Here is a 113,997-nt window from a genome sequence, read left to right as displayed (position 1 = left end):
GAGGCCCTGGAGGAGGTCGTCGCCGCGAAGGCCGCAGGCGAGGCCCCGCCGGAGTCCCCGGAACCGGCCCGCAGCGGCAAGGTCCTCGACCTCATGGCCGCGCTGGAGAAGAGCGTGCGGGACGCGAAGGAGTCGCGCGGCGAGGAGCCGGGCGAGGTCCGGCAGCTGCCGCAGCGGAAGTCCGCGCGGACGGCACCGAAGCAGACCGGCGGGAAGAAGTCGACCGCCAGGACCGCCGGGAGCGCCACGACGAAGAAGACGGCCGCCGCCAAGAAGACCACGGCGAAGTCGTCACAGGGGACGAAGAAGACCGCCGCCAAGAAGACGACGACGGCGAAGAAGACGGCGGCCAAGAAGACCACCGCCCGCAAACGGACCGCGTGACCTGCGCACCGCCGTCGGCGCCGCACAGGCCACGCACGTCTCCCGCAGAGGTCAGTCGACGACCTTCGCGGACTCGATGATCACCGGCTGCGTCGGCACGTCACCGTGACCACGGCTGCTGCCGGTCCGCACGCCCTTGATCTGGTCGACGACGTCCTGGCCCTCGGCGACCTTGCCGAACACGGTGTAACCCCAGCCGTTCGGGCTCTTGGCCGTGAAGTTGAGGAACTCGTTGTCCGAGACGTTGACGAAGAACTGCGCGGTCGCCGAGTGCGGGTCGCTGGTGCGCGCCATCGCCACGGTGTACGCGGTGTTCTTCAGACCGTTGTCGGCCTCGTTCGGGACCGGCGCGAGCGTGGGCTTCTGCACCATGTCCGGGGTGAAGCCACCGCCCTGGACCATGAAGCCGTCGATCACCCGGTGGAAGATCGTGCCGTCGTAGTGCCCGTTGCCGACGTACTTCAGGAAGTTCTCGACGGTCTTGGGCGCCTCGGCGTCGGCGAGCTCGAGGACGATACGGCCGAAATTAGTGGTCAGCTCGACCCTGGACATGGGAATCGTCCCTTTCTGGTGGGGCATGACCGAAGCATCTTGTCACACGGCTGTACGGGTACCCCGGCCCTTCCCCACCACCCGGGCCCGCCGGCCGTCACGGCGCGGGCGAGGACAGGGGCGCGTCGCCCGTGGAGATCCCGGAGGTAGCGGGCCTCGGCGTGGGCACGACCGACGGTTCGGAGGGGGCGGCCGACGGCGGCACCGGGCCGGTGCCGGTGGGCGAGTGACTGCCCGGCGGGGCCAGCGGCACCGAGGAGCGGCCGGCTTCCGCGCCGGGCAGGGCGGCCACGACCCCGGCCGTGAGGACGGCGGCCACCAGCACTCCCACGGCGCCCGAGACCGCCGTACGACGGCGCCGGATCCGCCGGCCGCCGGCGACGGCCGCGTCGGTGACGCTGGGCAGGGCCGGCTCCCGCGAGCCGTCGAGGACGGCCTCGAAGGCACTCCGCACGCGGGCACCCTCCCCGTACTCGTCCACGTCGTACATCTCCCGCCTCACCTCCCGCTCGTCTCGCCCGCCAGGCCCTCGACGAGCCCGCGCAGCCGGACGAGCCCGCGGGCGCTCTGGCTCTTGACCGTGCCCGGGGTCACGCGCAGCGCCTCGGCGGTCTGCTCCACACTCCAGTCCTCCCAGAACCGCAGTACCAGGACCGCCCGGTAGCGGGGCGGCAGTTCCATCAGCGCGGCCTGCATCACCAGCCGCAGCTCGGGCGTGTCCGGAGGCTCGGCGGACCCCGGCTCCGGCACCTCCTCCGTCGGCTCCTCCCGCCAACTCCGTTTGCGGTACTGGTCGATGAAGGCGCGGGTGAGGATCGTACGGGCGTAGGCCTCGACGTTGCCGTCGCGGCGGATCCGGCCCCAGGAGGCGTACAGCTTCATCAACGTCGTCTGGGTGAGGTCCTGCGCCTGGTGCCAGTCCCCGCACAGCAGATACGCGCTGCGTCTGAGCTGCCCCTGCCGGGCCTCGGCGAACTCCCGGAACTCCCGCTCCCGGACTGCTTCCCGCACCCGCCCCGACCCTCCGCCGAACCCGTCACACCTGTCCTTCAGAGGTACGGCGGGACGCGCCACGAGGTTGCACGCCCCGCGAGAAAAGTTTCCGCACCGGTCCGTGCAACCCGCCCCGGCCGCCGCCCCGTACTCCTCTCACGCAAACGTCCCGACCACCGAGGAGCACTCTTGACGAACCGCCATGGCATCCGACCCACCCGCCGTCTGCTGATCGGCGTCCTCGCGGGAACCGCCGTGGCCGTGGCGGGCTGGGCCGCGGTCGCGGGCGCCGCGACCGGCTCCGCCACGCCGAAGGCGACATCGGCGCCGTCCACCGCGCCGTCGGCGGTGCCGTCCGTGGCACCCTCGACGGTGCCGTCAGCGGTGCCGTCACCCGTGCCGTCCGAGGGACCGTCCGAGCCGAGCCCGGTGCCTTCCGCACCGACGACGGTGCCGAGTCCGGTGCCGTCCGTGCCGGGGACCGCGCCGCGCCCGGTACCGACGGTGGTGCCGAGCGAGCGGCCCTCGACCGCCCCGAGCCCCGTCCCGAGCCCCGCCCCGGCGGAGCCCACCACCGGGCCCCGCCCGGTCCCGTCGGTCGCGGACCGGTCGTCGAAGTAGCCGCACCAGAGCCGCGCCCGCGCCCCGCGGCACGAGACGACGCCGGAACGGCCGTTTCGCCGCGGGGCGTGCCGGGTCGGCAGCAGGGGACACCCTCCGTGGCGAGCCCGTGGGCTTCTGAAGCGAGCAGAAGCGCGCCCCGCATGGGCCGCGTGGGCCCCACGGGACGGCGTCCGAGCCGCCACCCCTCGCTCACGTACCGGCGGCCGCCTTCCCTCCGGCACGCACCGGTCGGGCCGCCTCCTGCCGGAAGGCCCACCGCAGCTCCGGTTCCACCACGCACCGCAGGGCCCGCCGGACCGGTGGGGTGCACAGCGCGGTCACGACGCCGGCGGCGACGAGGGCGACCACGCCGACGCCGAGCGGCCCGTGGATCCAGGCGGGTCCGTACCAGCCCCAGAACCGGGCGCCCTGGACGAGGAAGCCGTGCAGCAGGTAGCCGTAGAGGGTGCCCGCGCCGAGCACGGTGAACCAGGTCCGCCGCCCCGGGACCAGCGCGAGGAAGCACCCGACCAGGACGAGCGAGCACCCGAAGGCGACCAGCGTCATCACCGGCCCCGACCAGGCGGGCGCGCCCAACTCCTGCGCGCTGTCCCGGTGGTAGAGCCACGCCGAGCTCATCCGCGGCACCACCCAGTAGGCGGCCACGAGCGCGACGGCGAACACCGGCCCGGCGACCATCCGTACCGCCCGCCGACGGACCAGCCGGAAGTGCTCGGGCCTGAGCGACAGACCCAGCACGAAGTACGGCAGGAACTGCAGGACCCGCTGCAGGTCGAGGTCGTCCCCGATGGAGGGCGTGAGCGTCGCGAGCATGGCCACGACGAGGGCGACCGGCACCGGATGACGTACCCGCTTCCACAGGGGCGTGCTCAGCCGCCACACGAACAAGGCCACCAGGAACCACGTCAGATACAGCGGGTCCAGCAGACTCACCGGCCGGTCCGGCACCTCGTCCGTCCACCGCGTGAAGAAGGTGTACGCCGTCTCGAACACGACGTACGGCACGACGAGCCCGGTCACCAGCCGCCGCAACCGCCCCGGACTCGCGTCGAAGTTCCGCGAGAAGTAACCGGAGACGACGATGAACGCCGGCATGTGAAAGGCGTACACGAGCAGGTACAGCGCGGACACGGCCCGACTCCCGTCCCGCAACGGCTCCCACGCATGCCCCACGGCGACCAGCACGATCGCCAGGTACTTGGCGTTGTCGAAGAAGGCATCGCGCTCGGGGGGATGCTGCGGTGCGGGTCTTTCCTGAGGGGCCGCTGTGAGAAGTCGCTCGTGCATCCGGGGCGCCTGACCGCTTTGGGGACACCCCAAACCTGGGGTGTCTGTGCGACCCATCCCCCGGGCGGCGGACTGCTCGGCCGAATTCTGGATTCCATTTCGCCTGACATGGACCAGGAGCGGTCGCACCTGGTCGCACCTGAATGCAATCGACGGCCATCCGCGCACCAAGGCTCGATTTCGAGCTTCTTCGAGGCCGAGGGATGAATGATGTGGTGTGAGGACTACGATTTATCCCGTCGGTGAGCGACCAGCGTCATGTGGAATGACCGAAACGCTTCATGCGAGCTGTGAGCATGATTCCATTGGGGGGAATTCATGACATCGAACTACTTTGGTGTGTCTGCTGTGCTCCATAAAGGGGTGCGAGTCATCGCTGCCGCTGTGGCGGCGTTGGGTTTGTCGATGGCGGGAGGCGCTCCGGCCCAGGCCATCGTCGGAGGCTCTCCCGTTCCGGGCGGATGGTTCGGCGATCGGGTACCGAGCCAGAACCCTTACGGGTTCGTCGGGCGGGTCGTGCTGGCCAGCGGATCGGCATGTACCGCTTCGTTGGTGGCGCCCGACCTGGCCCTGACCGCGGGGCATTGCAGCGGCGCCGGCTCGATCACCTTCGGCCTGCTGAACACGGACCGCGATCGCGGCGAGAAGCGAAGGATCGTCGCGGAGAAGCTTCAGGGCGACACCACGCTCCCTCAGGGCGCAACGCTCCTGGTGCGCCTCGACAGCCCCATCCGAGACATCACTCCGGTGCGGCTGGGCGACAGCCAAAGCAGGGGCCTCTGGTCAACCGGCAAGAACGCCAAGGTGATCGGGTGGGGACAGATCAACGACACCGCGACCGGTACGGGCATCTGGTCGAAGGAATTGCGTGAGGCCACGCTGAAGGTGCGGGACACGGCGATCTCCCTGCCCCCGCTGCGGGGGATGATGAAACTCTCCAGTGTGGTCGGGCATCCCACCCATGGAGACAGCGGTGCCCCGATCCTGGCCACGGACTCCACCGGCCGCCTGGTGCAGTTCGGCATCTTCGAAGGTGCGACCAGGGCGGGCGGCTTCTACGCGAATCGCATTTGGCCTCAACAGAGGCTGGTCGACTATGTGAACGCACATCAGAGCGGCGCCTCCACGGGGACGTAGCAGCGTCGGCACCACCGGCGGGCCCTGCCAAGTGCCCGCATCCCGCCTGTCAGACACACACGAAGAGACCCCGCACCTGGCGAGCACCAGTGGCGGGGTCTTTGGACACCTCATACAAGGTGCCCCCGGGCGGGATTCGAACCTGCGCACGACTCCGGGAGCCCTTTGCTGCTCAGGCAATACAGGAGGTCACGGATCTGCACGGGACTGATTTCGATCTCTGAGTTGTGTGCCAGTAGATGCGGCGGCCTGGGCCAGTTCTGCCGCGAGTAGGCGTGCGAGGTTGTTCCGCGCGCTGTCGAGCGCGGCGAGCATCTGCACACAGGTCTGCTCGAAGTGAGGGTCGACCTCGACGCCGAGGTCGTGTCGCAGCGTGACCCGCAACAGGTACACGCCGTCGGACAGCGGGCCGCTGAACCATATCTTCGCCCGTTGGTACGCCTCGCCGAGGACGGGACTGCTGGGCAGCTGTTTGACGACTAGGTACCCAATTCCGAGCGACCGGTTGAGCGTCGAGGCTATTTGCAGGACATCCTTCGTCAGTGCCATCTGCGCTTGGGAGTACTGGTCGGCCCAAGATTCCTTTGCGGCGTCGAGGAGCGCTGGGTCGGCACCTTCACCGCGCTCGGCCGCTTCGACGGCATCCCGGGCGGCGACCCGGTAAGCACGAGCTGCGGTGTTCAGACGGGCATAGAGATCGCGCTTGGCTTGTAGCGCTTGCTCATCGCGCTCTTGCTCTCGCTCACGTTCGGCGCGCTGGTTCTGTTCCGCCGCCTCGGCCCGGCTGGCGCGCTGGCTGAGCACTGCCCCTCCCAGCGTTCCGCCCAGCGTTCCTCCGACGCTGATGAGCGCGACGGCAAGCGTGGTCACATCCACGAGATCCCCCAACTCGTCTATTCGCCTGCCGGCAGGTGGCGAACCGAAGACAGCAAGACAGGCTCCTCAGCCAGGCTCATGCTCCCCGTTCGCGGCATGGCCCAAGGCTGGGACGGCGATAAGTAGCAGGTCTGCTCACGGCAGCTTCGGGCGGCACACGCCTGCACATACGTTAGGACCCCGTCCTCAGTGAAAGCGTTGATGGCGGGGTCTTTGGGCGCCTCATGCAAGATGGCGCCGGCAGGAATCGAACCCGCGTGCCCGGCTGCGGGGAGCATACGTCAGGGGTCTCTCAGCGGAGGGCTGCTCACACGCTGCGTTGAGAAGATCTCAGCTCTGGGGTGGAAAGATACAACCCTCCGTGATCTCTTAGGTCTGCACGAGCCACTCGCTCGTAGGCGCTGAGGGCTGTAGACGCTGCCACACGGGCTTGCTCAACTTCTGTGATCTGCTCCTGCGTGGCAGTGGCGTCCGGCCTCAGGTGCTTGGCCATGGACTCTATATAGAGGCTGATCATTTGCTGAAGGGTAGTAGCTCTATTTGTGACGTCTCCGGCAGAGTCTTCTAGTCGGACCATTCCGAGGGTGACCACCATCGCGTTGTAAGAGTCGCGCGCCGTTGTGCGTCGACTGTCCAATTCTTGCTTGGTTCTGGGCGCCTTGAGTGCCCCTTTCACCATGGCGCAGTCTCGGAGGGTGGTAAGGGCCGCAGTGCTGTAAGCCGCGTAGGCTTCGCGCTTCGTGATGCGGTACTGCTCAGCAGCCTTCGCCTCGCGGTCCGCAGCCGCCATATCGGCTGCATGAGTCAAATTCCGTTTCGCGATCAGATAGGCAATGAGCGCGGTGATGCCGGCTGCTATAAGTGATGAGGCTGCTGTGATTACGGAGACAGTGATAAGTGTGGCTGACGATACGCCGGAATTCATGCTCTCCCCAGCTGGTTCTGGCGTTGCACTGATGAGCTAGATTTTGTCGGGGGATCAGGGAGCAGTCCTCTGATTTGAGCAACATTTGAGGCTTTTCTCGAATGTGGTCTTTTTCTTCCGGGAGTGGCTTGGTTTCCGCGTTGGCTGTCGGAGTTCGACAGCAGACGGTTCCTTTGGGTGGCTGTAACACCCGCCGGGGTGCAGCCACCGGCAGGTCGGACATGTGAGACACCCTGAGATTCTGTTGTCCCACCTGTCTGTGCAGGTCAGGGCCCTAATCGAGAGGTCGGACAGGGCAAGTGGGTGCCGCAGGCGAGCCCGCGGAGCCTTCCAAGTGATCGCGGATGCGCTGAGGGCGCAGATCGGGCTGCGTTCTTCGGCTGCATCCTGTACGCGGTGATGCAACCAGCTGAAGTGGTGGGACTCCGGTTGTCTGACTGCCATCTCCCTGAAAAGGGGTGAGGGACGCTCACGCTATCGGAGACCCGTTCGATCTCCGGCAAGAAGTGGACCGATTCGGGTGAGCGGCATGCCAGGCGGGGACTGAAATCACGGGAACCGGGCATGGATCGGCCCGTGCCCGGTTCCGCCTGTTCTGGTGGTGATGCTACGAACGCGCGTGAAGGAGTTCGGCACCGCCAAGGACGGGCGGCTCTTCCTCAACGAGCGGGGCGATCTTCTCGGCATCACCAGCTACTGGCTGGTGATGCAGGAAGCCGGACCGCTGGCGCTCCCGCCAGACAAGGTGTCCTCGCCGTTGGTTCGGAAGCCGTACCATCTGCGGGCCACATGCATCACGAACTGGTTCCGTGCAAGCTTTCCCCAGCGGAAGTGGCTCGACGCGCTGGCAACTCGTCAGAAGTCATCCGTCGCCGCTACACGGGCGTCATCGACGATTGCGAGGAGCAGAAAAACCAGAAGATCAAAGTGCGAGAGAATGGATACCTCGTTCTTGCCCATCACCGTTCCGGTTGCGCCGGTTGGTGTTCTGTTGGTCGTCGGGCAATCTCGCATTCAATTCATGTTGTCAAGCGATGCTCGCGCTTTTGTTTGGAAGTCGGCAATGGATCTATTGATGTCTATTTCCATGCCTTCTAAAGTGTGGTGATCACCCTCTGGCGTTGCTAGCCATTCCGCCATGGCAGACTCATGGCTGCGTAGATGCTGAAATATTCTGTTGGCAGAGCGTACGACCGCCTCTGGACCCTCGATGGCGATCAGGCTTATCGCGTGATCGATCTCGCGCATGGTTGCGTGAAGGGTCTCTTTCAGCGCTTCGGGGTCAGTAGGCACCGTATCTAGCGTGGTCGCCATATATTCATGAACGCGGCGAAGGAAGTCGGCGTACACGTGGCGGCGGGACTCGCGCTGTGCCTGAGTCCGTTGATTCTTGGCTTGGTGGCGTCCCGTAACGGCTGCCGCTCCAACGGCGCCACCCGCTCCCACGGCAGCCCCGAGCACGCCAATGGCGGCCCCGAGCAGCGCAACGATCCCAGCGTCCATGTGGTTGATTTTGTAGGGGTGTTGGGCCTCTGCGGGCGTCTTTCGAGACTTTACTGTCGCCCGGGTCCCGATCTCTCTGGTTCCACGAGCAAGATCGGCCGGGAGTCGTGTGAGGCCCACACGTCCTTCACGCGCGAGCCCTGAGCAGACAATGAGAAAGAGCGGGACCCCGTGAGACGGGGTCCCGCTCTCTCATGTCGGCATTCGCCAGCTCAGCGCGTTCTTGCTGAGTATGTGGCGAGTGCCCCCGGCAGGATTCGAACCTGCGCACACGGCTCCGGAGGCCGTTGCTCTATCCCCTGAGCTACGGGGGCGTGTCGGTCGGAGTTGGTGGCTCGCGGCGACGGGTAGAACACTACCAGCTTCGTCGGGGTGATCAGGAACGGGTTTCCCGGCGGACGTCAGCCCCTCGGCGGACGTCACCCCGTGTCCCCCGGCGGACCTCACCCCGTGTCCGTCCCCCGCACGGGGTGGAAGTGGGGAAAACCCGGACGCGGTGGCCGGTCCGCACCTACTCTCGAGTTGTGCCAGGCGCGTCGGGTCGGGTGCTTGTTGTGGACGACAACAAGGTCATCCGGCAGTTGATCAGGGTCAATCTCGAGCTGGAGGGTCTCGAGGTCGTGACCGCGGCCGATGGTGTCGAGTGTCTGGATGTCGTTCATCAGGTGCGTCCCGATGTCGTGACCCTCGATGTGGTCATGCCCCGCCTGGACGGGCTGCGGACCGCCGCACAGCTGCGTTCCGACCCCCGGACCGCTCACCTTCCCCTCGCCATCGTCAGTGCCTGCACTCAGCACGAGGTCGACAGCGGTCTCGACGCCGGCGTCGACGCGTTCCTCGCCAAGCCCTTCGAACCCGCCGAACTCGTGCGGCTCGTACGGCAGTTGATGGAGCAGAGCCGGGAGCGACGGCGGGCGGGCGAGGAGGACAGCCGTCTCGTCGGGGGTGTACTCGGTGGTGGAGAGGCCGAGCGGGCCGGTCGCGCCGGCGGCTGAGCCCCATCGACGCTGCCTCGCAGTCACATCGGTGTGCCAGCCCCCGGGGAGATCCGGGGTCGCGTCCCGCATGCTGCAGCCCAGCCCAGCCCAGCCCAGCCCAGCCCAGCCCAGCCCCGCTCAGCCCATTCCCACGCCGGCCCGGTTCCGCCACCACTATCCATCCGACCTGTCCATCCGACCTGTCCATCCGACCTGTCCATCCCCCGTCCCACATCCCGGAACCCCGCCAAACCCGCTCGCCCTCCCACCCCCCTCCTCCCATACGCTTGTCCCGTGACCCCCGTCGAGCTCTCCCGTACCGTGCTGCGCGCGGTGCGTCGTGCTGTCGATGACGGGGTGCTGGACGTGGTCGTGCCGGGGCGGACGGACGTCATGCCCCCGGGGCCCGGTGGGTGTGGTGACTACGCCACCAACGTCGCCCTCCAGCTGGCCCGGCCCGCCGGGCAGCCCCCGCTGCGGGTCGCCGAGATTCTCCGGCAGCGTCTCGCGCAGAGCGACGGCATCGGTGACGTCGTCGTCACCGGGCCCGGGTTCCTCAACATCAGCCTGCGGGGGAGCGGTGACGACCTCGTGCGGGAGATCCTGCGGCTCGGGCGGCGGTACGGCCATGCCGACCGGCCCACCGGGCAGCTCGTGCAGCTGCACGCGCCCCACGAGGTCCGCGCCGTCGTCGTGATGGACGCCGTCGCCCGCATCCTCCGTTCCCAGGGCGCCCTCGTCCGCACCAGCTGCGTCGCTCGCCCGGAGCCGGCCTGGACGGACGTCCTCGGCGTCGAGGTCGACGCGTACGGCACCTCCGAGGCCCCCGCCCCGCTCGACGTCAACGTACGGCCCGTACCGGTCGGCCCCGCCGGCCTCACCCGACTGGGCGGGGACGCCGCCCGCTGGGCACTACTGCATCCCGCTCCTCACGACCGGCCCCGCATCAGCGACGACCACCTGGTCCAGCGGGAGAGCAACCCTCTCTTCCGGGTCCGTTACGCCCACGCCCGCACCCGGGCTCTTACCCGCAACGCCGCCGACCTGGGCTTCCACGCCGAGCCCGGGGACGTGCACCCACGGGGCGACACCGACATCGACATCGGCAGCGACACCGACATCGGCAGCGACACCGACATCGAAACGGCAGCGCGGGAGACCTCCGTACCGGAAACCGTCGTACCCGACGTGACCCTCCTGCGGAACGTCCTCGCCGATCACCCCCGTGTTCTCCGGGCCGCCGCCGCGCACCACGCCCCCGATCGTCTGGCCCGTCATCTCGTCATCGTCGCCGATGCCGTTCTCCCCTTTCTCGCCGTCGTCCTTCCGCGTGGTGCGGAGAAACCCTCGGCCGCCCACCGTGCCCGGCTCGCGCTCGCCGAAGCCGCCGGGGCGGTGCTGGCCGGTGGCCTGTCCCTGCTCGGCATCGACGCACCCGAACACCTCTAGAGAGCCAGTCAAGAAGATGAGCCGTTCCGCACATCCCGCCGGGCCCCGGCACGCCGACGTCCTTCCCGAGGGCCACTACTCCGCCCCGCCCGCCGACCTCAACACCCTCGACCCCAAGGTCTGGGCCCAGACGGTCACCCGCGACGAGGACGGCGTCCTCACCGTGGGCGGTATCACCGCGACGCAACTCGCCGAGCAGCACGGCACCCCCGCCTATGTCGTCGACGAGGCCGACTTCCGGGCGCGGGCGCGGGCGTGGCGCAGTGCGTTCGGGACCGACGCCGACGTCTTCTACGCCGGCAAGGCGTTCCTGTCGCGAGCCGTCGTGCGTTGGCTGCACGAGGAAGGGCTCAACCTGGACGTCTGCTCCGGGGGTGAACTCGCCACCGCCCTGTCCGCCGGCATGCCCGCCGACCGCATCGCCTTCCACGGCAACAACAAGTCGACGGAAGAGATCACCAGGGCCATCGAGAGCGGGGTGGGGCGGATCGTCCTCGACTCGTTCCAGGAGATCGTCCGGGTCGCGCACATCGCGCAGAGCCTGGGGAAGCGGCAACGGGTCCAGATCCGTATCACCGTCGGCGTCGAGGCGCACACCCACGAGTTCATCGCCACCGCCCACGAGGACCAGAAGTTCGGCATCCCGCTGGCCGGCGGACAGGCCGCCGAGGCCGTGCGGCGGGCGCTGAAGCTCGACGGGATCGAGCTCATCGGCATCCACTCGCACATCGGCTCGCAGATCTTCGACATGTCGGGCTTCGAGGTCGCTGCGCACCGCGTGGTCGGGCTGCTCAAGGACGTCCGAGACGAGCACGGTGTCGAGCTTCCCGAGATCGACCTCGGGGGTGGCCTCGGGATCGCGTACACCAGCGACGACGATCCCCGCGAGCCGCACGAGATCGCCAAGGCGCTCACCGAGATCGTCACCCGTGAGTGCGAGGCCGCCAAGCTGCGCACGCCCCGTATCTCCGTCGAGCCCGGGCGCGCCATCGTGGGCCCCACCGCCTTCACGCTCTACGAGGTCGGCACCATCAAGCCCCTCGACGGGCTGCGCACCTACGTCTCCGTCGACGGCGGGATGTCGGACAACATCCGCACCGCGCTCTACGACGCCGAGTACACCGTCGCCCTCGTGTCCAGGACCAGTGACGCCGCGCCCATGCTCGCCCGGGTCGTCGGCAAGCACTGCGAGAGCGGGGACATCGTGGTCAAGGACGCGTTCCTGCCGGCCGACCTGGCACCGGGTGACCTCATCGCCGTACCGGCGACGGGCGCCTACTGCCGTTCCATGGCGAGCAACTACAACCACGTGCTGCGCCCGCCGGTCGTCGCCGTCCATGACGGTGAGTCCCGCGTCATCGTCCGCCGGGAGACCGAGGAGGACCTTCTGCGGCTCGACGTCGGATAAACCTCCGCGGACAAACCTCCGCGGACGAACCCGCCGCGGGCCAGGAACGGAAGATCTACCAGGAACGGAAGATCTACGGTCTTCCGCCCCCGGACAAATGAAATAGATGTCTCATAATCCGGACGAGAGGCAGAAACTCCCGTCCGGTGAGTGAGACTGGTTCCACCGTAGACGGTATGAGGAAACGAGGTCGGATGATGCGTACGCGTCCGCTGAAGGTGGCGCTGCTGGGCTGTGGAGTGGTCGGCTCAGAGGTGGCGCGCATCATGACGACGCACGCCGACGACCTCGCCGCCCGTATCGGGGCCCCCGTGGAGCTCGCGGGGGTCGCGGTTCGGCGTCCCTCCAAGGCCCGTGAGGGCATCCCGCAGGAACTCGTCACCACCGACGCCACCGCCCTCGTCAAACGCGGGGACATCGACGTCGTGGTGGAGGTCATCGGGGGCATCGAGCCCGCTCGTTCCCTCATCACCACCGCCTTCGAGCACGGCGCCTCCGTCGTCTCCGCCAACAAGGCGCTCCTCGCCCAGGACGGCGCCGCCCTGCACGCGGTGGCCGGGCAGCACGGCAAGGACCTCTACTACGAGGCCGCCGTCGCCGGTGCCATCCCGCTGATCCGTCCGCTGCGCGAGTCCCTCGCCGGCGACAAGGTCAACCGGGTGCTCGGGATCGTCAACGGCACCACCAACTTCATCCTCGACAAGATGGACTCCACGGGGGCCGGTTACCAGGAGGCCCTCGACGAGGCCACCGCCCTCGGATACGCGGAGGCCGACCCGACCGCCGACGTCGAGGGCTTCGACGCCGCCGCCAAGGCCGCCATCCTCGCCGGGATCGCCTTCCACACGCGCGTGCGGCTCGACGACGTCTACCGCGAGGGCATGACCGAAGTCACCGCCGCCGACTTCGCCTCCGCGAAGGAGATGGGCTGCACCATCAAGCTGCTCGCCATCTGCGAGCGCGCCGAGGACGGCCGGTCCGTCACCGCGCGCGTGCACCCCGCGATGATCCCGCTGAGCCATCCGCTGGCCTCCGTCCGCGGTGCCTACAACGCCGTGTTCGTCGAGTCCGACGCCTCCGGCCAGCTGATGTTCTACGGCCCGGGCGCGGGCGGCGCCCCGACCGCCTCCGCCGTACTCGGCGACCTGGTCGCCGTCTGCCGCAACCGGCTCAGCGGCACGACCGGGCCCGGTGAGTCCGCGTACGCCGCCCTGACCGTCTCGGGCATGGGCGAGGTCGTCACGCGCTACCACATCAGCCTGGACGTGGCCGACAAACCGGGTGTTCTCGCCCAGGTCGCCACCGTGTTCGCCGAGCACGGGGTGTCCATCGATACCGTTCGGCAGCAGGGGAAGGACGGCGAGGCGTCCCTCGTCGTCGTCACGCACCGCGCGTCCGACGCCGCCCTGGGCGGGACCGTCGAGGCGTTGCGCAAGCTCGACACCGTGCGGGGTGTCGCCAGCATCATGCGGGTTGAAGGAGAGTAACCAGCAATGACCCACCAGTGGCGCGGAATCATCGAGGAGTACCGGGACCGGCTGCCCGTCTCCGACACCACGCCGGTCGTGACGCTCCGTGAGGGCGGCACGCCCCTCGTGCCCGCGCAGGTGCTCTCCGAGCGCACCGGGTGCGAGGTCCACCTCAAGGTGGAGGGCGCCAACCCCACCGGGTCCTTCAAGGACCGCGGTATGACCATGGCCATCACGCGGGCCAAGGAGGAGGGCGCGAAGGCGGTCATCTGCGCCTCCACCGGCAACACCTCGGCCAGCGCCGCCGCCTACGCCGTACGCGCGGGCATGGTCTGTGCCGTGCTGGTGCCGCGGGGCAAGATCGCGCTCGGCAAGATGGGCCAGGCCCTCGTGCACGGCGCGAAGATCCTCCAGGTCGACGGAAACTTCGACGACTGCCTCACCCTGGCCCGCTCGCTGAGCGACAACTACCCGGTGGCGCTGGTCAATTCGGTCAACCCGGTGCGCATCGAGGGCCAGAAGACCGGTGCCTTCGAGATCGTCGACATGCTCGGCGACGCGCCCGACATCCACGTCCTGCCGGTCGGCAACGCCGGCAACATCACGGCGTACTGGAAGGGCTACAAGGAGTACGCCGCCGACGGCATCGCCGCGAAGACGCCCCGGATGTGGGGCTTCCAGGCCTCCGGCAGCGCCCCGATCGTGCGCGGCGAGATCGTCAAGGACCCGTCGACCATCGCCACCGCCATCCGCATCGGCAACCCCGCCTCCTGGCAGTACGCCCTCGCGGCGAAGGAGGAGTCCGGCGGGTTCATCGACGAGGTGACGGACCGTGAGATCCTGCGCGCCTACCGGCTGTTGGCCGCTCAGGAGGGTGTCTTCGTGGAGCCCGCCTCCGCCGCCTCCGTGGCCGGTCTGCTGAAGGCCGCCGAGCAGGGCAAGGTCGACCCGGGCCAGAAGATCGTGTGCACGGTCACCGGCAACGGCCTCAAGGACCCCGACTGGGCCGTCGCGGGCGCCCCGCAGCCCGTCACCGTCCCGGTCGACGCGGCGACGGCGGCCGAGCGACTCGGACTCGCGTAACAGCGCGCGGCACCCCTGACCGGCGTACGGCGGGGCCTTCCCTACCGGGGGTGCACAGGGGGCTTACGACACGCATCGTGCGCCTCCTGTGCGCCCTATGTCGCCACAGAACCTTCCTTCGATAGGCTGTACCGAACCCGCCCGCTGCATATGCCCTCGCGTACAGCGGGGCGCCACGTCGTCTCCGCGGCCAGCAGGGTCTTCGTACGTCATCGAATGTCATTCGACAATCACGCAGCTCAAGGAGAGTCATCGAGAGATGGCCGGTCCCGCCTTCCGTGCCGCCGCCGTCCGGGTGCGCGTCCCCGCCACCAGCGCCAACCTCGGCCCGGGCTTCGACGCCCTGGGCCTCTCGCTGGGGCTCTACGACGACGTCGTGGTCCGGGTGGCCGACTCAGGGCTGCACATCGACATCGCGGGAGAGGGCAGCGAGACGCTCCCGCGGGACGAGAGCCACCTGCTCGTCCGCTCCCTGCGCACCGCCTTCGACCTGCTGGGCGGCCAGCCGCGCGGCCTGGAGATCGTCTGCGCCAACCGCATCCCGCACGGTCGGGGCCTCGGCTCCTCCTCGGCCGCCATCTGCGCCGGAATCGTCGCCGCGCGCGCCGTGACCATAGGCGGCGAGGCCCGGCTCGACGACACCGCGCTCCTGGAGCTCGCCACCGAGATCGAGGGCCACCCCGACAACGTGGCCCCGTGCCTGCTCGGCGGCTTCACCGTCGCCTGGATGGAGGCCGGTGCCGCCCGGGCGATCAGGCTGGAGCCCGACCGTTCCATCGTTCCGGTGGTTTTCGTGCCCGGGAAGCCCGTCCTGACCGAGACCGCGCGCGGACTGCTCCCGCGCACCGTGCCGCACGTCGACGCCGCCGCCAACGCCGGCCGTGCCGCGCTGCTCGTCGAGGCCCTCACCAGGCGCCCCGAGCTGCTGCTGCCGGCCACCGAGGACCGTCTCCACCAGGAGTACCGCGCTCCCGCCATGCCGGAGAGCGCCGCACTGGTGGAGCGGCTGCGGGCCGACGGAGTCCCGGCAGTCATCTCAGGGGCGGGGCCCACCGTGCTCGCGCTGGTCGACGCGGACAGCGCCGACAAGGTGGCCCATCTGGCGGGCGAGGGCTGGGCCGCCAACCGGCTGGACCTCGACGCCCAGGGGGCCTGTGTGCTCCCGCTCGCGGCCGCCAGTGACATGTGAGATCCGGCGTGTGCCGGATTTCGAGAGGGGGAATGTTTGTTGGATCCGGTAGTGTTAATCTCAAGTCTGCACCCGACCCCACCATGGCGAGGTGCTTCACGTCCCCGTCCGGGACAGACATTCTTCCGGGAGCCTCCCAAGCCGCACTGCGTTCCGTACGACGTACATGGGCAGTACCTCGTACGCGGGCACTGAGCGACTTGCCGGGCACGCTCCGGAACCGGTGCGACCAAGCCAAAGTGACACGGACACTCAGTGCCACGGCTCTCGGAAGCGCCGTCACCACATTCCTCCGCCGCTTAGGCGGACCACCGCCCCGGCACGGTCCACAAGGATGGGACCGCCGTCGGACAGCACAAACGGTCGCCGAGCCAGACAGGCCGACGTCCGCTCCAGGGAAGGACCCTTCGTGAGCGACACCACCGATCTGATGGGCGCACGTGTCGAGGAGACCGCTGCCGCGCCCTCCACGGACGCCTCCGCGCCTGCCACCGGTGCCGGCTCCCGGCGGCGCCGCGGTACCGGCCTCGACGGCATGGTGCTGGCCGAGCTGCAGCAGGTCGCATCCGGCCTCGGTATCAAGGGCACCGCGCGTATGCGCAAGAGCCAGCTGATCGAGGTCATCAAGGAGGCGCAGGCCGGCGGAGGTGCCGCGGCTCCCAAGGCCGCGACTGCCGCGGGCGACGCCGAGACCAAGCCGAAGCGCCGCGCCACCTCCAAGGCCCGCACCGGCGAGGCCGCCGAGAAGAAGGCGGAGGCGAAGGCCGAGGCCCCCGCCGAGAAGGCCGTGGCCCAGCAGCAGATCGAGATTCCCGGCCAGCCGGCCGCCGAGCGCGCGGGGGACGACGCTCCCGCCGAGCGCCGTCGCCGCCGTGCCACCGCCGAGGCGGGCGCCCCCGCGGGCAGCCCCGAGACCGTCGTGGCCGAGGCGAGGAACGAGGCCAAGGCCGAGACCCCGGCGCAGCAGCCGCAGGGCGACGCCGGTGACGGCGAGGGCCGTGGCCGGCGCGACCGCCGCGAGCGTGACCGCGGCCGTGACCGCGGAGAGCGTGGCGACCGCGGGGACCGCGGTGAGCGTCGCAAGAGCGACGACCAGCAGGGCCAGGGCGGTCAGCGCCAGCAGCAGAACCAGCAGCAGGGCGGCGGCCGCCAGGACCGCCAGGACCGTCAGCAGCGCGACAACGGCCCCCAGGACGACGACGACTTCGAGGGCGGCCGCCGCGGCCGGCGCGGTCGTTACCGGGACCGCCGTGGGCGTCGTGGCCGTGACGAGATGGGCGGCCCCGAGCCGCAGATCAACGAGGACGACGTCCTGATCCCGGTCGCGGGCATCCTGGACATCCTCGACAACTACGCCTTCATCCGGACGTCGGGCTACCTGCCGGGCCCCAACGACGTGTACGTCTCCCTGGCCCAGGTCCGCAAGAACGGCCTGCGCAAGGGCGACCACATCACCGGTGCGGTCCGTCAGCCCAAGGAAGGCGAGCGGCGCGAGAAGTTCAACGCGCTGGTCCGGCTGGACTCCGTCAACGGCATGGCGCCCGAACACGGCCGTGGCCGCCCGGAGTTCAACAAGCTGACGCCGCTGTACCCGCAGGACCGCCTCCGTCTGGAGACCGACCCCGGCGTCCTGACCACCCGCATCATCGACCTCGTCGCGCCGATCGGCAAGGGCCAGCGCGGTCTGATCGTGGCCCCGCCGAAGACCGGCAAGACCATGATCATGCAGGCGATCGCCAACGCGATCACGCACAACAACCCCGAGTGCCACCTGATGGTCGTCCTGGTCGACGAGCGTCCGGAAGAGGTCACCGACATGCAGCGGTCGGTGAAGGGCGAGGTCATCTCCTCGACCTTCGACCGCCCGGCCGAGGACCACACCACGGTCGCCGAGCTCGCCATCGAGCGTGCCAAGCGGCTGGTGGAGCTGGGTCACGACGTGGTCGTGCTGCTCGACTCGATCACGCGTCTGGGCCGTGCGTACAACCTCGCCGCGCCCGCCTCCGGCCGCATCCTGTCCGGTGGTGTCGACTCGACCGCCCTGTACCCGCCGAAGCGCTTCTTCGGTGCGGCCCGCAACATCGAGGACGGCGGCTCGCTGACCATCCTCGCCACCGCCCTGGTGGACACCGGGTCCCGCATGGACGAGGTCATCTTCGAGGAGTTCAAGGGCACCGGCAACGCCGAGCTCAAGCTCGACCGCAAGCTCGCCGACAAGCGGATCTTCCCGGCGGTGGACGTGGACGCGTCCGGTACCCGTAAGGAAGAGATCCTGCTCGCCCCCGACGAGCTCGGGATCGTCTGGAAGCTGCGCCGGGTGCTGCACGCCCTCGACCAGCAGCAGGCGGTCGAGCTGCTTCTCGACAAGATGAAGCAGACGAAGTCGAACGCCGAGTTCCTGATGCAGATCCAGAAGACGACGCCGACGCCGGGCAACGGCGACTGACGTCAAACGTTCGGAAAGAGGGCCGCCCCCGTTCTCGGGGGGCGGCCCTCTTTGGTTTAGGATCACGCTCTTCGGTCGAATTTTCGATCTCTGAACTTCTGATCCCTTGGGGGGACTTGCATGGGTATACCCATGTCCGGAGACGCCGGCCGGCACAGACGGCGTGCGTGGATCGCTCTGCCCGTCGCCGTGGCCGCCGCACTGCTGGCCACGTCGGCGAACGCCGCCACCGCCGCGCCCGAGCCGCAGGCGCCGGTCCCGGCCGCCGCCACCGTGTCCACGCCGTCGCAGGCCGAACTGGAGCAGCGGATCGCCGGTGCCATCGCGGCGGAGGACACCTCCGGGACGATGACCCGGTCGCCGATGAGCGGTGGCAAGGTCGACTCCACCGTCTCGCCGATGATCATCGGTGGCACGACGACCACCATCACCTCGGCCCCGTGGATGGCCCAGCTCTGGTACACCGACGACCAGGGGACCACGGACACCAGCGACGACACCGGGTTCTTCTGCGGCGGCGCGGTCGTCGCGCCGACGAAGATCCTCACCGCCGCGCACTGCGTCAAGGGCGCCGACTGGGCCAAGGGCGGTGCCGTGGTGACGGGGGCCACGCAGCTGCCCTCCGAGGACGGCGACCTGCACGGCGGAACCGCCACGGCCATCCTGCGGCAGTGGTACCACCCGTCGTACAACGCGGACACCATCGACAACGACATCGCGGTCCTGACCCTGGCGGCTCCCGTCAAGGCCACCCCGATCCGCATGACGACGGCCACCGACACCGCCTCGTACGACCCCGCCACGACCGGTGCCAAGACCGCCAAGGTCTACGGCTGGGGCCGCACCAGCTCCACCAGCGACGACATCTCCCCGACGCTGAAGACGGCCACGCTGCCCATCAAGTCGGACACGACCTGTGCCGCGGCCTACGGCTCCTGGTTCATCAAGGGGCACATGACCTGCGCGGGCCCGGCCGCCAGCGGCAGCGACGCCGGTACGACCGCCATCTGCAGCGGTGACTCCGGCGGCCCCCTCGTGGTGAACGGGCGGATCGTCGGCGTCGTCTCCTGGAACGTGACGGACTGCGTCGCCAAGGGCGCCTACAGCGTCTTCACCAAGGTCAGCAAGTACGTCGGCGCCGCCTACCCGCGCGTCGACGACACCAACCTGAGCTTCGACCACAAGGCCGACCTGTGGATGCGCAAGTCCTCCACCAAGGTCGGCTACGAGCAGGACTCCAAGGGCACGACCTTCGCCGCCCGGCAGTCCTGGGGCGACTGGAACGGTGTGAACCTCGTCCGGCAGACCGACCTGAACCGGGACGGCTTCCAGGACCTGCTCTACCGCGTCTCCGCCACCGGTGACGTGTACTGGCTGCGGTTCGTCCCGTCGTCCACCGGCGGTGCCTGGGCCGCCCCGAAGAAGGTCTTCACCGACTGGCGGACCCGCACCCGGATCGTCACCCCCGGCGACGTGACCGGCGACTACAAGCCCGACCTGCTCTCCGTGGACTCCGCGGGCGTCCTGTGGATCTACCCGGGCAAGGGCGACGGCAGCTTCTCGGCCCGGGTCAGGGTCGGTGGCGGCTGGAGCCAGTACAACCAGCTGCTCGGCCACGGCGACTTCACCGGCGACGGCAAGGCGGACGTGCTGGCCCGCAACAAGAGCACCGGCGACCTCTACCTGTACAAGGGCACCGGCACGTCCGGCACGGGCGTCTTCGCGGCCCGCGTCAAGGTGCGCACGAACTGGAGCGGCTACAACGCCTTCGACGCCGTCGGTGACATCACCGGCGACGGCAGGGCCGACCTGCTGGCCCGCACCCCGGGCGGCACGCTCTACCTGTACAAGGGCACCGGCAAGGCGACCAGCGAGATCTTTGCCACAAGGACCAGCGTGGGGACCGGGTTCCAGCAGTACGACATCTTTGGCTGAAACTGCTGGTGAGCAGGGGCACGCCCGGCTTCTCCTGTCACGTGCTGTGACCACTGCTACACGTGGTGGTCACAGCACGTTGTGCAACCCTTTCTCGAGTTTCGCCATCTGACCAGGCGGAGCGACGATGGTGCGGTACGGGTCTTCCACGACCACGTCTGACCCTGAAAGCAGGGGGTAACCGACCGGACGAGATTCGAGGAGCACATGTCAGCCGAGAGCACGCCGACCCCTGGCATACCGAGGGGCAAGGGACGCCGCCGCAAACCCCGCAGCAAGGGCCGCAAGGGCCTGCTGGTCGCGGCGTGGGTCGCCGCGGGGATCGTCGTGGTGGGCGGCACCGGGGCCGGTTACGTGTACTTCAAGCTCAACGGCAACCTCAAGAGCGTCGACATCGACCAGGCCCTCGGCAGCGCCCGGCCCACGAAGGTCGACAACGGCTCCGAGAACATCCTCGTCCTGGGTTCGGACACCCGCTCCGGCTCCAACAAGAAGCTCGGCGGCGGCACCGACGACGGCAGCGCCCGCTCCGACACCGCGATGATCATCCACGTGTACGAGGGCCACAAGAAGGCCACCGTGGTCTCCATCCCCCGCGACACCCTGATCGACCGCCCGGAGTGCACCGACACCGACGGCAAGGAGCACGACGCCGCCTCGGACGTCATGTTCAACTCCGCGTACACCACCGGCGGGGCGGCCTGCGCGGTGAAGACGGTCGAGTCCATGACCGACATCCGCATGGACCACTACCTGGAGGTCGACTTCAGCGGCTTCGAGAAGCTGGTCGACGAGCTCGGCGGGGTCACGGTCACCACGACCAAGGCCATCAAGGACCCCGACAGCCACCTCGACCTCAAGGCCGGCACGCACGAGCTCACCGGCGCCCAGGCCCTCGGTCTCGTCCGCACCCGGCACGGCGTCGGCGACGGCTCCGACCTCGGCCGTATCCAGCTCCAGCAGGCCTTCATCAAGGCGCTGGTCAAGCAGGTCAAGAGCGTCGGCGTGCTGACCAGCCCCAAGAAGCTGTACGACCTCGCCGACACCGCCACCAAGGCCGTCACCACCGACTCCCACCTCGGCTCGGTCAACTCCCTGGTCTCCTTCGCGGGCGGCCTCAAGGGCATCAGCCCCTCGGACATGACCATGGTCACCATGCCGGTCCGCTACGACCCGGCGAACCCCAACCGTGTGATCGTGCAGGAGACCAAGGCCAAGCAGATCTGGACGGCCCTGGAGAATGACCGGGCGATCCCGAAGTCGGCCACCGAAGGCACCGCGACGGGCCAGGCCAAGGGCGTCGTCACCTCCTAGCGGGCCGCCCGCCGGGGGCTGGGAATAGATCGCGGCGTCCCCTCGTTTTGGGGGATGCGGCCAGTGCTGGCAGACTGGTACGTCGGCCCCGGTTCACGCCCCCGCAGCCCGCGATGGCGACCCGGTGCCCTCCCGAAACTAGGAGACACCTTGAAGCGCGACATCCACCCCGAGTACGTCGAGACGCAGGTCAGCTGCACCTGTGGCGCGTCGTTCACCACCCGCAGCACGATCTCCAGCGGCACCGTCCGTGCCGAGGTCTGCTCCGAGTGCCACCCGTTCTACACGGGCAAGCAGAAGATCCTCGACACCGGTGGCCGTGTGGCCCGCTTCGAGGCCCGCTTCGGCAAGGCTGCTGCCAAGAAGTAGCGAGCCACCAGCGCCGGTCCACGCCGCACTCCTCGGAGTGCGCCGGGACCGGCGTTTTTGGTCGCCCGCCCGCCCTCTTTCTTACGCAGTTCAGGAGCCCAAGATGTTCGAGGCCGTCGAGGAACTCGTCGGTGAGCACGCCGACCTGGAGACGAAGCTCGCCGACCCGTCGGTCCACTCCGACCAGGCCAACGCGCGCAAGCTGAACAAGCGCTACGCCGAGCTCACCCCGATCGTCGCCACGTACCGCTCCTGGAAGCAGACCGGCGACGACATCGAGACCGCGCGCGAACTCGGTGCCGACGACCCGGAGTTCGCCGCCGAGGTCAAGGAGCTGGAGAAGGCCCGCGACGAGCTCACGGAGAAGCTGCGGCTGCTCCTGGTCCCGCGTGACCCCAGCGACGACAAGGACGTCATCTTGGAGATCAAGGCCGGTGCCGGCGGTGACGAGTCGGCGCTGTTCGCGGGTGACCTGCTGCGCATGTATCTGCGGTACGCCGAGCGCGTCGGCTGGAAGACCGAGATCATCGACGCCACCGAGTCCGAACTGGGTGGCTACAAGGACGTCCAGGTCGCCGTGAAGACCAAGGGCGGCAACGGTGCCACCGAGCCCGGGCAGGGCGTCTGGGCGCGGATGAAGTACGAGGGCGGGGTGCACCGGGTGCAGCGCGTCCCGGCCACCGAGTCCCAGGGCCGTATCCACACCTCCGCGGCCGGTGTGCTGGTCACGCCCGAGGCCGAGGAGGTCGACGTCGAGATCAACCCCAACGACCTCCGCATCGACGTCTACCGCTCCTCCGGGCCCGGCGGGCAGTCCGTCAACACGACCGACTCCGCCGTGCGCATCACGCACATTCCCACCGGAGTCGTCGCCTCCTGCCAGAACGAGAAGAGCCAGCTGCAGAACAAGGAGCAGGCCTTGCGTATCCTGCGCTCCAGGCTGCTCGCGGCGGCGCAGGAGGAGGCGGAGCGCAATGCCGCCGACGCCCGGCGCAGCCAGGTCCGCACCGTCGACCGCTCCGAGAAGATCCGCACGTACAACTTCCCGGAGAACCGCATCTCGGACCACCGCGTCGGCTTCAAGTCGTACAACCTGGACCAGGTCCTGGACGGCGACCTCGACGCGGTGATCCAGGCCTGCGTCGACGCGGACTCGGCAGCCAAGCTGGCGGCCGCGTAAGACACGTACGACCGAGTACGACACGGAGGACTTGCGTGAACCTGCTGCTCGCAGAGGTGGCCCAGGCCACCCAGCGGCTGGCCGACGCCGGCGTGCCCTCGCCGCGCAACGACGCGGAGGAGCTCGCCGCGTTCGTGCACGGCGTGAAGCGGGGCGAGCTGCACTCCGTGAAGGACGCGGACTTCGACGCCCGCTACTGGGAGACCATCGCGCGCCGTGAGCAGCGCGAGCCACTCCAGCACATCACCGGCCTCGCCTACTTCCGCTACCTCGAACTCCAGGTGGGCCCCGGCGTGTTCGTGCCGCGCCCCGAGACCGAGTCGGTGGTCGGGTGGGCCATAGACGCCGTCCGCGCGATGGATGTCGTCGAGCCGTGCATCGTCGACCTGTGCACCGGCTCCGGCGCCATCGCGCTCGCGCTCGCCCAGGAGGTGCCGCGCTCCCGCGTGCACGCCGTGGAGCTGTCCGAGGAAGCCCTGCGCTGGACCCGCAAGAACGTCGAGGGGTCCCGGGTCGACCTGCGCCAGGGCAACGCCCTGGACGCCTTCCCCGACCTCGACGGCCATGTCGACCTGGTCATCTCCAACCCGCCCTACATCCCGCTCACCGAATGGGAGTACGTCGCCCCCGAGGCGCGGGACTACGACCCCGAACTCGCCCTGTTCTCCGGCGAGGACGGCCTCGACCTCATCCGCGGTCTGGAACGGACCGCACACCGGCTCCTGCGCCCGGGCGGTGTCGTCGTCATCGAGCACGCCGACACCCAGGGCGGCCAGGTGCCGTGGATCTTCACCGAGGAGCGGGGCTGGGCCGACGCGGCCGACCACCCCGACCTGAACAACCGCCCCCGGTTCGCTACGGCCCGCAGGGCGATGCCGTGAGCCACCCGCCCCAGACTTCAGAGCAGTACGTGTACGAGGAGGCCCGCTAGATATGGCACGGCGATACGACACCAACGACGCGACCGACCGCACGACCGGTCTGCGCGAAGCCGCGTCCGCCGTCCGCCGTGGCGAGCTCGTGGTCCTCCCGACCGACACGGTGTACGGCATCGGCGCCGACGCGTTCTCCTCGGAGGCCGTCCACGACCTGCTGGAGGCCAAGGGCCGGGGCCGCAACATGCCCACCCCCGTGCTGATCGGCTCCCCGAACACCCTCCACGGTCTCGTCACCGACTTCTCCGAGCTGGCCTGGGAGCTCGTCGACGCCTTCTGGCCGGGCGCGCTCACGCTCGTCGCCAAGCACCAGCCGTCCCTCCAGTGGGACCTGGGCGACACCCGGGGCACGGTGGCCGTCCGGATGCCGCTGCACCCCGTCGCCATCGAGCTGCTGACCGAGGTCGGCCCCATGGCGGTCTCCTCGGCCAACCTGACCGGTCACCCCTCGCCGGAGACCTGCGACGCCGCGCAGGAGATGCTCGGCGACTCCGTCTCCGTCTACCTCGACGGCGGCCCGACCCCCGGCAACGTCCCCTCCTCGATCGTCGACGTCACCCGCGAGGTGCCCCTGCTGCTGCGCGCGGGCGCGATCTCCGCGGAAGAGCTCAGGAAGGTCGTACCCGACCTCGAGGTGGCGAATTGACGGCCCCTGACGCGGGGCGTGGCATATGGGACGGGGAAGAGACGCGGACCTTCACAGGGCTCCCGCGTGACAGCTTCCGCATCCTCCACGTCAGCACCGGCAACGTGTGCCGCTCGCCGATCACCGAGCGGCTGACCCGGCATGCCCTGGCGGACCGGCTCGGCGACCCGCTGTGGGGCGGGCTCGTCGTGGAGAGCGCGGGGACCTGGGGCCACGAGGGCGCGCCCATGGAGGCCAACGCGGAGACCGTCCTTGCCGAGTTCGGCGCGGACCCCTCCGGCTTCACGGGGCGCGAGCTGCTGGACGAACACGTGATCATGGCGGACCTGGTCCTGACCGCCACCCGAGACCACCGCCAGCAGGTGATCTCGATGGGGCACTCGGCGGGCCTGCGCACCTTCACCCTGAAGGAGTTCACCCGTCTGGTGAAGGCGATAGACCCGGCGACCCTGCCGCCCCTGGAGGACGGCCTGGTGAGCCGCGCACGCGCCCTGGTCCGCGCCGCGGCCGCTCTACGCGGGTGGCTCCTGGCCCCCACCGCCGAGGCCGACGAGGTCTTCGACCCGTACGGAGCGCCGCTGCCCTTCTTCCGCTCGATCGGGGACGAGATAAACGAGGCGCTGGACCCGGTGGTGACGGCGCTGACGGGGGTGCCGGCGAGGGCTTGAGCGCCCACGACCTGCCACGATCTGCTGTCGTGCGGCTGCGGGCGCGTCGTGGCTGGTCGCGCAGTTCCCCGCGCCCCTCAAGGGCGTTGTGCGCACCCGGGAGTACCAACGACCGAGCGTCTCACCTGCCCCCGGCCTACATTGGGTGTACGTCACCGTCGACGCCCCGGAGTCCACCATGTCGGTCACCCATGCGCCCCAGACCGCCGACGTCCTCGCGCGGCAGGACCCCGAGCTGGCCGAGATCCTGCTCGGGGAGCTCGACCGGCAGTCGTCGACGCTCCAGCTCGTCGCCGCCGAGAACTTCTGCTCGCCGGCCGTACTGGCCGCCCTCGGCTCGGCGCTGGCCAACAAGTACGCCGAGGGCTATCCGGGCGCCCGTCACCACGGCGGCTGCGAGATCGTGGACGTCGCCGAGCGGCTGGCGGTGGAGCGGGCGAAGTCCCTGTTCGGCGCCGAGCACGCCAACGTGCAGTCCCACTCCGGCTCTTCGGCGGTCCTGGCCGCCTACGCCGCGCTGCTGCGCCCCGGCGACACCGTCCTCGCCCTCGGCCTGCCCTACGGCGGCCACCTCACCCACGGCTCACCCGCCAACTTCTCCGGCCGCTGGTTCGACTTCGTCCCCTACGGCGTCGACGCCGAGACCGGGATCATCGACCACGAGCAGGTGCGCACCCTCGCCCGCACCCATCGGCCCAAGGCGATCGTGTGCGGTTCCATCGCCTACCCCCGGCACATCGACTACGCCTACTTCCGCGAGGTCGCCGACGAGGTGGGCGCGTATCTCATCGCCGACGCCGCCCACCCCATCGGGCTCGTCGCCGGGGGAGCGGCGCCCAGTCCGGTGCCGTACGCCGACGTCGTCTGCGCCACCACGCACAAGGTGCTGCGCGGTCCCCGCGGCGGCATGCTCCTGTGCGGGAGCGAACTGGCCGAGCGGGTCGACCGGGCGGTCTTCCCGTTCACCCAGGGCGGCGCCCAGATGCACACCATCGCCGCGAAGGCGGTCGCGTTCGGCGAGGCGGCGACACCGGCGTTCTCCGCGTACGCCCATCAGGTGGTCGCCAACGCGAGGGTGCTGGCGGCCGCGCTGGCCGACGAGGGGCTCGTGGTCACCACCGGCGGCACCGACACCCATCTCGTGACGGCCGATCCGGCGCCGCTCGGTGTCGACGGGCGCACGGCGCGGGGACGGCTCGCGGCCGCGGGCATGGTGCTCGACTGCTGTGTGCTGCCTCACGCGGATCTGCGCGGACTGCGCCTGGGCACCGCCGCCGTGACCACCCAGGGCATGGCCGAGAAGGAGATGGCGCGGATCGCCGCCCTGCTCGCAGGGGTGGTGCGCGGCTGGGTCGAGAGCGCCCGGGCACGTGAAGAAGTACGGGATCTCGTCGGCGGATTTCCGCCGTATCCGGCCTGAGCGGGGGTATCCGCACCTGCGGGCACAGCCGCACGTGCAACCATCGGCTCTACCCGGAAGTCCACAACCATATGCGTCCGTCGCTAGGGTGTGGGGCTGAGATGGCCAGCGAGACCTGTGGGGAAGCCTGTGCGTGAATACCTGCTGACGCTCTGCATCACGGCCGCGGTGACGTATCTGCTGACAGGGCCGGTACGGAAGTTCGCGATCGTGGCCGGAGCGATGCCGGAGATCAGGGCCCGTGACGTGCACCGGGAACCGACTCCGCGGCTCGGCGGTATCGCCATGTTCTTCGGACTGTGCGCGGGCCTGCTGGTCGCCGACCACCTGACCAACCTCAGCGAGGTCTTCGAGAAGTCGAACGAACCGCGCGCGCTGCTCTCCGGGGCGGCCCTGATCTGGCTGATCGGCGTCCTGGACGACAAGTTCGAGATCGACGCCCTGATCAAGCTGGGCGGCCAGATGATCGCCGCCGGCGTGATGGTGATGCAGGGTCTGACGATCCTGTGGCTCCCCATCCCCAGCGTCGGCTCGGTCGCGCTGACCCAGTGGCAGGGCACCCTGCTGACGGTCGCGCTCGTCGTCATCACCATCAACGCGGTGAACTTCGTCGACGGCCTCGACGGTCTCGCGGCCGGCATGGTCTGCATCGCCGCGGCCGCGTTCTTCCTGTACGCCTACCGGATCTGGTACTCGTACGGCATCGAGGCGGCCGCCCCGGCGACACTCTTCTCGGCGATCCTGATGGGCATGTGCCTGGGCTTCCTGCCGCACAACATGCACCCCGCGCGGATCTTCATGGGCGACTCCGGCTCGATGCTCATCGGCCTGGTGCTGGCGGCGGGCGCGATCTCCATCACCGGACAGATCGACCCGGACGCGCTGAAGCTGTTCGCCGGGTCCGAGAAGGCGGCCGTGCACCAGACGGTCCCCGTCTACATCCCGCTGCTGCTGCCGCTGACCATCATCGCGGTGCCGGCCGCCGACCTGATCTCGGCCATCGTGCGCCGCACCTGGCGGGGCCAGTCGCCGTTCGCCGCCGACCGCGGGCATCTGCACCACCGGCTCCTGGAGATCGGGCACTCGCACAGCCGCGCGGTGTGGATCATGTACTTCTGGTCGGCGCTGATCGCCTTCGGCTCGCTGGCCTACTCGGTGAACTCCGCGTCCATGTGGATCGTGCTCGGTGTGGTGTTCCTCAGCGCGATCGGTCTCGTGCTGCTCCTGCTGCCGCGCTTCACCCCGCGCGCACCTCTGTGGGCCCAGCACATCGTGCCGCCGCGGTACCGCCGCCGCCGGCGGGCCGTGGTCGCGGATGCCCTGGAGGTGGACGTGGAACAGCGCACCCCGGTCGCGGTGGGGGTGGCGGGTGTCAACGGGGCGACCGCGCTGAGCGCTCGTTCGCATGTGCCGGAGCGGCGCAGGGCCGAGACCTCGCGCTGAAGCCCAAGGTAAGAATCTGACTAAAGCATTGCCAACGCGTGGGAGTTCGGCGGGGCGACAAATCGCCCTTATACCAGACAACTCACCCGTGTTTCCGCACAGACGCGCAGCTTCACTCTCATGTGTGACAGTGGGCACACCATCTAGGTAAAGACCGCATCAAATAGTTTGTGATACGGTTCACGAGAACCCAGGGCAGAGCCGAAGGACCGTGGTGCGACGGTCCCTTGGCGTGAGGGTCACCCTCAGCCCGGGACTACGCTCGTCCATGACGACACACCCCCCCTTTGAAAGCGGAGTTGCCGCCATGCCGTCCAACGACGTCCGGATCCTGGCTCAGGCCGCCGTGCCCACGGCTGCCGTCGGCGCTGTTGCCGCCGTCGTCAGTGGTGTGGTCGCCGGTGGCAAGGGTGCGATCGGGGCAGGGGTGGCGACGCTGATCGTGATCCTCTTCATGGGGATCGGCCTCTACGTCCTGCAGCGCACTGCCAAATCGCTTCCGCACCTGTTCCAGGCGATGGGCCTGATGCTCTACACGGCTCAGATCCTGCTGCTGTTCGTCTTCGTCGCGGTGTTCAAGAACACCACGCTGTTCCACCCCAAGGCTTTCGCTCTCACGCTCGTCGTCGGCACCCTCACCTGGATCGCCGCACAGACACGCGCCCACATGAAGTCCAAGATCCTCTACGTCGAACCCGATTCGGGCACCAAGCCCGAAAAATCAGGGCACTCGTCGTGAGAGGTAGGGCCGGGATAAATGCGACTGAGAGACCCTGCTATCGTCCGGTGCCAACTGCGGCATCGCGGGCGCGGGCATCCGAGCTGACGCCTGCTCGAACGCGAGGCTCGATGCCCCCCGGCCGCCCCCACATCCGTTACACCAGTCCCGTGCCGAACTGCGGCCTACCGCCGCGCCGACACAACGAGGTTGCCGTACCTATGCGCCACGACGAAGGAGCCCGCGGTGAGTGCTGACCCGACGCAGACGCTCGCTTTCGACACGAGCTGTCACCTGTTCGACGGGTGTGGCTTCCCGGCTCCCGGCCTGCACTCGTTCATGTTCGAGCCCCTCTGGGGCGACGCGGACGGCAACGGCCTCTACTTCAACAAGCCGATGCTGCTCGCCCTGCTCGGCTCCGTCATCATCGTGGGCTTCTTCTGGGCCGCCTTCGCCCGGCCGAAGGTCGTCCCCGGCAAGCTCCAGATGATCGCCGAGGCCGGCTACGACTTCGTCCGCCGCGGCATCGTCTACGAGACGATCGGCAAGAAGGAGGGCGAGAAGTACGTTCCGCTCGCCGTCTCGCTGTTCTTCTTCATCTGGATGCTCAACCTGTGGTCGATCGTTCCCGTCGCCTCCTTCCCGGTGACGTCGATCATCGCCTACCCGGCCATCCTGGCCGCGCTCGTCTACGTCACCTGGGTCTCGCTGACCTTCAAGCGGCACGGTTTCGTCGGCGCCTTCAAGAACTTCACCGGCTACGACAAGTCGCTGGGCGCCGTGCTCCCGCTGTCGATGACGATCGAGCTCGCCTCGAACCTGCTGGTGCGACCCTTCACGCACGCGGTGCGACTCTTCGCGAACATGTTCGCCGGTCACACCCTGCTGCTGCTCTTCACGATCGCCAGCTGGTACATGCTGAACGGCATCGGCATCGCCTACTCCGCCGTCTCGTTCGTGATGGTCATCGTGATGACGGCCTTCGAGCTCTTCATCCAGGCGGTCCAGGCGTACGTCTTCGTCCTCCTGACCTGCACCTTCATCCAGGGCGCGCTCGCCGAGCACCACTGAGCACCGCCCCCGCCACACCCCCAGAGACATCCGGTGGCCAACCCCCACCGGTCACTGAAAGAGAAGGAAGAACCGGCATGTCCGCTCTCCAGACCCTCGCTGCGGTCGAAGGCAACCTCGGCTCCATCGGTTACGGCCTCGCCGCGATCGGCCCGGGCGTCGGCGTCGGCATCATCTTCGGCAACGGCACCCAGGCTCTTGCCCGCCAGCCCGAGGCGGCCGGCCTCATCCGCGGTAACCAGATCCTCGGCTTCGCGTTCTGTGAGGCGCTGGCCCTCATCGGCCTCGTCATGCCGTTCGTCTACTAAGACGAACCACGACGACAGCCCCATTCGACGAAAGGCACTGATGTGAACCACGCACTGGTTCAGCTGGCGGCCGAGGCGGAGAAGGAGAATCCCCTCATTCCGCCGTGGCCGGAGCTCGTCATCGGCCTGATCGCCTTCGTCATCGTCTTCGGCTTCCTCGCCAAGAAGCTCCTCCCGACCATCAACAAGGTTCTGGAAGAGCGTCGCGAGGCCATCGAGGGCGGTATCGAGAAGGCCGAGGCCGCGCAGACCGAGGCCCAGAGCGTCCTTGAGCAGTACAAGGCACAGCTCGCCGAGGCCCGCCACGAGGCCGCGCGCCTGCGCCAGGAGGCTCAGGAGCAGGGCGCCACGCTCATCGCCGAGATGCGCGCGGAAGGCCAGCGGCAGCGCGAGGAGATCGTCGCCGCCGGTCACGCGCAGATCGAGGCGGACCGCAAGGCCGCGTCCTCCGCGCTGCGCCAGGACGTCGGCAAGCTCGCCACCGACCTGGCCGGCAAGCTCGTCGGCGAGTCCCTCGAGGACCACGCCCGGCAGAGCCGCGTGATCGACCGCTTCCTCGACGACCTCGAGGAGAAGGCCGAGGCCGCGCGATGAACGGAGCGAGCCGCGAGGCCCTGGCAGCCGCACGCGAGCGTCTCGACGCGCTGACGGACAACACGTCCGTGGACGCCGGCTCGCTCGCCGACGAGCTGGCCGCCGTCACCGCGCTGCTCGACCGCGAGGTGTCGCTGCGTCGGGTCCTGACCGACCCGGCGCAGCCCGGCGAGGCCAAGGCCGAACTGGCCCAGCGCCTGATCGGCACGCAGGTCGGCGGCCCCGCCACGGACCTGGTGTCCGGCATGGTGCGCTCCCGCTGGTCGCGTTCGCGCGACCTGGTGGACGCGCTGGAGGAGCTGGCCGACGACGCCGACCTCACCGCCGCGCAGCGGCGGGGCAAGCTCGACAACGTCGAGGACGAGCTGTTCCGGTTCGGCCGGATCGTCGCCTCGAACACCGAGCTGCGCGCCGCGCTGACCGACCGCGCCGCCACGGCCCCGGCCAAGCGTGAGCTGCTCGCCAGCCTGCTCGGCGGCCGCGCCGATGCGACGACCGAGCGATTGGTGACGCGCCTTGTGGCCGCGCCCCGGGGACGTAGCCTGGAGGCGGGACTGGAGTCCCTGTCCAAGCTCGCCGCCGAGCGCCGGGACCGCATGGTGGCCGTCGTCACCTCGGCGGTTCCGCTGAGCGACCAGCAGAAGCAGCGCCTGGGCGGTGCCCTGGCGAAGCTCTACGGCCGCCCGATGCACCTCAACCTCGACGTGGACCCCGAGGTCCTCGGCGGGATCCGGGTGCAGGTCGGCGACGAGGTCATCAACGGCTCCATCGCGGACCGCATCGAGGACGCCGGCCGCCGCCTGGCGGGCTAGCAGCAACTCCATAGCAGTACGTACTTACGACGGCCCTGGTTGGGCCGTACATGAAGAATCCTGGGGGTCGCCCCCAGACCCCCAAAGTGAAACTTCGGGCCCAACAAGGAGAGCAGGGAACCCAGATGGCGGAGCTCACGATCCGGCCGGAGGAGATCCGGGACGCGCTGGAGAACTTCGTCCAGTCGTACAAGCCGGACGCGGCCTCGCGCGAGGAGGTCGGTACGGTCACCCTTGCCGGCGACGGCATCGCGAAGGTCGAGGGTCTGCCCTCGGCCATGGCCAACGAACTGCTGAAGTTCGAGGACGGCACCCTCGGCCTCGCGCTCAACCTGGAAGAGCGCGAGATCGGTTGCGTCATCCTCGGTGAGTTCAGCGGCATCGAGGAGGGTCAGCCGGTCACCCGTACCGGCGAGGTCCTCTCCGTGGCTGTCGGCGAGGGCTACCTCGGCCGCGTCGTCGACCCGCTCGGTGCCCCGATCGACGGCCTCGGCGAGATCGAGACCAGCGGTCGTCGTGCCCTTGAGCTGCAGGCTCCGGGCGTCATGGCCCGTAAGTCGGTGCACGAGCCGATGGAGACCGGCTACAAGGCCGTCGACGCGATGACCCCGATCGGCCGTGGCCAGCGTCAGCTGATCATCGGTGACCGTCAGACCGGCAAGACCGCCCTGGCCGTCGACACGATCATCAACCAGCGCGACAACTGGCGCTCCGGCGACCCGAAGAAGCAGGTCCGCTGCGTCTACGTCGCCATCGGCCAGAAGGGCTCGACCATCGCCTCCGTGCGTGGCGCCCTCGAAGAGGCCGGCGCGCTGGAGTACACGACCATCGTCGCCGCCCCGGCGTCCGACCCGGCCGGCTTCAAGTACCTGGCGCCGTACACCGGTTCGGCCATCGGCCAGCAGTGGATGTACGAGGGCAAGCACGTCCTCATCATCTTCGACGACCTCTCGAAGCAGGCCGACGCCTACCGCGCCGTGTCCCTGCTGCTGCGTCGCCCGCCGGGGCGCGAGGCCTACCCGGGTGACGTCTTCTACCTGCACTCCCGCCTGCTGGAGCGCTGCGCCAAGCTCTCCGACGAGATGGGCGCCGGTTCGATGACCGGTCTGCCGATCGTCGAGACCAAGGCCAACGACGTCTCGGCGTTCATCCCGACCAACGTCATCTCCATCACCGACGGCCAGTGCTTCCTGGAGTCGGACCTGTTCAACGCCGGTCAGCGCCCCGCGCTGAACGTCGGTATCTCCGTCTCCCGAGTCGGTGGTTCCGCGCAGCACAAGGCGATGAAGCAGGTCTCGGGTCGTCTGCGCGTGGACCTCGCCCAGTTCCGTGAGCTGGAGGCGTTCGCCGCCTTCGGTTCCGACCTGGACGCCGCGTCGAAGGCGCAGCTTGAGCGCGGCCAGCGCATGGTCGAGCTGCTGAAGCAGGCCCAGTACCAGCCGATGGCGACCGAGGACCAGGTCGTCTCCGTCTGGGCCGGCACCACCGGCAAGATGGACGACGTCCCGGTCAACGACATCCGCCGCTTCGAGAAGGAGCTGCTCGAGTACCTGCACCGCAAGGAGCAGGGCCTCATGACCTCCATCAAGGAGGGCGGCAAGATGTCGGACGACACCCTCACCGCTGTTGCCGACGCGATCGCCGACTTCAAGAAGCAGTTCGAGACCTCGGACGGCAAGCTTCTCGGCGAGGACGCCCCGGCCGCGGCCAAGTGACGTAAGGAAGGGACCTGACTCATGGGAGCCCAGCTCCGGGTCTACAAGCGTCGCATCCGATCCGTCACCGCGACCAAGAAGATCACCAAGGCGATGGAGATGATCGCCGCCTCGCGCGTCATCAAGGCGCAGCGCAAGGTGGCGGCCTCCGCGCCCTACGCGACCGAGCTCACCCGCGCGGTCACGGCGGTCGGTACCGGCTCGAACACCAGGCACCCGCTGACCACGAAGGCCGAGACGGTCACGCGGTCCGCGGTGCTGCTCCTGACGAGCGACCGCGGTCTCGCGGGCGCCTTCAACTCCAACGCCATCAAGCAGGCGGAGCGGCTCACCGAGCGGCTGGAGCGCGAGGGCCAGGAGGTCGAGATCTACATCGTCGGCCGCCGCGGTGTCGCGCACTTCAACTTCCGTGAGCGCAAGATCGCGGAGTCGTGGAGCGGCTTCACCGACGAGCCCACGTACGCGGACGCCAAGAAGGTCGCGGCTCCGCTGATCGAGGCCATCGAGAAGGACACGGCCGAGGGCGGCGTGGACGAACTCCACATCGTCTTCACCGAGTTCGTCTCGATGATGACGCAGACGGCGCTCGACGACCGTCTGCTGCCGCTCAGCCTCGAAGAGGTGGCCAAGGAGGCGAAGCCGCAGGGCGAGATCCTCCCGCTCTACGACTTCGAGCCCTCGGCGGAGGACGTCCTCGACGCCCTGCTGCCGCGCTATGTGGAGAGCCGTATCTACAACGCGCTGCTCCAGTCGGCCGCCTCCAAGCACGCCGCCACGCGGCGCGCGATGAAGTCGGCCACCGACAACGCGGGAGAGCTCATCACCACGCTCTCCCGACTTGCCAACGCGGCCCGCCAGGCCGAAATCACCCAGGAAATCAGCGAGATCGTCGGTGGCTCCGCAGCCCTCGCCGACGCGTCCGCGGGGAGTGACAGGTAATGACGACGACAGTTGAGACGGCCGCTGCCACGGGCCGCGTCGCCCGGGTCATCGGCCCGGTCGTCGACGTGGAGTTCCCCGTCGACGCGATGCCGGAGATCTACAACGCTCTGCACGTCGAGGTGGCCGACCCGGCCCAGGACGGCGCGAAGAAGACGCTGACCCTGGAGGTCGCCCAGCACCTGGGTGACGGCCTGGTCCGCACCATCTCGATGCAGCCCACCGACGGTCTGGTCCGCCAGGCCACCGTCACCGACACCGGCACGGGCATCACCGTCCCGGTCGGCGACTTCACCAAGGGCAAGGTGTTCAACACCCTCGGTGAGGTGCTGAACGTCGACGAGACCTACGACGGCGAGCGCTGGTCCATCCACCGCAAGGCCCCGCGCTTCGACGAGCTCGAGTCGAAGACCGAGATGTTCGAGACCGGCGTCAAGGTCATCGACCTTCTCACCCCGTACGTCAAGGGTGGAAAGATCGGTCTGTTCGGCGGCGCCGGCGTCGGCAAGACGGTGCTCATCCAGGAGATGATCTACCGCGTCGCCAACAACCACGACGGTGTCTCCGTGTTCGCCGGTGTCGGTGAGCGCACCCGTGAGGGCAACGACCTCATCGAGGAGATGTCCGACTCGGGCGTCATCGACAAGACCGCGCTGGTCTTCGGCCAGATGGACGAGCCCCCGGGCACCCGTCTGCGCGTGGCCCTCGCCGGTCTGACCATGGCGGAGTACTTCCGCGATGTGCAGAAGCAGGACGTGCTGTTCTTCATCGACAACATCTTCCGCTTCACGCAGGCCGGTTCCGAGGTCTCGACCCTGCTCGGCCGTATGCCCTCCGCGGTGGGCTACCAGCCGAACCTGGCCGACGAGATGGGTCTCCTCCAGGAGCGCATCACCTCGACCCGTGGTCACTCGATCACCTCGATGCAGGCGATCTACGTCCCCGCGGACGACCTGACCGACCCGGCCCCGGCCACCACCTTCGCCCACCTCGACGCGACGACGGTTCTGTCCCGTCCGATCTCCGAGAAGGGCATCTACCCGGCCGTGGACCCGCTGGACTCCACGTCCCGGATCCTGGACCCGCGCTACATCGCGCAGGACCACTACGAGACCGCGATGCGCGTCAAGGGGATCCTCCAGAAGTACAAGGACCTCCAGGACATCATCGCGATCCTCGGTATCGACGAGCTCAGCGAGGAGGACAAGCTGGTCGTCCAGCGTGCCCGCCGCGTCGAGCGCTTCCTGTCCCAGAACACCCACGTCGCCAAGCAGTTCACCGGCGTGGACGGCTCGGACGTGCCGCTGGACGAGTCGATCACCGCGTTCAACGCGATCTGCGACGGCGAGTTCGACCACTTCCCGGAGCAGGCGTTCTTCATGTGCGGTGGCCTGGAGGACCTCAAGGCCAACGCCAAGGAGCTCGGCGTCTCCTGAACTCCCTGAGTTCGCAGTGAACCCTGTGGTTCACACCTGAGGGGGCGGGGCACGTCCCGCCCCCTCTTCCACGCCTACTAGACTTGTAACCAACACCCGGCCGAACCGCCGGGTGGTGACCCGAGGAGCCACCTTGGCTGCTGAGCTGCACGTCGCGCTGGTCGCGGCCGACCGAGAGGTCTGGTCCGGCGAGGCCACCCTGGTCGTCGCGCGCACCACGTCCGGCGACATCGGCGTCATGCCCGGTCACCAGCCGCTGCTCGGTGTGCTGGAGTCGGGCCCGGTGACCATCCGTACGAGCGATGGCGGGACGGTCGTCGCCGCCGTGCACGGCGGTTTCATCTCGTTCGCCGACAACAAGCTGTCGCTGCTGGCCGAGATCGCCGAGCTGTCGGACGAGATCGACGTCCAGCGCGCGGAGCGGGAGCTGGAGCGCGCGAAGGCGGAGGGCGACGCCGCCGCCGAGCGTCGCGCGGACGTACGACTGCGCGCGGCGACTGCGCGCTGAACCAGCGCGGAGCCGTATGACGTCACTCAGCCGCGGCCGGCACCGGAGCGATCCGGAGCCGGTCGCGGCTGAGGCAGATCTGGATGTTTTTTCCGTTCCGTTACCTATTGAAGGTACCTAGGAGACGAGGAGGTCGGTGTCGATGGTCCTCGCTCTGACTGTGTGCGGAATCGTCGTGGCCCTGGTGGTGCTGGGGCTGTTCGTCTTCGGCCTGCGCCGCAGGCTCATCCAGCGCTCCGGCGGTACCTTCGACTGTTCCCTGCGCTGGGACGTCCCGGAGAAGACCGACCCCGGCGGCAAGGGCTGGAGCTACGGCGTGGCCCGCTACAACGGCGACCGCGTCGAGTGGTACCGCGTCTTCTCCTACGCCTATCGCCCGCGCCGCGTCCTGGAGCGGGCCGCGATCGAGGTCGCCGGCCGTCGTCTCCCCGACGGGGAGGAGGAGATGGCCCTGCTCTCCGACGCCGTGATCCTGACCTGTCTGCACCGGGGCACGCGTCTCGAACTCGCGATGAGTGAGGACGCGCTGACCGGCTTCCTGGCGTGGCTGGAGGCAGCTCCCCCCGGTCAGCGTGTCAACGTGGCCTGAGTCGAGGGTCACGGTGACCCCGACGGGCAGGACGGTCAGGAGTGCCGCGACCGTCGTCCCGGTGAACATCCCCAGGTAGGTCGTCCTGGGCCTGGCCGACGGGCTGTCGGAGTTTCGCCTGTTCTTGGACCTGCGCTGCATTCGTCCCCCCGAACGAGTCATTCCGCTTGTGGTCGAGATACCGATTGTTCCCGGTCGGCAGCCGTCCTTCGGCCGCTGATGGTCCCTCGGTGCGGGCCGAACGGCCCTGGGGGGAGTACGCCGAAGGCGCGCGGCACAGGCCGCGCGCCCTCAGTGGATCCTGGTTCAGCTCAGTCCGCTGTTGATGGCGCTCACCAGCTCACCGCCCGCGGTGTCGCCGCTGAACTCCCAGAAGAACGCGCCGCCCAGGCCCTGGTTCTTGGCCCAGGTCATCTTCCCGGCGATCGTCGCGGGGGTGTCGTAGGACCACCAGTTGTTGCCGCAGTAGGCGTACGCCGTGCCCGCGACGGTGCCGGTGGCCGGGCAGGACGTCTTGAGGATCTTGTAGTCCTCGATGCCCGCCTCGTAGGTGCCCGGTGCCGCTCCGGTGGCCGAGCCGCCGGGGGCGGCCTGGGTGACGCCGGTCCAGCCGCGGCCGTAGAAGCCGATGCCGAGCAGCAGCTTCTTCGAGGCGACGCCCTTCGACTTCAGCTTGGCGATCGCGTCGGCGGAGTTGAAGCCCGCCTGCGGGATGCCCGCGTACGACGTCAGCGGCGAGTGCGGGGCGGTCGGGCCCTGCGCGTTGAAGGCGCCGAAGTAGTCGTACGTCATCACGTTGTACCAGTCGACGTACTGCGAGGCGCCGCCGTAGTCGGCCGCGTCGATCTTGCCGCCGGAGGAGCCGTCGGCCGTGATGGCCGCGGTGACCAGGTAGTTGGGGCCGAAGGTCGAACGCAGTGCCCCCATCAGGTTCTTGAAGGCGGCGGCCCCGCTGGTGTCGCAGGTCAGACCGCAGGCGTTCGGGTACTCCCAGTCGATGTCGATGCCGTCGAAGACATCCGCCCAGCGCGGGTCCTCGATGACCGACTTGCAGGAGGCGGCGAACGCGGCCGGGTTGGCCGCGGCCTGGGCGAAGCCGCCGGAGTAGGTCCAGCCGCCGAAGGAGTACAGCACCTTGATGTTCGGGTACTTGGCCTTGAGCTCACGCAGCTGGTTGAAGTTGCCGCGCAGCGGCTGGTCCCAGGTGTCGGCGACCCCGCTGACGGACTGGTCGGCCGTGTACGCCTTGTCGTAGGCGGCATAGGTGTCGTCGACGGTGCACTGACCGTTCTTGACGTTGCCGAACGCGTAGTTGATGTGAGTGATCTTCGAGGCGGAGCCCGAGGTCACCAGGTTCTTGACGTGATAGTTGCGGCCGTAGACGCCCCACTCGGTGAAGTAGCCGAGCTTGACCTTGTCCCCCGTGGGGGGTTCCGTGGTGCCGCCGGTGGTGTGCACGGCGACCGCGCCGCTGGCCGGTCCGGTCTGGTCCGCGGTGTCGCGGGCCTGCACGGTGTACGAGTAGTCGGTGCCGGCGGTCAGACCGGTGTCCGTGTACGACGTCGTCGTCACGGTCGCCACCTTGGCGCCGTCGCGCAGCACGTCGTAGTTCTTGACGCCCTTGTCGTCGGTGGCGGCGCTCCAGGCCAGCTTCACCGAGGTGTCGGTGATGCCGGAGGCGGTGGGGGTGCCGGGGGCGGACGGCGCCGCGTCGCCCGGGGTGGATCCGCCGTCACAGCTGCCGCCGTTGAGCTTGCAGTTGGCGGGGGAGCCGCTGCCGGCGCCGTTGAAGCCGAAGGAGACGGAGGCGCCGGGGGCGAGCGTGCCGTTCCAGGACTTGTTCTTGGCGGTCCAGTGGGTGCCGGAGGACGTGACGTCGGCGTCCCAGGCGGAGGTGACGGAGGTGCCGGAGGGGAAGTCCCACTCGACGGTCCAGGAGCTGAGGCTGGTGGTGCCGGTGTTCTTCACCGTCCACTTGCCCTCGAAGCCGGTGCCCCAGTCCTGGGTCTTGGCATAGGTGGCGGTGGCGGTGGTCGCGGCCTGGGCGGGGCTCGCGAGGCCGACCAGGCCGGCGAAGGGGAGCAACAGTGTCGCGAACCCTGCCGCGGCTCTGTGTCTGAAGCGCATCGTGCGCCTCCTAGGGGAGTTGGGGGCGTGACTGAGCCTTCACACCCACGGTCCCGCGAGAATAGAAAGGTCTGGACCACGGGTCAATAGGTCTGGACCACTCTGGTTCATGAGACAACTAGACCCTCAACTCCTGTGCCAGTACCGCCGCTTGCACTCGGCTGCGCAGCTCCAGCTTCCCCAGCAGACGGCTGACGTGCGTCTTCGCCGTGGCCTCGGCCATGTCGAGGCGCTCGGCGATGTCCGCGTTGGACAGGCCCTCCCCGAGACAGGAGAGCACCTCGCGTTCCCGCCGGGTGAGGGTGTCGAGGACGGCCGGATCGACGCCCGTCCCGCGCACCGGCCTGGCGGCGAACTCGGCGATCAGACGCCGGGTGACGGCCGGGGCGACGATTCCCTCGCCCCGCGCCACCGTGCGCACGGCCGTGATGAGGTCCTTCGCCTCCGTGTTCTTCAGCAGGAAACCGGCGGCACCGGCCCGCAGGGCCCCGAACACGTACTCGTCGAGGTCGAAGGTGGTCAGCACGAGGACGTCCGCGAGCCCTTCCCCCACGACCTGCCGCGTCGCCGACACCCCGTCAAGCCGCGGCATCTGGACGTCCATCAGCACCAGGTCCGGCCGCAGCTCGCGGGCCAGCTCCACCGCCTGCTCACCGTCCGCGGCCTCGCCCACCACCTCGATACCGGGAGCGCTGCGCAGGATGAGGACGAGTCCGGCGCGGACGGCCGACTGGTCCTCGGCGACCAGGACGCGGATCATTCGGATTCTCCTTCCGGTACGGGAAGCGTGGCGTGGACGGTCCACAGCGCGCCCAGCGGTCCGGCCCGGAAGGTGCCTCCCAGCAGGGCTGCCCGCTCCCGCATCCCGACCAGCCCCGCACCCGAGCCGGGGGCGCGCGGCCCGTCCCGGTCGCCGTACGGACTGCTCACCTCGACCGTGAGCGCGCCGTCCCGCTCGGCGAGGGACACCGAGACCGGGCCCGGACAGGCGTGCTTGAGGGCGTTGGTCAGGGACTCCTGGACGATGCGGTAGGCCGCGAGTTCGACGGGAGCGGGCACGGCGGCGTGGTGGCAGGCGTCCAGGGTGACGTCCAGACCGTTGGCGCGGGCGCCGTCGACGAGGGCGCCGAGGCCGTCGAGGGTGGGGACGGGGGAGGGCTCGTGGTCGCCGTCGCGCAGGATGCCGATCAGCCGGCGCATCTCGGCGAGCCCGTCGACGCTGTTCTCCCGGATCACCGCGAGGGCCTCGCGGGAGGTCGCGGGCTCGTCGATGGACAGGGCGGCCGTGGAGTGGATGGCGATCGCCGACAGGTGGTTGGCCACCATGTCGTGCAACTCCCGTGCCATCCGGGCGCGTTCGGCGGTGACGGCCTGGGTGCGGTCCATCTCGGCGAGCAGCGCGGTCTGTTCGGCGCGCAGCCGGGCGGCCTCGGCGGCGTCACGGTGGTTGCGCACGATCCACCCGGTGGCGGCGGGCCCGTACGCCACGACCCCCACGACCACGCCGATCAGCAGCGCCTCCGGCACCCGCCACACCGCGAACGGCACCAGCGTGCCGGCCACGGTCAGCAGCCCGGTGATCCACTGGATGCGGCGGGCCGAGGCGAGCGGGCCGTACAGCACGGCCGCGTAGACGACGTCGGTGAACATCAGGATCGTGGCGAGGTTGCCCTGGGTCACGAGGTCGGCGCAGATCGCGGCGGTGCCGGTGAGCAGCGCCGCGCGCGGGGCCGTGCGGCGCAGCAGTTCGCAGCCGGCCAGCACGGTGAGGGGCAGCAGGACCGGCCAGGGGCCGTCGAAGAGGGTGATCGGGTCGCTGGACGGCCGGGTGCCCAGTCCGATGCCCACCAGCAGCAGTCCGCCGAGCAGGCCGCCGGCCGCGATGCAGATGTCGAAGCGGTGCGGGCGGGGGAGGGCCATGACCCCATCCAACACGGTGTCCGCGGGCGGCGCGTGATGCCCGGGAATGGTCCTGGACTGCATCTTTCGATGTAGGGCGGTTTCCTCACCGGCGACGACGCGAGGGGCCGCGCGCGTCGGCAGCCTGGACGGGAGACGAAGGGAGCGGTCGTGATCGTCGGACTGATCGTCGCGTGTGAGGTGGCCTTCTGGGTGCTGCTGGCAGCCGGGCTGGCCTTCCGATACGGGCTGCGCATGCCGCGTGTCGGACTGGCCCTGCTGCTGTGCGAGCCGCTGCTGGAACTCGTGCTGTTCACGGTCACCGCGATCGACCTCAGGAACGGTGCCGAGCCCGACTGGAAGCACGGACTGGCCGCCGTCTACATCGGTTTCACCGTGGGTCTCGGGCACTCGACGATCAAGTGGGCGGACGCCTGGGTCGCCCACCGGTTCGCGGGCGGCCCGCCGCCGGTGAAGCCGCCGAGGTACGGCACGGCCCGCGCCGTCCACGAGTGGAAGGTCGCGGGCCGCTGGATCCTCGCCGCGGTGGTCGCCGTGGTCCTGCTGCAGGCCGCGGTCTGGTACGTCGGCGACGGGCAGGCCGACTCCCTGCGTGCCTGGCAGCAGCGGATGCTGTGGCTGGTCGGCATCAACGTGGTGATCGCCGGCAGCTACACCCTGTTCCCCAAGCAGCGGCGCTAGCGCTCCCCGCCCGGCACCCAGAGCACGTCCCCGACGTCCTTGTTGGCGGTACGGGCCAGGATGAACAGCAGGTCCGACAGCCGGTTCAGGTAGGTCGCCGTGAGCGGGTTCATGTGGTCGCCGTGCACCTCCAGCGCCGCCCACGTCGAGCGCTCGGCACGCCGTACGACCGTGCAGGCCTGGTGGAGCAGGGCCGCGCCGGGGGTGCCGCCCGGGAGGATGAAGGAGCGGAGCTTGTCCAGCCGCTCGTTGAAGCGGTCGCAGTCCGCCTCCAGCTTGTCGACGTAGAACTGCTCGACGCGCAGGGGCGGGAACTCCGGGTTCTCGACCACGGGCGTGGACAGGTCGGCTCCGACGTCGAACAGGTCGTTCTGCACCCGGGTGAGAACCGTGACGACCTCCTCCTCCAGACCCCCCAGCGCGATCGCCGTGCCGATCACCGCGTTCGCCTCGTTGGCGTCCGCGTACGCGGAGATCCGCAGATCGGTCTTGGCGACCCGGCTCATGTCGCCGAGGGCGGTGCTGCCCTGGTCGCCGGTCCTGGTGTAGATGCGCGTCAGATTGACCATGAGGCCAGGGTAATTACGCTCCGGCCGTGCGGAACACGCGTGTGCCGACCGTCACGGCCAGGACCGCGAAGCCGACGGCGACCAGGACGCCGTACAGCATGTGATCCGTCGTGTACGCGCCGACGTAGGCGTCGCGCATCGCGTCCACCAGATAGCGGAACGGCATGAAGTGCGACAGGACGTCCAGCCACCTGGGCCCCAGCGTCATCGGGAGCATCAGGCCCGACAGCAGCATGGACGGCATGCTGACCGCGTTGACCAGCGGCCCGAACTCCTGCGGGGTGCGCACCTTCATCGCCAGCGCGTACGACAGCGAGGCCAGCGAGACGGTGAGCAGGGCGACGAAGGCGAAGCCGATCACGATGCCGATCAGCGGGGCCCGCAGCCCCATCGCCAGCGCGGCCAGCACCAGCAGCACCGCCTGGAGCACGAAGACGGTGGCCTCGCGCAGCACCCTGCCCAGCAGCAGGGCGAGCCGGCTGACCGGGGTGACCCGCATCCGCTCCACCACGCCCTGGCCGTTCTCCAGGATGATCATGAAGCCCGCGAACAGCGCCCCGAACAGGCCCAGTTGGAGCAGCAGCCCCGGCACCAGGACCTGCCAGGAACTGCCCCTGCCGCCGAGCGGGAGACCGGTGAGCAGCGGACCGAAGAAGACCAGGTACAGCAAGGGCATCAGGACCCCGAACAGCAGCGCGAAGCGGGAGCGCAGGGACTGGCGCAGGTAGCGGCCGTAGATGATCGCGGTGTCGTGCAGAAGCATGGCTGTCCTATACGGCTACGGGGGCGGCGTCGGCCGGGACGGGACCCCGGCCGGTGATCGCGAGGAAGGTGTCCTGGAGCGAGGCGCCGATCGAGCCGCCGTACTCCAGCTTCAGGGCGCTCGGCGTGCCCTCGGCCACGACCACGCCCCGGTCGACGATCACGAGGCGGTCGGCGAGGGCGTCGGCCTCGTCGAGGTAGTGGGTGGTCAGGAAGACGGTCGTGCCGTGCGCGTCGCGCAGCCGGCGGACCAGGTCCCACAGGTCGGCGCGGCTCGCGGGGTCCAGGCCGGTCGTCGGCTCGTCGAGGAACAGCACCTTCGGGCGGTGCGTGAGCGCCATCGCGATGTCGAGGCGGCGGCGCTGACCACCGGAGAGCGTGCCGCACCTGCGGTCGAGCAGGTCGGTGAGATCCAGGTCGCGGGCCAACTCGGCCGCGCGTGCCGCTGCTTGCGTTTTCGACAGGCGGTACAGGCGGCCCTGGGTGACCAGCTCCTCCCGTACGGAGATCTGCGGATCCACCCCGCCCGACTGGGCCACGTACCCGCACGCCCGGCGCACCCCGGCGGCGTCGGTCGCGAGGTCGTGGCCGGCCACGGTGGCCGCGCCGCCGGTCGGTTCGAGCAGGGTCGTGAGCATCCGGAGCGTGGTCGTCTTCCCGGCGCCGTTAGGGCCGAGGAAGCCGAGGATCTCGCCCTCGCGGACGGTCAGATCGATACCGCGCACGGCTTCCACGGGACCACGCCGGGTCTGGAAGGTACGAGCGAGCGAGGCCGTACTGATGATGGGCATGGGCCAAGAAAAACAGAGTCTCTTAAAGTTTGCAATGGCTCCAAAATTTCAGACGGCCCACGAAGCTAGCATTTGAGCCATGGCAGAGGGGCTCAGGGAGCGGAAGAAGCGCGAGACCAGGCAGCGGATCTCGGACATCGCCACAGGCATGTTCCTGGAGCACGGCTTCGTCACGGTGACGATCGCCGAGGTGGCGGATGCCGCCGACGTGTCCGTGAACACCGTCTACAACTACTTCCCGACCAAGGAAGACCTCTTCCTCGACCGCAGCAAGGGCGTCGTCGACCGCCTCTCGCGCTGGGTGCGCGGGCGGGACGTGGGCGAGTCCGCGGCGGCGGCCGTGCTGAGGGAGCTGCGCGACGAGGTCGAGGCGGTGTCGCCCCGGGTCGGCCTGATGCCGGGCTACGACCGTTTCATGCGGGTCATCCATGACGCGCCCCCGCTCCGCTCCCGGCTGTGGAGCATCCAGCAGGAGGTCCAGGAGAACCTGGAGACGACCCTCCGGGAGGAGACGGGCGCCGCTCCCGGCGATCCGCTGCCCGCCCTGATCGCAGGTCAGATCAACTGGATCCATCAGACGGTCATGGGCAGCATCGGGCGCGAGATGGTCGCGGGGCGCGAACCGGACGAAGTATCACGAGAGACACTCGCGCTTCTCGACGACATGGAGGAGTTGTTGAGCGATAAGGTGCTCAACTACGCCGTACGAGACCAGTCGTGACAGCTACCGGTGTGATGTCCGTCAGATGAGACGTGACGCGCATTACTAACCGGTCACACAGCCCTTCACGAGCGCTAGGGTCCGCCGAAGAGGCAACGTAAACAGGGCGTAAGGCGTTTCAAAGGGGAGTCGCAACAGTGGCACGGAAGCTTGCCGTCATCGGCGCCGGCTTGATGGGTTCCGGCATCGCTCAGGTCTCCGCCCAGGCGGGCTGGGACGTGGTGCTGAGGGACGTCACCGACGAAGCGCTGAAGCGCGGCACCGACGGCATCAAGGCTTCGTACGACAAGTTCGTGAGCAAGGGGAAGCTGGAGGCGCACGACGCCGACGCGGCCCTCGCCCGGATCACCGCGACCACCGACCTGGACGCGGCCGCCGACGCCGACATCGTCGTCGAGGCCGTCTTCGAGAAGCTGGAAGTCAAGCACGAGATCTTCCGTGCGCTCGACAAGATCGTGCGCCCGGACACCGTGCTCGCGTCCAACACCTCCGCGATCCCGATCACCAAGATCGCGGCGGCCACCGAGCGCCCGGAACGGGTCGTCGGCGTGCACTTCTTCTCGCCGGTGCCGATGATGCAGCTCGTCGAGCTGGTCCGCGGCTACAAGACGAGCGACGAAACCCTCGCGACCGCGCGGGAGTTCGCCGAGTCTGTCGGCAAGACCTGCATCGTCGTGAACCGGGACGTGGCGGGGTTCGTGACCACCCGTCTCATCTCCGCCCTCGTCGTCGAGGCGACCAAGCTCTACGAGTCGGGCGTCGCGACCGCCGAGGACATCGACCTCGCCTGCAAGCTGGGCTTCGGCCACGCCATGGGCCCGCTCGCCACGGCGGACCTGACCGGCGTCGACATCCTGCTGCACGCCACCAGCAACATCTACACCGAGTCCCAGGACGAGAAGTTCGCCCCGCCGGAGCTGATGCGCCGGATGGTGGACGCCGGTGACATCGGACGCAAGAGCGGGCAGGGCTTCTACAAGCACTGACGGCTTTTTCCGTCCCCGTAACCGCACAAACCCCTCGGGTTTCACACCCAGGGGTGAATTCGGTATCGGTTCGCTTACAGACGGCAACCTCTGACCGCTCAGCGCAGTCAGAGGTGTCATCACTGGACATCAGATCGTGGAGTACTACACGCACTCACGGGGAGCGCATATGTACATCAGGGGCGACCACGCCGAGCTGGTCGTCGGGGGCCGCCTCGACGTCCGCAGCGCGGCGGACGCCCGTACGGTCCTGCACTCGGCCGTCGACGACGGAGTCGGCGATCTGGTGCTCGACCTGTCCGAGCTGGATTCCTGGGACGCCACCGGTCTCGGGGTGATCATGGGGGCCCACCGCAGGGCCGGCCGCTGCGGCCGCCGGCTGGTGCTGCGCGATGTACCGCCGCAGATGCAACGCCTCCTGGTCGCCACCCGGCTGCACCGGATCCTGGCGATCGAGGGCGGCATCGGCGTGGAGTCACTGCCCCGCGTCTGACCGGCCTGACGTGGCGAAACGCGGGTCCCGCGCAATCCTCACGAGACTGTGACGTCTCGGACGGCGCGGTACCCCGGGCTGTCGTAGATACTGTGCGAAGGTTTAGGGTTCGGTCGCCCGCTGTCTGCATCCCTTCCAGCGGGCCCGGACCAGAAGCGACAGCGCGGTGTGCTGCAGGCCGGGAGGGGCCACTGACGGCACACGAGACGCTTTTGGGGGGCTTGAACCTATGGACCCGAACAACCGGGGACCCGAGGAGTACGGCCATGACGACGACGGCGGCTCGCCGCGTCAGCGGCCTCCCAGGGACTCCCTGACATCCGACTTCGGCCAGCACACACCCGCGCTAGCCCGCACCGTGCAGCTCGTCGTGGGTGACTTCCTGCTCACCGTCAACCCCGTCGACGGCAGCGAGATAGAGGCCTGCCCGCCCGGCGAGCGGCCCGGCCGCCCCGAGAAGTTCGGTGCCGCCGCACGCGCCGAGGTGGACCGCGCGGCCCGCCCGCCCGTCCCGCCGGGACCGACCCGCACCGCGCTGCCGCTCCTGGCCCGCCAGGACGAACGCGAGCGACTGGTGCGCCTGCTCGCCCGCGGCCGCTCGGTACGCCTGACCGGCCCCGCCGGCTCCGGCCGCACCAGCCTCCTCGACGTCGTCGCCGAGGACTGCTCGGACCTCGCCCCCGACGGCGTGGTCCGTCTCACCGGCTTCCACCGCACGGCGAGCGAGCTGCTGTACGACCTCTTCTACGCCGTCTTCGACGCGCCCCTGCACCGCCCCGACCGGGACGAGCTGCTCTCCTGCGTCCGGGACATCGGCGCGGTCGTCGTCCTCGACGACATCGAGTTCGGCGGCGCGGCCCTCGACGAACTGCTCGACGCCACCCCCGAGTGCGCCTTCGTGATCGGCGCGACGCCCGACGTGCCCGCGCCCTCGGCCGACTCCGCCGTCGAGGACGTCTTCCTCAGCGGCCTGGAGCGCGCCGACGGTGTGGAACTCCTGGAGCGCTCCGTCGGCCGCGTGCTGACGGAGGAGGAGTCGAACTGGGCGGGCGACCTCTGGTTCGAGTCCGAGGGCCTGCCCCTGCGCTTCGTCCAGGCCGGCGCCCTGCTCAGGCAGCGCGACCGGCTGCGGGCCGGGACCAGTGCCGTCGACGAGTTCGGCGTGTTCACGGACGCGACCCCGGTCGACGCGCTCTTCGCCTCCGACGAGGGCGAGGAGATACCCCTGCCCGCACTCGGCGAGGCCGCCGCCCCCGCCCCGCTGCTCGCCTCCCGGCTGAGCGAGTCCGCGCGTGCCACCCTGCGGTTCGCCGTCGCGCTCGGCGGCGAGGTGCCCCACCAGGCGCACCTGCCCGCGCTGATCGGCGACACCCACGCGGACGCCGCCCTCGGTGAGCTCGCGAACTGCGGCCTGGTCTCCCCGGTCGGCTCCCGCTACCGGCTCGCCGCCGGTGTCCTCACCCAGCTGGAGGCCGCCGGATACGGCGACGACACCGAGAGCAGCGCCCGCACCGCCGCCCAGCACTACGGCTGGTGGGCCGGACACCCCTCGGTCACCCCCGAGCGGGTGTGCGCGGAGGCCGACGCCCTGCTGGCCGCCCTCGCCGTCCTGGTCCCCGTCACCACCGCGCCCGACGAGGGCGAGGAGGCCGCGACCGTGCAGCTGGCCCGTACGGCGGCGCCCGCGTTCGCGGCCGGCGGTCACTGGGGCGCCTGGGAGCGCTGCCTGCGGGCCGGTGCCGAGGCCTCCCGGCTGGCCGGTGAGGTGTCCGAACAGGCCTACTTCCACCACGAGCTCGGCATCCTCGCGCTCTGCGGCGGACAGCTCGACCGGGCCCGCGCCGAACTGGAGGCCTCCGTCGGCCTGCGCGGCGCCCTCGCCGACAAGCGCGGCACGGTCGCGGGCCGCCGCGCCCTCGCCCTGGTCTCCGACCGGGACGGGACCACGCCCGCGCCCGGCCTGGCCGGACTCGGCGCGACGGCGGGCGAGGAACTTCCCGACGCCCGGTACGACGAGTCCGCCTCACCGCCCGGGGGAGTCCCCGCGGCCTTCCCGCCGCTCCAGCCGCCGGCCGACTCGCAGACGATCGTCGTCCACCGCTCGCCCGGCACGCCCGCGCCCTCGCGCAAGGCCCGGGGCGGACTCAAGGGCCTCGCCAAGCGCAACCTCGTCGCCGCCGGCGCGGGCGCGCTGCTGGTCGCGGTGCTCGGCACGGTCGTGACCCTGGGCGCCACCTCCGACAACGACCCGAACGCCCCGTCCGACCAGGTCGGCGTCAACCCGTCGGCCAGCGTCGGCATCGACGACGGCAACCTCGGCGCGGACGTCCCGAAGAACGACGACGGCAAGGGCGACACGGGCACGGCCACGTCCCGTCCGACCGACCCGGGGCCCGACGGTACGTACGGGACGTCGGACGATCCGACACCCACGGGTGCGGCGGAGCCTTCGGACGATCCGAGCGGGACGAAGGGGCCGGGGAGCACGCCGAGTTCCCCTAAGCCGACGTCCCCGAAGCCCTCGACGTCGAAGCCGTCGACACCGTCCACGCCGACGGGTTCCGGTACCCCGTCCTCGACGCCGTCCGGGTCGGGCTCCCCGTCGGGCAGCGCCTCGCCCACCCCGACCGACACCACCCCGAGCAACTCCACCTCGGCCAGCGGCCCCGCCTCCACCACCCCGGTGGAGACCAGCAGTTCGGCCGCCGCCCCGCAGAGCAGCACCGTGAGCTCACCGAGCGGGCCGGTCATCTAGGGGCAGCACGCGACACAGGAGGGCCGGGTCCGTCACACGGACCCGGCCCTCGTCGTCGTAGCGGAAACCGCGCTGTCAGAACAGCCGCAGCTTGTCGTCCTCGATGCCCCGCAGCGCGTCGTAGTCCATGACGTGGCAGCCGATGCCGCGGTCGGTGGCGAGGACGCGGGCCTGGGGCTTGATCTCCTGGGCGGCGAAGATGCCGCGGACCGGGGCGAGATGCGGGTCGCGGTTCAACAGGTCGAGGTAGCGGGTGAGTTGCTCGACGCCGTCGATCTCACCGCGCCGCTTGATCTCCACCGCGACGGTCTGTCCTTCGGCGTCCCGGCACAGGATGTCGACCGGGCCGATGGCCGTCATGTACTCGCGGCGGATCAGGGTGTAGCCGTCCCCGAGCGTTTCGATGCGGTCGGCGAGCAGTTCCTGAAGGTGTGCTTCCACGCCGTCCTTGATCAGGCCGGGGTCGACGCCCAGTTCGTGCGAGGAGTCGTGGAGAACCTCCTCCATCGTGATGATGAGCTTCTCGCCCGCCTTGTTGATGACGGTCCAGACGCCTTCCTCGTCGCCGGTCCCCTCCTTCAACGTGCAGGGCGGCGACATCCAGTTCAGGGGCTTGTAGGCCCGGTCGTCGGCGTGGATGGAGACGCTGCCGTCGGCCTTCACCAGGATCAGACGGGGGGCCGAGGGCAGGTGGGCGGTGAGCCGGCCCGCGTAGTCGACGGAACACCGGGCAATGACGAGACGCATGGTCGGCAACGCTACTCGACGGGCGCATGTCCACGCGATTCGGCCCGTAAGGCTGTGGAGAAACCCTGTTCACTTGTGGCCGATTGTGGGTCTGTTGGGAGCGCCCTTTGTTCGCATTCTCCTGGTGCCGTCACCGTCCGTTGCCTACCGTAGTAAACGGGAGGTCGCGAGGCGTGCACTGAGCGTGTCCGGCAGCGCGGACTCCCTCATCTGTCCGGCAACCCCTGAGAAATCAGGGGTGCGAGAGGAGAACCCATGTCGCTCGACGTCTCACCGGCCCTACTCGAGAAGGCCGAGCGAGGCGAGGTCGACGAAGCCGAATTCGTCGACTGCGTCCGGACCTCCCTGCCCTACGCATGGGAGATGATCAGCTCCCTGGTGGCCCAGCTGAAGGTCGACGGCGGCAACTTCGCCGACAACCAGACGCCCCCGCCGGACGAGCAGGCACGCGGTCAGCTGCTGCGTGCGCTTGCGAGTGACGCGATACGCGGCGCGCTTCAGCGGCACTTCGGTGTGCGGCTGGCCTTCCAGAACTGCCACCGGGTGGCGGTGTTCCCGTTGGACTCCTCCGTCGACGAGACGCTCGTCCGCTTCACCTCGGTGCGCAGTCAGCTGCTGAACCAGTCTCCGGAGTTCCGGGACTGCTGACGCGGCGCCGCTCGCTTGCCGCTCCGTACGCGGGAGGTGCATCAGTACCGGGGCGGCAAGCTCCCGCCGGACAGGGTTGTTCCGTTTCAGGTCAGATGCGGCAGTACTTCCGCACCCAGCCGCCGTACGTTCTCCTCGGTGGCCGCCAGATCTCCCGAGCCCTCGACGAGCAGGGCGAACCGGGACACACCCGTCCGTTCGCTGGTCGCCGCGAGGCGGTCGGCGGCGAGCCGCGGGGTGCCCACCGGGTGCAGTCCGCAGAGCAGTTCGGTGTAGGCCACCGGATCGCGCATCTGCCGGGCGCGGCCGTCGACCGTGACATGGGCGCCCAGGCCCTGCCTGAGCCAGCCGGGCATCGCCTTCACCAGGGCCTCCACCGCGTCCGTGCGCCGGTCCGCGAGCTGGCAGACACCGGCCGAGACATGAGGCGCGCCCAGGACCTTCTCCGGCGTGTGTCCGGCGGCGCGCGCCTGCCTGCGCCACAGGGCGACCATCTCCGCCTTCTCCTCGTCCCCGACATGCATCCCGAGCAGCATCGGCAGCCCGCGCTCGGCGGCCAGCCGGACGCTCGCCGGGGAGGTGCAGGCGACGACGACCTCGGGGCCGTCCGCTTCCGTGAGCGACTCCGAGGGCCGCGGGACGACCGGCACCTCGCGGAAGCGGAAGCGCTCGCCGTCCGCCCCGACGGACGGCTCGCGCAGCCAGCGCACCAGCAGATCGAGTGATTCCGGGAAGCCCTTCTCGTACGCCTGAAGACCCGACCCGAACACCTCCAGGTCGACCCACGGACCGCCGCGCCCCACGCCCAGCGAGAAGCGCCCGCCGCTCGTCATGTGCAGCAGCGCGGCCTGCTCCCCGAGGGCCACCGGGTGCACCGTGGGCAGCACGCTCACGGCGGTGCCGACGCGGATACGGCGGGTCCGGCCCAGCAGCAGGGCCGCCAGGGTGATCGCCGACGGACAGGTGCCGTACGGCACGAAGTGGTGTTCTGCCAGCCAGACCGCGTCGAGTCCGGCCTCCTCCGCGACCTCGGCCGAGCGGACCGCGCGGTGCAGCGCCTCCCCCTGGCCCTGCCCCGGGAACTGGGCCGCCAACACGAAAGTTCCAACGTGCATGTGCTTTTCCTGCTTCCTTGGCTCCGACACGGAGCTCCCCCACACGGCATAACCGCCTGACACGTGCCGAGGACACGGCCTGGTGGAGAGATTTGCCGATTGTCTGCAGAATGGGTCGCCCCGGAGGGGGACTTGTGGGGTTTGGTGCCCTACGCGTACCCCGCCGCGTCCCGCGTAGGCTGGACACGGTCCCTGCTTCCTGTATAGCCCCGTGAGGTGTCCTGTGTCCCCGCGTCGCAACCGACCCAAGGGTTCCGGTTCGTCGGACCCGTCCGGCCGGAGTGCCGAGGACGACCGGTCCGGCCGCTACGGCGGCTTCCAGGCGTCGACGCACTGGCAGGGCGAGGACTGGAACGTCCGGCATGTGGCGGGGGCGAGCGCGCAGGGCAAGACCTACCGCTGCCCGGGCTGCGACCAGATGATCCCGGACGGCGTCCCGCACGTGGTGGCCTGGCCGGACCACTCGGGCGTCGACGAGCGCAGACACTGGCACAAGGCCTGCTGGAACGCGCGGGACCGCCGCACCACGCGGGTGCAGCGGTCCCGTAACGCGCCGAGGTTCTAGAGGATCTACACGTCCCGCTTCTCCAGCAGCGCGTAGGCGCCGGCGAACGCGACGGCCGTCACACCCAGGATGATCCACAGCGGGTCCCAGCCCGAAGGGCCGGTCTCGGTGAGGGAGTTGGAGTAGAAGACGCTGAGCTGGTTCGGGATGGAGTACTCGAACAGCGCCTGGCGCAGGTCCTCCAGGGACTGCGAGAACATGAACAGCGCGATGACCAGCGGGGCCAGCACGACACCGATCATGATGGTGATCGCGCCCGCCGAGTGCCGGATGATCGAGCCGACGATCAGCGAGAGCAGGCCGAGCAGCGCGATGTAGAGCGAGACGCCGACGGTGCCCTTCAGCCACTCCTGACCGGTCGGGGTGCGGGCGCCGTCCAGCAGGGCCACGTCCGCGAGGGCGACGACGAGGACCGAGGCGAGCGTGGTCACGAAGGCGACGGTGAAGAACACCAGCGCCTTCGCCGCGAGGACCCGGCCGCGGGAGGGGCAGGCGACCATCGTCGTCCGGATCATTCCGGTGCCGTACTCCGAGGCCGTGGTCAGCACGCCGAGCGTGATGACGCACATGCTGCCGAGCAGCAGGCCGAAGAAGCCGAACGACAGCGGGTTCTCGTTGTTCAGGCTCTCCTGCGAGGCGTTGGCCGCGACCAGCGCGGCGGCCCCCAGCCCGATGCCGATCATGAGCAGCACGAACACGCCCAGCGTCCAGATCGTCGAGCGCACCGACCGGATCTTCGTCCACTCCGACGCGACGGCGTGCCCCAGATGCGTGCGCACGACGGGGATCGGCGAGGTGTAGCCGGCGTACGACGGCCCACCCCCCGTCTGCCAGTTCGGCACGGCGGCCTGGGCCTGCGGCATCGAAGGCTGCGGGGTGCTCATCGGGCGTCCTCGGGCTCGGTCGGGGTGGATGCCTGCGGGGCGGGGGCGGCGGTCGGTGCGGGGGCGGCCACGGGCGGCGCCTGCAGCGGCGCGGGCGCGGGAGCCTGCGCCAGGGGCTGGGGGGCGCCCTGGGGGGCCGCGGGGCTCGCCTGGGCGTACGGATTGGGCGCGGCCGCGCCGGGGCCGCCGTACGGGGACGGCTGCGCGCCCGCGAAGGGCTGCCCGCCCGGCTGGGGCGGCGGCGGGGCGTACCAGCCCGGCTGGCCCTGGCCCGGGACCGGCATGGGGGGCTGCGCGCCCGGCGGGAGGGGCTGCATCAGCCCCGCCTTCTGGTCGGTGGTCGAGCGGTAGTCCACCGCGCCCTGCGTCATCCGCATGTAGGCCTCCTCCAGCGAGGCCTGGTGCGGCGACAGCTCCCACAGGCGTACGTCCGTGTCGTGCGCGATGTCGCTGATGCGGGGGAGGGGCAGCCCGGTCACCCGCAGCGCGCCGTCCTGCTCCGGCAGGACGTGCCCGCCCGCCTCGGTGATCGCGGCCGACAGCTTCTCGCGCAGCTGGGGCTCGGTGTCGGGCGTGCGCACGCGCGCGAAGCCCGCGGAGTTCGCGGCGATGAAGTCCTGGATGCTCATGTCGGCGAGCAGCTGCCCGCGCCCGATGACGATGAGATGGTCCGCGGTCAGCGCCATCTCGCTCATCAGGTGGGAGGAGACGAAGACCGTACGGCCCTCCGCCGCCAGCGCCTTCATCAGGTTGCGCACCCACAGGATGCCCTCGGGGTCGAGCCCGTTGACCGGCTCGTCGAAGAGCAGCACCTGCGGATCGCCGAGCAGCGCGGCCGCGATCCCGAGCCGCTGGCCCATGCCGAGCGAGAACCCCTTGGAACGCTTCCTGGCCACGTCCTGGAGACCGACCACGCCCAGCACCTCGTCCACCCGGCGGGCCGGGATCCCGGACAGCTGGGCCAGGCACAGCAGGTGGTTACGGGCCGCCCGCCCGCCGTGCACGGCCTTGGCGTCGATCAGCGCACCGACCTGCCGGGCCGCGTTGGGCAGCCTGCGATACGGGTAGCCGCCGATCGTCACCTGCCCCGACGTGGGGTTGTCCAGCCCGAGGATCATCCGCATGGTCGTCGACTTGCCCGAGCCGTTGGGGCCCAGGAAGCCGGTGACGGTACCGGGACGCACCTGGAAGGAAAGGTTGTACACAGCGGTCTTGTCGCCGTAGCGCTTGGTCAGGCCGACTGCCTCGATCATGCTCCGCACCCATCGCAAGGTTCAGGACAGCGGGGCGCACGCCCCCCGTAAGGGTTAGGAGCTTATCCGGGCGCTGACGGTTCCGCTCAAATGAAAGCAAAGGCTTCCCACGTCACGCGTCCCGCTTCTTCAACAGGACATAGCCGCCGATCAGCGCCGCCGCCACCCACAGCGCCATGATCCCGAGCCCGCCCCAGGGGCCGTAGGGAGTGTCGTCGTCGATCGGGGTGACCACCTGCATGATCCTGCTGCCGGCCTGGTCGGGCAGGAACCGGCCGATCTTCTTCGTCGCCGAGACATTGCCCAGGATGTTGGAGATCAGGAAGAAGAACGGCATCAGGATGCCCAGCGACAGCATCGGTGAGCGCAGCATCGCGGCGACGCCCATCGAGAACATCGCGATGAGGGTCATGTAGAGGCCGCCGCCGATGACCGCGCGCAGCACCCCCGTGTCACCGATCTCCGCCCCGTGCGAGCCGAGCATCGCCTGCCCGAGGAAGAAGGTGACGAAGCTGGTGACGAGACCCACGGCCAGCGAGAGCCCGGTGGCGACCGCGATCTTGCTGACCAGGAAGGTGGCGCGCTGCGGCACCGCGGCCAGCGAGGTGCGGATCATGCCGGTGCTGTACTCGTTCGAGACGACGAGCACCCCGAACACGATCATCGCGAGCTGCCCGAGGCTCATCCCGGCGAAGCTGATGAAGGTCGGGTCGAAGGAGAGCTTGTCCTCGCGGCTCATGTTGTCGAACTCGTTCTTCGACAGGGCCGAGATCAGGATGCCGAGCCCGATGGTGACGACCACGGCGAGGGAGAGCGTCCACACCGTGGAGGCCACCGACCGGATCTTGGTCCACTCGGAGCGGATGACCTGGGTCGCCGCCATGGTCAGTTCCCCTTCCAGTCGGCGCCCCACTGCTGCTGGGGCGGCAGCGGTGCGTCGACGGGTGTGTCGCTGTGGGCGTGGTACTCGACCGACTCCGCGGTCAGCTGCATGAACGCCTCCTCCAGGGAGGCCTGTTGGGGGCTCAGCTCGTGCAGCACGATCTGGTGCTGGGCGGCCAGCTCACCGATGTACTCGGACTTGCTGCCGTCGACCTCCAGCGTGCCGTTGCCGGTCTCCACGACGGTGACCCCGGCCGTGTGCAGCACATCGAGCAGCCGCTCGCGCTGCGGGGTGCGGATACGGACGTAGGACCGCGAGTTCTGCGCGATGAAGTCGGCCATGGAGGTGTCGGCGAGCAGCCGGCCCTGGCCGATGACGACGAGGTGGTCGGCGGTCAGCGCCATCTCGCTCATGAGATGGGAGGAGACGAAGACCGTACGGCCCTGCGCGGCAAGGGACTTCATCAGGTTGCGGATCCAGTGGATGCCCTCGGGGTCGAGCCCGTTGACCGGCTCGTCGAACATCAGGATCCGCGGATCGCCGAGCAACGCGCCCGCGATGCCGAGCCGCTGGCCCATCCCGAGCGAGAAGCCCTTGGCCTTCTTCCTCGCGACCGCCGTCAGGCCGACCGTGTCGAGGACCTCGTCCACCCGCTTGCGCGGGATGCCGTTGCTCTGCGCGAGGCACAGCAGGTGGTTGAAGGCGCTGCGCCCGCCGTGCATGGCCTTGGCGTCCAGCAGGGCGCCGATGTACGTGAGCGGGTCCTTGAGCTGGTCGTAGTGCTTGCCGTCGATGCGGACGTCCCCGGCGGTGGGCCGGTCCAGGCCCAGCATCATGCGCATGGTGGTCGACTTGCCGGCGCCGTTGGGACCGAGGAAGCCCGTGACGATGCCCGGTCTGACGGTGAAGGTCAGGTTGTTGACCGCCACCTTCTCGCCGTACCGCTTCGTCAGCCCCGCTAGCTCGATCATGCGGACCACGCTAGGGGTGGGGTCCGGCAGATGCCAATCGTGCGGGCAAACGGATACCGACGAGAAAGGCAAAAATGTGCAAGCCGCCCAGCGCGGGAAGGCACAGCCCCGTCCCCGGACCCCGCCGGCCCCGGACACGCCGAAGGCCCGCACCTGTCGGGGGAGAAGGTGCGGGCCCTTGGTGCCGTCAGGCGGTGTTACCGGGACTGCTGGGCCGGAACCCCACGGGAGATCGGCTCGTCGTCGGCCGGGGAGCCGGCGGCGGCCACCGCGGCGCCCGTGAGCGTGGCGAGCATCTCGCGGACGTTCGTCAGCTGGGCGTTGATCGAGTCGCGACGGTTCGTCAGGGCCGCGAGCTCGCGCTCGGATTCCGAACGGATGCGGTCGGCCTTGGCGTTGGCGTCGGCCACGATGTCCTCGGCCTGGCGCTGCGCGGTCTCCACCGTCTGGCGGGCGCGGCGCTCGGCGTCGGTGCGCAGCTTCTCGGCCTCCAGGCGCAGCTGCTCCGCGCGGTGCTCGATCTCCGCGAGACGCTTCTCGGCCTTCTGCTGACGCGAGGCCAGGTCGCGCTCGGACTGCTCCCGGCGCTTGGCGAGGTTCGTCTCGAAGTCGGCGGCGGCCTGCGCGGCCTTGGCGCGGGTCTCCTCGAAGAGGGCGTCCGCCTCCTCACGCTTCTGCTGCGCGTCCTTCTGCGCCTCCTGCCGGAGCTGAGAGGAGTCGCTCTTGGCCTTCTCGACGATCCGGACGCCCTCGTCCTCGGCCTTGGACTTGCGCTCCGCAGCGAACGATTCTGCGTCGTTGCGGACCTGCTGGGCCGCCGACTCGGCGAGTTCGCGGTGCTGCTCGGCCGCGCGACGGGCCTCCTCGCGCAGGTCCTTGGCCTCCTCCTCGGCGAGGCGGAGGATCTTCTCGACACGCGCGCCGAGGCCGGCGTACGACGGCTCGGCGTCGCTTACCTGAGCCTGGGCGTTCTGCGTCTCGAGGTGGAGCTCCTCGATGCGCTTTTCCAGGGCGGTGATGCGGGAGAGAGCGCTGTCACGGTCGGAGACGAGCTTGGAGATCCGTTCGTCCACCTGAGCGCGGTCGTACCCACGCCGCACAAGCTCGAAGCCGTAGGGGGAAGTGTCGCTCATGGGGTTCCTGTCAAATGAGACCGGTGAGGTGATAGGGGGAATCCTAGGGGCCGAAGCGGTGTGTCATCGAGCGGATACGTGTTTGATCTGGAGAATGACACCCCTTTTGAGTGGCTAACCCTCGGACGGCTTGCCAAAAACTTGGTCAAAGGCCCCAGACGGCACCGGATTCCGACCAGTCGGTCAGCTGTCCGACGGCTTACCCGAACGAGGGGCGCCGACCGTGGCGCCCGCCTTGACGCCGCCGTCCTTGGCCCCCGAGGGGGCCTCGAAGGATTCCAACGCCTCCAGGACGTCCTGGACACGGGAGATCTCGGTGTTGATGTCCTCGCGGCGGCGGACGAGGACCTCCAGCTCGCGCTTGCCCTCCTCGACCGTGCGCTTCGCCTCGCGGATCGCCTCGGCCTTGAGCTCCTCGGCCTCCCGGACCAGGGTGGCCTTCTTCTGCTCGGCCTCCTTGAGGAGCCCCTCGGCCTTCTTGACCGCGGCGATACGCACCTTGCCGGCCTCCGAATTGGCCTCCGAGACCAGCTCCTTGGCCTTCGCCTGCGCCTTGGCGAGCTGCTCCTCCGAGGCCTTGATGAGCGCGTCGCAGCGGTCGCCGGTCGACTTCATGGTCTCCGCGGCCTCACGGCGGGCCCGCTCGTGCAGCGCCTCGATCTCGCCCGTGATCCGGTCGCGCAGCTCCTCCGCGCGCTCCCTTATGGCGGTGGCGTCCCGGCGGGCACCGACGAGCAGCTCGTCCGCGTCCGTACGGGCCTTCTCCACACGGGCGTTGCCCTCGACCGTGGCCTCGGACACCAGCCGGTCGGCCTCCTTGCGGGCCGCGCCCACCATGGTGTCGGCCTGCGCCTCCGCGTCCGCGGTCGTCTTGAGCGCCTGCTGCTGCGCCTCGGTGAGCAGCTTGTCCGCCTCCGCGGCGGTCTCCGTGATGAGCGTGTCGACCTGCTCGGCCGCCTCGGAACGCCGCTTGTTGGCTTCCTTGCGGGCCTCGTCGAGGGTGCGGTCGGCCTCCGAGCGCGCGGAGTTGACCAGTTCCTCGGCCGCGGCCGCCGCGTCCGCCCTGACCCGCTCGGCCTCGCTGCGGATCCGCTCCGCGTGCCGCTGCGCCTGCCCGACGGTGTCGGCGGCCTCGGCCCGCAGCCGCTCCGCGTCGCCGCTGGCCTCGCCGATCAACTGCTCGGCCTGGGCGACCGATTCGGCCCGTACGCGCTCCGCCTCGGCGACCGTCTCCGTGCGCAGCCGGTCGGTGTCGGTGATGGTCTCCTCGGTGAGCCGCTCGGCCTCGCTGCGCGCCTCGGTGATGAGGGTGTCGGCCTGCCGCGCCGCGTCCGAGCGGATGCGGTTGGCGTCCTCGCGGGCCTCCGCCCGGGTGCGGGAGGCGTCCTGGTCGGCCTGGGCGATGGCGTCCGAGGCCTCGGTACGGGCCCGCTGGGCGTGCTCGGACGCCTCCGAACGCAGCCGCTCCGCCTCCGCGATCGCCTCCGAGACGGTGCGCTCGGCGAGGGACTTGGCGGCGTCCGTCTCCTCGGCGGCCTCGCGCCGGATACGGGCCGCGTCCTCGCTGGCCCGCTCCCGCTCGGAGTAGGCGTCCGAGCGGACCCGGTCGGCCTCCTCCTGGGCCTCGCGCCGGGTGCGCTCCGCCACGTGCTCGGCGGCGCTGCGCAGCCCGGTGATCTCCTCCTGCGCCTGCTCGTGCAGCCCGGCGACCGAGTCCCGCACCTGCTGGGCGTGCTGCTCGGCGGCCGACACCATCTCGCCGGCGCGCCGGTCGGCCTCCTCGACCAGCCGTACGGCCTCGGCCTGCGCCTCCTCGACCCGGTTACGGGCCGAGGCCAGCAGTTCCTCGCTCTGCTCGCGGGCCCGCTCACGCTCCTGGTCGGCCTCCTGGCGGGCCGAGCCGAGGTACTCCTCGGCCTCGCGGCGGCGCCGGTTGGCCTCCTCCTGGGCGGCGGCCAGCGTCTCGGACGCCTCGGTGGCGATCCGCTCGGCGGCGGTCTGCGCCTCCGCCCGGACCCGGTCCGCGGTGTCCTGGGCCTCGGTCTTCAGTCGCTCCGCCTCGGCGGCGGCCTCGGAACGCAGCCGTACGGCGACGGCCTCGCCCTCGGCGCGGGAGGCGGACGCGTCGGACGCGGCCTCGGAGCGCAGCCGGTCGGCCTCCGCCTCGGCCTGCTGCTGGAGGGTGCGGATCCGCTCGGCGGCCTCGGAGCGCAGCCGCTCGGTCTCCTCGCCGGCCTCGCGGCGGATCCGCGCGGCCTCCTCACGGGCCTCGGTCAGGGCCTGCTCGGCGGTGGCCAGACGCTCCTCGGCCTCGGTGTGCAGCCGGGTCAGTTCCTCGGCGGCCTCGGCACGGCGTGCCTCTATGGCCCGCTCGGTCTCCTCGCGCAGTTCACCGGCGGCACGCTCGGCGGCGGCCGTGATCTCCTCGGACAGTTCGACGGCCTCGGCGCGCTGCCGCTCGGCCTCGTTGCGGGTGCGCTCCAGGGTTTCCTCGGCCTGCCGGCGCAGCGTCGTGGCGCGCTCGATGGCCTCGGTGCGGACCTTCTCGCTGTCCGTGGTCGCGCTCTGGCGCAGCTCGTCGGCGTCCGCCTTGGCCTTGGAGAGCAGCTCCTCGGCGGTCTTGGCCGCCTCCTCGATCTGCTGGACGGCCTCCTTGCGGGCCTCCGCACGGATCTTCTCGCCCTCGGCGACCGCGTCTGCGCGCAGCTGCTCGGCCTCGCCGCGCAGCCGGCGGGCCTCCTCCTGGAGCTCGACCGTCTTGGCCCGGTACTCCTTGGTGTCGTCCTTCGCGGAGCCCTTGAGCTGCTCGGCGATGTCGTGCGCCTCGGCGCGCAGCCGGTCCGCCTCGGTCTCCGCCTCACGACGGATCCGCTCGGCCTCCTCCGCGGCGGCCTTGGTGGTCCGCTGCGCATCCTCCTGCGCCTTGTTGAGGACGTCCTCGGCGGTCTTGGCCGCCTTGGACAGCTGGGTCGCGCTCTCCTCGGCGGTGAGCGTGCGGGCCTTCTCGGCGGCCTCGGTGACGATCTTCTCGGCCTCGGCGCGGGCGTCGGCGACGATCTGCTCCGCGCTGGCCTTGGTGGCCTCGGCCTCCTCGCTGGCCTCGGTGACCAGCCGGGCGACCTGCTCCTTGGCCGTACGGGTGCGCTGTTCGTTGGCCGACTCCGCGCTCGCGAGCGTCTTCTCGGCGGCGGACTTGGCCTCGGTGAGCACCTTCTCGGCCTCGGCCTGCGCCTTGCGCAGCGCCTCCTCGGCCTCCGCCATCCGCTGCTCGGCGGCCCGGCTCAGCTCGGTGGCCTGGCGGCGGGCGCTGTCCGACTCGGTCGCGGTGGAGGTGCGCAGCTGCTCGGCGTGGTCGGTGGCCTCCTGCGCCTGGGTGGAGGCGCTCTCCAGAAGCCGCTCGGCGTCCGCGCGGGCGCGGCGCAGCAGCTGCTCGGCCTCCGCGCGGGCCGCCTCGGCGTCGGCGGTGAGCCGCTGCCGGGCCTCGGTGGTGACCCGCTCGGCCTCGGCACGCGCGGCCGCCATGGCCTGCTCGGCCTCGGCGCGGGACTCCTCCAGGAGCCGTCGGGCCTGCGACTCGCTGCGGGCACGCAGCTGCTCGGCCCACGCCACGTTCTCGTTGACGTGCGACTCGACGGTCTGCCGGCGCTCCGCCAGCTCCTGGTCGAGCTGCTGGCGGCGGGTGACGGCCTCCTGGTGCAGCTCCGCCTGCAGACGCGCGGCCTGCTCGGCGTGCTCCTGGAGGATGCGCTGGGTCTGGGCGCGGACCTGGCTCAGTTCGCGCTCGGCGTCCTGACGCAACTGGTCGGCCTGGATCTGCGCGTTCCGCAGCAACTGCTCGGCCTGGTAGCCGATGTCACCGCCGCCGAATTCGGGCCGGGACATGAGGGTGCGCCGCGCCTCGTGCAACTTGGCGCGCAGCACCTCGACCTGGTAGCCGAGGTCCTCGGCGTGCTGGATCGCCTTTTCCCGCTCGGTCTTCAGCCGATCCATCTCGGCCTCGAACCGAGAGAGGTGGTCGACGTCAGCCGCCGGCTCTCGCTCCTGGCGTTCGTAGCCCCGCACTGCGCGGTCCCATCCGTCCCCTGGTCGCAAGTCTCTCCGAACGAGCCCCGTCCATCCGCCGAACGGGGCCCCCGGGGAATGGTGTCAGATCAACGACGGAGCATGGGCTGCTGCCCGTCGCTCGTCCCCCGAAACCCGGACCCCGGTGGTCCTGGCGCAGAGGTGGCGTCGTCCGCCCGAAGGGCGGGCCGTGCGGCGTACGGTGCGTGCGATCGCAAGGCGCCGGAAGGTCCTCGCAGCGGAGCTACTAGGGCCTTTCGGCAACGCGGCGAGCGTGCGTGCCAGACGTTGCACGGCAGGCGCCACCTCTGACGCCAGGACCGGGCCACCACCCTTCCGGGGGCGACCGCCCCCAACCCTACCGGCCCATATGTACGAGGGTCAGTGCTCAGGTGACTCAACAGGCGCCGAAGTGACCAGTTCTGTCAGTACGCCATGACAATCCTTCGGGTGCAGGAAGGTGATCCGTGACCCCATGGAGCCGCGTCGCGGCTCCTCGTACAGGACGCGTACGCCCCTGTCCTTGATGTCCGCGGCGTCCTGGTCGACATCCGCCGTACCGAAAGCGATGTGGTGGACACCCTCGCCGTTTTTGTCCAGCCACTTGGCGACGGTCGAGTCGGGGCGGGTCGGCTCCAGAAGCTGCAGGTAGGAGGCGCCGCCGTCGGAGGTCTCGTTGATCTTGAGCATGGCCTCGCGCACGCCCTGCTCCTCGTTGACCTCGGAGTGGAACACCTCGAAGCCGTACGTGGCCCGGTAGAACTCGACGGTCTTGTCGAGGTCGAAACAGGCGATCCCGATGTGGTCGATTCGCGTCAGCATGTAATCAGTGCAGCGCTCGCGAAACGGTTACGCAACGTGCGCGCGATCACACCGGCGGGGCGATGACGGCACGGAGTGCCACTCAGTACATTCGAAGTAAACCCTCGTTCACTCCTCGGCAGTGCAGCCGGTAAGGGGATCGCAGCTCATGTCTGGATCGAACAGCACGACCTCGGTGATCGTCGCGGGCGCCCGTACGCCCATGGGACGGTTGCTGGGCTCGCTGAAGTCCTTCTCCGGAGCCGACCTCGGTGGCTTCGCGATCAAGGCCGCCCTCGACCGTGCGGGGATCGGCGGCGACCAGGTGCAGTACGTCATCATGGGCCAGGTGCTCCAGGCCGGCGCGGGCCAGATCCCGGCCCGCCAGGCCGCCGTCAAGGCCGGCATCCCGATGAACGTCCCGGCGCTGACCATCAACAAGGTGTGTCTGTCGGGCCTCGACGCGATCGCGCTGGCCGACCAGCTGATCCGCGCCGGAGAGTTCGACGTGATCGTCGCGGGCGGCCAGGAGTCCATGACCAACGCCCCCCACCTGCTCCCGAAGTCCCGCGAGGGCTTCAAGTACGGCGCGATCGAGATGCTCGACGCCATGGCGTACGACGGCCTGACCGACGCCTTCGAGAACATCGCCATGGGCGAGTCCACGGAGAAGCACAACACCCGCCTCGGCATCCGGCGCCCCGAGCAGGACGAGTTCTCCGCCCTGTCCCACCAGCGGGCCGCCGCCGCGCAGAAGAACGGCGTCTTCGAGGCCGAGATCACCCCCGTGGAGATCCCGCAGCGCAAGGGCGAGCCGGTCGTCTTCAGCAAGGACGAGGGCATCCGCGGTGACACCACCGCCGAGTCCCTGGGCAAGCTGCGCCCCGCGTTCACCAGGGACGGCACCATCACCGCCGGCTCCGCCTCGCAGATCTCGGACGGTGCGGCGGCCGTGGTCGTGATGAGCAAGACCAAGGCGCAGGAGCTCGGCCTGGAGTGGATCGCCGAGATCGGCGCCCACGGCAATGTGGCGGGCCCGGACAACTCCCTGCAGTCCCAGCCGTCCAACGCGATCCTGCACGCCCTCAAGAAGGAGGGCCTGGAGGTCTCCGACCTCGACCTGATCGAGATCAACGAGGCCTTCGCCGCGGTCGCCGTCCAGTCGATGAAGGACCTCGGCGTGTCCACCGAAAAGGTGAATGTGAACGGCGGCGCCATCGCCCTCGGCCACCCCATCGGCATGTCCGGCGCCCGGCTCGTCCTGCACCTCGCCCTGGAGCTCAAGCGACGCGGCGGCGGTGTCGGCGCGGCGGCCCTGTGCGGCGGCGGCGGTCAGGGTGACGCGCTCGTCGTGCGGGTACCCAAGGCCTGAGTTCTCCCGTGCAGGACCTCGCTGTGAACGGAGCTGTGATGCAGGACGTCTCCACCCTGGTGGCCCAGGCCAGGGAGGGCCGGCCGCGGGCCGTGGCCCGGCTGATCTCCCTGGTGGAGGGGGCGTCCCCGCAGCTCAGGGAGGTCATGGCGGCGCTCGCCCCGCTCACGGGCAACGCGTACGTGGTGGGCCTGACGGGCTCGCCCGGGGTGGGCAAGTCGACGTCCACCTCGGCGCTCGTGACCGCCTACCGCAAGCAGGGCCGCCGGGTCGGCGTCCTGGCCGTCGACCCGTCCTCGCCGTTCTCCGGCGGCGCCCTGCTCGGCGACCGGGTCCGGATGTCGGATCACGCCTCCGACCCCGGCGTCTACATCCGCTCCATGGCGACCCGCGGCCACCTCGGCGGTCTCGCCTGGGCCGCCCCGCAGGCCATCCGGGTCCTCGACGCGGCCGGCTGCGACGTGGTCCTGGTCGAGACGGTCGGCGTCGGCCAGTCCGAGGTGGAGATCGCCTCCCAGGCCGACACCAGCGTCGTCCTGCTGGCGCCCGGCATGGGCGACGGCATCCAGGCCGCCAAGGCCGGAATCCTGGAGATCGGCGACGTGTACGTCGTCAACAAGGCCGACCGCGACGGCGCCGACGCGACCGCCCGCGAGCTCAACCACATGCTGGGCCTGGGCGAGTCCCGGGGACCCGGCGACTGGCGCCCGCCGATCGTCAAGACGGTCGCCGCGCGCGCCGAGGGCATCGACGAGGTCGTGGAGGCCCTGGAGAAGCATCGCGCCTGGATGGAGGAGCGCGGCGCCCTCGCCGAGCGCCGTCGCGCCCGCGCCGCCCACGAGGTCGAGACGATCGCCGTCACCGCCCTGCGCGAACGCATCGACGACCTGCGCGGCGACCGGCGCCTGGACGCCCTCGCGGAGAGGATCGTCGCCGGCGAACTGGACCCCTACCGGGCGGCGGACGAACTGGTGGAGGGCCTGACCCGGGGCTGAGCCCTTGATACGTTGACCGCCATGTTCCTCTCCTTGGCGTAGGGCCGCACCGGGCCACGGTTCGAGCACACCGCTCCCGTGGCACCTCGGTGTCCCCTTCCACGCCTCCTTCGAGGAACTCACCCATGTCTGCCTCCTATGCGCGGGTGCTGCGCATTCCGCATGCCCGCCGTACCTTCGCCACCGCCCTGCTCGGCAGGCTGTCGTACGGCGTCGTCCCGCTGTCCGTGATGCTCGCCGTGACCCGCGCCTCGGGCTCGTACGCGGTGGCCGGTGCCGTGATGGCGCTCTTCGGTGCCACCGTCGTCTTCCTCGCGCCCGCGCGGGCCGCCCTGATCGACCGCTTCGGGCCGCCGCGGGCGCTCGTCCCCCTGCTCTCGGCCTACGTCCTGCTGCTCGCCCTGCTCACCGCGGCCGTCTGGCGCCCCGGCGCACCTCCCGTCCTTCTCGGCACCCTCACCGCCCTCGCCGGAGCCTGCGTCCCGCCGCTCGGACCGACCATGCGGGCCGTGTGGGCACGGCTCGCCCAGGACGACAGGGCGCTGCTCCAGCGGGCGTACAGCCTCGACGGAGTGGCCGAGGAACTGCTCTTCGTCTCGGGCCCGCTGCTGGTGGGCGTCCTCGGCGGGGCCGCCGCGCCGGCCGTGGGGATCGTCGTCGGCGCCGCCCTGATGGTGGCGGGGACGGCCGGCTTCGTACGGTCGCCGGCGGTACGGGCCGTGCGGCCCGCGGGTGCTTCTGGACGACGGGACAGCGGCGGCCGGTGCGTACTGCGCCGGGTCGGCCGTCCCGTCGTGGCCGCCGCGGCCGTGGGCCTCGCGCTCGGTGTGCTCGACCTGCTCGTCGTCGTGTTCGCCGAGCGGCATCATCACGGCGGCGCGAGCGTGGCCTGGGTGCTCGCCGCGCTGTCGGCCGGAAGCGCGGTCGGCGGGATGCTCAACGGCGCGGTGAACTGGCGAAGGCCCGCCCGGACCCGGCTGGCGCTGCTGACGGCCTGCCTGGGCCTCGCGCTCGTCGGCGCCGCGCTCGCACCGGGCCTCGGCACCCTCGCCCTGGTCATGGCGGGCGCCGGGTTCTTCGTGTCGCCGGCGCTGACCACCGCGTATCTCATCGCCGACGCGGCGGTCGCCCCCGAGTCCCGCACACAGGCCGGAGCATGGGTCAACACGGCCGTCAACGCCGGGAGTACGGGCGGAACAGCCGTGGCGGGAGCCCTGGCGGGGCAGCTGCCGGTGGCCGTGTGTTTCGCGCTGACGGGCGGGACGGTCGCCGTGTCGGCGGTGCTGGTCATGACGAAGGGCGCCCGGGGGAGGGGCGCCCTTCGCGGCGGTACGGGTCGGGAGGCCACGCCTGTCGCGTGACGGCTGGGTCAGGCGTCGCCGTCGTCGTCGCGGTCCTGGGTGACCTTGCCCGTGTCGAGGGCGATGTTCCACTCGCCGTGGCCGGTGCCCTTCACGGTCTCCGCCGACCAGGCCACGGTGCCGTGGTCGTCGTCGATACCGACCTCGGTCACCGTGCCCTTGTGCGCGGCGGCCAGCGCGGCCTCACGGGCGTCCGTCTTCGCGCCCTGCACCGCGGCGAGCTCGGCACGGTCGTCGCCGTCGTGGTCGTCGTCGGTGTCACGCTGGGCGCCGAGGACCTTGCCGGAGTCGGGGGCGATCCGTACGTCGTACTCGGTGCCGTCGCCCTTGACGACGCTCACCTTCCACGCGTCGGCGTCGGCGCCGTCGTCGTCCAGGTCGGCCGAGACGGCGGTGCCCGGTGTGTGCTTCAGGGCGGCCGCGATCGCCTCGGCGGCGGTGACGTCTGCGCCCGGGACCGCCGTACGGTCCTCGGTGGCGTTGTCGTCCCGGTCGTCAGCGGCGTCGTCCGCGTCGTCACGGTCCGCGGCCGCCTGGGCGCTCGTGTTGGTCTGGCGCTGCGTCGCCGTCGCCTCGTCGTCGCCCGCGGCGAAGGCCGCGACGGTGCCGCCGGTGGCCAGCGCGGCGGCGGTGAGGGTGGCGATGACGATGTTGCGCTTCATGAGGATTCCTCCAGAGCCGTTCTGCTTCGTTCGCTTTGGACGACAACCACGCTGCCGGAGGGGAGCTGAACGTGACCTGAAGCCCCCTGAAGGCGTCTTCAGGTTCGCTTTGCCAGGCTGTACGCATGCGCCTGCTGATCGTCGAGGACGAGAAACGACTAGCCCTGTCCCTCGCCAAGGGCCTCACCGCCGAGGGCTACGCCGTCGACGTCGTCCACGACGGGCGGGAGGGCCTGCACCGGGCCACCGAGGGGTCGTACGACCTGGTGATCCTCGACATCATGCTGCCCGGCCTCAACGGCTACCGCGTCTGCGCCGCCCTGCGCGCCGCCGGCCACGAGGTGCCGATCCTCATGCTCACCGCCAAGGACGGCGAGTACGACGAGGCCGAGGGCCTGGACACCGGCGCGGACGACTACCTGACCAAGCCCTTCTCCTACGTCGTCCTCGTGGCCCGCATCAAGGCCCTGCTGCGGCGGCGCGGGAACGGCGCCGGGGCCTCGCCGGTGCTCGAACTCGGGGAGCTGCGAATCGACACCGCCGCCCGCCGGGTCTTCCTCGACGGCACCGAAGTCACCCTCACCACCAAGGAGTTCTCGGTCCTCGAACAGCTCGCGCTGCGGGCCGGCGAGGTGGTGTCCAAGGCGCAGATCCTGGAGCACGTCTGGGACTTCGCGTACGACGGCGATCCCAACATCGTCGAGGTGTACGTCAGTACCCTGCGCCGGAAGCTGGACGCGGGGCTCATCCACACGGTCCGCGGTGCCGGGTACCGGCTGGAGGCCGGGAGATGAGGCGGCTGTTCGGCTCGGTGCGGGCCCGCGCCACGCTGGCCGCGACCGCGGTGGTGGCCGTGGCCCTCGTCGCCGCGGGCGCCGTCGTCCTGCTGTCGCTGCGCAGCAACCTCGCGGGCCAGGCGGACACGGCCGCCGACAGCGCCGCTCGCAACGTGGCGACGCAGATCGCGCAGGGCGTGCCGTACCGGGAGCTCGACCTGGACGGGGACCATCCGGTCCAGGTGGTCGACCGGGACGGGCGGGTGCTCGCGGCGAGCGAGGACCTGGAGGCGATCAGCGGCACCGGCGCCGCCGAGGTGACCCCCGTTTCGAGCCCCGACGCGGGGCGGGACGACGACGAGGACGCCCCCGAGGTCGGTGAGGTCGGTGAGATCACCTGGCACGGGCAGGGCCGGGCCACCGTGGACGGCGAGAGCGTCGCGTACCGGTTCGCCCAGGTCGAGGTCACGGACCGGAGCGACCGCACGGTCCGGGTGTACGCCGGTGCCTCGCTCCAGGCCCAGCAGGACGCGGTGCACACCGCCGCCACGGTCATGCTCATCGGCCTGCCCGTGCTCCTCGCGGTGGTCGCCTGGGTGACCTGGGCGGTGACTCGTCGCGCCCTTCGTCCGGTCGAGGCGATCCGCCAGGAAATGGCCGCGATCACCGCCTCCGAGGACCTCGCCCGTCGCGTCCCGGTGCCGGACACCCACGACGAGGTGGCCCGTCTCGCCCGCACCACCAACGAGACCCTGGCCGCGCTGGAGACCTCCGTCGAACGCCAGCGCCGGTTCGTCGCCGACGCCTCGCACGAGTTGCGCAGTCCGATCGCCTCACTGCGCACCCAGCTCGAAGTGGCCGCCGCCCACCCCGCGTTGCTGGACCTGGACGGGGCGGTCGAGGACACCGTACGGCTCCAGCACCTCGCCGCGGATCTGCTGTTGCTGGCCCGCCTGGACGCGGGGGAGCGGGTCGCCGACGCGCGGGTCGAGCTGGCGGCGCTGGTACGGGAGCGGGCCGCCGGACGGCCCGGGGTGACGGTGCGGGCACAGGCCGCGGAAGTGACCGGGTCCCGGGGGCAGTTGGAGCGGGTGCTCGACAACCTGCTGGACAACGCGCGCCGGCACGCGAGGTCGGCGGTCGCGGTGACGGTACGCCGGGACGGGGACCACCACGCGGTGGTCGAGGTCGCCGACGACGGGGACGGGGTGCCCGCCGGGGACCGGGAGCGGATCTTCGAGCGGTTCGTACGGCTGGACGAGGCGCGGGCCCGGGACGACGGGGGCGCCGGACTCGGTCTCGCCATCGCCCGGGACGTCGCCACCCGGCACGGCGGCACGCTCACGGTCCTGGACGCGCCGGCAGGCGGAGCCGTGTTCGCACTCCGCCTGCCGCTCGCCCAGCCGTGTCCCGGTGTCAGGGACGGCCCCGGTGCCCCCGCAGGTGCTCCGCGATGGGCTTGAGGGCCTTGTCCAGCTCCGTCAGGGACTCGGGCGGCACGAGGTCGATGAAGTGCCTCCGCACAGACGCCACGTGATGCGGCGCGACCTTCATCATCGTCTCCATGCCGTGCTCGGTCAGCACCGCGTACAGGCCGCGGCGGTCGGACTCGCAGTTCTCGCGCCGGACCAGGTCCGCGTTCTCCATGCGGGTGATCTGGTGCGAGAGCCGGCTCTTGGACTGGAGGGTGGCGGACGCGAGGTCGCTCATCCGCATCCGTACGCCCTCCGACTCGGAGAGATTGACCAGGATCTCGTAGTCGTTCATCGTCAGGCCGAACGGCTGAAGGTCCCTTTCGAGCTGATACGTCAACAGCCTGTTGACCTCCAGGTGGGTGCGCCAGGCGCACTGCTCCGCATCGGTCAGCCAGCGCGTGGCCGTCTCGGTCTCCATGAATGAAGTCTACCTAAAAGGTTGAAAGGCGAACTAACGAGGGTGGTGTGACTGTGCGCACGCGTTCGATGTCACACTCCGCAGACTACCGCTCACAGCCCGAAGCGACGCTGGAGGTCCCCCAGCTGTCCGGGAAGGCGCGGTACGCCCGGCTGCTGCGGCTGGCCTGCGGGAGCCCCGTAACCGCCGGGTACCCCGGGCTCGGACGGGACCACCCCTGTGGCCTGCTCGGCCATCAGGACCTCCGTCGACTGGAGCAGTACGGTGCCGGCCCCCACGAACTCGAACTGGTGCTCTTCCCCGGAGGCCCCGCCGAGGCCCGTCATCGCACGTAGACCGCCCATCAGACCCGCCATGTACCCGTGGTCGTAGTGGTGGCACGGCGAGGGGCAGTCCGCCCAGCCCACAAGCGCTTGCGGGTCCACCCGGATCGGGGGCTCCATGAACACCACCGGACCGTTGGAGGCGGCCACGAACTTTCCGGTTCCGATGAGGGTCAGGAAGCCCGGCACGATCGACTGCTTCAGCGCGAGACTTGGCTGAAAAGCGAGCAGGTTGCCGGAGCGAATGGTCAGGTTGCCCTCTTCGAGGTCGTACGAATTGACGTCGAAGGCCCGGTCGGCGAGGAGCATCTTGCCCGAGCCCTGGGCCACGACCCAGTCGCTCGCGTGCAGAGGCGAATGGAACGACGTGCGGACGAGACCGTCGAGACGGCCGTGTCCGATGCCGTTGAAGTCCATCTGCCCGTAGTAGGCGATCATCTTCCCCTTCTGCAGGAACCACTGGCTCCCCTTGAGCTCCACGCAGAAGGTGTAGTTGTTGACGTTGTCGTCCGACGGCAGCGTCATCGGGTCGTACACGGTCGGGCCCGCGCCCGGGTAGTGGCTCACAGCTTCTCCTCGGACGCCTGCACGAACACCACGCCGTTCCCGCTGAGCTCCAGCTGGAAGGCCTCTCCGGAGCCGCGGCCCACCATGTCGCGCCAGCCGAGCGCCGTCGACAGCTTGTTGCGTACGTCGCCGTAGTGGGCGACGTAGGCCTGCGGGTCGACGTGGACCGGGCGCTGCGGGGTGATCGGGACCTCGAAGACCCCGCCGTGGGCCATCACGGCCACCGAGCCGTGGCCCTTCAGCGTGGTCGTGAACAGGCCCTGGCCGCTGATCTGGCCGCGCACCATGCCCATCACGCCGCCCTGCGAGCCCATGAACATGGTGCCCTGCTGGAGGGTGCCCTCGAAGGCGAGCAGACGGTCCGCCTCGACGAACAGGGTGTCGCCGGTGAGGTTGACGACCGTGACGTGGTGGCCGCCGTGCCCGAAGAGCACGGACCCGCTGCCCTCGACGGTCATCAGCGGCGTGTCCTCGTTGGCCACCCGGCGGCCGATCATCGACATGACGCCGCCCTGGCCGCCCTGGATGTTGGGCGTGAAGGACACCTCGCCCTTGTAGGCCAGCATCGCGCCGCGCTGGCTGAACAGGCGCTGGCCGGGCATCACCGTGGCCTCGACCATCTTGGAGTTGATCTCGCGGAAGGGCATGTCACACATCCCCCGCGATCGTGTTGCGCTCGCTGGGCTGGACGTACACCAGGCCGTCCCCTTCGAAGCGGATCTGGAAGGCCTCGCCGCCGCCCTCGCCCATGAACGTGCGGAACGTCACACCGGACTGGAAGGACTGGCTGAGGTTGCCCTGGTGGGCGATGTAGGCGCCGGGGTCGACGGTCAGCGGGTACTGGCGGCTGACCCGCAGGACGACCGCGGGGCCGTCCGACATGATGGCCGCCTGGCCGTGTCCCTCGACGGTGGTCGTGAACAGCCCGTTGCCCTGCGAGGCGCCGCGCAGGCCGGTGAAACTGGTGCCGGTCCTGAGTCCGGCGTCGGTCGCGAGCAGGTTGCTCGACTCCACGTACAGCTTGTCCCCCTGGAGACTGACGAGATTGATCTCCGAGGCCCGGTCCGCGAACCAGCACGTCCCGTGCCCCGACACCTCCATCACGGTCATCTGCTCGCCGGTGATGCGTCGGGTGACCATGCCCCGGATCCCCTCACCACCGCCGCTCATCTTCTTGAACGCCATCTGCCCGTCGTACGCGACCATCGAGCCGTTCTTCGCCTTGACGGCGTCCCCGGTCATGTCGACGGCGAGCACCTTGCTGCCTTGGAGTCGAAACATCGCCACGGAGTGAAGGTAGCTGGCCGAAGGCCCTTGCCGACAGAGTCTTGGGAAGGTGCGGGTTCGGTGGGGGCGGGCGTTTTGCGCAGTTCCCCGCGCCCCTGGGTGCCTGCGGCGGCCTGTTGCGGCTTCGGTGGGGGTGCGCGCAGCGCGTGCGGGTGGGTGGTGGGGTCGGGGTCGGGGTGGGGGGTATCCGTCCTCGGTCCGGCGGCTCGGTCCCTTGAGCAGTGCTCTGTAACGGACGCCGGCCGCTGCGGGCGGACACCCCCCGCCCCGTCCCCTTCTCGCCGTACGCGGCTGCACGAGCGTCCACGTGACCCACTCAGGGGCGCGGGGAACTGCGCGACCGGCCACGACGGGCCCGCACTCGCCCGACCACCTGTCCCGGCACGCCGTGCGCGGCTGCACGAGCGTCCACATGGCCCACCCAAGGGGCGCGGGGAACTGCGCGACCGGCCACGACGGGCCCGCACCCGCCCGACCACCTGCCCCGGCACGCCGTGCGTGGCTGCAGGAGCGTCCACATGGCCCACCCAAGGGGCGCGGGGAACTGCGCGACCAGCCCCCACCGGCCCGCACCCGCCCGGCGACCCCCCGCACACCGCCCCCGGAACCATTTGTCACAATGGGCGAACGCTTGTGCGTGCGTTCACAAACCGTCGACGTACCTCCCACCGAAGGTGACCCGTGGACCTCAAGACAGCCTCCGCCCTCCGACGCCTCCGCCTGGTCTCCGCGCCCGAGGCGATCTCGTTCCTGCTCCTGCTGGTCTGCTCGGTGCTGAAGCGGACCACGGACTTCAACGCCGTGCCGGTGATGGGCATGGTCCACGGTGTCCTGTTCATCCTGTACCTGATCTTCTGGCTGGACGCCTGGATGCGCGCCAAGTGGTCCGCCGGGACGGGGATCTGGTTCCTCGTCCTCTCCGTGCTGCCCACCGGCGGCTTCTTCGCCGAGCGCAGGCTCAAGCGCGAGGCCGAGGACGCCGTCATCGCCTCCCGTGCTCGCCAGGAAGGGGTCGTGAACGCATGATCGTCGCCTTCTCCGTGACCCCGCTCGGGGTCGGCGAGGACGTCGGGGAGTACGTCGCCGACGCGGTCCGGATCGTCCGTGAGTCGGGGCTCCCGAACCGCACCGACGCGATGTTCACCTCGATCGAGGGGGACTGGGACGAGGTCATGGACGTCGTGAAGCGTGCCGTGGCCGCCGTGGAGGCGCGGGCGCCGCGGGTGTCACTGGTGCTCAAGGCGGACATCCGGCCCGGCGTCACGGACGGACTGACCTCCAAGGTGGAGACGGTGGAGCGGCACCTCGCCGACTGAGCGGGTCGCACCGCGCCAGACGAACCCCGGCCCGCGCGGGCCGGGGTTTTCTCGTGCCGCATGTTTGAGCGATCGCTCAAAACCGTGTACCTTCCTGCCCAGTGAGTTTGAGCAGTCGCTCAAACAGTGAACTCACCTGGGGGAATCAATGGGGCTCTACATCGAGGCCCGCATCCGTGCCGATCTCGACGACCTCTGGACCCGGACACAGGAACCGTCCCAGCACCAGCGCTGGGACCTCCGCTTCACCCGGATCACCTACCTCCCGCGCGCGGAGGGCGAGCCACAGCGCTTCCGCTACGCCACGCGCGTGCTGCCCGGTCTCACCGTCGCCGGCACCGGTGTCTCCGCCGGGGAACGCGAACGCCCCGACGGCACCCGCACCTCCGCCCTGCGCTTCTCCTCCCCGCACCCGCTCTCGCTCCTGGCGGAGGGCAGCGGTTACTGGCGCTACCTCCCCGACGGCGACGGCGTCACCTTCCTCACCGGCTACGACTACCGCCCGCGCTGGGGCCGCGCCGGCGCCGTGACCGACCGCCTCCTCTTCCGCCCCCTCATCGGCTGGGCCACGGCCTGGTCCTTCGACCGGCTGCGCCTGTGGCTGGAGCGCGGGATCACCCCGGAGCGCGCGCTGCGGAACTGGCTCGCCGAGATCCTCGTCCGCGCCCTCGTCGTGACCGTCGGCGCCACCGGACTCGGTCTGGAGCGCTTCCTGCACCTCTTCGGCCCGCTGGCGGCGTCGATGGCCTACGTCTCGCCACTCCTCCTCGCCGTCACCATCTCGCTGGCCCTGTTCACCTCACCCCTGCCCGGCACCCCCGCCGCCCGCCGCTGTCTGCGCCGGCCCGCCACACGCGTGCGTGCGCCGCGTGTCCTTCGCACCCTGGAGACCCCGCGATGACCTCGATGTTCCGCACGGTGATGGGCGCCGACTTCGACCGCCTGCACCCGCAGCTGCAGCGCCGCTTCTCGGTCGGCCTGACGACCGGCGAGGCCTGCACCGGCCGGGGTGTGATGGACCGCATCTGGCACGGCGGGACCTTCGTGAAGCCCTTCCTGGCCCTCGGCACGACCCGCAACATCCTGGTGCCGAGACCGGGGCGGAACGTGCCGTTCGTGATCGAGAACGTCCCCTACGCGGACACCTACGGCCGTGAGACGGTGAGCTTCGTGCGCACTTTCCGCCTCCCCGGCCGCCCCCGCCGCTTCGACGCCCAGATGGTGCTGAGCCCCAAGGGCGACCGCATCCTCGACTACCTCGGCACCCACCAGCACCTGGCCAGCGAGCTGTACTTCCGCGCCGAGCCGGACGGCTCCCTCGTGATCCGTTCCGGGGAGCACCGGTTCCGGGAGGGCGCGGTGGACGTCCGGGTGCCGGAGCTGATCGGCGCGACGGCGGAGGTGCGGGAGTCGTACGACGACCGGTCGGGCCGCTTCCGCATCAGGGTCCGCGTCGTCAACCGGTACTTCGGCCCGCTCTTCGGCTACGAGGGTTCCTTCGAGGCGACCTACAGCGACATCACGTCCTGCGGAGTGCGCCCAGGCCTGCGCCCCGTGCGGGAGGAGGCGCGCGCGTGAGCCCCGAGTCCCCCAAGTCCCTGGAGACCAAGGCCAAACTCCTCGACGGCGCCCTGCGGATCCTCACCGAACAGGGCATCGCCAAGACCTCCGCCCGCACGGTGGCGGCGGCCGCGGGCGTCAACCAGGCCCTGGTCTTCTACCACTTCGGCACGGTCGACGAACTCCTCGCCGCGGCCTGCCGCTACGGGGCGGAGCGCGCGGTGGCCCGCTACCGGGAACGGCTGGCCGCCGTGACCTCGCTCTCCGAACTCCTCGCGGTGGGGCGGAAGGTCCACGAGGAGGAGCGGGCCGGAGGACATGTGGCCCTGCTCGGCCAGTTGCTGGCCGGCGCCCAGACCCACGCCACCCTCGGCCCCGCCACGGCCGCCGGCCTGGAGCTGTGGATCGCCGAGATCGAGCAGGTTCTCACCAGAGTCCTCGCGGCCACGCCCTTCGGCGAGTTCGCCGACCCCGCGGGCCTGGCCCGGGCGGTGGCCGCGTCCTTCGTGGGCATCGAGCTGTACGAAGGAGTCGACGCGGCCGGGGCCACGTCGGCCCTGGACGCCCTGGAGCAGCTCGGCGTGCTCGTCGCCGCGCTGGAGGACCTGGGTCCCGTCGCCCAGCGCGCGGTGCGCCACCATCTCCGCAGGACCGGCCGCCGCTGACCCCGAACCGAGAGGACCCCCCATGCCCGACAGCCTCTACGAGATCCTGGACGACCGTTTCCGGCCCTGCACCAACGGCGACAGCAGACTGGAGACCCTCTACGACGGCTGCCGCTGGGCCGAGGGGCCGGTGTACCTGCCCGCGTGGCGCCAGCTGATCTGGAGCGACATCCCGAACGACCGCCTCCTGCGCTGGGACGAGGCCACCGGCGCGGTCGGCGTCTTCCGCACCCCGGCCGGCAACACCAACGGCAACACCGTCGACTCCCGGGGCCGCCTCGTCAGCTGCGAGCAGGGCAACCGCCGTGTCACCCGCACCGAGCCCGACGGCACGGTGACCGTGCTGGCCGAGCGCTATCAGGGCAAGCGCCTGAACAGCCCGAACGACTCCGTCGTACGCTCCGACGGCACGATCTGGTTCTCCGACCCGGACTTCGGCATCCTCAGCGACTACGAGGGGCACCGGGCCGAGTCGGAGATCGGCGCGTGCCATGTGTACCGGATCGATCCGGCCACGGGTGAGGTGTCTCTCGCCGCGGACGGGCTGGACGGGCCCAACGGGGTGATCCTCTCCTCCGACGAGCAGCGTCTGTACGTCTCCGACTCACGGGCGGCCCGTATCCACCGGTACGACGTCCACGCCGACGGCACGCTCTCCGGCGGCGAGGTCTTCGCCGAGGCCCGCGAGGGCGTCCACTTCGACAACATCCGCTTCGACGACGAGGGCCGGCTGTGGGCTGCCGCCCTGGCCGACGGCATCCACTGCTACGACCCCGACGGCACGCTGATCGGCCGTGTGCGGGTGCCGGAGCCGGTGGCCAACGTGACCTTCGGCGGACCGAAGGGGAACCGGCTGTTCATCGCGGCCACGAGTTCTTTGTACTCGCTGGTGATGTCCGTGACGGGCGCGCCGAGGGTGTAGTGGGAGGTGCGGGGTTCGGCCGTGGGGCGGCTGCGGGCCGGCGGGGGCTGGTCGCGCAGTTCCCCGCGCCCCTGGGTGGGCCATGTGGACGCTCGTGCAGTCGCGTACGGCGTGCGGTCGTCGGGCGGCTGCGGGCCGGTGGGGGCTGGTCGCGCAGTTCCCCGCGCCCCTAGGGGGGTGCAGTCAGGCGCGCTACGACGAACCGTTGGCCGGGTGCGGCGGTAAGGGGACGGGGTGGGGGGTGTCCGCCCGCAGCGGCCGGCGTCCGTTACAGGGCCCTTTTGGATGGACCGAGCCGCCGGACCGAGGACGGATACCCCCCACCCCGGCCCCGACCCACAACCCACCCATCCCCCCAGGGGCGCGGGGAACTGCGCAAAACGCCCGCCCCCACCGAACCCGCAGGCGCCCACCCCCGTCTGAAGGGCGAGACAGTGCTGACCACGATGTGACCGGCCGGTAAGGTCGGTGCCGTGCCGAAGCCGCTCAGTCTTCCCTTCGACCCCATCGCCCGCGCCGACGAACTCTGGAAGCAGCGCTGGGGAAACGTGCCGTCCATGGCGGCGATCACCTCGATCATGCGTGCGCACCAGATCCTGCTCGCCGAGGTCGACGCGGTGGTCAAGCCGTACGGGCTGACGTTCGCGCGGTACGAGGCGCTGGTGCTGCTCAACTTCTCCAAAGCGGGCGAGCTGCCGATGTCGAAGATCGGTGAGCGGCTCATGGTGCACCCCACCTCGGTCACCAACACCGTGGACCGCCTGGTCAGGTCCGGCCTGGTCGACAAGCGCCCCAACCCCAACGACGGTCGCGGCACCCTCGCCTCCATCACCGACAAGGGCCGCGAGGTCGTCGAGGCCGCCACCCGTGACCTCATGGCGATGGACTTCGGGCTCGGTGTGTACGACGCCGAGGAGTGCGCGGAGATCTTCGCGATGCTGCGGCCGCTGAGGGTCGCCGCTCACGACTTCGACGAGGACTGACCCGGGGCAAGATCTCCCGGAACGCGTGGTTACGCTCATAGGCATGAAAAAGAGCGTGCTGACCCGCTACCGCGTCCTGGCCTACGTCACCGGTGTGCTGCTGGTTCTGCTGTGCCTGAGCATGATCGCCAAGTACGGCCTCGACGTCGACGGCGCCGCGGACTTCACCCGCGTCGTCGCGATCGCGCACGGCTGGCTGTACGTCGTCTACCTGGTCTTCGCCTTCGACCTGGGCTCCAAGGCGAAGTGGCCGGTCGCCAAGCAGCTGTGGGTCCTGCTCGCCGGCACGATCCCCACCGCCGCCTTCTTCGTCGAGCGGAAGATCACCCACGAGCTCGAGGGCAAGATCGTCGACGCGTCACCGGCGCCCGTCAAGGCGTAACGCACCACCACCCCCACCGCCGTACGGCACGCGTACGGCGGTTGCCCTTCGCGTTTACTTGGACGTCCTAGTAACTTCGATGGTATGGACGCTGACGCCATCGAAGAGGGCCGCCGACGCTGGCAGGCCCGGTACGACGCCTCGCGCAGGCGTACGGCCGACTTCACCACGCTCTCGGGTGATCCCGTCGAGCCGGTGTACGGGCCACGCCCGGGGGACGCGTACGAGGGTTTCGAGCGGATCGGGTGGCCGGGGGAGTACCCCTTCACGCGCGGGCTGTACCCGACCGGCTACCGGGGACGGACCTGGACCATCCGGCAGTTCGCCGGGTTCGGGAACGCCGAGCAGACCAACGAGCGGTACCGGAAGATCCTCGCCAACGGCGGCGGCGGGCTGTCGGTCGCCTTCGACATGCCGACGCTGATGGGACGGGACTCCGACGACCCCCGCTCGCTCGGCGAGGTCGGGCACTGCGGGGTCGCCGTCGACTCGGCGGCGGACATGGAGGTCCTGTTCCGGGACATCCCGCTGGGCGACGTGACGACGTCCATGACGATCAGCGGACCCGCCGTCCCCGTCTTCTGCATGTACCTGGTCGCGGCCGAGCGGCAGGGCGTGGACCCGTCCGTCCTCAACGGCACGCTCCAGACGGACATCTTCAAGGAGTACATCGCGCAGAAGGAGTGGCTCTTCCCGCCCGAGCCGCACCTGCGCCTGATCGGCGACCTGATGGAGTACTGCGCGGCCGGCATCCCCGCCTACAAGCCGCTGTCCGTCTCCGGGTACCACATCCGCGAGGCCGGTTCGACGGCCGCCCAGGAGCTGGCGTACACCCTCGCGGACGGGTTCGGGTACGTCGAGCTGGGGCTCTCGCGTGGACTGGACGTCGACGTGTTCGCACCCGGGCTCTCCTTCTTCTTCGACGCGCACCTCGACTTCTTCGAGGAGATCGCCAAGTTCCGTGCGGCGCGGCGCATCTGGGCCCGCTGGATGCGGGACGTGTACGGGGCGCGGTCCGAGAAGGCGCAGTGGCTGCGGTTCCACACCCAGACCGCGGGGGTCTCGCTGACCGCGCAGCAGCCGTACAACAACGTCGTCCGTACGGCCGTCGAGGCGCTCGCGGCGGTGCTGGGCGGGACCAACTCGCTGCACACCAACGCCCTGGACGAAACCCTCGCGCTGCCCTCCGAGCAGGCCGCGGAGATCGCGCTGCGCACCCAGCAGGTGCTGATGGAGGAGACCGGGGTCGCCAACGTGGCCGATCCGCTGGGGGGTTCGTGGTTCGTGGAGCAGCTGACGGACCGGATCGAGGCGGACGCCGAGGAGATCTTCGAGCAGATCAGGGAGCGGGGGCTCAGGGCCCGTCCGGACGGGCGGCACCCGATCGGCCCGATGACGTCCGGGATTCTGCGGGGGATCGAGGACGGCTGGTTCACCGGGGAGATCGCGGAGGCGGCCTTCCGCTACCAACAGGCCCTGGAGAAGGGCGAGAAGAGGGTCGTGGGGGTCAACGTCCACCACGGGTCGGTCACCGGGGACCTGGAGATCCTGCGGGTGAGCCACGAGGTGGAGCGGGAGCAGGTGCGGGCTCTCGCGGGACGCAAGGCGGAGCGGGACGGGAACACCGTACGAACCGCCCTGCAGGCCATGCTCGTTGCGGCCCGGGACGGGGCCAACATGATCGGGCCGATGCTGGACGCGGTGCGGGCGGAGGCGACGCTCGGGGAGATCTGCGGGGTGCTGCGGGACGAGTGGGGCGTGTACACGGAGCCGGCGGGATTCTGAGGGCGTCGGCGGCCGGCCCTATTCCGCGGCCGGTCCCGTCAGGCCCGTCAGCAGGATCCGGGTGAAGTCGTGCACCCACTGCGCGTCCGCCGGTTCCGCGCTGACCAGTGTGCGGTGGACCACCGCCCCGGCCACCATGTCGAAGATCAGGTCGACGGTGCGGGCCGCCTCGGCGGGGTCCACCTCCGGGGGGAGCTCGCCGCGGGCCTGGGCGCGTTCCCGGCCCTGGAGGACCAGCCGTTTCTGGCGGTCGACGATCGACGCGCGGATGCGCTCGCGCAGCGCGTCGTCGCGGCAGGACTCCGCCACCACCGCCATCAGCCCGTTCTGGGCCTCCGGACGGGCCAGGATCGCGGCGAACTGGAGGACCACGCCCTCGATGTCCGCGGCGAGCGTCCCGCAGTCGGGGAGTTCCAGTTCGTCGAAGAGTTCGGCCACCGCGTCCACGACGAGTTCGTTCTTGCCGGCCCAGCGGCGGTACAGGGTGGTTTTCGCGACCCCCGCACGGGTAGCCACATCTCCCAGCGTGAGCTTCGACCAGCCCAGCTCCACCAGCGCCGCCCTCGTCGCCGCGAGGATCGCGGTGTCCGCGGCGGCGCTGCGCGGGCGTCCTGTGGCGCGGGGGGCGGGGCTGCGGCTCTGCATCCTCCGACCATAACCGGCCGTTCTCGGGTGGCAGTGAGGGAGATCACCGGGGTGGGGTACCGGGTAGGCACTCGGTGCCATTACGCTACGACTCGTAGCGAAAGCTCGCGGGGGACGTACGCGGGCGACGGTGCGCACGGCGTGGGGTGGGGACCCGGCGTCAGGACCGCGCTGCACGACCGGCTTTCACATCGCTTTTCACACAGGCGCGCCCACGGGGGAGGATAGACGCATGCAGCCACGGAACATGTCCATGAGCGGAGTCGTCGACCTCGCCGCGGTGAAAGCGGCCCAGGAGGCCAAGGTGAAGGCGGAGCAGGCGCGCGCCGAAGCGGCCAGGCAGGGCGGCGGCCCGGGTGCCGTCTCCCCGTCCGATCTCGTCATCGACGTAGACGAGGCGGGTTTTGAGCGCGACGTCCTGCAGCGGTCCACCGAGGTCCCGGTCGTCATCGACTTCTGGGCCGAGTGGTGCGAGCCCTGCAAGCAGCTGAGTCCGGTGCTGGAGCAGCTCGTCGTCGAGTACAACGGACGCCTGCTCCTCGCCAAGATCGACGTCGACGCCAACCAGATGCTGATGCAGCAGTTCGGGGTGCAGGGCATCCCGGCCGTGTTCGCCGTCGTCGCCGGCCAGGCCCTGCCGCTCTTCCAGGGCGCGGCCGGCAAGGAGCAGATCCAGCAGACCCTGGACCAGCTGGTGCAGGTCGCCGAGCAGCGCTTCGGGCTGACCGGCCTCACGGTCGACCCGGACGCCCGGCCTGGCGTCGCCCCTGAGCCCGCGGCCGTACCGGCGGGGCCGTACGACGCACTCCTCGAAGCCGCCGTACACGCCCTGGACGCGGGGGACTTCGGCGGTGCCGTCCAGGCGTACAAGAACGTACTGAGTGACGACCCCGGCAACAGCGAGGCGAAACTGGGGCTCGCCCAGGCCGAGTTGCTGCAGCGGGTGCAGAACCTCGACCCGCAGCGCACGCGCAAGGAGGCGGCCGAGAAGCCGGGGGACGCGCAGGCGCAGATCGCCGCCGCCGACCTGGATCTGGTGGGCGGTCATGTCGAGGACGCCTTCGGACGGCTCATCGACACCGTGCGCCGCACGGCGGGCGACGAGCGGGACGCCGTACGGCTGCGGCTGCTTGAGCTCTTCGAGGTGGTCGGCGCCGACGATCCGCGGGTGTCGGCGGCCCGACGGGCGCTGTCCCGCGCCCTGTTCTGACCGGGCGGCCGGAGCGGGGCGCGAGTCCGGTTCTGACCAGTTGCTAAACGCCTCGGCATGTGTTGCCGGAGTGAAAGATTGGCCGTCGGGGGGTCACTGCGGCCGCGCTTTGCCAAAACTTGGTAAACGCGGCCGCTGTTACTTCCAGTAAGACACCGGCGTTGATCTGTCGGATTCTGTCCATTGATCAACTGCTTTGTCTCCCCCCTGGTTGCCACCCAGCGTCGCCGACCGAGACCAGCGGGTCGTTGTTCGGTTATCCGCCCGTTACTACCGAGTAACGAAGCCCCTTGTGCGGGCGGCAAGAATGCACCACGATCGGCGACGCTCGGTCCTTTCCCGTACCCCGACAGCCGGTCGGGCCGCGGGATTCCGTGGGTCCCCACCGAGCAGAGTCGGCGGCAGGTGCGCCGGTTCTTGGACAGGGGGGTCTTCGCCCATCCGGCGAAGCCTGTCCAGCAAGGTTGTGCGTGATGCGTGTCAGGCGCGACCAGTGGTTGTCGCTCGGGGGTGATCGCCGGTGATCGGTGCGCGGTTCGCGCCTCCGAAGGCAGGCGCTCTCCTTCCCGAGGACGTAGCACTTCTCCCATCCCTGCCCGGCTGAGCCGTCCTTTCGAGAGGGCAGTCAGGGTCAGGAGATGTACGTCCGAGAAGGAGGAAATATGGAGTCCCAGGTGCGTGGCGGGACAAGATGGAAGCGGTTCGCTGTGGTCATGGTGCCCAGCGTCGCCGCGGCCGCCGCGGTGGGCGTCGGGCTTGCGCAGGGTGCGCTCGCCGCGTCGTTCAGCGTGTCCGGCCAGCAGTTCAAGGTGTCTGCGGACGAACTGCACGGCACGGGCTTCGCTCAGTACGGCGGTATAGACACCGTCTACAAGCAGGTCGACGGCAAGGAAAAGACCCAGGTACCGGTGGCGATCTCGTCGTTCGACGACGCGACCATCACCAAGATGTGCCAGTCGGTCAAGACCACCATCCCCATCATCAACAAGACGTTCTACCTGCGTCTTGACGCGGGTGGTGGCAAGACGCCGGTCTCGGCCCACAACCTCTACATCGATGTCGCTGACCTCCAGGCCAACGCGGAGTTCACGAACATCGACATCGGCGTCGCGGTCAAGGACAAGACCCGCGGTCCCGACGTGAAGGCCGGCGAGAACGTGCTGCCGGGCGGCTTCGCCCAGCAGGCGGAGAAGGCCGACCTCTACGACGTCAAGCAGACGGCCTGGGCCACCACGGCCGGCACGTTCAAGCTGAGTGGTCTGTCGATGAAGCTCGGCGCGGACGCCAACATGGAGTGCTACTGACGGCTCCGGAGCCGGGATGTCCTGAGAGCGGCTGAGCCGCCCTCAGGGGGGCGGTGGAGCGTTCGCTTCTCCGCCCCACCCGGCCGACCGTGCCCAGGGCACCCCCCCTACAGACTCAGACTTTCCGGCTTCTCCACGCCCACGGCCGAGCCGGTACGAACTTCCACCGGACCCAGGGAGCTTTTTCCATGAGTGCCGAGACTCCGGTCCAGACTGCCGGGACCTTCACCCGGCTGCGTCTGCGATTCCGCGCCTGGCGGGGCAACCGGCCGTTCTGGGCGGGCCTGTTCACCCTGCTCGGTGGGGTGCCGATCGCCTACTTCCCGTACGCCACGTTCAAGCTGGGCACCATGTCGATCGCCATGGCGACGACCGCGGGGGCCGGCTCCCTCATCATCGGCGTACTGCTGGTCACTCTGGGCCTCACGATGTGGTTCCAGCAGGCCACCCGCGTCTTCGCCGGTGTCGCCGCGATCGTCCTGTCCCTGGTGTCCCTGGTGGTCTCCAACATCGGCGGCTTCATCCTGGGCTTCGTGTTCGCGCTGATCGGCGGAGCGCTCGCGGTCTCCTGGGCACCTGGAGCGCCGCCCCGGCCGCAGCCGCTGGACGAGGGCGGGACGCAGGGCAGTGCGCCCCAGGGCGCCGACCCCGACACCGCGATCCTCAGGCCCGTGGTGGACGAGCCCGGAGCGGCGTACCCGGCGTCGGAGCCCGGTCGTGACGGATCGTCGGACCGGACGCCCGAGAGCGCCTGGGCCGGGGGCGACGACGCGAACGGGGGGTACCGTGTCGGCTGAGAACCTTCATGGCGAGGGCTCCGCGGTCGCGGCGGAGGTCAGAACGGGCCCCCGGCACGCGGCGCCGAAGAAACCGCTGTTCAACAGGTTCCACATGCCGGCCGGCAAAGCGATAGCCATGGCGGCTATGCCGACGGCCGTCCTCATGGGCATCGGGTTCACCCCGACGCTGGCCCTCGCCGACGACGCGCCGACCGCGAAGAGCCTGACGGCGGACGAGTACAAGGACTGCATCGCGGCACTGGACGGCAGCGCCTCCCCGTCCGCCTCGGCGAGTTCCTCGCCCGACTCCGACGACGCCACGGCGACACCGTCCCCGTCCGCCACCTCCGGCTCGGGCTCCGACTCCGGCTCGGGCTCCGGCGATTCCTCTTCGTCGGATTCAGGTTCCGACGACAAGGCCACGCCCACCCCCACGCCCTCGGCGTCCGCCTCCGGGAGCAAGGCGGAGAGCAACTCCTCCTCGGACTCCTCCGGCTCCGACACCGCCACGGCGTCCCCCTCGCCCTCCGCGAGCGACGACGGCAACCTCCTGACGGACATCGGCGACGCGCTCACCGGGATCTTCACGGGCGGCTCCGGCTCCAGCGGTTCGTCCAGCGCCACGCCGACGCCGACCCCCTCGGCCTCGGCGTCCAAGAGCGCGGACGACAGCGCGGGTGACACCGCCGGGAAGACCACCGAGAAGGTCACCGACACGGTGAAGGACACCGTGAAGGACACGACCGACAAGGCCTCCAAGGCGACCGAGGACACCACCAAGGCCGTCCAGGACGCCACCAAGGCGGCGCAGGAGGCGGCGGCCGACGCCACGGCCTCCCCGAGCCCCTCGGCGAGCTCCAGCACGGACCCCGAGGACTGCCCGGCGGCCACGGACGAGGTGGGCGACACCGAGCCCGGTATCACGGTGGCGGACAAGGCCTGGACTCTGAAGGCCAGTTCGCTGTTCCTCAAGGGCGCCGACTACCAGGGGGTCGTCAAGGTCAAGACCGCGAGCGGTCAGACCAAGAAGGTGCTGAAGTACGTCATATCCGACGGCACCGACATCGGAGACCTCCACCAGATCGTCACCGAGCACGGCAAGACGTACCACGTGCAGGCGGCCAAGGGCTCGACGTCCAAGATCACCGGCGGCAAGACGACGATGTACACCGAGAGCATCTCCGGCAACCTGCTGGGGCTGATCCCGATCACGTTCAGCCCGGACAGCCCCCCGCCGCTGAACATCCCGCTGATCTACTTCACCAACGTGACGGTCCAGCAGGCGGCCCAGTACGGGGGGACGCTGAACGTGCCCGGGATGCACCAGTACAGCGAGGGCTGACCCACGCCCCTCACGAACCCATCCGGGAGCCGCAGAAAGACTGTGCCCCGCCGGCCCGTTCCGGCGGGGCACAGTCGCGCCCACGACATCCTGCCGAGCGCACCCCGAGAGCGCAGTACCTCGGGCAGCATCGGCTGACCCTCCGACCCCGAGGACGCCGGAGGGCGCCCCCTGGGGCAGGGGGCGCCCTCCGCGCCGTACGAGGAACTACGAGGAACTTCTACTGCGCGGTGCCTCCGATGTGGTGCACGCGGAGCATGTTCGTGGTGCCGGCCACGCCGGGGGGCGAGCCGGCGGTGATGATGACGATCTCGCCCGGGTTGAAGCGGTTGATCTTGGCGATCTCCTGGTCGACCATGTCGACCATCTCGTCCGTGGTGTTCACGAACGGCACCACGTGCGACTCCACGCCCCAGCTGAGGGTGAGCTGGTTGCGGGTGTTCTCGTCGGTGGTGAAGGCGATGATCGGCTGCTGCGCGCGGTAGCGCGACAGACGGCGGGCGGTGTCGCCGGACTGGGTGAAGGCCACCAGGCCGCGGCCGCCGAGGAAGTCGGCGATCTCGCAGGCCGCGCGGGCGACCGAACCGCCCTGCGTGCGCGGCTTCTTGCCCGGGACGAGCGGCTGCAGGCCCTTGGAGAGCAGCTCCTGCTCGGCCGCGGTGACGATCTTCGACATCGTCTTCACGGTCTCGATCGGGTACGCGCCGACGGAGGACTCCGCCGACAGCATGACCGCGTCCGCGCCGTCCAGGATCGCGTTGGCCACGTCGGAGGCCTCGGCGCGGGTCGGGCGGGAGTTGGTGATCATCGACTCCATCATCTGGGTCGCCACGATCACCGGCTTGGCGTTGCGGCGGCACAGCTCGATGAGGCGCTTCTGCACCATGGGGACCTTCTCGAGCGGGTACTCGACGGCCAGGTCACCGCGGGCCACCATGACGGCGTCGAACGCCATCACGACGTCCTCCATGTTGTCCACCGCCTGCGGCTTCTCCACCTTGGCGATGACGGGGACCCGGCGGCCCTCCTCGTCCATCACGCGGTGGACGTCGTCCACGTCCTTGGCGTCCCGCACGAAGGACAGCGCGACCATGTCGCAGCCCATGCGCAGCGCGAAGCGGAGGTCCTCGACGTCCTTCTCGGACAGCGCGGGCACGTTGACCGCAGCGCCGGGCAGGTTGATGCCCTTGTGGTCGGAGACGACACCGCCCTCGATGACGATCGTCTTGACCCGCGGGCCGTCGACGTCCAGGACCTTCAGCTCGACGTTGCCGTCGTTGATGAGGATCTGGTCGCCGCGGGAGACGTCACCGGGCAGGCCCTTGTAGGTGGTCCCGCAGATGGTCCTGTCACCCGGGACGTCCTCGGCGGTGATGACGAACTCGTCACCGCGCTCCAGCTCGACCGGACCCTCGGCGAAGGTCTCCAGGCGGATCTTGGGGCCCTGCAGGTCGGCGAGGACACCGATGGCCCGGCCGGTCTCCTTGGACGCGGCACGGACGCGGTCGTACCGCCCCTGGTGCTCGGCGTGCGAGCCGTGGCTGAAGTTGAAACGGGCCACGTTCATGCCGGCTTCGATCAGCGAGACCAGCATCTCGTGGGAGTCGACCGCGGGGCCGAGAGTACAGACGATTTTCGAACGGCGCATGGGGCGATCCTATCGGTTTGTTTCGCTGCGGAATATTCCGTCTGGCGGAAGATACAAATGGGCGGGGACGCGCTCAGTTGCGGTTACTGCTCAGTTGCTTTCTTCGACCAGTGCGTAGGTCTGTGTCGCGATTTCCAATTCCTCGTCCGTCGGCACCACGGCCACCGCCACCCGGGCGTCCGCCGGCGAGATCAGTCGCGGCTCGTCGCTCCGTACGGCGTTCAGCGCGTCGTCCACCGCCAGGCCCAGGGACTGCAGGCCCGCCACGGCGGCCTCGCGCACCGATGCCGCGTTCTCCCCGACGCCGGCCGTGAACGCGATCGCGTCCACCCGGCCGAGCACCGCGTAATAGGCGCCGATGTACTTCTTCAACCGGTGAATGTAGATGTCGAATGCGAGCTTCGCCTGTTCGTCACCCTCGTCGACCCGGCGGCGGATCTCCCGCATGTCGTTGTCCCCGCACAACCCGATCAACCCGCTCTTCTTGTTGAGAAGAGTGTCGATCTCGTCCGTGGACATTTTGCCAACTCGCATCAAATGGAAGATGACGGCGGGATCCATGTCCCCCGAGCGCGTACCCATCACGAGTCCCTCCAAAGGCGTCAGCCCCATGGAGGTGTCCACGCACCTGCCGCCCCGCACGGCGGACGCGGACGCGCCGTTGCCGAGATGCAGCACGATCACGTTCACCTCTTCCGGCGACTTCCCCAGCAGCTCGGCCGTCGCCCGGGACACGTACGCGTGCGAGGTGCCGTGGAAGCCGTAGCGCCTGATGCGGTGCGCGTCGGCGGTCTCCACGTCGATCGCGTAGCGCGCCGCCGACTCCGGCATCGTGGTGTGGAACGCGGTGTCGAAGACGGCTACCTGGGGCAGGTCCGGGCGCAGCGCCCGCGCGGTGCGGATACCGGTGAGGTTGGCCGGGTTGTGCAGCGGGGCGACCGGGATCAGCCGCTCGATCTCGGCGAGCACGGCCTCGTCGATGACCGTCGGCTCGGTGAAGGTCTTGCCGCCGTGCACCACGCGGTGGCCGATCGCGGCCAGCTCCGGGGAGTCCAGGCCGAGCCCGTCCTTCGACAGTTCCTCCGCCACGGCCTTCAGCGCCGCGTCGTGGTCCGCGATCGGGCCGGTCCACTCGCGGGGTCCGCCCCCCTGGGGCGTGTGCCGCAGCCGGGAGCCCTCCTCGCCGATGCGCTCGACGAGCCCCACCGCCAGCCGGCTGCTGTCCCGCATGTCGAGCAACTGGTACTTCACCGACGAGGAGCCGGAGTTGAGGACGAGGACGCGGGTGGCACTCACAGCTGGGCAGCCTTCTCGGTAGGGATCTGAGCCTGGATCGCGGTGATGGCGACGGTGTTGACGATGTCCGAGACGAGGGCGCCCCGGGACAGGTCGTTGACGGGCTTGCGCAGGCCCTGGAGCACCGGGCCGACCGCGATCGCGCCGGCCGAACGCTGCACGGCCTTGTAGGTGTTGTTGCCCGTGTTGAGGTCCGGGAAGATCAGAACCGTTGCCTGCCCGGCCACGTCCGACTCCGGCAGCTTGGTCTCCGCCACGGTCGGCTCGACCGCCGCGTCGTACTGGATCGGCCCCTCGATCTTGAGGTCGGGCCGCCGCTGCCGTACCAGCTCGGTGGCCTCGCGCACCTTGTCGACGTCGGCGCCCGAGCCGGACGTACCGGTGGAGTACGACAGCATCGCGATCCGCGGCTCCACCCCGAACTGCTCGGCCGTGGCCGCCGACTGGATGGCGATGTCGGCGAGCTGCTCGGCGTCGGGGTCGGGGTTCACGGCACAGTCGCCGTACACCAGCACCTTGTCGGCGAGGCACATGAAGAAGACCGACGAGACGATGTCGGCGTCCGGCTTCGTCTTGATGATCTCGAAGGCCGGACGGATCGTCGCCGCCGTGGAGTGCACCGACCCGGACACCATGCCGTCGGCGAGCCCCTCCTGGACCATCAGCGTGCCGAAGTAGTTCACGTCGGAGACGACGTCGTAGGCCAGCTCGACCGTGACGCCCCGGTGCGCCCGCAGGGCCGCGTACTTCTCGGCGAAGGCGTCGCGCAGTTCGGAGGTCGCCGGATCGATCAGCCGGCAGTCGCCGAGGTCGATGCCGAGGTCGGCGGCCTTCTTGCGGATCTGGTCGACCGGGCCGAGCAGCGTCAGGTCGCAGACCCCCCGGCGCAGCAGGACCTCGGCCGCGTGCAGCACGCGCGGCTCGGTGCCCTCGGGGAGCACGACCCTGCGCTTGTCGGAGCGGGCCGTCTCCAGGAGCTTGTGCTCGAACATCATCGGCGTGAGGCGGTCGCTGCTCGGCGCGGAGACCCGGCCGGCGAGCTCGGCGGTGTCGGCGTACCGCTCGAAGAGACCGAGCGCGGTCTCCGCCTTGCGCGGGGTGGCCGCGTTCAGCTTGCCCTCCAGCGCGAAGAGTTCGGCGGCGGTGGGGAAGCTGTTGCCCGCCACCGACAGCACCGGGGTGCCCGGGGCGAGGCGGGCGGCGAGGGTGAGGACCTCGTCGCTCGGCACCTCGTTCAGGGTGAGCAGCACACCGGCTATCGGCGGGGTCCCGGCGCTGTGCGCGGCGAGCGAGCCGACGACCAGGTCCGCGCGGTCGCCCGGGGTGACCACCAGGCAGCCCGGGGTCAGGGCGTTCAGGAAGTTCGGCAGCATCGCGCCGCCGAACACGAAGTCCAGCGCGTCCCGGGCCAGCCCGGAGTCGTCACCGAGGATCACCCTGGCCCCCAGGGCCTGCCCGATCTGGGCGACGGTGGGCGCGGCCAGGGCGGGCTCGTCCGGCACGACGTAACAGGGCACCGGCATCCGGCCCCGCAGCCGCTCGGCGATCTCGTCGCGGTCCTCACGGCCCACCCGGTTGGTGACCATGGCGAGCACGTCGCAGCCCAGGCTGTCGTAGGCCCGGTAGGCGTTGCGGGTCTCGGCGAACACCGACTCGGCGGGCTGTGTGCGGCCGCCCACGACCGGGATCACGGAGGCGCCGAACTCGTTGGCGAGGCGGGCGTTCAGCGCGAGCTCGTCCGGGAGCTGGGTGTCGGCGAAGTCGGTGCCGAGGACCAGGACGACGTCGAAGTCGCGGGCCACCAGGTGGAAGCGGTCTACGAGGGTGGAGACCAGCTCGTCGGTGCCGCGCTCGGCCTGCAGGGCGGAGGCCTCGTGGTAGTCGAGACCGTAGACGGTGGCGGGGTCCTGGGAGAGCCGGTAGCGGGCACGCAGCAGTTCGAAGAGCCGGTCGGGGCTGTGGTGCACCAGCGGTCGGAACACCCCCACCCGGTCGACCTGGCGGGTCAGCAGCTCCATGACCCCCAGCTCGACGACCTGGCGGCCGTCGCCGCGGTCGATCCCGGTCACGTACACGCTGCGGGTCACGCGTGATCTCCCTCTCTCGCACGGGCAGGAAAACAGGACATGAAAATTGCCCACCGAGGTGAGCGGAAACCCTCTTGACAGTACCCCGGTCGGTCTATAAGGCGCCCGTCAGCACGGGATGCGACGGTGCTCTGCGGGACGTGAAAGAATCGGGACAGGCTCACCGGTATCAACAGCGAGCAGGAGACACAGCACGATGCGCATCGGAGTTCTCACCGCAGGCGGCGACTGCCCCGGCCTGAACGCCGTGATCCGGTCGGTCGTGCACCGCGCGGTCGACAACTACGGCGACGAGGTCATCGGCTTCGAGGACGGCTACTCCGGCCTCCTGGACGGCCGCTACCGCGCCCTCGACCTGGACAGCGTCAGCGGAATCCTGGCCCGCGGCGGCACCATCCTCGGCTCCTCCCGCCTGGAGCGGGACCGGCTGCGCGAGGCGTGCGAGAGCGCCTCCGACATGATCCACGAGTTCGGCATCGACGCGCTGATCCCGATCGGCGGCGAGGGCACCCTCACGGCCGCGCGCATGCTGTACGACGCCGGTCTCCCGGTCGTCGGCGTCCCCAAGACGATCGACAACGACATCTCCTCCACCGACCGCACCTTCGGCTTCGACACCGCGGTCGGTGTCGCCACCGAGGCCATGGACCGCCTCAAGACCACCGCCGAGTCCCACCAGCGCGTGATGGTCGTCGAGGTCATGGGCCGGCACGCGGGCTGGATCGCCCTGGAGTCCGGCATGGCCGCCGGCGCCCACGGCATCTGCCTGCCCGAGCGCCCCTTCGACCCGGCCGACCTGGTCAAGATGGTCGAGGAGCGCTTCGCCCGCGGCAAGAAGTTCGCGGTGGTCTGCGTCGCCGAGGGCGCCCACCCGGCCGAGGGCAGCATGGACTACGGCACGGGCGAGATCGACAAGTTCGGCCACGAGCGCTTCCAGGGCATCGGCACCGCCCTGGCGTACGAGCTGGAGCGCCGGCTCGGCAAGGAGGCCAAGCCGGTCATCCTCGGTCACGTCCAGCGCGGTGGTGTCCCCACCGCCTACGACCGGGTCCTCGCCACCCGCTTCGGCTGGCACGCGGTGGAGGCCGCGCACCGGGGCGAGTTCGGCAGGATGACCGCGCTCAAGGGCACCGACATCGTGATGGTGCCGCTCGCGGAGGCGGTCACCGAGCTCAAGACGGTCCCGAAGGACCGGATGGACGAGGCGGAGTCGGTCTTCTAGACCCGGAGGGCGGTCCTACGGCCGTCCCTCCACCGCGTCCCAGAACCGCGCCACGATCTCGTCCAGGAACTCCTGGCCGGCCTCGCCGGAGCGTTCGCCGCCCCCGCCCCAGCTCAGGGTGGACACCATCTGCCCCTGGTACTGCCGGTGCAGATCCATCAGGGTCTCCTCCACCAGGCGCCGGTCCAGGGGCACGATCTTCGCCACCTGGCGGACGTAGGCCTGCCAGCGGGTGCTGACCGCGCCGCGCAGGCATTCGGCGAGCCGTCTCTCGCGTCCGGTGACGGCGACGAAGTCCGGCAGGTCCAGCTCCAGCAGCTCGGCCAGGGCGGCGGACTGGCGGTCGGTGCCGCGCCACTCGTCCTGCTCCTCCATGCCGAGGTAGGCGAGCAGTTCCAGCCCCACGGCACGGGCCACGTCCTCGGGGGCGATGCCCCGCGCGACCCGGTGTTCGCGCAGGGTGCGGGGGCGGCCGATGAGTTCACCGGGGGAGCACCACAACACGCCCGAGAGAGCGGTGAGTTCCGGACTGGTGGGGCAGACGATCCCGCGCTCCCAGGCGAGCACGAGATCCGGGGTGACGTAGGGGAGCCCGTACGAGACGCGCAGCCCGTAGGCCACGTGCTCGGGACCCATGCCGAGAGCGACACGGAGTCTGCGGGCGGTGAGGTTGTCGAAGGGCGGTCCGGGCTGGTTCGGCAGGGCGGGGGGTCGGCGCACGGCCCACAAGCTAGGGGCGCCGGAGTGCGGTGACTACGGTCTGTTCGGCCAGGATCACGGATTGTAGGAAGCTACGGTTTCGCTCGTGGGTTCGGGCTGTCCGAAGATCGTCTGTCGGTGGCGCGGACACGGTGGCGAGGATGGCGCCGGGTGCCCGGACGGGTGGCCGGAAAGAGGTGCGATCTTCGTGTACGAAGTGAATGGCAAGGTAGAGGGGCATATTCGCGAGCGCCTGCTGGCGCCGAACTTCTGGCACCTCGCGACGGTCGGTCCGGACGGCGCGCCGCAGGTCTCGCCCATGTGGGCGGACCTCGAAGGTGAGTACGTGATGGTCAACACCGCGATCGGACGTGTGAAGGAGGAAAACCTGCGGCGCAATCCGAACGTTTCCCTCTCCCACCACGACCCCGAGAACCCCTACGACCGGGTCGAGATCCGGGGCCGGGTGGTGCGGTTCGTGGAGGGCGAGGAGGCGGAGCGCTCCATGGACCGGCTCACCCGGAAGTACATCGGCGAGGACCGGTACCCGTGGCTGCTCGCGGGGGAGCGGCGGGTGATGCTTCTGATCGAGCCGGTACGGGTGCGCAGGGTGGTGGGGGTGGAACCGTTCCGTCCCGGGGTGCTGCCCGAGGAGTGACGGCGCACTGTGTCCGGGGCCCTGGCTTTGACCTTGACCTGCCGGTTGGGCGGCTCGGCGACGGGGCCGCACCCCGGAGAACCCGGCCGACACCGACACCGACACCGACAGCCGGCCCGCGCCGCGGAACGCGCCCATGGCCAGGGCGGAGCGGGGCTGCGGGGGGTGTTGGGGGCTGACGTGTGGGCGTGCGCCCGTGCTCGGGACCGGTCGGGGGTCGGGCTGTGCGGGGTCGTGGGCTGCGCCGGGGCTGGTGGTTGGGCGTGTGGGGGAACTTGGGCGCGGTGTGCCCGGGGCGGGCTGTGTCGAGGCTGGTGTGTGGGCGTGCGCCCGTACTCAGGGTCGGCCCGGGGTGGGCTGTGCCGGGGCTGGTGTGTAGGGGTGTGCCGGACTCGGGCGCGGTGGGCGCGAAGCGGGGCTGTGTGAGGCCGTGGGCTGTGTCGAGGCTGGTGTGTGGGGGTGTGCCGGGACACGGGCGGCGGTGTGGCTGAGGTGGTGGGCTCGGCTGGTGTCTGGTCCAGCTGACCCTGAACGCGGCCTTCGCGGCGGTCGCGGCGGCCGTGCCGGGCCGGGTGCCACGGCTTCAGCGGGGCGCGGTTGGCGGCTGGATCGGGGCGGCGCAGATCCTCGGCGCGGTCGTCGGCACCGGGCCGGCGACCGCGGCGGGCGGGATCACGGCGGGCTGTGCGGGGTGGGATTGGTGATCAGGCCTTGGCCGTCACGGGCACGTCATCCCTTGACCGCCCCGCCCAGTGCGAAGCCTCCCCGCAACCGCCGTGCCACCAGCACGTACAGCAGGATCACCGGGGTCGAGTAGACGATCGAGAACGCGGCGAGCTGGCCGTAGGCCACCATTCCGCGGTTGCCGAAGAACTCGTTGATGCTGACGGACGCCGGCATCTGGTCCGGGGTGAGCAGGAGCATGAACGGGACGAAGAAGTTGCCCCACATCATGACGAAGGAGAAGACGGTCACGACCGCGACTCCGGGGCCCATGAGGGGCAGCACGATCCGGACGAGAGACTGGAGGGAACCCGCGCCGTCCGTCCAGGCCGCCTCCTCCAGTTCCTTCGGTACTCCGTCCATGAAGTTCTTCATCAGCCAGATGGAGAAGGGGAGTTGGGAGGCGGCGAAGAACAGGATCGTGCCCTGGAGGGTGTCGATCAGGTCGACCTGCACGAAGAGGGCGTAGACCGGAACCATGATCGCCGTGATGGGCAGACTCGTCGCGAAGAGGATCGACAGCAGGAACGGCCGGTTGAGGCGCGAGCGGAAGCGGGACAGCGGATAGGCCGCGAGGGCCGCGCAGACCACCGTCAGCAGGGTCGCCCCGCCGCACAGGATCAGGCTGTTGAGCAGCGGGGTGAAGGTGATCTCGTCGGTCAGGATCGCGTCGAAGTTGTGCAGGGTGATCCCGTCGGGGACCTTCACCCTGAGGTCGGCGTGCGGGTCCAGCGCGGACAGGACCACCCAGGCGAGCGGCAGCAGGAAGGCGGCGGCGAGCACCGACAGGCCCGCGTCGGCGGCCAGTCGGCGGTTGCGGCGGCGGTCGGACACGGCCTCAGACCTCCGTCCGCAGCAGGCGCATGTAGACCACCGAGAACAGCGAGCCGACCAGGAGCAGCAGCAGGGCCACCGCCGTGCCGTAGCCGATCATGCTGTTCTGGAAGGCCTGTTCGTACATGAACAGGGGCAGCGTCTGGCTCCTGTCGCCCGGACCGCCCCTGGTCATCACCCAGATCAGCCCGAACACCGACAGCGTCTGCAGGGTGTTGAGCATCAGGTTGGTACCGATGGACCGCCGGAGCATCGGCAGGGTGATGTGCCACATCCGGCGCCAGCCGCCCGCTCCGTCGACCTCGGCGGCCTCCGTGATCTCCTTCGGGATCTCGTTCAGCGCCGCCGTGTAGACCAGCATCGAGAAGGCCGTGCCCCGCCACACGTTCGCGAAGGACACCGCCAGGATCGGCAGCGTGAACAGCCAGTTCTGGGAGGGGAGATGGAGCAGGTCGAGCAGGGCGTTCAGGGTGCCCTCCTTGCGGAAGAAGGCGTAGAGCAGAAAGCCCGCGACGACCTCGGGGAGCACCCACGCCGTGATGACGATGCCGCCCGTGAGTGTGCGCACGGGTTTCGAGGCGCGCTGCATCAGCGAGGCGAGGGCCAGGCCCAGCGTGTTCTGCCCGAGCAGCGAGGACACGACCGTGAACACCAGCGTCAGCCATACCGCGTTGAGGAACTCCTCGTCCCGGAAGGCCGTACGGAAGTTCTCGAAGCCGACGAAGGACGACTGTGCCTGGCCGGTCAACTGCAGGTCGGTGAAGGCGATCCAGGCGCAGTAGGCGATGGGGCCGGCGAGGAACAGGAGCAGCAGGACCAGCGCGGGAGTGACGGGGAGGGCGCGGGCGAGGGAGCGCGGGTTCACTTCTCGATCACTTGGTCGTCCGTGGCCTCCTTGAGTGATGCGTCGTACCCCTTGACCGCCTCCTCGACGGACATGTCACCCGTGGTCACGCCCTCCATCGCCTCCTGGATCGCGGTGGAGACCCTCGGATACGCCGGGTACGCGGGCCGGTAGTGGGTGCTCGCGACCAGGTCGGTGAAGAACTTGATGCCGGGCTGGGCCTTGGCGTACGCCGGGTCCTCGGCCACGTCCTCGCGTACGGCGATACCCGAGTTGGCGACGTACCACTTCTGCGCGTTGGTCTTGGTCTGCATGGTCTTCACGAACTCGAAGGCGAGGTCGGGGTTGCCCGCCTTGGCCGGGACCGCCCAGGTCCAGCCGCCGGACATGCTCACCTTGCCGGGGGCCTGACCGTGCTGGGTCGGCATGTACGCGAGCCCCAACTCGCTGGACCACTCGGGCCATTCGTGGCCGCTGCCGGGCAGCCAGTCCTGCGGGAGCCAGGAGCCGTCCAGGTCGATGCCGAGCTTGCCCTTGGGCAGCAGGTCGCCGCGGACGATGGTCTGGATGTTGGGGTCGAGGGCGGTGGAGACGTCCGGGCCGAGCTTCTCCCGGTAGACCGTCTCGACGAAGGAGAGGGCGTCCTCGAAGCCCTGGCTGCCGGCGATCCACTTTTTGGCGGAGTCGTCGTAGAGCCGGTCCTCGGTCCCGTAGAGCAGCATCTCGAAGCCCTGCATGGTGGCGGCCTCGCCCGCGGGTTTGCCGGTGTAGACGTTGAGGGGCGTGACGTCCGGGACCCTGCGCTTGATGGTGCGGGCGGCGTCGAGGACCTCGTCCCAGGTCTTCGGCTGCCAGTCGGCGGGCAGGCCGGCCTTGGCGAAGATGCCCTTGTCGAACCAGAGCCCGCGGGTGTCCGTGCCGTCCGGGACGCCGTACGTCTTCCCGTCCTCGGCCTTCGCCGCGGCCTTCGCGGTGTCGATGAACCGGTTCCAGTCCGGCCACTTGGCGAGATAGGCGTCGAGCGGCTTCAAGTACCCGCTGGTGATGTCGGAGTTGATGAGGAAGGTGTCCTCGTAGACCAGGTCGGGCGCCGTCTTCGCGGAGCGGAGCATCTGCTGGAGCTTGGTGTAGTACTCCGAGTCCGGGGCCTTGATCGGGACGAGCTCGACCTTCTTGCCCGGGTTCGCCTTCTCGAACTGCTTCTTGATGTCCGCGAGATAGTCGTCCATCACATGGATCGAGTTGTCCGTGGACTGCTTGAACGAGATCCTCACGGTGTCCGGGTCACTGCCGGAACCGCCGCCGCATGCGGTGAGGGCGGATGCGGTGAGGGCGAGGGCGGTGGCGAGTAAGGCGGTCCTTGCGGCGGTGGGGCGCACGGGCATGACCTCCTGCGGGCTCACGTCGTTGTGGCGCGGGGTGGTTGCCCGGTGACCGTAGGAGGAGTGGTCTAGTCAGGTCAATGAGCGTGCACGGCTTGGCCGTTGCGGGCCCGGGCCTACTGCTGCCCCTTGACCCACCGGTACTGCAGCTCCGGTCGGCCCACCGTCCCGTACTGCGGACTGCGTGCCGCCCGGCCGGCGTCGACCAGGTGCTCCAGGTAGCGGCGGGCGGTGATCCGCGAGATGCCGACCACCTCGGCCAGGCCGGTCGCCGTGAGCCCCTCCGCGCAGTCCCGCAGGGCCACCGTGACCCGCTCCAGGGTCGGCGAGCTGAGCCCCTTGGGCAGGGCGGCCGGGCCGGGCGCCCGGAGCGTGGCCAGCGCGCGGTCCACCTCGTCCTGACCGCTCGCCTCACCGGCCGACGCGTGGAACTCCGCGTACCGGATCAGCCGGTCGCGCAGGGTGGCGAAGGTGAACGGCTTCAGCACGTACTGCACGACCCCCAGCGAGACGCCCTCGCGGACGACCGTCAGATCCCGGGCCGACGTCACCGCAATCACGTCCGCCTGATGCCCGGCGGCACGCAGGGAACGGGCCAGCTGGAGGCCGTGCCCGTCCGGCAGGTGCAGATCCAGCAGGAGCAGGTCGACGGCGGTGCGGTCCAGCAGACGCCGTGCCTCGGCACCGGTGTGGGCCTTGCCGACGGCAGTGAAGCCGGGGACCCGGTTGACGTACAGGACATGCGCGTCGGCGGCGACCGGATCGTCCTCGACGACCAGGACACGTATGGGCTGCTGCGTGGTCATACATCGCCTCCGGGGACCGTGGCACCGTCGGGGACCGGGGGGCCGAGGGGGGTCGGGGGGCCATCCGGGGGCGTGGCGTTTCGGACGGCCGGGGAGCCGTTCCGGTTCTTGGCGGGTTTCGGGACGGTGGTGCTGTCGGTGGTCGTGGACCCTGCTCGGTTCGAGGGGGCTCCCGGGACCGTGGCGTCGGGGACGGTCGCAGAGTATGCCGGGCTCGTGGAGCTTTCCGGGGCCGTGGTGCCGGCGGTGCCGGCGGTGCCCGCGGGAGCTGCGGTGCCTGCGGGGGCTGCCGGGTCTGCGGGGTCTGCCGGGCTCGTCGGGCCCTCCGGGACCGTGGTGGGTCCGGTGGTCGTGGTGTCTCCCGCTTCCCCGGGACCCGTGGTGACTTCGGTGGTCGTGGGGTCTCCCGCGCTCTCGGCACCCGCGGAGCTTTCGCTGGTCGTGGGGCCTCCCGCGCCCTCCGGGACCGTGGCGCTTTCGCTGGTCGTGGAGTCTTCCGCCGCTTCCGGGACCGCGGTGCTTCCGGTGGGCGTGAACTCTTTAGCGCCCTCGGGGTCAGCGGTGCTTCCGGTGGTCGTCGAGGCCCCCGCTTCTCCGGGGCCTGTGGTGCTTCCGGTGGTCGTGGGGTCTTCCGCTTCTCCGCGAACCGTGGTGCTTCCGGTAGTCGTGGAGTCCCCCACTTCCTCGGGGCCCGTGGTGCTTCCGGTGGTCGTGGACTCTTCCGCGCCCTCGGGGTCAGCGGAGCTTCCGGTGGTCGTCGAGGCCCCCGCTTCTCCGGGGCCTGTGGTGCTTCCGGTGGTCGTGGGGTCTTCCGCTTCCCCGGCGCCCGTGGCACTTCCGGGGCTGTCGGTCCGGTTTCCGGCGGGGAGGCGTAGCTCCTGGCTTCCGAGGGGCAGTCGTACCTCGAACTCGGCGCCGCCCCCCTCCGCCTCCGTCACGGTCAGTGTTCCCTTGCAGCGGTTGACCGTCTGGCGCACGAGTGCGAGGCCCAGTCCGCGCCCGCCGGGCCCCGCAGGCTTGGTCGAGAAGCCGCGCTGGAAGACCGCCTCGGCGTGCGCCGGGTCGACGCCCGCGCCGGTGTCCGAGACCCGCAGGACCAGCCCGCGGCCCGCCGAGTCCGCCGTGCCGGCTGCCGCGTACGCCGTCACGGTCACCCGCGCCCGCACGCTGCCCTGCGCCGCGTCCACCGCGTTGTCGATGAGGTTGCCGAGGATCGTGACCAGGTCCCGGGCGGGCAGGGTCTCCGGAAGCAGCCCGTCGTCCAGGCGGCTGTCCTCCGAGACGACCAGCTCCACGCCCCGCTCGTTCGCCTGCGCGGTCTTGCCCAGCAGCAGGGCGGCCAGCACGGGCTCGCCGACCGCCGCCACGACCTGGTCGGTCAGCGCCTGCGCCAGCTCCAGTTCGGCGGTCGCGAAGTCCACCGCCTGTTCCGCACGGCCCAGTTCGATCAGGGAGACGACCGTGTGCAGTCGGTTCGCCGCCTCGTGGGCCTGGGAGCGCAGAGCCTGGGTGAAGCCGCGCTCGGAGTCCAACTCGCCCATCAGGGACTGGAGTTCGGTCACATCGCGGAGGGTGACCACGGTCCCGCGCTGCTCACCGCCGGAGACCGGGGAGGTGTTGACGACCAGGACCCGCGTGGACGTCAGATGGACCTCGTCGACCCGCGGCTCCGAGGAGAGCAGCGCTCCCGTCAGCGGCGCCGGCAGCCCGAGGTCCGCCACCGACCGCCCGATCACCTCGTCCTGCGAGGACACACCCAGCAACTCCCGCCCACCGTCGTTGATCAGCGCGACACGGTACTGCCCGTCCAGCATCAGCAGCCCCTCGCGCACCGCGTGCAGGGCGGCCTGGTGGTAGTCGTGCATCCGGCTGAGCTCGGCCGCGTTCATGCCGTGGGTGTGGCGGCGCAGGCGGGCGTTGACGACGTACGTGCCGACGGCGCCGAGCGCGAGAGCGCCGCCCGCGACCGCGAGCAGGGCGGTGAGCTGGCCCTGCACCCGTTCACTGATCTTCTCGACCTGTATACCGGCGCTGACCAGGCCGATGACCTTGCCGTCGTCGTCCTTGACCGGGGTGACCGCCCGGACCGAGGCGCCGAGGGTGCCGGTGTAGGTCTCGGTGAAGGTATATCCCTTGAGCGCGCGCTCGGTGTTGCCGAGGAAGTGCTTGCCGATCTGGTCCTTGTCGGGGTGGGTCCAGCGGATGCCCTGCGGGCTCATGATCGTGACGAAGTCGACCTCGGTGTCGGCCATGACCCGGAGCGCGTACGGCTGGAGTTCGACCGTCGGCTTCGGCGTGCCGATCGCCTCCCGCACGGACGGCGAGTCCGCGACCGCCCGCGCCACCGCCCTGGCCTGAACGCGCGCCGCTTCCTCGGCCTGGCCCCGGTCACTGACGTAGGTGAACAGCGCGTACCCCGCCACGACCACCGCGATCAGCACGGCCTGCATGGCGAAGAGCTGGGCCGCGAGGCTCCGGGGTCTCGGTACGGGGATGCGCATGATGTCAGTCTGCCTCCATGGCTGATTGTGAACTAAATGAACGGAAGGGTGACCGCCCTCACAGGGCGGGAGATAGTCACGGCATTCCTTCAAAAGCCCGGACGTGAGCCGCACGCCGGTCATGCCGACGACGACGTCAAAGGAGGGCAGCCGTGGCCGCCAGCACCCCCGATACGGCACCCCAGGTCAAAAAGGACCGTACGCACTACCTCTACATCGCGGTGATCGTCGCGGTCGCCCTCGGTATCACGGTCGGCCTGGTCGCCCCCGACTTCGCCGTGGAGCTCAAGCCCATCGGCACCGGGTTCGTGAACCTGATCAAGATGATGATCTCGCCGATCATCTTCTGCACGATCGTTCTCGGTATCGGATCCGTACGGAAGGCCGCCAAGGTCGGCGCCGTCGGCGGTATCGCGCTCCTCTACTTCACGATCATGTCGCTGGTCGCGCTGGGCATCGGCCTGGTCGTCGGCAACATCCTGGACCCGGGCACGGGCCTCGCCGTGACCGACGCGGTCAAGGACGTCGGCCACGCGCAGGTGGACGCGGAGGCCAAGGACACCACCGAGTTCCTGCTCGGCATCATCCCGACCACGTTCGTCTCCGCCTTCACCGAGGGCGAGGTGCTGCAGACCCTGCTGATCGCCCTGCTCGCCGGCTTCGCGCTGCAGGCCATGGGTCCGGCCGGAGCCCCCGTCCTGCGCGGTGTCGAGCACATCCAGCGGCTCGTCTTCCGCATCCTCGCCATGGTGATGTGGGCCGCCCCGATCGGTGCCTTCGGCGCCATGGCCGCCGTGGTCGGTTCCGCGGGTGTGGACGCGCTCAAGGACCTCGCGCTCCTGATGGTCGGGTTCTACATCACCTGCTTCCTGTTCGTCATCATCGTGCTCGGCACCCTGCTGAGGATCATCGCGGGCCTGAACATCCTCACGCTCTTCAGGTACCTGGGCCGTGAGTTCCTGCTGATCCTGTCGACGTCGTCCTCCGAGTCGGCGCTGCCGAGGCTCATCGCGAAGATGGAGCACCTGGGCATCAGCAAGCCGGTCGTCGGCATCACGGTCCCGACCGGCTACTCCTTCAACCTCGACGGCACCATGATCTACATGACCATGGCCTCGCTGTTCATCGCCGACGCGATGGGTACGCCGATGTCGATCGGTGAGCAGATCCCGCTGCTGCTCTTCCTGTTCGTCGCCTCGAAGGGTGCCGCCGGTGTCACCGGCGCCGGTCTCGCGACCCTGGCCGGTGGTCTCCAGTCGCACAAGCCCGCCCTGGTGGACGGCATCGGCCTGATCGTCGGCATCGACCGCTTCATGAGCGAGGCGCGCGCCCTCACCAACTTCGCGGGCAACGCCGTCGCCACCGTCCTGATCGGCACCTGGACCAAGGAGATCGACCGCGAGCGCGTCGACCAGGTGCTCGCCGGTCACCTGCCCTTCGACGAGAAGACGCTCCTCGACCACGACGAGGAAGCTACGGCGGAGATCCCCGAGCAGGGCGGCGAGAAGGAGCTGGCCAAGGCCTGAGCGGCCGGACGCCGGTGGCCTCAGGGCCCCGCAGAGCCGAGCCGGGCCCGACCTGAACCCGGGCCCGGCTCCCGCCCCGGGCGGCCGAGTACTCCCCCGTAGCTCGGCCGCCCGGGCCCCTTTCCCCTCAAGGTTCAGTCGCTCAGTTTCGCCACCAGTGCGGTGGCCAGGGAGGCGGGTACGCCCGCCGCGGTCAGAACGGTGACCGCGGTGGAGCGGCCCGCCTCCTCCGCGTCCAGCAGTCCGTCGTTCACCGCCTCCATCACCGCGAACATCATCTGCTCGTGGACGTACGCCAGGGCGGGCGCGGGCAGCGGGGAGACGAAGACGCCCTCGTCCAGACCGCGCTGCAGCAGCTCGGTGCAGGCCGCGCGCACCGGGGCGAGCCGCTCGCGGATGCCCTGCACGGTGACGCTGCGCTGGGCGAGCGCGACCAGGACGCGATAGCGGTCGGCGACCTTCCAGACCGCGAGCACGGAGCCCGCGACGGCCTGCGCCAGGTCCTCGCTCCCCGCGCGTCCCGCCGCGTGCGCGGCCGCGACCGCCGCCACGGCCCCGTCGACGAGCGTGCCGATCAGCGCCTCACGGCTCGGGAAGTGGCCGTACACGGTCCGTCGTACGACACCTGCGGCGCGCGCGATCTGCTCCATGGACGCGTCGGGGTCGCGCAGCAGTTCGGCGAGTGCGACGTCGAGGATGCGGCGGCGGTTGGCGTCTGCGCGACTGGAGTGGCCCGTGGTCATGGGCGCCATTGTGCCCCTCCCGGGCAGATTTGCACGGTGCTGTGCAACATGTGCCATTGCACGGCGCTGAGCAACCGCACACCGGTCGCGCCCCCGCCCGCACCGAGGACCTCGGGCTGTCCGGCCCGCCCCCTGCCGGCGGCCCACCCGACCGGCACCCCGGGCGCCTTCGGCGCGTCACTGGTTGAAGTGGTCGTGCATGGTGTGGCGTGGTCCCGGCCGCGGTGCTGTTGCCGGGCTGCACCTTCGGGGAGTGCGGTTCCGAGGCCTGGCAGGTCGCCGGTCGGGTGGGGAAGGCCGTCGGCGCCCGGCGGGCGGTCCGGCTGGAGGCGCAGGCCGGGCGGCTCGCCTTGGAGTGGTCGTGTCGGGCCTGGCGGGGTCCTGGTCGGTGGCGTCGTATCGTCGGCCGGGGACTCACCGAACTCTTACCCGGCCCCACTAGCGTGCCGTTCCCGGACGGCACGCTTTCATCGGAGGCACACGGGGGATGAAGATCGACTGGGACCGGCGGACCTGTGCGCGCCGCGGCCATGTGACGTACGCGCCGGACGAGCCCCGCCTCAGGGACCGGCTGTACGCCGAGACCGCCCTGGGCGGCGCCTGGCGCTGCCTGCGCTGCGGCGACTTCGCCCTCGGTGAGCCGCACGGTTCGGGGCCCGCGGACCACGCGCCCCTCGTGCCGCGCGGCAAGGTGCTCAGAGACCTGTTCGTGCTGCGCTTCCTCGCGATCGAGCGGGCGGTGCGCGGGGTGTTCATCGTGCTGGCCGCCGTGGCGGTGTGGAAGTTCAGCAACAGCCAGGACGCGGTGCGCCGGCTCTTCGACGAGTACCTGGACGTCCTGCGGCCGGTGTTCAGGCACTTCCACTACGACCTCGACCACTCACCGGTCGTCGACAGCCTCCAGAAGACCTTCGGGTACAAGCACAGCACCCTCGTCCTGGTGGCCGTGCTGCTGCTGGCGTACGCCCTCATCGAGCTCGTCGAGGCTGTCGGCCTCTGGTGCGCCAAGCGCTGGGCGGAGTACCTGACGGTGGTCGCGACCGCCGCCTTCCTCCCGCTGGAGATCTACGAACTCACCGAGCACATCAGCTGGTTGAAGATCGCCACACTGCTCCTCAACATCCTCGCCGTCCTCTACATCCTCCTGGCCAAGCGCCTGTTCGGCCTGCGCGGCGGCCACCGCGCCTTCGAGGAGGAACGGCAGAGCGCGTCGCTGCTGGAGGTCGAGGAGGCCGGCGAACTGCGTGAGCTCAACGCATCCAGTCAGGGCTCCCGACACCCGTGAAGCCGTTCCAGGAACGGCAGTAGGCGCGGGAGGCCGGGCCGAGGGCCTGCCAGACCGGGCGGAGGTCGAAGCCCCTGTCCCAGGCGCTGAGGAGGGCTTCGAAGAAGCCGGTGGCCACGGCGTTCCTGTCCTCGTCGCGGCCGTTCGCCAGGACGTCCTCCAGGAGCCGGAAGAGCTGCCGGGTCTGCACCTCACTGAATCCGGGCTCCGCCAAGGGCTCCGACAAGGGCCCCGCCCCGGCCTCGGCGTAGACGCGTCCGAGCGTGCCGAGCCGTACCGTCAGGGGCGGAAGCTCGTCCGAGGCGTCCTGCGCGTCGGGGCCGCGCCAGCTCTCGATCTCCGCGCGGTCGGCGTCCGCCAGGACCTCGCTGACGCCCACGAGCTCTTCCCACCACGGCGGGGTCGCCATGAATGCCCTCCCGGTGTCCGATGCGATGCGGAGAGACACCCTAGGCCCACGGATCCGTGATCTCCCGCAGCAGGGCCAGTGCCTCCCGCAGCTGCTTCATGCGCCGCCTGCCGAGATGGTCCTCCCACTCCCGCTCCACCTCGGCGACCACTCCGTCGGCGACCTCCTTCGCCGCCCACGCCTTCGCGGCGCCCCGCACCAGCCGGGCCCGCTTGTCGGTCGGGTCCGGGACACGGGTGACATAGCCCGACTTCTCCAGCTGGTCGACCAGGAAGCCCGCGGTCTGTTTGGTGATCTGGGCCTGCTCGGCCAGTTCCGTCAGCCGCGTGCCGTCGGGGCCGATCCGTTGCATGACCCGGGCCTGGGCGGGCGTGAAGTCGTCGAAGCCGGCGTCCGCGAGCGCGGCGAAGATTCGATTCTCCAGGGCCCGGTACGGCAGGAACAGGAGCAGCCCCGTGTTGAGCTCGCTCTCCGCCACCATCGTCGACGCTCCTCGTACTGCTTGACATTGGTCAGATTCTCTGACTACTTTGGTCAGTGAAGCTTACCACTTGAGTGGGTGATTCCCGTGAGCGCAGTGCTGGACACCGACGAGCTCTGGCGGTTCGTCGACCAGGAGCGGGCGAGCCTGGCCGACCTGCTGGAGGGCCTGAGCCCGCAGGAGTGGGAGACGCGTACGCGATGCGGGGACTGGCGGGTCAGGGACGTCGCCGCGCATCTGACGGTCGCGGCGCGCTTCTCCCGCGGTCGGGTCGTACGGGAGATGGTCCGTGCCCGGGGGAACTGGAACCGGATGATCCACGACTCGGCGGTCCGCGAGGCCGATGTTCCGGTCACCGAGATCGTCGCCGGCCTGCGCTCGATCATCGGCTCCCGCCGCCTCGCGCCGACCACCTCGCCCCATGAACCCCTCCTCGACCTCCTCGTCCACGGTCAGGACATCGCGCTCGCCCTCGGCCGTGCGCGCCCGGTGCCACCGGTGGCCGCCCGGGACGCCGCCGACCGGGTGTGGACCATGCGGTTCCCGCCCCGCCCCTGGCCCCTGCCGAAGGCGCGGCTCGTCGCCACCGACATCGCATGGACGCGCGGGGCCGGGGAGGAGATCCGCGGTCCCGTCACCTCGCTGCTCCTGCTGCTCACCGGACGTCCGGAAGCGGCCCGGGAGTGGGCCGAGCGCACCGGGGAGCCGTGGACGGGGGTCGCGGCTTCCCGGTGACGGGGGAGGGGGAGCGTTTCCGGGCGCGACCGAGTCGTCAAGGGAAAGGCGGCGGGTGGCCGCGAAACGGATGCGGTCCGGTGTTTTCCCTCGCCGTCATGGGATCGAGGAATACGGGGGCGTGGACCGTGACGGCTGGACCCTGGACCCTGAAGCCGGTGTGGCCCGAAGCCGGTGGAGCCCCCCGAAGCGCCGAGGCCACCACATGCTCGGTGGCGCTCTTGCCTTGACGTCGGCGTCAAGGATTACGTTCGTAGGCATGCGAATCGGCGAGCTGGCCGCACGGGCCGGGACCACGACGCGGACGCTGCGCTACTACGAGGCGCGGGGGCTGCTGCCCGCGCGGCGCGGGGGCAACGGATACCGGACCTACGACGAGGACGACCTGAAGCTGCTCCGGCAGATCCGGACGCTCCAGGACTTCGGGTTCGACCTGGAGGAGACGCGGCCGTTCGTGGAGTGTCTGCGGGCCGGCCATCCCGAGGGCGACTCGTGTCCCGCCTCGCTCGCGGTGTACCGGCGCAAGCTCGGTGAACTGGACGCGCTGATCGGTGAGTTGCAGACCGTGCGCGCCCAGGTCGGGCAGCAGCTGGAGCGGGCCGAGCGGGCGCGCGCCGTGCTGGCCGCCGACGCGGAGGTTCCGGGCGGTCCGGAGCCGGTGTGCGAACTGGGAGGGGACCACAGGTGATCAGAGCAGCGGGTGTGGCCGAGGTGACGGACGCGGACTTCGGGACGGAGGTGCTCGGTTCGGAGCTGCCGGTGCTGGTGGAGTTCACCGCCGACTGGTGTCCGCCGTGCCGGCAGATGGGCCCGGTGCTCACGGCTCTCGCCGCGGAGGAGGGCGAGCGGCTCAAGGTCGTCCAGCTGGACGTCGACACCAATCCGCTGACCACGAACGCCTACCGGGTGCTGTCGATGCCGACCTTCATGGTGTTCCGGGACGGGGAGCCCGTGCGGTCGATGGTGGGGGCGCGGGCCAAGCGGCGGCTGCTGGAGGAGCTGACCGACGTCCTGTGAGCCCGCGCAATACAAGAAATCCCCCGAGCGATTGCGCTCGGGGGATTTCTTTGCGTATATTCAATGGTTCGCGACTTCAGAATTACACGTCGCAAAGAAGCTCAGTGAGCACAGTATATCCGGGCGGGAGTGGAATTGTCAAACACCGGTTTTCCGGACGATGAATTGCGGCAGGAACAGGAATTCATCGACGGGCTGTACGCACATGTGGACGCCCTGCGCGGCGACACCGAGGCCTCCGTGACGGACGCGCTCGGCCAGGGCAACACCCCGATGCAGGCCCGGCTGGAGCGGGACATCCTGGTCGCCGAGCGCTCGGGGCTGCTGGCCGCGCTGAACGCGGTCGACGGTTCCCTCTGTTTCGGCCGGATCGACCTGACCTCGGGCACCACTCATCACATCGGCCGGATCGGACTGCGCACCGACGACGCCGACCGCACCCCGATCCTCGTCGACTGGCGGGCCGACGTCGCCCGCCCCTTCTACCTGGCCACCGGCCACACCCCGATGGGCCTGCGCCGCCGTCGGCACATCGGCACCGAGGGCCGCCGGGTGACCGACCTGCACGACGAGATCCTCGACCTGGGCGACCAGGAACGCACCGGCCACGAGGACCCGACCGGCGACGCCGTCCTGCTCGCCGCGCTCGACTCCGCGCGCACCGGTCGTATGAGCGACATCGTGCAGACCATCCAGGCAGAGCAGGACGAGATCATCCGCGCCCCGCACCGCGGAGTACTGGTGGTCGAGGGCGGCCCGGGCACCGGCAAGACGGCCGTCGCCCTGCACCGGGCCGCGTACCTCCTGTACGAGCACCGGGAGCTGCTGGCCAAGCGGGCCGTGCTGATCGTCGGCCCCAACCCCGCGTTCCTCGGTTACATCGGAGAGGTGCTGCCCGCACTGGGCGAGACCGGCGTGCTCCTCGCGACCGTCGGGGAGCTCTTCCCCGGGGTGCGGGCGACGGCGACCGACAGCCGCGCCGCTGCCGCGGTGAAGGGACGCGCCGCCATGGCGGACGTGCTGGCCGACGTCGTACGCGACTGGCAGGCGCTGCCCGACCCGGTGATCGCGATCGAGCACGACCGCGAGGTCCTCATGCTCGACGACGGGCTGGTCAAGGTCGCCCGCGAGAAGACGCGTGCCGCCCGGCTGCCGCACAACGTGGCCCGTGAGCACTTCGAGGGCCACATCCTCAACACGCTCACCGACATGGTCGCCGAACGCATCGGCACGGACCCCTTCGACGGGACGAACCTGCTGGACCCGAGCGACATCACGCAGATCCGCGACGAACTCGCCGAGAACCCCGAGGTCTGGGCCGCCATCGACCAGTTGTGGCCGCGCCTGACCCCGCAGCGGCTGGTCGCCGACTTCCTCGCCGACCCCGTCGGCTACCTCCCCGACGAGGACGCGGCCGCCGTCCGCCGCCCGGTGACCCGGGGCTGGACGGTGGCGGACGTGCCGCTGCTCGACGAGGCGGCCGAACTCCTCGGTGTGGACGAGCGGGTGGCGCGGGCCCGGGCCGAGCGGGAGCGGGAGACCCAGGTCGCGTACGCACAGGGTGTGCTGGACGTGTCGTACGCCTCGCGCACCTACGAGTTCGACGACAAGGACGAGGAGGACTCCGAGGTCCTGTCCGCGCACGACATCATCGACGCCGAGCGGTTCGCCGAACGCCAGGTGGAGGACGACCACCGCAGCGCCGCCGAGCGCGCGGCGGCCGACCGCACCTGGGCCTTCGGCCACATCATCGTCGACGAGGCGCAGGAACTGTCGCCCATGGCCTGGCGGTTGCTCATGCGGCGCAGCCCGACCCGCTCGATGACCCTGGTCGGCGACCCGGCGCAGACCGCGGAGGCGGCGGGCGTGGGTTCGTGGCAGCAGATCCTGGAGCCGTACGTCCAGGACCGCTGGGAGCACGCGCGGCTGGGCGTCAACTACCGCACCCCGGCCGAGATCATGGAGCTCGCGGCGGCCGTGGTGCGCGCCGAGGACCCCGGCTTCGAACCGCCGAGCTCGGTGCGGTCGACCGGGGTACGGCCCTGGGTGCGGGCCACCGACGACCTGCCCGGCGCGGTCGCGGAGGCGGTGAAGGAGCTCACCCCCGCCGAGGGCCGGCTCGCGGTCATCGCCCCCCGCCATCTGCACCGCCGGCTCGCCGCCCGCCTCGACGGGGTGACGGCGGGCGCGGAACCGGACCTGACGCACACCGTCGTGCTCCTCGACCCCCGGCAGTCCAAGGGGCTCGAATTCGACTCCGTGCTCGTGGTCGAGCCGGCCCTCTACGGCACGAGCGACCTGTACGTGGCGCTGACCCGGGCGACCCAGCGGCTGGGCGTGCTGCACACGGGCCGGCTGCCGAAGGCCCTGGCCGACACAGCGGACCCGGGGAGCGTCAAGTCGTGACTGTCATGGGCACATGGCGGAGGGCCGGCAGGTCACGTGGTCCGTACCCTGGGCGGACAAGGACCCGGGACCGGCGCACCTCATCGACCGGCAGCCGAGGTCAGGAGCTCTAGGACATGCTCGGGAAGGCGAGGGGACGTTGATCCGGCACGACATTTTTGCGGACAAGGTGAAGACCACGCTGGCCCGAGCGGGCCTGCCTGTCGCCTCGACCTTCGACGCCGCCCTCTCCTGGGGTGTCTACGTGGAGATCGCCGACGACGAGCAGTTGCCTCCCCGGGCCTTCCTCCGGTGGCGGGTCCATCCGGTCCTGCAGGAACACCTCAGGACCGTGTCCCGGGACGCCCTCCTGAGCGACCCTCAGGTGCGCGAGTTCCGGGTCGCGCGGGACGCGATGAACACCGCGGTCATCGCTGTCCTGGAGAACGCCGGGTTCTCCGCCCGCCCGGCGCGGGGCGAGCGGGCGGGAGAGGTCCTCGTCGGAGAGTCGGCCGACTGAGACCGCGGCTCAGGCCGGGCGCAGCCACACCGTGGCCAGGGGCGGCAGCGTCACCTGGAGGCTGGCCGGGCGGCCGTGCCAGCTCTGCGGGTCCGGTTTCACGATCTCCGGGTTGGTCACGTCGCCGCCGCCGTACCGGGCGGCGTCCGTGTTCAGGGACTCCAGCCAGGCCGGGACGTCGTCCGGGGCGCCCAGACGGTAGCCGGGGCGCACCACCGGGGCGAGGTTGGAGACCGACAGCAGGGGGATGCCCTCCGCGTCGTACCTCAGGAAGGCGAAGACGTTGTCCTCCGAGGCGTCGCCCACGATCCACTGGAAGCCCGAGGGGTCCGTGTCGCGCTGCCACAGGGCCGGGGTGTGGCCGTACACGACGTTCAGGTCGCGGACCAGGTCACGCACGCCCCGGTGGTCGGCCTCCGCGCCGTACGCCGGGTCGAGCAGCCACCAGTCGGGGCCGTGGGCCTCGGACCACTCGGCGCCCTGCGCGAACTCCTGTCCCATGAAGAGGAGTTGCTTGCCGGGGTGGGCCCACATGAAGGCCAGGTAGGCGCGGAGATTGGCGCGCTGCTGCCACCAGTCGCCCGGCATCTTCGAGACCAGTGAGCGTTTGCCGTGGACGACCTCGTCGTGGGAGATCGGCAGGACGTAGTTCTCGCTGTACGCGTAGACCATCGAGAACGTCATCTCGTGGTGGTGGTACTTGCGGTGCACCGGCTCGTGGGCCATGTAGTCCAGCGAGTCGTGCATCCAGCCCATGTTCCACTTCAGGCCGAAGCCGAGACCGCCGAAGCCGCCCGGGCCCATGTGATGCGTCGCGCGCGTCACGCCGTCCCAGGCCGTGGACTCCTCCGCGATCGTCACCACACCCGGCACCCGCCGGTAGACCGTCGCGTTCATCTCCTGGAGGAAGTCCACCGCGTCCAGGTTCTCCCGGCCGCCGTGCACATTGGGGATCCACTGGCCCGGCTCGCGCGAGTAGTCGAGGTAGAGCATCGAGGCGACCGCGTCGACCCGCAGGCCGTCGATGTGGAACTCCTCGCACCAGTACACGGCGTTGGCGACCAGGAAGTTGCGCACCTCCCGGCGTCCGTAGTCGAACTCCAGCGTGCCCCAGTCGGGGTGGGCCGCGCGCAGCGGGTCCTCGTGTTCGTACAGGGTGCGGCCGTCGAACTCGGCGAGCGCCCAGTCGTCGCGCGGGAAGTGGGCCGGCACCCAGTCCATGAGTACGCCGATCCCGGCCTGGTGGAGCGCGTCGACGAGGTACTTGAAGTCGTCCGGGGTGCCCAGGCGGGCCGTGGGCGCGTAGAAGCCGGTGACCTGGTAGCCCCAGGAGCCGCCGAAGGGGTGCTCGGCGACCGGCATCAGCTCGACGTGGGTGAAGCCCAGGTCCTTGACGTAGGCCGGCAGTTGCTCGGCCAGTTGACGGTACGTCAGGCCGGGCCGCCAGGACGGGAGATGGATCTCGTAGACCGAGAACGGTGCCTCGTGGGCCGGCGCTCCGGCCGCCCGGTTCGCCAGCCACTCCCCGTCCTGCCACTCGTGGTGCGAGGCGTGGATGATCGAGGAGGTGGCGGGCGGGACCTCCGTGCGGCGGGCCAGCGGGTCGGCGCGCAGGGTCTTGGAACCGTCCGGGCGGGTGATCTCGAACTTGTACAGCTCGCCCTCGCCGACACCGGGCACGAACAGCTCCCAGACGCCGGTGGAGCCGAGCGAGCGCATCGCGAACGCCGAGGGATCCCAGAAGTTGAAGGTGCCGGCCACCCGCACCCCGCGCGCGTTCGGCGCCCACACCGTGAAGCGTGTCCCCGCCGACCCCTGGTGGGTCATGGGCTGCGCGCCCAGCGCCGTCCACAGCTGCTCGTGCCGGCCCTCGCCGATCAGATGCAGGTCGAGGTCGCCGAGCGCGGGCAGGAAGGCGTACGCGTCCTCGGTGTCCTGGACCGACTCCTCGTACGTGACGAGCAGCCGGTAGGCGGGGATCTCCCGCAGCGGCAGCAGGCCGGAGAAGAAGCCGTCGCCGTCGTCCTGCAGCTCGGCCCGCACGTCCCCGGCCACGACGGTGACGCCCAGGGCGTAGGGACGGAACACCCGGAAGGCCACCCCGCCCGGGACCGGGTGCGCGCCCAGCACCCCGTGCGGATCGTGGTGGGTGCCGGAGAGCAGCCGGTCCCGGTCGCCGGCGTCCATGGCGGGGGAGACCGGTGTCTCCGGCGGCGGAACGGGGGCGGGGGCCACCGGCTCCACCGCCGCGTGCTCGCCGGCCGCCTTCGTCGCGGCGGTCCTCCTGGCGGTCACCTTCTTCGCCGGGGCCTTCTCGGCAGGGGCTTTCTTCACGGCGGCTTTCTTCACAGCGGCCTTCTTCGCGGCGGCCTTCTTCACGACAGGCTTGTCGACGGCCGCCTCCTTGACCAGTGCCTTCTTGGCCACGGCCTTCCCGGCACCGGTCTTCTTCGCCACGGGCTTCTTCGTGACAGCCTTCTCGCCGCCGCCCCCCTTGGCGACGGCCTTGACGGCGTCGGCCGCTTCGGCGCCGGCCTTCTCGGCGACGGCCTTGACGGCACGGGCCGTGTCCGCCGCCGCGCCGACAGCCGTCTTCCCGGCGCCGGCCTTCTTCGCGGGCGCCTTCCTGGCCGCCGGCTCCGCCTTCTTCGCCGAGGCCTTCTTGGTCACTGCCTTCTCCGCGACCTTCTTCTTCGCAGTCTTCTTCGGGTCCGAACCGCTGGGGGTGGGCGGAGTCACAGGTGGAGCCTCCTCGGCGGGAGTCGGGTCGGTCAGATCGGGTCGGTTGTCGCGTACCGCGCGACCGCGGCCATCGGCACCTGCAGCCAGTCCGGGCGGTGCCGGGCCTCGTAGACGACTTCGTAGATCGCCTTGTCGGTCTCGTACGCGCGCAGCAGCACCGGATCGGTCCGCGGGTCCACGCCACTGACCTCGGCGTAGCCGGAACAGTACGCCGCCCGGCACGCCTCGGCCCAGCCCGGCACGGGCAGGTCGGTCGAGTGCGCCGCGTAGTCGAAGGAGCGCAGCATCCCGGCGACGTCCCGGGCGGTGGGCTGCGGCAGCCGGCGTTCGGAGAGCGGCTTGGACGGCTCGCCCTCGAAGTCGATCAGCGACCAGTGCCCGGCGGCCGAGCGCAGACACTGGCCGAGGTGGAGATCGCCGTGGATGCGCTGCGCGGTCCAGGTGCGGCCCTCGGAGGCGAGATCACCCAGCGCGGTGAACGCGGAGCGCAGACCCGGCGCGTACGGCCGTAGCGCGGGGACCGCCTGGACGGCCGCCTCCAGCCGCTCGATCATGCCGTCGACCAGCAGTTGCAGCTGCTGGTGGCCCAGCGTCACGGTCGGCAGCGCTCGGGCGAGCGCGGTGTGCACCTCGGCGGTGGCCCGCCCGAGCGCGTGCGCCTCGGCGCTGAAGTCCTCGCCCTTGGCGAGTTCCCGCAGGGCCAGCTCCCAGCCGTCCGAAGCACCCTGCACGAAGGGCTGGAGCACTCCGAGGGTGTACGGCTCTCCCTCCAGCTCCGCCCGCAGCCACCCCGTGGGCGCGGGCACCCGGGGGCAGCCCTCGCGGGCCAGCGCCAGCGGCAGCTCCAGGTCGGGGTTGACGCCGGGCAGCACCCGGCGCAGGAGTTTCAGGATGAACGTATCTCCGTAGACGATCGACGAGTTCGACTGCTCGGCGGTCATCACCCGGGCCACCAGGCCCTCCCGGATCTCCTGGTGCGGGTCCCGCTCGAAACGCAGCCCGCCGATCCGGCTCCCGGAGCGGATCGCCTCCAGGAGCAGTTCGGCGGGCAGCGGGTCGTGGAGGGCGTCGTACGCGGTACGCCCGGTGAGCGGGCCCTCCTCGACATGGCCGATCAGCGCGGGCGCCAGCCGGGGCGGCAGCGCCTCGCGCACGCCTATCAGGAGCTGGTAGCAGTCCCCGGGGTGCGGCGGGGCCCCCACGGTGAGGGGCTGGTGGGCGCGCACCAGCAGGTGGTACAGGCCGAGCTTGGCGGTGGGCGGCAGCAGCTCGGTGGCCTCCACCAGCGAGAACCCGCTGACCGGGCGCCCCTTGCCCGCGAACCAGCGCTGCCGCGGCAGCCACTCGCGCAGGAGGGGATCCAGTGAGGCGAGGAGGCCTGGACTTGTCGTGGCGGTGCTGGTGACGGCTTCCGACATGGCGTGGCGTCCTTTCCCCGGGCTGGCTGGTCGGGGTGTTACTGATGCGTGCCCCGGGTGGGGCGGTGGAAACCGCCCCACCCGGGTCCTCGTCGGTTACGCGGCGTCCTTGCGGAGCCGGAACCAGTAGAACCCGTGCCCGCCGAGGGTCAGCAAGTACGGCAGATCACCGATGGCCGGGAACCGCACCCCGCCGAACAGCTCGACCGGATGCCGTCCGTTGAAGGTGCTCAGATCCAGTTCCGTCGGCTGCGCGAACCGGGAGAAGTTGTGCACGCACAGGACCAGGTCGTCCTCGTACTCCCTCAGGAACGCGATCACCGCCGGGTTCGACGACGGCAGCTCGGTGTAGGAGCCGAGGCCGAAGGCGGCGTTCTGCTTGCGGATCTCGATCATCCGGCGGGTCCAGTGCAGCAACGAGGAGGGCGACGCCATGGACGCCTCGACGTTGGTGACCTGGTAGCCGTAGACCGGGTCCATGATGGTCGGCAGATAGAGCCGCCCGGGGTCACTGGAGGAAAAGCCTGCGTTACGGTCCGGTGTCCACTGCATGGGGGTGCGGACCGCGTCCCGGTCGCCGAGCCAGATGTTGTCGCCCATGCCGATCTCGTCGCCGTAGTAGAGGATCGGCGAGCCGGGCAGGGACAGCAGGAGAGCGGTGAAGAGCTCGATCTGGTTGCGGTCGTTGTCGAGGAGCGGGGCGAGCCGGCGCCGGATGCCGATGTTGGCGCGCATCCGCGGGTCCTTGGCGTACTCGGCCCACATGTAGTCGCGTTCCTCGTCGGTGACCATTTCGAGGGTGAGCTCGTCGTGGTTGCGCAGGAAGATGCCCCACTGGCAGTTCTGCGGGATCGCCGGCGTCTTGGCGAGGATCTCCGAGACCGGGTAGCGGGACTCGCGGCGCACCGCCATGAAGATGCGGGGCATGACCGGGAAGTGGAAGGCCATGTGGCACTCGTCGCCGCCGGACTCGTAGTCGCCGAAGTAGTCGACGACGTCCTCCGGCCACTGGTTGGCCTCGGCCAGAATCACCGTGTCCGGGTAGGACGCGTCGATCTCCTTGCGGACCCGCTTGAGGAACTCATGGGTTGCCGGAAGGTTTTCGCAGTTGGTGCCTTCCTGCTGGTACAGGTACGGCACGGCGTCGAGGCGGAAGCCGTCGATGCCCAGGTCCAGCCAGAACCGCAGCGCGGAGATCATCTCCTCCTGGACCGCCGGGTTCTCGTAGTTGAGGTCCGGCTGGTGGGAGAAGAAGCGGTGCCAGTAGTACTGCTTGCGCACCGGGTCGAAGGTCCAGTTGGAGGCCTCGGTGTCGACGAAGATGATCCGCGCGTCCTGGAACTGCTTGTCGTCGTCGGCCCACACGTAGTAGTCGCCGTAGGGGCCGTCGGGGTCCTTGCGGGACTCCTGGAACCACGGGTGCTGGTCGCTGGTGTGGTTCATGACGAAGTCGATGATCACGCGCATGCCGCGGTGGTGGGCGGCGTCGACGAACTCCACGAAGTCGGCGAGGTCACCGAACTCCGGCAGCACGGCGGTGTAGTCCGAGACGTCGTAGCCGCCGTCCCTGAGCGGCGATTTGAAGAAGGGCGGCAGCCACAGGCAGTCCACGCCCAGCCACTGCAGGTAGTCGAGTTTGGCGGTCAGGCCCTTCAGGTCGCCGACGCCGTCGCCGTTGCTGTCCTGGAAGGAGCGGACGAGGACCTCGTAGAACACCGCCCGCTTGAACCAGTCCGGGTCACGGTCCTTGGCCGGGGTGTCCTCGAAGGTGTCGTGGACGGGCTCGTTGACGATCATGTTGTGGGTGACCCTCCGATCTGCGGGGTGGACGGTCGCAGGACGGTGAGGATGTGCGCGGGGCGCGTGCCCGGTTCGAGACGCACGTAGTTCGTCCTGCCCCAGTGGTAGGTCTCGCCGGTGAGCTCGTCGCGCACCGGCACCGACTCGTGCCAGTCCAGGCCGAGTTGCGGCATGTCCAACGAGACCGTGGCCTCCTGGGTGTGGTGCGGATCGAGGTTCACGACCACCAGAACCGTGTTCGAGCCGCTCCGCTTCGAGTACGCGATCACTTCGTCCTTGTCCGCGTGGTGGAAGTGGAGGTCGCGCAGCTGCCGGAGGGCCGGATTCTCCCGCCGGAC

General features: G+C 70.1%; 106 protein-coding genes, 1 tRNA gene and 2 pseudogenes (1 of these 109 only partly in view). 64 read left to right on the top strand and 45 right to left on the bottom strand.

What is annotated here, in order from left to right; all coding sequences use genetic code 11:
• A protein-coding gene (gene ku / locus AQI94_RS07860; RefSeq protein ID WP_031038584.1) for a non-homologous end joining protein Ku crosses the window boundary here: on the top strand, positions 1-384 show its 3' portion. The gene continues 636 nt to the left of window position 1, outside the view; the window shows 384 of its 1,020 coding nt (coding positions 637-1,020); its start codon lies beyond the left edge, outside the window; the stop codon is at positions 382-384.
• A gap of 51 nt (positions 385-435) precedes the next feature.
• Here ku and AQI94_RS07855 read toward each other — a convergent pair whose 3' ends face one another.
• The 3 genes from AQI94_RS07855 to AQI94_RS07845 form a co-directional block, all read right to left on the bottom strand.
• Entirely contained in the window at positions 436-936 is a 501-nt protein-coding gene (locus tag AQI94_RS07855) for a peptidylprolyl isomerase (RefSeq protein ID WP_031038581.1), read from the bottom strand.
• Positions 937-1,033: 97 nt separating this feature from the next.
• The gene (locus AQI94_RS07850; protein ID WP_062229652.1) at positions 1,034-1,426 is read right to left on the bottom strand and encodes a hypothetical protein; all 393 of its coding nucleotides are present in this window, start codon (positions 1,424-1,426) and stop codon (positions 1,034-1,036) included.
• Positions 1,427-1,434: 8 nt separating this feature from the next.
• Positions 1,435-1,947 carry a SigE family RNA polymerase sigma factor gene (locus tag AQI94_RS07845; protein WP_031047251.1) on the bottom strand — a complete coding sequence of 171 codons (513 nt, stop codon included), beginning with the start codon at positions 1,945-1,947 and terminating at the stop codon, positions 1,435-1,437.
• A 171-nt stretch (positions 1,948-2,118) separates the two neighbouring features.
• Between AQI94_RS07845 and AQI94_RS42590 the strand changes: the two genes are divergently transcribed.
• Positions 2,119-2,550, top strand: coding sequence for a hypothetical protein (locus tag AQI94_RS42590; RefSeq protein ID WP_078902772.1), 432 nt, complete (start codon positions 2,119-2,121; stop codon positions 2,548-2,550).
• 192 nt (positions 2,551-2,742) lie between these two features.
• On the opposite strand, the gene AQI94_RS07835 is transcribed toward AQI94_RS42590, so the two are convergent.
• A complete protein-coding gene (locus tag AQI94_RS07835; protein WP_037942692.1) occupies positions 2,743-3,840 on the bottom strand; it encodes an acyltransferase family protein in 1,098 nt (365 codons plus the stop codon).
• A gap of 318 nt (positions 3,841-4,158) precedes the next feature.
• Here AQI94_RS07835 and AQI94_RS07830 point away from each other — a divergent pair, with 318 nt between their 5' ends.
• A complete protein-coding gene (locus AQI94_RS07830; protein WP_078902771.1) occupies positions 4,159-4,977 on the top strand; it encodes a trypsin-like serine protease in 819 nt (272 codons plus the stop codon).
• A gap of 189 nt (positions 4,978-5,166) precedes the next feature.
• Here the strand turns inward: AQI94_RS07830 and AQI94_RS07825 are convergent, their stop codons facing one another.
• From AQI94_RS07825 to AQI94_RS07820, 4 genes are all read right to left on the bottom strand, one after another.
• A complete protein-coding gene (locus tag AQI94_RS07825; RefSeq protein WP_225890163.1) occupies positions 5,167-5,853 on the bottom strand; it encodes a hypothetical protein in 687 nt (228 codons plus the stop codon).
• A 307-nt stretch (positions 5,854-6,160) separates the two neighbouring features.
• Positions 6,161-6,778 carry a hypothetical protein gene (locus AQI94_RS44545; protein ID WP_158806268.1) on the bottom strand — a complete coding sequence of 206 codons (618 nt, stop codon included), beginning with the start codon at positions 6,776-6,778 and terminating at the stop codon, positions 6,161-6,163.
• Positions 6,779-7,792: 1,014 nt separating this feature from the next.
• Positions 7,793-8,281: a hypothetical protein gene (locus tag AQI94_RS44540; protein WP_158806266.1), complete on the bottom strand. Its 489-nt coding sequence runs from the start codon at positions 8,279-8,281 to the stop codon at positions 7,793-7,795.
• Between the two features lie 242 nt (positions 8,282-8,523).
• Positions 8,524-8,595: transfer RNA gene (locus AQI94_RS07820), tRNA-Arg, on the bottom strand.
• A 162-nt stretch (positions 8,596-8,757) separates the two neighbouring features.
• Between AQI94_RS07820 and AQI94_RS07815 the strand changes: the two genes are divergently transcribed.
• The 26 genes from AQI94_RS07815 to AQI94_RS07690 all read left to right on the top strand — a co-directional run bounded on the left by AQI94_RS07815 (position 8,758) and on the right by AQI94_RS07690 (position 36,902).
• Positions 8,758-9,276: a response regulator gene (locus AQI94_RS07815; RefSeq protein WP_078902767.1), complete on the top strand. Its 519-nt coding sequence runs from the start codon at positions 8,758-8,760 to the stop codon at positions 9,274-9,276.
• A 276-nt stretch (positions 9,277-9,552) separates the two neighbouring features.
• Positions 9,553-10,707, top strand: coding sequence for an ArgS-related anticodon-binding protein NrtL (gene nrtL / locus AQI94_RS07810; protein ID WP_031047234.1), 1,155 nt, complete (start codon positions 9,553-9,555; stop codon positions 10,705-10,707).
• 16 nt (positions 10,708-10,723) lie between these two features.
• A complete protein-coding gene (gene lysA / locus AQI94_RS07805) occupies positions 10,724-12,115 on the top strand; it encodes a diaminopimelate decarboxylase (RefSeq protein WP_031047231.1) in 1,392 nt (463 codons plus the stop codon).
• A 194-nt stretch (positions 12,116-12,309) separates the two neighbouring features.
• On the top strand, positions 12,310-13,602 hold the full coding sequence (locus tag AQI94_RS43895) for a homoserine dehydrogenase (RefSeq protein WP_031047229.1): 1,293 nt from the start codon (positions 12,310-12,312) through the stop codon (positions 13,600-13,602).
• Between the two features lie 6 nt (positions 13,603-13,608).
• On the top strand, positions 13,609-14,667 hold the full coding sequence (thrC, locus tag AQI94_RS43890; protein WP_031047226.1) for a threonine synthase: 1,059 nt from the start codon (positions 13,609-13,611) through the stop codon (positions 14,665-14,667).
• Between the two features lie 259 nt (positions 14,668-14,926).
• Positions 14,927-15,856, top strand: a complete 930-nt coding sequence (gene thrB, locus AQI94_RS07790; protein WP_031047223.1) for a homoserine kinase — start codon at positions 14,927-14,929, stop codon at positions 15,854-15,856.
• Between the two features lie 409 nt (positions 15,857-16,265).
• Positions 16,266-18,302 (top strand): transcription termination factor Rho, encoded by a 2,037-nt coding sequence (gene rho, locus AQI94_RS07785; protein WP_062229651.1) that lies wholly within the window; start codon positions 16,266-16,268, stop codon positions 18,300-18,302.
• Positions 18,303-18,434: 132 nt separating this feature from the next.
• The gene (locus AQI94_RS07780; RefSeq protein WP_031040650.1) at positions 18,435-20,237 is read left to right on the top strand and encodes a trypsin-like serine protease; all 1,803 of its coding nucleotides are present in this window, start codon (positions 18,435-18,437) and stop codon (positions 20,235-20,237) included.
• Positions 20,238-20,444: 207 nt separating this feature from the next.
• On the top strand, positions 20,445-21,551 hold the full coding sequence (locus AQI94_RS07775; RefSeq protein WP_031040653.1) for an LCP family protein: 1,107 nt from the start codon (positions 20,445-20,447) through the stop codon (positions 21,549-21,551).
• Positions 21,552-21,701: 150 nt separating this feature from the next.
• Positions 21,702-21,920, top strand: a complete 219-nt coding sequence (gene rpmE, locus AQI94_RS07770) for a 50S ribosomal protein L31 (protein ID WP_020122779.1) — start codon at positions 21,702-21,704, stop codon at positions 21,918-21,920.
• A 103-nt stretch (positions 21,921-22,023) separates the two neighbouring features.
• Complete coding sequence (gene prfA, locus AQI94_RS07765; RefSeq protein WP_031040658.1) at positions 22,024-23,100, top strand: peptide chain release factor 1; 1,077 nt, start codon at positions 22,024-22,026, stop codon at positions 23,098-23,100.
• Positions 23,101-23,135: 35 nt separating this feature from the next.
• A complete protein-coding gene (gene prmC, locus AQI94_RS07760) occupies positions 23,136-23,981 on the top strand; it encodes a peptide chain release factor N(5)-glutamine methyltransferase (RefSeq protein ID WP_031040661.1) in 846 nt (281 codons plus the stop codon).
• Positions 23,982-24,033: 52 nt separating this feature from the next.
• Positions 24,034-24,681, top strand: a complete 648-nt coding sequence (locus AQI94_RS07755; RefSeq protein ID WP_031040664.1) for an L-threonylcarbamoyladenylate synthase — start codon at positions 24,034-24,036, stop codon at positions 24,679-24,681.
• Complete coding sequence (locus AQI94_RS07750; RefSeq protein WP_031040667.1) at positions 24,678-25,349, top strand: arsenate reductase/protein-tyrosine-phosphatase family protein; 672 nt, start codon at positions 24,678-24,680, stop codon at positions 25,347-25,349. Before AQI94_RS07755 ends, AQI94_RS07750 begins: the two co-directional genes overlap by 4 nt.
• Positions 25,350-25,527: 178 nt before the next feature.
• On the top strand, positions 25,528-26,769 hold the full coding sequence (locus AQI94_RS07745) for a serine hydroxymethyltransferase (protein ID WP_031040669.1): 1,242 nt from the start codon (positions 25,528-25,530) through the stop codon (positions 26,767-26,769).
• A gap of 129 nt (positions 26,770-26,898) precedes the next feature.
• Positions 26,899-28,212 carry an MraY family glycosyltransferase gene (locus tag AQI94_RS07740; protein WP_031040674.1) on the top strand — a complete coding sequence of 438 codons (1,314 nt, stop codon included), beginning with the start codon at positions 26,899-26,901 and terminating at the stop codon, positions 28,210-28,212.
• Positions 28,213-28,519: 307 nt separating this feature from the next.
• Complete coding sequence (locus AQI94_RS07735; RefSeq protein ID WP_031040676.1) at positions 28,520-28,951, top strand: hypothetical protein; 432 nt, start codon at positions 28,520-28,522, stop codon at positions 28,949-28,951.
• A gap of 225 nt (positions 28,952-29,176) precedes the next feature.
• On the top strand, positions 29,177-30,001 hold the full coding sequence (gene atpB, locus AQI94_RS07730; protein WP_031040679.1) for a F0F1 ATP synthase subunit A: 825 nt from the start codon (positions 29,177-29,179) through the stop codon (positions 29,999-30,001).
• 77 nt (positions 30,002-30,078) lie between these two features.
• Entirely contained in the window at positions 30,079-30,309 is a 231-nt protein-coding gene (locus AQI94_RS07725; RefSeq protein WP_031040683.1) for an ATP synthase subunit c family protein, read from the top strand.
• Positions 30,310-30,351: 42 nt separating this feature from the next.
• Positions 30,352-30,903, top strand: coding sequence for a F0F1 ATP synthase subunit B (locus AQI94_RS07720; RefSeq protein ID WP_030320299.1), 552 nt, complete (start codon positions 30,352-30,354; stop codon positions 30,901-30,903).
• Positions 30,900-31,715, top strand: a complete 816-nt coding sequence (locus AQI94_RS07715; RefSeq protein WP_031040687.1) for a F0F1 ATP synthase subunit delta — start codon at positions 30,900-30,902, stop codon at positions 31,713-31,715. Before AQI94_RS07720 ends, AQI94_RS07715 begins: the two co-directional genes overlap by 4 nt.
• Positions 31,716-31,840: 125 nt before the next feature.
• Positions 31,841-33,430, top strand: a complete 1,590-nt coding sequence (gene atpA / locus AQI94_RS07710; protein ID WP_007384724.1) for a F0F1 ATP synthase subunit alpha — start codon at positions 31,841-31,843, stop codon at positions 33,428-33,430.
• Positions 33,431-33,451: 21 nt separating this feature from the next.
• Positions 33,452-34,369, top strand: coding sequence for a F0F1 ATP synthase subunit gamma (locus AQI94_RS07705; RefSeq protein WP_031040690.1), 918 nt, complete (start codon positions 33,452-33,454; stop codon positions 34,367-34,369).
• Positions 34,369-35,805 carry a F0F1 ATP synthase subunit beta gene (gene atpD / locus AQI94_RS07700; RefSeq protein WP_007384726.1) on the top strand — a complete coding sequence of 479 codons (1,437 nt, stop codon included), beginning with the start codon at positions 34,369-34,371 and terminating at the stop codon, positions 35,803-35,805. The genes AQI94_RS07705 and atpD overlap by 1 nt, the downstream gene beginning before the upstream one ends.
• 133 nt (positions 35,806-35,938) lie before the next feature.
• Positions 35,939-36,313 (top strand): F0F1 ATP synthase subunit epsilon, encoded by a 375-nt coding sequence (locus AQI94_RS07695; RefSeq protein ID WP_007384727.1) that lies wholly within the window; start codon positions 35,939-35,941, stop codon positions 36,311-36,313.
• 142 nt (positions 36,314-36,455) lie between these two features.
• Positions 36,456-36,902 carry a DUF2550 domain-containing protein gene (locus AQI94_RS07690; RefSeq protein WP_031040693.1) on the top strand — a complete coding sequence of 149 codons (447 nt, stop codon included), beginning with the start codon at positions 36,456-36,458 and terminating at the stop codon, positions 36,900-36,902.
• Positions 36,903-37,208: 306 nt separating this feature from the next.
• On the opposite strand, the gene AQI94_RS07685 is transcribed toward AQI94_RS07690, so the two are convergent.
• The 3 genes from AQI94_RS07685 to AQI94_RS07675 all read right to left on the bottom strand — a co-directional run bounded on the left by AQI94_RS07685 (position 37,209) and on the right by AQI94_RS07675 (position 40,949).
• On the bottom strand, positions 37,209-39,029 hold the full coding sequence (locus AQI94_RS07685) for a glycoside hydrolase family 18 chitinase (protein ID WP_031040695.1): 1,821 nt from the start codon (positions 39,027-39,029) through the stop codon (positions 37,209-37,211).
• 118 nt (positions 39,030-39,147) lie between these two features.
• On the bottom strand, positions 39,148-39,789 hold the full coding sequence (locus tag AQI94_RS07680) for a response regulator (protein WP_031040697.1): 642 nt from the start codon (positions 39,787-39,789) through the stop codon (positions 39,148-39,150).
• Positions 39,786-40,949 (bottom strand): sensor histidine kinase, encoded by a 1,164-nt coding sequence (locus AQI94_RS07675; RefSeq protein ID WP_031040699.1) that lies wholly within the window; start codon positions 40,947-40,949, stop codon positions 39,786-39,788. Before AQI94_RS07675 ends, AQI94_RS07680 begins: the two co-directional genes overlap by 4 nt.
• Before the next feature lie 150 nt (positions 40,950-41,099).
• Between AQI94_RS07675 and AQI94_RS07670 the strand changes: the two genes are divergently transcribed.
• The gene (locus AQI94_RS07670) at positions 41,100-41,630 is read left to right on the top strand and encodes a hypothetical protein (RefSeq protein WP_031040700.1); all 531 of its coding nucleotides are present in this window, start codon (positions 41,100-41,102) and stop codon (positions 41,628-41,630) included.
• Here the strand turns inward: AQI94_RS07670 and AQI94_RS07665 are convergent.
• Genes AQI94_RS07665 through AQI94_RS07655 form a run of 3 tightly spaced genes read right to left on the bottom strand, consistent with a single transcriptional unit; the run spans position 41,627 to position 43,752 of the window.
• Positions 41,627-42,199, bottom strand: a complete 573-nt coding sequence (locus tag AQI94_RS07665) for a cob(I)yrinic acid a,c-diamide adenosyltransferase (protein WP_031040701.1) — start codon at positions 42,197-42,199, stop codon at positions 41,627-41,629. The two genes, AQI94_RS07670 and AQI94_RS07665, sit on opposite strands and share 4 nt — an antisense overlap.
• A 13-nt stretch (positions 42,200-42,212) precedes the next feature.
• Positions 42,213-42,962 (bottom strand): ABC transporter permease, encoded by a 750-nt coding sequence (locus AQI94_RS07660; protein WP_031040702.1) that lies wholly within the window; start codon positions 42,960-42,962, stop codon positions 42,213-42,215.
• 7 nt (positions 42,963-42,969) lie between these two features.
• Positions 42,970-43,752: an ABC transporter ATP-binding protein gene (locus tag AQI94_RS07655; RefSeq protein ID WP_031040705.1), complete on the bottom strand. Its 783-nt coding sequence runs from the start codon at positions 43,750-43,752 to the stop codon at positions 42,970-42,972.
• 79 nt (positions 43,753-43,831) lie between these two features.
• Between AQI94_RS07655 and AQI94_RS07650 the strand changes: the two genes are divergently transcribed.
• From AQI94_RS07650 to AQI94_RS07635, 4 genes are all read left to right on the top strand, one after another.
• Entirely contained in the window at positions 43,832-44,473 is a 642-nt protein-coding gene (locus tag AQI94_RS07650; RefSeq protein WP_031040708.1) for a TetR/AcrR family transcriptional regulator, read from the top strand.
• Positions 44,474-44,610: 137 nt separating this feature from the next.
• On the top strand, positions 44,611-45,459 hold the full coding sequence (locus tag AQI94_RS07645; RefSeq protein ID WP_031040710.1) for a 3-hydroxyacyl-CoA dehydrogenase family protein: 849 nt from the start codon (positions 44,611-44,613) through the stop codon (positions 45,457-45,459).
• Positions 45,460-45,628: 169 nt separating this feature from the next.
• On the top strand, positions 45,629-45,952 hold the full coding sequence (locus AQI94_RS07640; RefSeq protein ID WP_031040714.1) for an STAS domain-containing protein: 324 nt from the start codon (positions 45,629-45,631) through the stop codon (positions 45,950-45,952).
• A 229-nt stretch (positions 45,953-46,181) separates the two neighbouring features.
• Positions 46,182-48,707 (top strand): hypothetical protein, encoded by a 2,526-nt coding sequence (locus tag AQI94_RS07635; RefSeq protein ID WP_062229650.1) that lies wholly within the window; start codon positions 46,182-46,184, stop codon positions 48,705-48,707.
• Between the two features lie 75 nt (positions 48,708-48,782).
• Here the strand turns inward: AQI94_RS07635 and nucS are convergent, their stop codons facing one another.
• Entirely contained in the window at positions 48,783-49,454 is a 672-nt protein-coding gene (gene nucS, locus AQI94_RS07630; RefSeq protein ID WP_020122757.1) for an endonuclease NucS, read from the bottom strand.
• 255 nt (positions 49,455-49,709) lie between these two features.
• Here nucS and AQI94_RS07625 point away from each other — a divergent pair, with 255 nt between their 5' ends.
• Positions 49,710-50,102, top strand: a complete 393-nt coding sequence (locus AQI94_RS07625) for an SCO5389 family protein (protein ID WP_007384741.1) — start codon at positions 49,710-49,712, stop codon at positions 50,100-50,102.
• 86 nt (positions 50,103-50,188) lie between these two features.
• Here the strand turns inward: AQI94_RS07625 and AQI94_RS07620 are convergent, their stop codons facing one another.
• On the bottom strand, positions 50,189-51,217 hold the full coding sequence (locus tag AQI94_RS07620; RefSeq protein WP_031052410.1) for an LLM class flavin-dependent oxidoreductase: 1,029 nt from the start codon (positions 51,215-51,217) through the stop codon (positions 50,189-50,191).
• Positions 51,218-51,440: 223 nt separating this feature from the next.
• Here AQI94_RS07620 and AQI94_RS07615 point away from each other — a divergent pair, with 223 nt between their 5' ends.
• The gene (locus AQI94_RS07615) at positions 51,441-51,782 is read left to right on the top strand and encodes a hypothetical protein (protein ID WP_031052409.1); all 342 of its coding nucleotides are present in this window, start codon (positions 51,441-51,443) and stop codon (positions 51,780-51,782) included.
• A gap of 5 nt (positions 51,783-51,787) precedes the next feature.
• On the opposite strand, the gene AQI94_RS07610 is transcribed toward AQI94_RS07615, so the two are convergent.
• The 7 genes from AQI94_RS07610 to mce form a co-directional block, all read right to left on the bottom strand.
• On the bottom strand, positions 51,788-52,666 hold the full coding sequence (locus AQI94_RS07610) for an ABC transporter permease subunit (protein ID WP_031052408.1): 879 nt from the start codon (positions 52,664-52,666) through the stop codon (positions 51,788-51,790).
• A complete protein-coding gene (locus tag AQI94_RS07605; RefSeq protein ID WP_062229649.1) occupies positions 52,663-53,919 on the bottom strand; it encodes an ABC transporter ATP-binding protein in 1,257 nt (418 codons plus the stop codon). The genes AQI94_RS07610 and AQI94_RS07605 overlap by 4 nt, the downstream gene beginning before the upstream one ends.
• A 112-nt stretch (positions 53,920-54,031) precedes the next feature.
• Positions 54,032-54,802, bottom strand: coding sequence for an ABC transporter permease (locus AQI94_RS07600; RefSeq protein ID WP_031050972.1), 771 nt, complete (start codon positions 54,800-54,802; stop codon positions 54,032-54,034).
• 2 nt (positions 54,803-54,804) lie between these two features.
• Positions 54,805-55,773 (bottom strand): ABC transporter ATP-binding protein, encoded by a 969-nt coding sequence (locus tag AQI94_RS07595; protein WP_031050975.1) that lies wholly within the window; start codon positions 55,771-55,773, stop codon positions 54,805-54,807.
• A 197-nt stretch (positions 55,774-55,970) separates the two neighbouring features.
• Complete coding sequence (locus tag AQI94_RS07590) at positions 55,971-56,906, bottom strand: coiled-coil domain-containing protein (protein ID WP_031050978.1); 936 nt, start codon at positions 56,904-56,906, stop codon at positions 55,971-55,973.
• A gap of 183 nt (positions 56,907-57,089) precedes the next feature.
• The gene (gene scy, locus AQI94_RS07585; RefSeq protein WP_062229648.1) at positions 57,090-60,968 is read right to left on the bottom strand and encodes a polarized growth protein Scy; all 3,879 of its coding nucleotides are present in this window, start codon (positions 60,966-60,968) and stop codon (positions 57,090-57,092) included.
• A 381-nt stretch (positions 60,969-61,349) separates the two neighbouring features.
• Positions 61,350-61,790 (bottom strand): methylmalonyl-CoA epimerase, encoded by a 441-nt coding sequence (gene mce, locus AQI94_RS07580; RefSeq protein WP_031052545.1) that lies wholly within the window; start codon positions 61,788-61,790, stop codon positions 61,350-61,352.
• Between the two features lie 148 nt (positions 61,791-61,938).
• Between mce and AQI94_RS07575 the strand changes: the two genes are divergently transcribed.
• From AQI94_RS07575 to AQI94_RS07565, 3 genes are all read left to right on the top strand, one after another.
• A complete protein-coding gene (locus tag AQI94_RS07575; protein WP_031052542.1) occupies positions 61,939-63,141 on the top strand; it encodes an acetyl-CoA C-acetyltransferase in 1,203 nt (400 codons plus the stop codon).
• Between the two features lie 38 nt (positions 63,142-63,179).
• The gene (gene meaB, locus AQI94_RS07570) at positions 63,180-64,136 is read left to right on the top strand and encodes a methylmalonyl Co-A mutase-associated GTPase MeaB (RefSeq protein ID WP_031052539.1); all 957 of its coding nucleotides are present in this window, start codon (positions 63,180-63,182) and stop codon (positions 64,134-64,136) included.
• A 125-nt stretch (positions 64,137-64,261) separates the two neighbouring features.
• Complete coding sequence (locus tag AQI94_RS07565) at positions 64,262-65,497, top strand: MFS transporter (RefSeq protein WP_062229647.1); 1,236 nt, start codon at positions 64,262-64,264, stop codon at positions 65,495-65,497.
• An 8-nt stretch (positions 65,498-65,505) separates the two neighbouring features.
• Here the strand turns inward: AQI94_RS07565 and AQI94_RS07560 are convergent, their stop codons facing one another.
• Positions 65,506-66,159, bottom strand: a complete 654-nt coding sequence (locus AQI94_RS07560) for a PepSY domain-containing protein (RefSeq protein ID WP_031051508.1) — start codon at positions 66,157-66,159, stop codon at positions 65,506-65,508.
• A gap of 125 nt (positions 66,160-66,284) precedes the next feature.
• On the opposite strand from AQI94_RS07560, the gene AQI94_RS07555 reads away from it, so the two are divergent.
• Positions 66,285-66,953, top strand: a complete 669-nt coding sequence (locus AQI94_RS07555; RefSeq protein ID WP_031051509.1) for a response regulator transcription factor — start codon at positions 66,285-66,287, stop codon at positions 66,951-66,953.
• Positions 66,950-68,398: a sensor histidine kinase gene (locus tag AQI94_RS07550; RefSeq protein ID WP_031051510.1), complete on the top strand. Its 1,449-nt coding sequence runs from the start codon at positions 66,950-66,952 to the stop codon at positions 68,396-68,398. Before AQI94_RS07555 ends, AQI94_RS07550 begins: the two co-directional genes overlap by 4 nt.
• On the opposite strand, the gene AQI94_RS07545 is transcribed toward AQI94_RS07550, so the two are convergent.
• The 4 genes from AQI94_RS07545 to AQI94_RS07530 all read right to left on the bottom strand — a co-directional run bounded on the left by AQI94_RS07545 (position 68,352) and on the right by AQI94_RS07530 (position 70,999).
• On the bottom strand, positions 68,352-68,828 hold the full coding sequence (locus AQI94_RS07545) for a MarR family winged helix-turn-helix transcriptional regulator (protein ID WP_031051512.1): 477 nt from the start codon (positions 68,826-68,828) through the stop codon (positions 68,352-68,354). The genes AQI94_RS07550 and AQI94_RS07545 overlap by 47 nt on opposite strands.
• A 92-nt stretch (positions 68,829-68,920) precedes the next feature.
• Positions 68,921-69,718: an AIM24 family protein gene (locus AQI94_RS07540; protein WP_031051513.1), complete on the bottom strand. Its 798-nt coding sequence runs from the start codon at positions 69,716-69,718 to the stop codon at positions 68,921-68,923.
• Positions 69,715-70,365: an AIM24 family protein gene (locus AQI94_RS07535; RefSeq protein WP_031051514.1), complete on the bottom strand. Its 651-nt coding sequence runs from the start codon at positions 70,363-70,365 to the stop codon at positions 69,715-69,717. The genes AQI94_RS07540 and AQI94_RS07535 overlap by 4 nt, the downstream gene beginning before the upstream one ends.
• A 1-nt stretch (position 70,366) precedes the next feature.
• A complete protein-coding gene (locus AQI94_RS07530) occupies positions 70,367-70,999 on the bottom strand; it encodes an AIM24 family protein (RefSeq protein ID WP_031051516.1) in 633 nt (210 codons plus the stop codon).
• Positions 71,000-71,686: 687 nt separating this feature from the next.
• Between AQI94_RS07530 and AQI94_RS07525 the strand changes: the two genes are divergently transcribed.
• The 9 genes from AQI94_RS07525 (at position 71,687) to AQI94_RS07485 (ending at position 78,618) form a co-directional block, all read left to right on the top strand.
• Positions 71,687-72,031, top strand: coding sequence for a DUF3817 domain-containing protein (locus AQI94_RS07525; RefSeq protein WP_031052807.1), 345 nt, complete (start codon positions 71,687-71,689; stop codon positions 72,029-72,031).
• On the top strand, positions 72,028-72,321 hold the full coding sequence (locus tag AQI94_RS07520; protein ID WP_007384762.1) for an MTH1187 family thiamine-binding protein: 294 nt from the start codon (positions 72,028-72,030) through the stop codon (positions 72,319-72,321). Before AQI94_RS07525 ends, AQI94_RS07520 begins: the two co-directional genes overlap by 4 nt.
• A 148-nt stretch (positions 72,322-72,469) precedes the next feature.
• On the top strand, positions 72,470-73,222 hold the full coding sequence (locus tag AQI94_RS07515) for a hypothetical protein (RefSeq protein ID WP_031052808.1): 753 nt from the start codon (positions 72,470-72,472) through the stop codon (positions 73,220-73,222).
• Positions 73,219-73,899, top strand: coding sequence for a DUF4166 domain-containing protein (locus AQI94_RS07510; protein WP_031052811.1), 681 nt, complete (start codon positions 73,219-73,221; stop codon positions 73,897-73,899). The genes AQI94_RS07515 and AQI94_RS07510 overlap by 4 nt, the downstream gene beginning before the upstream one ends.
• Positions 73,896-74,546 (top strand): TetR/AcrR family transcriptional regulator, encoded by a 651-nt coding sequence (locus AQI94_RS07505; protein ID WP_031052814.1) that lies wholly within the window; start codon positions 73,896-73,898, stop codon positions 74,544-74,546. The genes AQI94_RS07510 and AQI94_RS07505 overlap by 4 nt, the downstream gene beginning before the upstream one ends.
• 22 nt (positions 74,547-74,568) lie before the next feature.
• On the top strand, positions 74,569-75,468 hold the full coding sequence (locus AQI94_RS07500; RefSeq protein WP_031052818.1) for an SMP-30/gluconolactonase/LRE family protein: 900 nt from the start codon (positions 74,569-74,571) through the stop codon (positions 75,466-75,468).
• A 473-nt stretch (positions 75,469-75,941) separates the two neighbouring features.
• Positions 75,942-76,451, top strand: coding sequence for a MarR family winged helix-turn-helix transcriptional regulator (locus AQI94_RS07495; protein WP_031059180.1), 510 nt, complete (start codon positions 75,942-75,944; stop codon positions 76,449-76,451).
• A gap of 43 nt (positions 76,452-76,494) precedes the next feature.
• Entirely contained in the window at positions 76,495-76,833 is a 339-nt protein-coding gene (locus tag AQI94_RS07490) for a DUF3817 domain-containing protein (RefSeq protein ID WP_031059181.1), read from the top strand.
• An 84-nt stretch (positions 76,834-76,917) separates the two neighbouring features.
• Positions 76,918-78,618 carry an acyl-CoA mutase large subunit family protein gene (locus AQI94_RS07485; protein WP_031059184.1) on the top strand — a complete coding sequence of 567 codons (1,701 nt, stop codon included), beginning with the start codon at positions 76,918-76,920 and terminating at the stop codon, positions 78,616-78,618.
• Between the two features lie 18 nt (positions 78,619-78,636).
• On the opposite strand, the gene AQI94_RS07480 is transcribed toward AQI94_RS07485, so the two are convergent.
• Positions 78,637-79,263 (bottom strand): TetR/AcrR family transcriptional regulator, encoded by a 627-nt coding sequence (locus tag AQI94_RS07480; RefSeq protein ID WP_031059185.1) that lies wholly within the window; start codon positions 79,261-79,263, stop codon positions 78,637-78,639.
• Between the two features lie 232 nt (positions 79,264-79,495).
• On the opposite strand from AQI94_RS07480, the gene AQI94_RS07475 reads away from it, so the two are divergent.
• From AQI94_RS07475 to AQI94_RS07460, 4 genes are all read left to right on the top strand, one after another.
• Positions 79,496-80,473 (top strand): tetratricopeptide repeat protein, encoded by a 978-nt coding sequence (locus AQI94_RS07475; RefSeq protein WP_031059186.1) that lies wholly within the window; start codon positions 79,496-79,498, stop codon positions 80,471-80,473.
• A gap of 662 nt (positions 80,474-81,135) precedes the next feature.
• A complete protein-coding gene (locus tag AQI94_RS07470; RefSeq protein WP_031059188.1) occupies positions 81,136-81,777 on the top strand; it encodes a DUF6230 family protein in 642 nt (213 codons plus the stop codon).
• A gap of 188 nt (positions 81,778-81,965) precedes the next feature.
• The gene (locus AQI94_RS07465; RefSeq protein WP_031059190.1) at positions 81,966-82,574 is read left to right on the top strand and encodes a DUF6114 domain-containing protein; all 609 of its coding nucleotides are present in this window, start codon (positions 81,966-81,968) and stop codon (positions 82,572-82,574) included.
• A complete protein-coding gene (locus tag AQI94_RS07460; protein WP_031059192.1) occupies positions 82,564-83,898 on the top strand; it encodes a hypothetical protein in 1,335 nt (444 codons plus the stop codon). The genes AQI94_RS07465 and AQI94_RS07460 overlap by 11 nt, the downstream gene beginning before the upstream one ends.
• Positions 83,899-84,118: 220 nt before the next feature.
• Here the strand turns inward: AQI94_RS07460 and pyk are convergent, their stop codons facing one another.
• The 3 genes from pyk to pta form a co-directional block, all read right to left on the bottom strand.
• Complete coding sequence (gene pyk, locus AQI94_RS07455) at positions 84,119-85,546, bottom strand: pyruvate kinase (protein ID WP_031059194.1); 1,428 nt, start codon at positions 85,544-85,546, stop codon at positions 84,119-84,121.
• Between the two features lie 90 nt (positions 85,547-85,636).
• Positions 85,637-86,842, bottom strand: coding sequence for an acetate kinase (locus AQI94_RS07450; RefSeq protein ID WP_031059196.1), 1,206 nt, complete (start codon positions 86,840-86,842; stop codon positions 85,637-85,639).
• The gene (pta, locus tag AQI94_RS07445; RefSeq protein WP_031059199.1) at positions 86,839-88,929 is read right to left on the bottom strand and encodes a phosphate acetyltransferase; all 2,091 of its coding nucleotides are present in this window, start codon (positions 88,927-88,929) and stop codon (positions 86,839-86,841) included. Before pta ends, AQI94_RS07450 begins: the two co-directional genes overlap by 4 nt.
• Before the next feature lie 196 nt (positions 88,930-89,125).
• Here pta and AQI94_RS07440 point away from each other — a divergent pair, with 196 nt between their 5' ends.
• Complete coding sequence (locus tag AQI94_RS07440) at positions 89,126-90,151, top strand: ATP-dependent 6-phosphofructokinase (RefSeq protein ID WP_031059201.1); 1,026 nt, start codon at positions 89,126-89,128, stop codon at positions 90,149-90,151.
• 15 nt (positions 90,152-90,166) lie between these two features.
• Here AQI94_RS07440 and AQI94_RS07435 read toward each other — a convergent pair whose 3' ends face one another.
• On the bottom strand, positions 90,167-90,871 hold the full coding sequence (locus AQI94_RS07435; RefSeq protein ID WP_107064350.1) for a helix-turn-helix domain-containing protein: 705 nt from the start codon (positions 90,869-90,871) through the stop codon (positions 90,167-90,169).
• A 187-nt stretch (positions 90,872-91,058) separates the two neighbouring features.
• Between AQI94_RS07435 and AQI94_RS07430 the strand changes: the two genes are divergently transcribed.
• Together AQI94_RS07430 and AQI94_RS45505 are read left to right on the top strand one after the other, a co-directional pair.
• Positions 91,059-91,508: a PPOX class F420-dependent oxidoreductase gene (locus AQI94_RS07430; protein WP_199814403.1), complete on the top strand. Its 450-nt coding sequence runs from the start codon at positions 91,059-91,061 to the stop codon at positions 91,506-91,508.
• A 503-nt stretch (positions 91,509-92,011) separates the two neighbouring features.
• A pseudogene (locus AQI94_RS45505) lies at positions 92,012-92,197 on the top strand (MFS transporter); the annotation flags it as partial.
• Positions 92,198-92,237: 40 nt separating this feature from the next.
• Here the strand turns inward: AQI94_RS45505 and AQI94_RS07425 are convergent.
• The 5 genes and pseudogenes from AQI94_RS07425 to AQI94_RS07405 form a co-directional block, all read right to left on the bottom strand.
• Positions 92,238-93,065, bottom strand: a complete 828-nt coding sequence (locus AQI94_RS07425; RefSeq protein ID WP_031059783.1) for a carbohydrate ABC transporter permease — start codon at positions 93,063-93,065, stop codon at positions 92,238-92,240.
• Between the two features lie 4 nt (positions 93,066-93,069).
• Positions 93,070-93,930, bottom strand: a complete 861-nt coding sequence (locus tag AQI94_RS07420) for a carbohydrate ABC transporter permease (RefSeq protein ID WP_031059785.1) — start codon at positions 93,928-93,930, stop codon at positions 93,070-93,072.
• The gene (locus AQI94_RS07415; RefSeq protein WP_031059787.1) at positions 93,927-95,294 is read right to left on the bottom strand and encodes an extracellular solute-binding protein; all 1,368 of its coding nucleotides are present in this window, start codon (positions 95,292-95,294) and stop codon (positions 93,927-93,929) included. Before AQI94_RS07415 ends, AQI94_RS07420 begins: the two co-directional genes overlap by 4 nt.
• A gap of 113 nt (positions 95,295-95,407) precedes the next feature.
• Positions 95,408-96,097: a response regulator gene (locus AQI94_RS07410; protein ID WP_031059789.1), complete on the bottom strand. Its 690-nt coding sequence runs from the start codon at positions 96,095-96,097 to the stop codon at positions 95,408-95,410.
• Between the two features lie 883 nt (positions 96,098-96,980).
• A pseudogene (locus AQI94_RS07405) lies at positions 96,981-98,598 on the bottom strand (sensor histidine kinase); the annotation flags it as partial.
• A 152-nt stretch (positions 98,599-98,750) separates the two neighbouring features.
• Here AQI94_RS07405 and AQI94_RS07400 point away from each other — a divergent pair.
• Positions 98,751-100,124 (top strand): cation:dicarboxylate symporter family transporter, encoded by a 1,374-nt coding sequence (locus AQI94_RS07400; RefSeq protein WP_031059795.1) that lies wholly within the window; start codon positions 98,751-98,753, stop codon positions 100,122-100,124.
• 134 nt (positions 100,125-100,258) lie between these two features.
• On the opposite strand, the gene AQI94_RS07395 is transcribed toward AQI94_RS07400, so the two are convergent.
• Entirely contained in the window at positions 100,259-100,867 is a 609-nt protein-coding gene (locus AQI94_RS07395) for a TetR/AcrR family transcriptional regulator (RefSeq protein ID WP_031059798.1), read from the bottom strand.
• A gap of 487 nt (positions 100,868-101,354) precedes the next feature.
• Between AQI94_RS07395 and AQI94_RS07390 the strand changes: the two genes are divergently transcribed.
• Positions 101,355-102,152, top strand: a complete 798-nt coding sequence (locus AQI94_RS07390) for a DUF2127 domain-containing protein (protein ID WP_037945335.1) — start codon at positions 101,355-101,357, stop codon at positions 102,150-102,152.
• Here AQI94_RS07390 and AQI94_RS07385 read toward each other — a convergent pair.
• Together AQI94_RS07385 and AQI94_RS07380 are read right to left on the bottom strand one after the other, a co-directional pair.
• On the bottom strand, positions 102,118-102,561 hold the full coding sequence (locus AQI94_RS07385) for a DUF7674 family protein (RefSeq protein WP_031059804.1): 444 nt from the start codon (positions 102,559-102,561) through the stop codon (positions 102,118-102,120). The genes AQI94_RS07390 and AQI94_RS07385 overlap by 35 nt on opposite strands.
• A gap of 40 nt (positions 102,562-102,601) precedes the next feature.
• On the bottom strand, positions 102,602-103,042 hold the full coding sequence (locus AQI94_RS07380; RefSeq protein WP_031059807.1) for a MarR family winged helix-turn-helix transcriptional regulator: 441 nt from the start codon (positions 103,040-103,042) through the stop codon (positions 102,602-102,604).
• A gap of 96 nt (positions 103,043-103,138) precedes the next feature.
• On the opposite strand from AQI94_RS07380, the gene AQI94_RS07375 reads away from it, so the two are divergent.
• From AQI94_RS07375 to AQI94_RS07355, 5 genes are all read left to right on the top strand, one after another.
• Entirely contained in the window at positions 103,139-103,777 is a 639-nt protein-coding gene (locus AQI94_RS07375) for a maleylpyruvate isomerase family mycothiol-dependent enzyme (RefSeq protein ID WP_078902985.1), read from the top strand.
• A 259-nt stretch (positions 103,778-104,036) separates the two neighbouring features.
• Positions 104,037-104,465: a MerR family transcriptional regulator gene (locus tag AQI94_RS07370; protein WP_031059813.1), complete on the top strand. Its 429-nt coding sequence runs from the start codon at positions 104,037-104,039 to the stop codon at positions 104,463-104,465.
• On the top strand, positions 104,462-104,794 hold the full coding sequence (locus tag AQI94_RS07365; RefSeq protein WP_318658104.1) for a thioredoxin family protein: 333 nt from the start codon (positions 104,462-104,464) through the stop codon (positions 104,792-104,794). The genes AQI94_RS07370 and AQI94_RS07365 overlap by 4 nt, the downstream gene beginning before the upstream one ends.
• A gap of 117 nt (positions 104,795-104,911) precedes the next feature.
• Positions 104,912-107,200 (top strand): HelD family protein, encoded by a 2,289-nt coding sequence (locus AQI94_RS07360; RefSeq protein ID WP_078902986.1) that lies wholly within the window; start codon positions 104,912-104,914, stop codon positions 107,198-107,200.
• Between the two features lie 139 nt (positions 107,201-107,339).
• Positions 107,340-107,699 carry a hypothetical protein gene (locus AQI94_RS07355; protein WP_031059823.1) on the top strand — a complete coding sequence of 120 codons (360 nt, stop codon included), beginning with the start codon at positions 107,340-107,342 and terminating at the stop codon, positions 107,697-107,699.
• Positions 107,700-107,708: 9 nt separating this feature from the next.
• Here the strand turns inward: AQI94_RS07355 and glgB are convergent, their stop codons facing one another.
• From glgB to AQI94_RS07335, 4 genes are all read right to left on the bottom strand, one after another.
• The gene (gene glgB, locus AQI94_RS07350) at positions 107,709-110,438 is read right to left on the bottom strand and encodes a 1,4-alpha-glucan branching enzyme (RefSeq protein ID WP_078902987.1); all 2,730 of its coding nucleotides are present in this window, start codon (positions 110,436-110,438) and stop codon (positions 107,709-107,711) included.
• Between the two features lie 32 nt (positions 110,439-110,470).
• Entirely contained in the window at positions 110,471-111,859 is a 1,389-nt protein-coding gene (locus AQI94_RS07345; protein ID WP_031059828.1) for a maltokinase N-terminal cap-like domain-containing protein, read from the bottom strand.
• Positions 111,860-111,955: 96 nt separating this feature from the next.
• Entirely contained in the window at positions 111,956-113,656 is a 1,701-nt protein-coding gene (gene treS / locus AQI94_RS07340) for a maltose alpha-D-glucosyltransferase (protein ID WP_062229646.1), read from the bottom strand.
• Positions 113,653-113,997, bottom strand: a 345-nt coding sequence (locus tag AQI94_RS07335) for an alpha-glucosidase C-terminal domain-containing protein (RefSeq protein ID WP_225890162.1), incomplete at its 5' end; no start/stop codon positions are given. The genes treS and AQI94_RS07335, both read right to left, overlap by 4 nt.

This window comes from Streptomyces pseudovenezuelae, from assembly GCF_001513955.1.
Taxonomy (GTDB): domain Bacteria; phylum Actinomycetota; class Actinomycetes; order Streptomycetales; family Streptomycetaceae; genus Streptomyces; species Streptomyces pseudovenezuelae.
Note: the sequence above shows the minus strand (reverse complement) of the source record. Positions and strands in the feature narration are given on the sequence as shown.

Excerpts from the sequence above, each read along its gene's own strand:
- AQI94_RS07480 (WP_031059185.1), bottom strand. The coding sequence starts at position 79,263 with ATGCAGAGCCGCAGCCCCGCCCCCCGCGCCACAGGACGCCCGCGCAGC.
- AQI94_RS07470 (WP_031059188.1), top strand. The coding sequence starts at position 81,136 with ATGGAGTCCCAGGTGCGTGGCGGGACAAGATGGAAGCGGTTCGCTGTG.
- AQI94_RS07415 (WP_031059787.1), bottom strand. The coding sequence starts at position 95,294 with ATGCCCGTGCGCCCCACCGCCGCAAGGACCGCCTTACTCGCCACCGCC.
- AQI94_RS07715 (WP_031040687.1), top strand. The coding sequence starts at position 30,900 with ATGAACGGAGCGAGCCGCGAGGCCCTGGCAGCCGCACGCGAGCGTCTC.
- AQI94_RS07685 (WP_031040695.1), bottom strand. The coding sequence starts at position 39,029 with ATGCGCTTCAGACACAGAGCCGCGGCAGGGTTCGCGACACTGTTGCTC.
- AQI94_RS07485 (WP_031059184.1), top strand. The coding sequence starts at position 76,918 with ATGGACGCTGACGCCATCGAAGAGGGCCGCCGACGCTGGCAGGCCCGG.
- AQI94_RS07465 (WP_031059190.1), top strand. The coding sequence starts at position 81,966 with ATGAGTGCCGAGACTCCGGTCCAGACTGCCGGGACCTTCACCCGGCTG.
- AQI94_RS07595 (WP_031050975.1), bottom strand. The coding sequence starts at position 55,773 with ATGATCGAGCTAGCGGGGCTGACGAAGCGGTACGGCGAGAAGGTGGCG.
- AQI94_RS07440 (WP_031059201.1), top strand. The coding sequence starts at position 89,126 with ATGCGCATCGGAGTTCTCACCGCAGGCGGCGACTGCCCCGGCCTGAAC.
- thrC (WP_031047226.1), top strand. The coding sequence starts at position 13,609 with ATGACCCACCAGTGGCGCGGAATCATCGAGGAGTACCGGGACCGGCTG.
- AQI94_RS07380 (WP_031059807.1), bottom strand. The coding sequence starts at position 103,042 with ATGGTGGCGGAGAGCGAGCTCAACACGGGGCTGCTCCTGTTCCTGCCG.
- AQI94_RS07410 (WP_031059789.1), bottom strand. The coding sequence starts at position 96,097 with ATGACCACGCAGCAGCCCATACGTGTCCTGGTCGTCGAGGACGATCCG.
- AQI94_RS07850 (WP_062229652.1), bottom strand. The coding sequence starts at position 1,426 with ATGTACGACGTGGACGAGTACGGGGAGGGTGCCCGCGTGCGGAGTGCC.
- AQI94_RS07535 (WP_031051514.1), bottom strand. The coding sequence starts at position 70,365 with ATGCCCTTCCGCGAGATCAACTCCAAGATGGTCGAGGCCACGGTGATG.
- AQI94_RS07560 (WP_031051508.1), bottom strand. The coding sequence starts at position 66,159 with ATGAAGCGCAACATCGTCATCGCCACCCTCACCGCCGCCGCGCTGGCC.
- AQI94_RS07590 (WP_031050978.1), bottom strand. The coding sequence starts at position 56,906 with ATGAGCGACACTTCCCCCTACGGCTTCGAGCTTGTGCGGCGTGGGTAC.
- AQI94_RS07640 (WP_031040714.1), top strand. The coding sequence starts at position 45,629 with ATGTACATCAGGGGCGACCACGCCGAGCTGGTCGTCGGGGGCCGCCTC.
- AQI94_RS07835 (WP_037942692.1), bottom strand. The coding sequence starts at position 3,840 with ATGCACGAGCGACTTCTCACAGCGGCCCCTCAGGAAAGACCCGCACCG.
- AQI94_RS43895 (WP_031047229.1), top strand. The coding sequence starts at position 12,310 with ATGATGCGTACGCGTCCGCTGAAGGTGGCGCTGCTGGGCTGTGGAGTG.
- AQI94_RS44540 (WP_158806266.1), bottom strand. The coding sequence starts at position 8,281 with ATGGACGCTGGGATCGTTGCGCTGCTCGGGGCCGCCATTGGCGTGCTC.
- AQI94_RS07345 (WP_031059828.1), bottom strand. The coding sequence starts at position 111,859 with ATGTCGGAAGCCGTCACCAGCACCGCCACGACAAGTCCAGGCCTCCTC.
- AQI94_RS07600 (WP_031050972.1), bottom strand. The coding sequence starts at position 54,802 with ATGGCGGCGACCCAGGTCATCCGCTCCGAGTGGACCAAGATCCGGTCG.
- AQI94_RS07655 (WP_031040705.1), bottom strand. The coding sequence starts at position 43,752 with ATGCCCATCATCAGTACGGCCTCGCTCGCTCGTACCTTCCAGACCCGG.
- nucS (WP_020122757.1), bottom strand. The coding sequence starts at position 49,454 with ATGCGTCTCGTCATTGCCCGGTGTTCCGTCGACTACGCGGGCCGGCTC.
- AQI94_RS07705 (WP_031040690.1), top strand. The coding sequence starts at position 33,452 with ATGGGAGCCCAGCTCCGGGTCTACAAGCGTCGCATCCGATCCGTCACC.
- mce (WP_031052545.1), bottom strand. The coding sequence starts at position 61,790 with ATGCTGACGCGAATCGACCACATCGGGATCGCCTGTTTCGACCTCGAC.
- AQI94_RS07605 (WP_062229649.1), bottom strand. The coding sequence starts at position 53,919 with ATGATCGAGGCAGTCGGCCTGACCAAGCGCTACGGCGACAAGACCGCT.
- AQI94_RS07675 (WP_031040699.1), bottom strand. The coding sequence starts at position 40,949 with ATGGCCCTCCCCCGCCCGCACCGCTTCGACATCTGCATCGCGGCCGGC.
- atpD (WP_007384726.1), top strand. The coding sequence starts at position 34,369 with ATGACGACGACAGTTGAGACGGCCGCTGCCACGGGCCGCGTCGCCCGG.
- pyk (WP_031059194.1), bottom strand. The coding sequence starts at position 85,546 with ATGCGCCGTTCGAAAATCGTCTGTACTCTCGGCCCCGCGGTCGACTCC.
- AQI94_RS07520 (WP_007384762.1), top strand. The coding sequence starts at position 72,028 with ATGATCGTCGCCTTCTCCGTGACCCCGCTCGGGGTCGGCGAGGACGTC.
- AQI94_RS07665 (WP_031040701.1), bottom strand. The coding sequence starts at position 42,199 with ATGGTCAATCTGACGCGCATCTACACCAGGACCGGCGACCAGGGCAGC.
- prfA (WP_031040658.1), top strand. The coding sequence starts at position 22,024 with ATGTTCGAGGCCGTCGAGGAACTCGTCGGTGAGCACGCCGACCTGGAG.
- AQI94_RS07385 (WP_031059804.1), bottom strand. The coding sequence starts at position 102,561 with ATGGCGACCCCGCCGTGGTGGGAAGAGCTCGTGGGCGTCAGCGAGGTC.
- AQI94_RS07555 (WP_031051509.1), top strand. The coding sequence starts at position 66,285 with ATGCGCCTGCTGATCGTCGAGGACGAGAAACGACTAGCCCTGTCCCTC.
- atpA (WP_007384724.1), top strand. The coding sequence starts at position 31,841 with ATGGCGGAGCTCACGATCCGGCCGGAGGAGATCCGGGACGCGCTGGAG.
- AQI94_RS07830 (WP_078902771.1), top strand. The coding sequence starts at position 4,159 with ATGACATCGAACTACTTTGGTGTGTCTGCTGTGCTCCATAAAGGGGTG.
- AQI94_RS07545 (WP_031051512.1), bottom strand. The coding sequence starts at position 68,828 with ATGGAGACCGAGACGGCCACGCGCTGGCTGACCGATGCGGAGCAGTGC.
- AQI94_RS07690 (WP_031040693.1), top strand. The coding sequence starts at position 36,456 with ATGGTCCTCGCTCTGACTGTGTGCGGAATCGTCGTGGCCCTGGTGGTG.
- AQI94_RS07780 (WP_031040650.1), top strand. The coding sequence starts at position 18,435 with ATGTCCGGAGACGCCGGCCGGCACAGACGGCGTGCGTGGATCGCTCTG.
- AQI94_RS07370 (WP_031059813.1), top strand. The coding sequence starts at position 104,037 with ATGCGAATCGGCGAGCTGGCCGCACGGGCCGGGACCACGACGCGGACG.
- AQI94_RS07550 (WP_031051510.1), top strand. The coding sequence starts at position 66,950 with ATGAGGCGGCTGTTCGGCTCGGTGCGGGCCCGCGCCACGCTGGCCGCG.
- AQI94_RS07610 (WP_031052408.1), bottom strand. The coding sequence starts at position 52,666 with ATGAGCACCCCGCAGCCTTCGATGCCGCAGGCCCAGGCCGCCGTGCCG.
- AQI94_RS07725 (WP_031040683.1), top strand. The coding sequence starts at position 30,079 with ATGTCCGCTCTCCAGACCCTCGCTGCGGTCGAAGGCAACCTCGGCTCC.
- AQI94_RS07510 (WP_031052811.1), top strand. The coding sequence starts at position 73,219 with ATGACCTCGATGTTCCGCACGGTGATGGGCGCCGACTTCGACCGCCTG.
- AQI94_RS07755 (WP_031040664.1), top strand. The coding sequence starts at position 24,034 with ATGGCACGGCGATACGACACCAACGACGCGACCGACCGCACGACCGGT.
- AQI94_RS07620 (WP_031052410.1), bottom strand. The coding sequence starts at position 51,217 with ATGCACGTTGGAACTTTCGTGTTGGCGGCCCAGTTCCCGGGGCAGGGC.
- AQI94_RS07395 (WP_031059798.1), bottom strand. The coding sequence starts at position 100,867 with ATGACCACGGGCCACTCCAGTCGCGCAGACGCCAACCGCCGCCGCATC.
- AQI94_RS07660 (WP_031040702.1), bottom strand. The coding sequence starts at position 42,962 with ATGCTTCTGCACGACACCGCGATCATCTACGGCCGCTACCTGCGCCAG.
- lysA (WP_031047231.1), top strand. The coding sequence starts at position 10,724 with ATGAGCCGTTCCGCACATCCCGCCGGGCCCCGGCACGCCGACGTCCTT.
- AQI94_RS07490 (WP_031059181.1), top strand. The coding sequence starts at position 76,495 with ATGAAAAAGAGCGTGCTGACCCGCTACCGCGTCCTGGCCTACGTCACC.
- AQI94_RS07500 (WP_031052818.1), top strand. The coding sequence starts at position 74,569 with ATGCCCGACAGCCTCTACGAGATCCTGGACGACCGTTTCCGGCCCTGC.
- AQI94_RS44545 (WP_158806268.1), bottom strand. The coding sequence starts at position 6,778 with ATGAATTCCGGCGTATCGTCAGCCACACTTATCACTGTCTCCGTAATC.
- AQI94_RS07650 (WP_031040708.1), top strand. The coding sequence starts at position 43,832 with ATGGCAGAGGGGCTCAGGGAGCGGAAGAAGCGCGAGACCAGGCAGCGG.
- AQI94_RS07565 (WP_062229647.1), top strand. The coding sequence starts at position 64,262 with ATGTCTGCCTCCTATGCGCGGGTGCTGCGCATTCCGCATGCCCGCCGT.
- meaB (WP_031052539.1), top strand. The coding sequence starts at position 63,180 with ATGCAGGACGTCTCCACCCTGGTGGCCCAGGCCAGGGAGGGCCGGCCG.
- AQI94_RS07515 (WP_031052808.1), top strand. The coding sequence starts at position 72,470 with ATGGGGCTCTACATCGAGGCCCGCATCCGTGCCGATCTCGACGACCTC.
- AQI94_RS07635 (WP_062229650.1), top strand. The coding sequence starts at position 46,182 with ATGGACCCGAACAACCGGGGACCCGAGGAGTACGGCCATGACGACGAC.
- AQI94_RS07735 (WP_031040676.1), top strand. The coding sequence starts at position 28,520 with ATGCCGTCCAACGACGTCCGGATCCTGGCTCAGGCCGCCGTGCCCACG.
- thrB (WP_031047223.1), top strand. The coding sequence starts at position 14,927 with ATGGCCGGTCCCGCCTTCCGTGCCGCCGCCGTCCGGGTGCGCGTCCCC.
- AQI94_RS07475 (WP_031059186.1), top strand. The coding sequence starts at position 79,496 with ATGCAGCCACGGAACATGTCCATGAGCGGAGTCGTCGACCTCGCCGCG.
- AQI94_RS07530 (WP_031051516.1), bottom strand. The coding sequence starts at position 70,999 with ATGTTTCGACTCCAAGGCAGCAAGGTGCTCGCCGTCGACATGACCGGG.
- AQI94_RS07855 (WP_031038581.1), bottom strand. The coding sequence starts at position 936 with ATGTCCAGGGTCGAGCTGACCACTAATTTCGGCCGTATCGTCCTCGAG.
- AQI94_RS07680 (WP_031040697.1), bottom strand. The coding sequence starts at position 39,789 with ATGATCCGCGTCCTGGTCGCCGAGGACCAGTCGGCCGTCCGCGCCGGA.
- AQI94_RS07625 (WP_007384741.1), top strand. The coding sequence starts at position 49,710 with ATGTCGCTCGACGTCTCACCGGCCCTACTCGAGAAGGCCGAGCGAGGC.
- treS (WP_062229646.1), bottom strand. The coding sequence starts at position 113,656 with ATGATCGTCAACGAGCCCGTCCACGACACCTTCGAGGACACCCCGGCC.
- AQI94_RS07775 (WP_031040653.1), top strand. The coding sequence starts at position 20,445 with ATGTCAGCCGAGAGCACGCCGACCCCTGGCATACCGAGGGGCAAGGGA.
- AQI94_RS07390 (WP_037945335.1), top strand. The coding sequence starts at position 101,355 with ATGAAGATCGACTGGGACCGGCGGACCTGTGCGCGCCGCGGCCATGTG.
- AQI94_RS07745 (WP_031040669.1), top strand. The coding sequence starts at position 25,528 with ATGTCGGTCACCCATGCGCCCCAGACCGCCGACGTCCTCGCGCGGCAG.
- AQI94_RS07575 (WP_031052542.1), top strand. The coding sequence starts at position 61,939 with ATGTCTGGATCGAACAGCACGACCTCGGTGATCGTCGCGGGCGCCCGT.